The sequence below is a fragment of the Sphaerotilus uruguayifluvii genome (assembly GCF_013294065.1).
GTDB lineage: Bacteria > Pseudomonadota > Gammaproteobacteria > Burkholderiales > Burkholderiaceae_C > Sphaerotilus > Sphaerotilus uruguayifluvii.
In genome coordinates this window covers 223,665-307,954 of record NZ_JABSNM010000004.1, presented here as the reverse complement: position 1 = coordinate 307,954, position 84,290 = coordinate 223,665, and the positions used below count along the sequence as shown (strand labels likewise).

Below are 84,290 nucleotides of genomic sequence, written 5' to 3'. Positions count from 1 at the left end.
TCTCCGCAAACCGCTCTCGGCTGATGTCACTCGCGTAGGCTTTTCTCGTCGGCATCCCCGCATTTTCAGGGCAGTCGGGATCGTGAACACGCTCTGAGCCAGCGCTTCCACTCGTCGAGGGTGATGAGCCTGATCGACTGGCCGCTGCTGATCCTGTTCATGGGCCTGTTCGTCGTCAACCAAGCGCTGGAACAGACCGGGCTCACCCGTCAGGCGGTGGCCTGGCTGGGGACGCAGGGCGTGGATCTGGCCGAGCCGGCCACGCTCTTCGTCGCCATCCTGGGCCTGAGCAACCTGGTGTCGAACGTGCCGGCGGTGATGGTGCTGATGCCGCTCGCCCAAGGGGAGCACGTCGGCGTGACGCTGGCGCTGGTCAGCACGATGGCGGGCAATCTGCTGATCGTCGGCTCGATCGCCAACCTCATCGTGGTGGACGCCGCCGCGCGCTGCGGCATCACGATCGACTGGCGCCGCCACGCGCGCACCGGCGTGCCGGTGACGCTCGTGACGCTGGCGGTGGTGGCGGGCTGGCTGGCGCTGCGGTGGCACGCAGGGATCTGACCGTGTGATGATGTGGTTTCAGATGCCCTGATCTTTTGGCATCCTGCACGCATGCTGACACCCCAGGAACTCGAATCCCTGCTGACTGACCTCGAATCCGACCGGATCGAGCGGACCACGTCCATCAGCAACACCGACAAGTTCGCCGAAGCCATCTGCGCCTTCGCCAACGACTACCCGAACCACCGCACGCCCGGCTACCTGCTGATCGGCGTGCGCGACGATGGGGCGCTCGACGGCTTGCAGGTGACGGATCTGCTGCTGCGCAACCTGGCCGGCATCCGGGCGGATGGCAACGTGCTGCCGCCGCCTGCCATGAGCGTCGCCAAGTTCAGCCTGCCCGGCGGTGATGTGGCGGTGGTCGAGGTGCAGCCGTCCAGCGTGCCACCGGTGCGCTACAAGGGCAAGGTCCACATTCGCGTCGGTCCGCGCAAGGCGGTCGCCAACGAGCAGGAGGAGCGTGTCCTGTCGGAGCGGCGCTCCGCGCTGGTGACCACCTTCGACATCCATCCGGTGCGCGAGGCGGTCCTGGGCGATCTCAGCCACCGGCTGTTCGAGGACTACCGCGCGCTGACCGTCAATCCGGATGTCATTGCTGCCAACCACCGCAGCACCGAAGAAAAGTATGCCTCGCTGCGCTGCTTCGACCTGATCGCGCACTGCCCGACCGTGGCCGGCATCCTGCTGTTCGGCAAGAACCCGCGCTATTTCCTGCCCGGGGCGTATGTCCAGTTCGTGCGCTTTCCCGGTACGACGATGACCGAGCTGCCTATCGATCAGAAGGAGATCGATGGCGACCTGCGTACGGTCATTGAGGCGCTGCGGGCGCGCATCGACGCACATAACGCCGTCGCACTCGGGGCCGGACGGGGTTTTCAAGACCGACCAGAGTCTGCCTATCCGCAATGGGCGCTGCGTGAGCTGCTGCTCAACGCCGTGATGCACCGGGACTACGCATCAACCAGCCCGATTCGGTTCTACTGGTTCAGTGATCGCATCGAGATACAGAACCCGGGCGGGCTCTACGGCACCGTCACGCGCGACACGCTGACGCGACGCAACGCCTACCGCAACCCCGTGCTTGCCGAGGCGCTCAAGGCGATGGACTACGTCAACAAGTTCGGCTACGGCATCCAGCGTGCCGAGCAGCTGCTCCGGGACGCCGGCCACCCACCGCCGGACTTCGAGATCGACGACCGCGTGTTCGGAGTCACGATCCGCGGCCGCACGCCTGACAGGGGCACCTCGTGAAGTCGATTGCCTTCTTCAACAACAAGGGCGGCGTCGGCAAGACCTCGCTGGTCTATCACCTGGCGTGGATGTACGCCGAGCACGGCGTGCGGGTGCTGGTGGCCGACCTGGATCCGCAAGCCAACCTCACGGCCATGTTCCTCGACGAGGACCGGCTGGTCTCGCTGTGGAGCGATGACGGCGAGCCGCGCACGATCCATGACTGTCTGCGTCCGCTGATGGCCCGCACGGGTGACATCCTTGCGCCTGTGGTCGAGCGGCTGAAACCTGAACTTGGGCTGATTCCCGGGCATCTGGCCTTGTCCCGTTTCGAGGATCTGCTGTCGGAGAACTGGCCGAAATGCCTGGATGGGCAGGAGGCCGCGTTCCGTGTGCTCACGGCCTTCCATCGCATCATCTTGGCGGGTGCGCGCGAGATGTCGGCCGATCTGGTGCTGATCGATGTGGGACCGAATCTGGGTGCGATCAACCGCTCGGCGCTGATCGCCGCCGAGCAGGTGGTGCTGCCGCTGGCGCCTGACCTGTTCTCGCTACAGGGCCTGCGCAACTTGGGTCCGACGCTGCGAGAGTGGCGCAAAGGCTGGAAGAAGCGTGTCGAGGAGGTTCCCGCCGGGACCTCGATCGAGCTGCCTTCTGGGGAGATGCAGCCTGTCGGCTATGTCGTGATGCAGCACAGCGTGCGAGAAAGCCGACCCGTGAAGGCATACCAAGCCTGGGTTGACCGGGTGCCTGGGGTTTATCGGGAAGTGGTCCTGGGCGAGACGGTCTGCCGCATCAAGGGTGAACCTGAGAGGGACGGCGTCGGTCAGCTGATTCCGTCACCCGGTGACGATCCGTACATGCTGGCGCTGCTCAGGCACTACCGCAGCCTGATGCCGCTGGCAATGGACGCCCACAAGCCGATGTTCCTCCTGCGGGCGGCCGACGGTGCCATCGGTTCTCACATCGATGCGGTGCGGGCGTGCTACCAGGATTTCAAGGCGTTGGCCACACGGATCGCGGCCCATGCCGACGTGACTTTTCCTTGCCGGTGATCCGGTTGATCAGTCGCCCAGCACCACGCCTTCGCGCCGCGGATCGGCGCCGCCCCGCCAGACCGTCCGCCCGTCCTGCGTGCCGCGCGCGATCGCCTGCAGGCCGCTGGTCATGTCCTGCTCGCGCACCTCGTGGCCGCGGGCCTTCAGCGCCTCGATGACCGGGGCGGGGAAGCGGCCCTTCTCGAGCACCACCGGCCCGCCGGTGGTGCCGAAGTTGGGCAGGTCGATGGCGGCCTGCGGGTCGAGCCGCCACTGCAGCAGGCCGTGCAGCGTGCGGGCGGTGTAGTGGATGATCAGCGCGCCGCCGGGGCTGCCGGCGGTGGCCACCGGGCGGTCCTGGTCGTCGAAGACCAGCGTCGGCGCCATCGACGAGCGCGGGCGCTTGCCCGGCTCGACCCGGTTGGCCACCGGCCGGCCGGCGGCGTCGGCCGGCGCGAAGCTGAAGTCGCTCAGCTCGTTGTTCAGCAGGAAGCCGCGCACCATCTGGCGCGCGCCGAAGGCGTCCTCGATCGTCGTCGTCATCGACACCACCCGGCCCGCGGCATCGACGATGCTGATGTGGCTGGTGCCGTGTTCGATCTGCTCGGGCATCGGCGCCAGGCCGGTGCGCACGCCGCCGGGCGTGCCGGCCGGCGCCGAGGGCGCGCGCTGCGGGCCCAGGCGCGCGGCGCGCTCGTCGAGGTAGGCCGGCTCGAGCAGGCTGTACCAGTCGCCGCCGGGTGCCGGCACGAAGTCCGGATCGCCCAGGTACTGCGCCCGGTCGGCGAAGGCCAGCCGCGAGGCCTCCATGTAGGTGTGCAGCCAGCCGGCCGAGGGCAGGCCGGTGTCGGCCGCCAGCGGCTCGCGCGCGGCCGGGCTGCGCGCCATCAGGCCGAGGATCTGGCCGACCGTGATCGCGCCGGAGCTCGGCGGCGGAAAGCCGCAGATCCGCCAGCTGTGCCCGCCGGCGAGATGGGCGTGGCAGATCGCCTCGCGCGCCTTCGCCCGGTAGCCGGCCAGGTCGGCCAGCGTCATCCGGCCCGGATTGCCCGGGTGGCCCTGCACCTTGGCGACGATGGCCTGCGCGATCTCGCCCTCGTGCAGCGCCCGCGAGCCGTCGCGCGCCAGGTGGCGCAGCACCTCGGCCAGCTCGGGGTTCTTCAGCCGGTGGCCGACCGGCCAGGGCGTGCCGTCGGGCTGGTAGAAGAAGGCGGCGGCCGCGGGGTCGTTCTTGAGGTGCGTCTCGGCCTGCAGCATCGCGTGCAGCCGGGGGCTGACCGGGAAGCCCGTCTCGGCCAGGCGGATCGCCGGCTCGAACAGCTCGGCCCAGCGCAGCCGGCCGTGCTGCGCGTGCGCCATCTCCAGCATGCGCACCGTGCCGGGCACGCCGACCGAGCGCCCGCCGACCACCGCGTCCATGAAGGCCATCGGCTTGCCCTCCGGCGTCAGGAACAGGCGCTCGTCGGCGGCGGCCGGCGCGGTCTCGCGGCCGTCGAAGGCCTGCACGCGCTGGCCGTCCCAGTGCAGCAGGAAGGCGCCGCCGCCGATGCCGCTGGACTGCGGCTCCACCAGCGTCAGCACCATCTGCACCGCGATCGCCGCGTCCAGCGCCGAGCCGCCCCGCGCGAGCATCTGCCGGCCGGCCTCGGTGGCCAGCGGATTGGCCGCGGCCACCGCGAACCGTGCATGCCGGCTGGCGGGTCGGGCAGCCTGCTGGCCGGTGGCGATCTCGGGCTGGCGCGGCAGGCCGGCGTCGGGGGGCGGGGCCGGCGGCGTGGCGCAGGCCGCCAGCAGCGTGGCGGTGGCGAGCAGGGTCGGGGCAGGGCGGCGAAGGATCATGCGTTCTCCCTGGAGCTGCGGGGGCAGTCGTGATGCAGGTCACGATGGTGGCATGAAGTCGCCGCCGCCGGGCGGCGCGGTGCCGCCGATCGGTCAGCGCGGCGCGAGGCGGATCGCGCCGTCCAGGCGGATCACCTCGCCGTTGAGCATGTCGTTGGTGACGATCTGCTGCACCAGCTTGGCGTAGTCCTCGGGCTTGCCCAGGCGGCTCGGGAAGGGCACGCCGGCGGCCAGCGCATCCTGCACCTCCTGCGGCATGCCGAACAGCATCGGCGTGCCGAAGATGCCCGGCGCGATCGTCATGCAGCGGATGCCGTTCTTCGACAGGTCGCGCGCGATCGGCAGTGTCATGCCGACCACGCCACCCTTGCTGGCCGCGTAGGCCGCCTGGCCGATCTGGCCGTCGAAGGCGGCGATGCTGGCGGTGTTGATCAGCACGCCGCGCTCGCCGGTGGGCTCGGGCGCGTTCTTCGCCATCGCCTCGGCGGCCAGACGGATCATGTTGAAGCTGCCGATCAGGTTGATCTGGATGACCTTGGCGAACAGGCCCAGCGCATGCGCGCCGTCCTTGCCGACGGTGCGCGCTGCCGGCGCGATGCCGGCGCAGTTGACCAGGCCGAAGAGCGCGCCCATCGACAGCGCCTGCGCCACCACGGCGCGGCCGTCGTCCTCGCTGGAGACATCGCAGCGCACGAAGGCGCCGCCGATCTCGTCGGCGACCGCCTGGCCGCGCTCGGCCTGCAGATCGGCGATGACGACCTTCGCGCCCTCGCGCGCCAGCATGCGCGCCGCGCCTTCGCCCAGGCCCGAGGCCGCGCCGGTGACGATGAAAACCTTGCCTGCGATGTCCATGGAATGTGTTCCTGCGTTGTGCGTTGCGGAGTTGTGGGAGAGGTCCGGTGGGGCGTGATGCTGGTTGACGTTGACGTAAACGTCAACTGGGGGAAACGAAAAAGGCCGCGCAGGGCGGCCTTGTCGGGAGGCGGGCAGCGCGGCGGGCGCGCTGCCGGCGATCAGCTCAGCGCGGCCAGCGCGCGGGCGGTGATCTCGTCGACGCTGCCCACGCCGGCGATGGCGCGGTACTTCGGGGCGTTGTCGTCGCCGGTGGCAGCCCAGCTCGAGTAGTAGTCGACCAGCGGGCGGGTCTGGCTCTGGTAGACGTCCAGACGCTTGCGCACCGTCTCTTCCTTGTCGTCATCGCGCTGGATCAGGTCCTCGCCGGTGACATCGTCCTTGCCTTCGACCTTCGGGGGATTGAAGACGACATGGTAGGTGCGGCCCGAGGCCACATGCACGCGCCGACCGCTCATGCGGCCGATGATGTCCGCGTCCGGCACGTCGATCTCGAGCACATAGTCCAGCTTGACGCCCGCGGCCTTCATCGCGTCGGCCTGCGGGATGGTGCGGGGAAAGCCGTCGAACAGGAAGCCGCCGGCGCAGTCGGGCTGCGCGATGCGTTCCTTGACCAGGCCGATGATGATCTCGTCGCCGACGAGGCCGCCGGCGTCCATCACCTTCTTGGCCTCGATGCCCAGCGGGGTGCCGGCCTTGACGGCGGCGCGCAGCATGTCGCCGGTCGAGATCTGCGGAATGCCGAACTGCTTGCAGATGAAAGCAGCCTGCGTGCCCTTGCCGGCGCCGGGTGCGCCCAACAGAATCAGTCTCATGAATCTCCTCGGTCTCTGAAAAACGGTGCCGGACGATCGGCCCGGCATGACTGTGCTTTGCGTGTGATTGAGCGCTGTTGCCGACGCGGGCGTGTGCATTGTCAGAATCGCTTCCAGAATAGCACGGGCCCCCTGTGATGAAACTGACACTTCGTGTCAGGGTCTGCCCAGGGTTTGCGTCGGGCGCGGAATGGTCTAGCGGGTGTCCGCGGACGAGCGCTGTTCGAAGATGCGACGCACCCGCGCCAGGTCTTCGGGCGTGTCGACGCCGGGGCCGGGGCGCTGCGGACTGAGGTGCACGACGATGCGTTCGCCGTGCCACAGCACCCGCAGCTGCTCGAGCGACTCGATCTGCTCGAGCGGCGCCGGCGGCAGCGCGGGAAAGCGGCGCAGGAAGCCGGCGGTGTAGCCGTAGATGCCGATGTGGCGCAGCGGCGCCGGATCGGGCAGCGCCGTCACGCCCTGCGCGTGGCCGTCGCGCCACCACGGCATCGGCGCGCGCGAGAAGTACAGCGCCCGCCCGGCCGCGTCGGTGACCACCTTGACGACGTTCGGGTTGAGGTATTCCTCGACGCTGTCGATCGTGTGCGCGGCGGTGCTCATCACGCATTCCGGATGCGCCTGCAGCCGCTCGGCACAGGCGGCGACCAGCGCCGGATCGATCAGCGGCTCGTCGCCCTGCACGTTGACGACGATGTCGCGGCCGTCCAGGCCCAGCAGCGTGCAGGCCTCGGCGAGGCGATCGCTGCCGGTGGGGTGGTCGGCGCGGGTCAGCACCGCGTCGACGCCGTGCGCCTGGCAGGCCTCGAGAATGCGCGGCGAGTCGGCGGCCACGACGACCGCGCGCGCGCCGGCCTCGCGGCAGCGCTGCGCCACGCGCACCACCATCGGCACGCCGGCCAGATCGGCCAGCGGCTTGTCGGGCAGCCGGGTCGAGGCCAGCCGGGCCGGGATCAGGACGGTGCAGTCGAGCATCGTCACGGCGCGGCGGGTGGCATGGCGAGGGCGGGCGGCGGCGGTGCGATCGTGTCGGGATCGACGCTGCGCGCCTCGTTCTCGAGCATGACCGCGATGCCGTCGCGCACGGGGAAGGCCAGCCGGTCGGCCGGGCAGAGCAGTTCGTGGGTGTCGTGCAGGTGCGTCAGCGGACCCTTGCAGATCGGGCAGACGAGCAGTTGCATCAGTCGGGTGTCCATGGGCGTGGATGCTACCTTGCCGGCAGGGCCTGGAGAACGGCCGCGATCAATGCGGCGGGAAGCTGGAGCTCGAGCGGCACCACCTGGACCTGCAGTCCGGGCCGTTCGGCGGCCAGCCGGGCCGGATCGAGCTTGACGGCGTCCTTCTCGGTGACCAGCACCTCGGTGGCCGAGGCGGGCCAGGGCAGCGTCATGTGGTCGTGGTGATCGTCGAGCGCGAGCGTGTCGATCTCGAGGCCGTGCGCGCGCAGCGCGTCGAAGAAGCGCGCGGGCTGGCCGGTGCCGGCGCTGGCCAGCAGGCGACGCCCGCGCAGCGCAGCCCAGGCGGCCTCGTCCGTCAGGGCGGTGTCGCTCGGCGTGCCGCGCCACCAGTCGGCCAGCGGCACCGGGCGGCCGAGCTGGCGCCGGCTGCGCTCGCCGGGCGGCGCGCCGGGTGGCGGCTCGGTGCGGTCGGTGTTGAGCACGACGAGCTGGACGCGGCCGGCCGGCGGCGCATCCACCGGCTCGCGCAAGGGGCCGGCCGGCAGCAGCCAGCCGTTGCCGGCGCCGCGCTCGTCGAAGACGACGATCTCGATGTCGCGCGCCAGGCGCAGGTGCTGCAGCCCGTCGTCGCAGACGATGACGTCGGTGTCGGGATGGCGGGCGAGCAGCTCGCGGGCGGCGGCGGCGCGGTCGCGCCCGACCACCACCGGCGCGCCGGTGCGCCGGCGCATCAGCAGCGGCTCGTCGCCGCTGTCGGCGGCCGTGTCGGCGGGCTGCACCTCGCGGATCGTCCCGGTGTGGCTGCGGCCGTGGCCGCGCGAGACGATGCCGGGCCGGCGGCCGGCCTGGCGCAGCGCCTGCACCAGCGCGATCGTGACCGGCGTCTTGCCGGCGCCGCCGGCGACGCGGTTGCCGACGACGATGACCGGCACCGGCAGGCGCTCGCGGCGCCGCAGGCCGGCTCGGTAGAGCGCGCGGCGCAGGCCGACCAGCGCGGCGTGCAGCAGCGCCAGCGGCCGCAGCAGCCACTGCGCCGGGCCGCCGTCGCGCCAGATCGCCTCGAGACGGGCGGCCGCGCCGCGGGCGTCGTCAGCGGCCGCTGCCGCCACGGCTGGAGGACTGGGTCGCGAAGGTCAGCTGCACCAGCCCGACGCGGCGCGCGGCGTCCATCACGTTGATCACGCTCTGGTGCGCGGCCATCGCGTCGGCCGAGATGATGACCGGGCGGTCGCGCTCGCCCTGGGCGGCGGCGGCCAGGGCCGCGGCCAGCGCGTCGACGCCGCTGCCGTCGACCGGCTGGCCGTTCAGGCTGTAGCGTCCCTCGGACGACACGCCGACGATCAGCTCGCGCGGGCGGCTGTCGAGCCGGTTCGACTCGGCCACTGGCAGCGTCACCTTCAGCTGCGTGTACTTGGCGTAGGTGGTGGTGAGCATCAGGAAGATCAGCACCACCAGCAGCACGTCGATGAAGGGGATCAGGTTGATCTCCGGCTCCTCGGCGCGGCGCGGACGGAAGTTCATCGCCATCGTGCGGCTCCTCGTGCGGGCGGCTTCAGCGGCGCACGCGCAGCAGCTGCGGCAGCAGCCGCTCGGCGGCCTGCTCCATCTGCAGCAGGTAGCCGTCGACCAGGCCGCGGAAATGGCGCCAGGTCACCAGCGCGGGGATCGCGATGATCAGGCCGAAGGCGGTGTTGTACAGCGCCACCGAGATGCCGTGCGCGAGCTGCTCGGGGTTGCTGCCGGAGCCGGGCGACTGCGAGCCGAAGATCTCGATCATGCCCACCACCGTGCCCAGCAGGCCCAGCAGCGGCGCGGCCGACGCGATCGTGCCCAGCAGGTTCAGGTAGCGCTCGAGGCGGTGCGCGGCGACGCGGCCGGCGCTCTCGAAGGCGTTGCGAAGCTGGGTCTCGTCGCCGCGGGCGTCGGTGGCGGCGGCGCGGATGCCCTCGGCCAGCACGGCGCCGAGCACCGAGCTGTCACGCAGCTTGTCGAGCACGTCGGGCGCGGGCAGGCCGCTGCGGGTCAGCGTGATCACCTCGTCGAGCAGCGTCGGCGGAACGATGCGGGCTGCGCGCAGGCTCATGAAGCGTTCGATGATGATCGCCAGCGCGGCGATGGAGCACAGGATCAGCGGCCAGATCGGCCAGCCAGCGGCTTGTATGATCGAAAACAAAGGTCTTTCCCCAGGGCGTCGCAAGGACCGCTGTGCCGGGATGGCGCAGCGGCGCTGATTATGGCCTCAAGCCGGAGCCTCCCCGCCGCTCCGGACCGGTGCCGGCAGGCCGCGGCCGGCGACAGGATTGTCCACGGAGCCTGTGGACAAGTCTTTGGAAAACCTGGGTGGCAAGCTTGCAAGTGGCTGTCGGGCAACGCAATTTCCTGGGTTGCCTCATTTTTCATCAATGTGACCGCAACATGAAGATTTCTCGGCCGGAGCACGATCGTGTCCGAAGGTGACGGCATCTGGGAGGTCGCGGCGCTGGTGCGCGCCGTCGGCGAGGCGCTGCAGGACGGCTTCGGCGCGGTGGCGGTGCGCGGCGAGCTGGCCGGCTTCACCCGCGCCGCCAGCGGCCACTGCTACTTCAACCTGCGCTCGCCCCAGGGCGAGGCCGGGCTGCGCTGCGCGATGTTCCGCCGCGCGGCGTCGCTGCTCGACTTCACGCCGCGCGACGGCCTGCAGGTCGAGCTGCGCGGCCGGCTGGCGATCTACGAGCCGCGCGGCGAGCTGCAGATGATCGTCGAGGCGATGCGCCCGGCCGGCGAGGGCCGGCTGATGGAGCAGTTCCTGCGCCTGAAGGCGAAGCTCCAGGCCGAGGGGCTGTTCGATCCGGCGCGCCGCCGCCCGGTGCCGGCCTTCGTGCGGCGCATCGCGGTGGTCACCTCGCCGGCGGCCGCGGCGCTGCGCGACGTGCTGAGCGCCCTGGCGCGGCGTGCGCCGCAGGTCGAGGTGATCCTGTGCCCGGCCGCGGTGCAGGGCGCGGAGGCGCCAGCGCAGCTGGTGCGCGCCATCGCGGCGGCCGGGCAGCTCGAGGGCGTCGAGCTGCTGATCGTCTGCCGCGGCGGCGGCTCGCTCGAGGACCTGTGGGCCTTCAACGACGAGCGCGTGGTGCGCGCGATCGCCGCCAGCGCGGTGCCGGTGATCTGCGGCGTCGGCCACGAGACCGACACGACGCTGGCCGACTTCGCCGCCGATCTGCGCGCGCCCACGCCCACCGCCGCGGCCGAGCTGGCCGCGCCGCCGCGCGAGGACTGCCTGCGCGCGCTGCGGCAGCTCGCGCGCCGGCTGCGGCAGCGGGTGGACTTCCGGCTCGACGGCGAGGCTCAGCGCCTGGACCGCGCGGCGCTGCGCCTGTCGCGCCCGGCCGACGCGCTGCACGCGCAGCACCGCCGGCTGGCGCTGCTGGCCCAGCGCCATGCCGGTCTGCCCGCCGCGCGGCTGGCGGCGGAGCAGGCGCGGCTCGAGCGCCTGGCGCAGCGCCTGACGGACGCGCGCCGCCAGCGCCAGGGCGAGACCGCGCGCCGTCTGGAGCTGCTGGGCGCCCGGCTGGCCGCGCTCGACCCGCAGCGGGTGCTGGCGCGCGGCTATGCGCTGCTCGAGGACGAGCAGGGCCGGCCGCTGGTCGGCGTCGGCGCGCTCCGCCCGGGCCGGCGCCTGCAGGCGCGGCTCGCCGACGGCCGCCTGGCGCTGGACGTCGCCGAGGTCTGGCCGGACGACGGCGCAGCGTGACGCTGCGGCGATCGGGCCCGGCCCTGCGAAAGAAGAGGCTTCTCCCTACAATGAGCCGCCGAGCCGCCGGCGAGCGCCGCTCCGGGTGGCGCGCCGGCCCTTGATCACCCTCTCGCACCCCAACCACGAAGGATTCACACATGGCTTTCGAACTGCCCGCCCTGCCGTATGCCAAGGACGCCCTGGCTCCGCACCTGTCGGCCGAGACCTTCGACTACCACTACAGCAAGCACCACCAGGCCTACGTCACCAACCTGAACAACCTGGTGCCCGGCACCGCGTTCGAAGGCAAGGGCCTGGAAGAGATCGTCAAGACCTCCAGCGGCGGCATCTACAACAACGCCGCCCAGGTGTGGAACCACACCTTCTTCTGGAACTGCATGACCCCGAACGGCGGCGGTGCCCCGACCGGCGCGCTGGCCGACGCGATCAACGCCAAGTGGGGCTCGTTCGACGAGTTCAAGAAGGCCTTCCAGACCTCGGCCGTGGGCAACTTCGGTTCGGGCTGGACCTGGCTGGTGAAGAAGGCCGACGGCTCGGTCGACATCGTCAACATGGGCGCCGCCGGCACCCCGCTGACGACCGGCGACACCGCGCTGCTGTGCGTCGACGTGTGGGAACACGCCTACTACATCGACTACCGCAACCTGCGCCCGAAGTTCGTCGAGACCTTCCTGAACAGCTTGGCGAACTGGAAGTTCGCCGAGGCCAACTTCGCCGCCTGATCGTCTCCGATCCTGCCGCCACGAAGGCCGGGGCTCCGCAAGGGGCCCCGGCCTTTGTCGTTCAGGGCGGCGACAGCGGCTCGCCGTCGGGCACCGGCTCGTCGCGGCCGGGCTCGAAGCGCAGCCGCCACAGCATCGAGGAGGCCTCGCGCCGGTTCGTGCCGAGCGTGAAGCGCGGCAGCGCGGTGGCGGTGGCGGCTTCCTCGGCCTCCTCGATCCGCTCCATGAAATGGGCGCGGCCGACCTCGCGGCCCATGCGGCGCAGCGCGCTGGCGGCCAGCTCGCAGGCCGAGTAGGCGTGGGCCTGGATCTGCAGCAGCGCCGGGTCGGCCGCCGGCGCGCGCTCGTGCGACAGCAGCCAGCGGCCGGCATTGAGCGCCAGCCGCGCGCGGGTGCGGCCCGGCCGGTCCCAGAGCCAGGTCAGCCGCACGTTCGCGCGCCAGGCCGGCGGCACCGCCTCGAAGCGGCCGGCCAGCCTCTCGCCGGACAGGACCACCCGCGCCTGCGGTGCGGGCGCGTCGAGCGCCGCCAGCCGCGCCAGCGCCGCGCCGTCCAGCCACAGCACCCAGGCCTCGTCGGGCGTGGCCGTGCGCAGCGCCGCCATCGCGGCGGCAGCGCCCAGGCCCGGGGTGTCGAGGTCGATCGGCGGCTCGACATGCACCGGCGCGCCCGCCGCCGCCAGCCGTTCGGCCAGCCGCGCCGCGCCGAGCCGGCTGGCCTCGTCGCGGCTCTGGACGATCTGGTGCAGCCGGCGCGGTGGCGCGCGGCCGTCCTCGTCGGGCTCGCCCAGCGCCTGGGCCAGCCCGGAGGCCTCGAGGCTGACGCCGCGGTTGAAGGCCAGCGTCCAGCGCAGCGGCTGGCGGTCGTCGATCGACGGCCCCTGCGGCAGCAGGCAGGGCAGGCCCTCGTGCTCGCAGTGCTGCTGCACCGGCTGCCAGGCGCCGCGGCCGTCCGGGCCGGTCAGGCCGGAGATCAGCGCGAGGACCGGCTGCGCCTGCTGCAGCGCCTGCAGCTCGGCGGACCAGCGCGCCGGATCGGCGCCGAGCGTCCAGCGGTGCAGCACCCAGGGCGGCGCGCCGGTGCCCGCCTCGGCCTCGGCCCCGGCACGCGGCGAGCGTTCGGCCAGGCAGGCGGCGAGCACGCCGGCGCCGGCCTCCTGCACCTCGGGCGCGGTGTCGGCGCCGACGATCGTCGCCAGGTGCAGCACGCGGCCGTCGAAGCCGGGCGCGGCGCCGACCGTGAGCGTGTGCAGGTAGGCGTCGAGCGCGGCGACCTCGGCCGCATCGAGCCGGTAGCGCGGCATCAGCGCGTCCATCGCGCGCCCGCCGGCGTCGATGCCGGCGGTCAGCGCGCGCGCCAGATGCTCGCGGTCGTAGGCGGGACGCTGCTCGCCGCCCGGTGGCTGGCGCTGCAGGCCCGGCGCGACGCGCGCCCGCGTGCCCGGGCCCGCCTGGCCCGGCGCGTCGAGCCGGGCGCCGACGATCGGTGGCACCCGGCTGCTGCCCTCGGCGCCGCCCATGCCGCTGGCGCGGTGGCACTGGATGCAGGCGGCGTCCCGGCCCGACACCGTCAGCCCGTGCTCGCGCAGCGCCTGCAGCGGCGCGCCGTCGGCGCGCCGGCCCTCGCGGTAGAGCTGCTCGCCGAGCGCGGCGGCCTCGGGAGCCGGCGCGGCCAGCGCGGGCATCGCCAGCAGGGCAAGCAGGGCCGGCAGGACCGGCAGGACCCGCCGCCTCACGGCGTGCCGCCGGCCAGGGCCTCGCGCACCAGCTGCTCCGGCGACGCGAAGCCGTCGAGCCGCACCCACTGCCGGCTGCCGCGCGCACGCACGAAGGTCACCGGCGTGTGGCCCATCTTGTCCGGGCGGTGCACGTTGAAGGCGCGCTGCACCGCGTCGATCGCGTCGGCGCTGCCGGTGTGGAACAGCCACTGCGGGCCGGCGTCGAAGCGTGCGGCGTACTCGCGCAGCCGCGCCGGCGTGTCCTGCCCCGGATCGATCGAGATCGAGATCATGCGCACCTGCGCGCGCCGCTCGCCCAGCCGCTCCTGCGCGGCCGCGAAGATCTGCGTCATCGGCGGGCAGATCGTCGTGCAGCTGGTGAAGACGAAGTTCAGCAGCACCGGGCGGTCCTCGCCGATCGAGTCCGCCAGCGCGACCGGCGCGCCGCCGGCCTGGGTGCGCAGGCGCACCGCCGGCAGCGTCACGCTCTGCAGGCTGCGCACCGGCGCCTGGGACGCCGGGGCGGGGGGCACCGACGCCGCCGAGGCCGCCGGCGTCGTGCCGTGGCAGAGCTCGTCCTGCGGGGCCGGGCGGGCGCCGGGCGCGGCCAGCGCCGCCCCGGCCAGCAGCAGCGCGGGCAGCGCCGCCGCGCTCCGGATCTTCATCGCGCTTCCCCTCACGCGACGACGAAGCGGCGCATCATCTCGTGGTCCTCGTGCGAGAGGATGTGGCAGTGCCAGACATACTCGCCCGCGCGCGGGAACTTCACCAGGATGCGGGTGACCTCGCCGGGATAGGCGACGACGGTGTCCTTGCGGCCGGCCTCGTGCGCGCCGGCCGGGCGGGCCGCGCCGGTCAGCGAGACCTGCGTCAGCCAGCCGCCGGTGATCGCGCCGCCGGCGCCCATCGGCTTGGGCACGACGGTGCCGGAGAAGGGCTGGCGCTCGAGCACGCGGAAGTCGACCAGGTGCAGGTGGATCGGGTGCGCGTCGACCGTGGTGTTGTGAATCTCCCAGACCTCGGTGCTGCCCAGTGCGACGGTCTCGGTGACCGGGTCCGAGTACAGGAAGGTGCCGTGCGCCGGGCTGACCGGGTTGCCGGCGGCCGGGTTGACCGTGCCCAGCATCGTCTGCAGGCGGCCGTAGGGATCGGTGCCCTCGAGCAGCAGCAGCTTGCGCACCTTCGCGCCGACGGTCGAGGGCGCCGGCAGCGCCCCGTGCACCGGCCGCAGGAAGGTCGGCAGCGTCGTGTCGGGGCGGGCGGTGTTCATGGCGAGCACCGTCTGGAACAGCATGATCTGGCCGGCGGTGGCGGCATCGACCGCCGCGCCGCCGGGGAAGGGCGTCGGCGCGCTGTTGAGCAGGCGCACGCCCTGGCCGGCCAGGCCGCGGAAGCTCACCACCACGTCGGCGCGCTCGCCCGGCGCCAGCAGCAGCTTCGTCATCGGCACCGGCGCGTCCATCAGGCCCAGCTCGGTGCCGACCTGGTGGAAGGTCAGCGCGCTGCCGTCCGGCCGCACGAAGCTCAGGTCGAGGAAGCGCGAGTCGCAGCCGTTGAGCAGGCGCAGCCGGTAGGCGCGCGGCTCGACCTGGTGCACCGGCCAGGGCACGCCGTTGACGATGATGAAGTCGCCGAAGAACTCCGGCAGGTGCGTCGGCTTCGGCGCGGCCGGGTTGGCCGGATCGGTCGCGGGATAGAACAGCCGGCCGGTGCTGTCGTACATGCGGTCCTGGATCGCCAGCGGGATCTCGTAGGGCGCGAAGGGCAGCTGGTTGCGCGAGAACAGCTGGTCCTCGTTGGCGTCGCGGATCAGGTAGTGGCCGGCCAGGCCCATGTGCACGTTCAGCCGCGTCACGCCCAGCGCATGGTCGTGGTACCAGAGGTGGCCCGCCTCCTGGCGGTTATCGAAGGTGTAGGGCTGGCTCCAGAGCCGGCCGCGCAGGTCGGGCACGCCATTGAAGTTGGCGTCCGGCGTCGACCAGCCGTCGGGCAGGCCGTCGCTGGTCGTGCCCTGGGCGCCGCCGTGGCGGTGCGCCACCAGCGGCACCGGCGCCAGGCCGCCGAGGTTGCCGGGGTTGGCCCACATCAGCGTGGTGTCGACCGGCAGCCGGTGCGCGATCGGCTGGAAATTGCGCATCAGCTCGTTGACGTAGGTGACCTGGATGCTGCTGCCCGAGCGCACCGAGAAGGTCCGTCCCGGCGAGGTCGGCGCCTGCAGCGCCGTGCCGTAGCCCCACAGCACCGTGGTGAGCTTCTGGCCGGCGGGATTGACCAGACCGATCTGCGTGCTGAACTCGCGCAGGCGCAGCACATAGGCGTTGCCGAGCAGGTTCGAGGGCTGGAAGCAGTTCAGCGGCCGGTTCGGGTCGGGCAGCGCGTTGACGAACTTCGGATGGACGCGGCCGTCGAGGCGGGTGGTGGTCCCGGTGCCGGTCGACGGCGTGCTGCCGTTGTCGGCCGGCAGCGAGTAGACGATCTGCTGCAGCGCGCCGAAGGTGAGCTGCAGCAGGTTGCTCAGCAGCGAACCGGCCCGGGCGGCGCCGGGAACCAGCGTGCTCAGGCCGGCCAGGGTGCCTCCGGCAAGGAGGTGGCGGCGGGTGATCATGGGGAACTCTCTTTCCGTTGGCGTCTGCTACGGGAAGAAGTGTTTCCAATGTAAATATTTGTGTCAACGTGAAAAGGTTCACGTCTCCCGCGATCCGGGCGGGCGGTTGCGCAGTTTCAGCAAGCCTTCATCGGGCAAGGGCGCTGCGCACCGCCCCTTCGAGCGTGGCCGGATACGGCCCCTCGATCCAGTCGGCGGCCGCGCGCAGCCCCGGCGCGATCTGCGCCGGCGGGCGGACCAGCCCCGGCACGCAGCGGAAGGTGGCGCGCTTCTCGGCCACCAGCCGCTCCAGCCGCACCGCAGGCTCGCCCTCGCCGAGGTCGCGCAGCACGGCGCGGGCCTGCGCCAGCAGCGCCTGGCCGGTGGCCTCCAGGCCGCGCTCGACCCAGGGCGCCGCGCCGCTGACCACGAAGGCGAAGCGCCCGGCCCGCAGCCCCAGCGCGCCGTGGTCGAAGGCGAACTGCGCCGGCGCCTGCGGCCCCTCGGCCAGCGCGACCATCGGCGCGGCCAGCCGCGCGCCCGGCGCCTGCACATAGCCGGTGATGATCGGCTCGAAGCCGAAGGCCTCGGCCTGCGCCGCCCAGCCTGGAGCCACCGCGCGCGTCAGCCGCGCCGCCTCGGCCGGCGGGCAGGCCAGCACCACCTGATCGAAGACCTCGCCGTCGACCCGCCAGCCGCCGCCCGGCGCGGGTTCGGGCTCCAGCGTGCGCACGCGTCGGCCGGTGTGCAGCGTCGCGCCGTGCTGCTGCAGCCAGCGCCAGGCCGGCTCGGGCAGCAGCTCGGCCAGCGGCCGGCGCGGAATCAGCAGGTCGCTGGCGCCAGGGCCGGAGAACAGCGCGTCATGCAGCACCCGCAGGAAGACCGGCGCGCTGGCCTCCGGCGCCGGCGTGTTCAGCGCCGCCACGCACAGCGGGTCGAGGATCTCGGCGCGCACCCGCGCCGGCAGTCCGGCGGTGAGCTGGGCGACCGTCCAACCCGCGTCGCAGCGAAAGCCCCGCAGCAGCCAGCCCAGCGCGGCCGAGCTCAGCGCCAGCCGCTCCGACAGCCGCCAGTGCCGCATCGCCCAGACCGCACGACCGAATTCGAGCAGCGGCGAGCCCGCGCGCAGCCGCAGCCCCACGCCGTCCTGGTCGAGCAGCGCCAGCGGCTGGCGCCGCAGCACCGCGTCGGGATCGACGCCGACGCGGCGCATCAGCCCGAGCGTGGCGGTGTAGGCGCCGATCAGGATGTGCTGGCCATTGTCGAGCCGGTCGGCCGGATCGCCGCCGGCCGCGCCCTCGGCGGCCAGGCTGCGCGCGCGCCCGCCGGGCTGCGGCGCCATCTCGAGGACGGTCACCGCGTGGCCGGCCTCGACCGCGGCGACCGCTGCCGCCAGCCCGGCCCAGCCCGCGCCGACGATGGCGACGCGGCTCACCGGCCGCGCCAGTTGGTCTTCATCGCGATCCAGAGCTTCCTGACCGGCGTCAGCGAGATGCGCTGGTGCAGCACCTGGAACTCGGCCGCCTCGATCTCGCGCAGCAGCGTGCGGTAGATGTTGGCCATCATCAGGCCGGGCTTCTGCGCGCGCGCGTCGGCCGCGGGCAGCAGCGCCAGCGCCTGGTCGTAGGCCTGGTGGGCGCGCTCGGCCTGGAACTTCATCAGCGCGGTGAAGCGCTCGCTGTAGCCGCGGTTGAGGATCTCGTGCGCCTTGACGTCGAACTGCTTGAGCTCGTCGATCGGCAGGTAGATGCGGCCGCGCCGCGCATCGTCGCCGACGTCGCGGATGATGTTGGTGAGCTGGAAGGCCAGGCCCATCTGGTGCGCGTAGGCGGTGGTGGCGGCCTCGGTCTGGCCGAAGATGCGCGCGGCGACCTCGCCGACGATGCCCGCCACCAGATGGCAGTAGCGCTTCAGGCCGGGATAGTCGAGGTAGCGGCTCTGCTGCAGGTCCATCTCGCAGCCCTCGATGACGGCCAGCAGGTGCGCCGGCGTGATCTGGTAGAGCGTGACGTGCGGCATCAGCGCCTTCATGACCGGATGCGTCGGCTCGCCCGAGAAGGCGCGCTGCACCTCGGTGCGCCACCACGCCAGCTTGGTGGCGGCCACGCCCGCGTCGCTGGTCTCGTCGACCACGTCGTCGACCTCGCGGCAGAAGGCGTAGAACGCGGTGATCGCCGCGCGGCGCTCCGGCGGCAGGAAGAGGAAGGCGTAGTAGAAGCTCGAGCCGCTGCCGGCCGCCTTCTCTTGGACGTAGTGCTCGGGGGAGGTGGTCATGGGGGGCGATTGTCTCAGAGCGTGTTCACGATCCCGACTGCCCTGAAAATGCGGGGATGCCGAAGAGAAAAGTCTACGCGAGTGACATCAGCCGAGAGCGGTTTGCGGAGATCGAGCCGCTGCTGAGGGGAGTGCGCCGGCGCACCAAGCCGACGACGGTGGACCTGTACGAGGTGTTCTGCGCCGTGCTGTACCTGCTGCGCACGGGCTGCCAGTGGCGCTTCCTGCCGGCGGATTTTCCGAAGTGGAGCACGGTCTACGCGTGGTGGCGCAAGTGGAGCGAGCCCGATGCGGAGGGTGTGAGCACGCTGGAGCGGGCTTTAAAAAAATCAGGTTGGCGCGGCCCGCGTGAGACAGGGGCGCAGCGCCACGCCGACGCTGTTGATCGTGGACGCGCAGAGCGTGAAGAACGCGGACACGGCCGGGTTCAAGGGCTATGACGCGGGCAAGAAGGTCTCGGGGATCAAGCGCCACATCGTGGTCGACACGCAGGGCTGGCCGCATGCGGTGGCGGTGACCACGGCCGAGGTCACCGATCGCAAGGGAGCGCTGCAGGCGCTCGAGCACGGCAAGGCGGCCCTGGCGGGGGTGCGCCGGGTGCTCTTCGATGGCGGCTATGTGGGTCGACCGTTCGAGCACGGCGTGCGCGAGATCCTGGGCGAGCGGGTGACGGTGGAGGTGGCCCGGCGCAGCGAACTGCACACCTTTGCGGTCATGCCCCAGCGCTGGATCGTCGAGCGCAGCTTCGCCTGGCTGGAGAAGAACCGACGCCTGTGGAAGAACTGCGAGCGCTGGCTCAACACCAGCCTGCAGTTCGTCCATCTCGCCTTTCTGGCCTTGCTCCTCAGGAGATCGTGAACACGCTCTCAGCGAATCGGCTCCAGTCACTGACCCGGTTGCGCGCATCAGATTTCACGGGGCCAGGGTCTTTGTTCTTGTTCCATCCGTTCTTCGAGGTTTCTGAATGAACGATATGCGCCTGTTTTGATAGTCTTTTCGTATCAACAGGGAGAAATCATGGGATGGGGCAGCTACAACGAGGACAACGAGAGTCGGCATCACAACGCCACCATCGTTCGGAGAAAAGAGCATGACGCCCTGATGCCGGCCTCTGCGCATCCGGCCAAGGCCACACCGGCGGTGACCAAGCTGAAATCGTTTGCCGCACCACAACCCAGGCCGCTGCCTGTCATCGTCCTGGCCGATGTCAGCGGCAGCATGGTCGAGGGCAACAAGATCGAGTTGCTGAACGTGGCTCTGCGGGACATGGTCAGCAGCTTCGCGAAGGAGTCGCGTCTGAGAGCGGAGATTCAGGTCGGACTGATCACGTTTGGCGGCAGGGCGGCGGAGGAGCATCTGCCGCTCGTCGCGGCCCATGAGGTCACGGCCATGAAACCGCTGGCGGCCAGTGGTCCGACCCCGATGGGCAAGGCGTTCGATCTGGCTCGCCGCTTGCTCGAAGACAAGGAGCGCATCCCGTCGCGCGCTTACCGACCCGTGCTGGTGCTCGTGTCCGACGGGGCACCGACGGATGACTGGGAGCAGCCGCTACAGGCCTTGTGCAGCAGCGAGCGCGGCAGCAAGGCGTCCCGCTTCGCGATGGCGATCGGCGCCGATGCCGATCGCGAGATGCTGAAGCAGTTTCCCAATGGCCCTGAGGCGACGCTGTTCGATGCACATGATGCTCGCGACATCGTGCGTTTCTTCCGTGCGGTGACGATGAGCGTGGCGTCCAGGTCGGCAAGCGCAACACCCGATCAGTCGGTCGGACTTGATCTGGGCATGGTGCCGCCGGACGACGATCTGGACCTGGACGCGCTGTAAATGCTGCGTGCGGCAGGCGCCTGCGTGACGGGGCCGGCCCATCTGCAGACGTTCCAGCCAGGTCAGGATGCGTTGGCCTTGCGGGGATGGCGCGGGGGCTGGATTGTTGCGGTGGCGGATGGACTGGGTTCCCGCGCACGCAGTGCAACAGGTTCCCGGCTGGCGGTGCGGGCCGCGCAGCAGATCGCTCGCCAGTGGTCGCCTGCATCCTGGCAGGAACTGCCTGCTCGCCAGTGCGCCACCGATCTGTATCGGCGGTGGCTGGCGCTGGTGCCATGGCAGGACAAGTCCTGTGCCGCGACCACGCTGCTGTGGCTGGTGTGCGATGCCGAGGGACGTGCCCGGGTGTGGCAGCTCGGTGACGGAATGGTGCTGTGCCGGCTCGGAGGGCGGGTGCAGGTGATCACGCCGGACCGTCCCGGCTTCGGCAACCAGACCCGCGCCTTGGGCACGCACCGGGCATGGTCTGACTGGCACACGGCGAGTTTCACGCTGCGCGAGCCGGGGGATCTGGTGCTGCTGATGACCGATGGCGTGTCGGACGATCTGGCTGCAGCGTCGCTGGACGGTTTCACGCAGGTCGTCCACCGGCAGATCCAGCAGCGCAGCCGCCGGCAGGCGCGACGCTGGTTGACGCATGAATTGACCCATTGGGCCACGCCACTGCACTCGGACGACAAGACCGTGGCGATGGTGTTCAGGGAGTGATGAGATGAAACCGACAGCGCATGCCCGGCCGGAGAAGGTGCCGGGCGAGGGTCAGCGTGTCCAGGATGACCGAGGCCACGTTCATGAACTGGGCAAGAAGTTGGCCGAGGGTGGGCAAGGGATTGTCGTCACGACGAAAGCTGATGCCCGCTTGTTGGTCAAGGTCAGCAGATGGCCCGGCACGGATCCCAGGTCTATCGACTGGAAGCGCCAGATCGAGCAGGTGCATCGCCTGCCCATCACCGAGAACGACCTGCCGATCGCGATGCCCAAGGCCTTGATCGTCAAGCCTCGGGCGGGCTACGTGATGGAGCTGATGGATGGTCTGGTGCCGTTGGAGCAACTGCTCACGCAGGCCCAGCAGGCGTTTCTGGACGGGGAGGGGCTGAGCGGCTATCTGGCGTCAGGCGGCCTGCGCCGTCGTCTGCGCCTGTTGGCTCGGTTGGCGCGGGTCATGGCCAGGCTGCACGGACTGGGCATTGCGCATGGCGATCTCTCGCCCAAGAACGTGTTCGTCTCCGAGTCGCACGAGCACGCAGAAGTCTGGCTGATCGACTGCGACAACCTGACCTACGCCGTCCGGGACAGCAGCTTGCAGCTCTACACCCCGGATTACGGCGCGCCTGAGCTGTTGTGCGGCGAGCGCGGCATCAGCACGTACACCGACATCTGGAGCTTTGCCGTCATGGCCTTCCAGTTGCTTACGGTGCTGCATCCCTTCAAGAGTGGCGATCTGGTGGATCAGGACAGCGAGCGTGAAGAGCCCGCACTGCGCGGTGAACTGCCGTGGGTCGACCATCCCGAGGACGAGTCGAATCGGGCCAGCCTCGGGATACCGAGAGAGCTGGTCTGCACACCCGTCCTGCGTGATCTGTTTGACCGATGTTTCCGGCTCGGTGTTCTCGCTGCGGGTGAGCGGCCATTGATGGCGGAGTGGGCCGAGGCGTTCGAGGCAGCGGTTGCGATGCAGGTGCTGTGCGACACCGAGCACGATGGCTGTGGCAGCACGTTCCTGTGGAACCGGGACCTGTGCTGTCCTTTCTGCGACACGGCCCAGCCGGCAGGGAGCGTGCTGCGTTTGGTTCATTCGGTCTTTGCCGCTCCGGCGGAATTGGGGGAACTGGCCGACCCGAAAAACTGCTGGATCATGACAGGGCATGTTCAGACCGTGGCCAGTGAGCCGGTCGCGTTGCGTGCAGCGCCTCCAGGCACGGCTTGTCACGCTGAAAGCGACTCCGTGATGTCCCTGTGGGTCGCAGGGGACGATCTGGCGATCCAAGTCGAACACGGGCATCAGGTCTCTCTGCAGACATCGGGGAGTACCCGGTTGCTGCCACTGCGAGGGCGTGTGCAGTTGCCCAGGCGCGGTGTGGCCCATGTCCTCCATCTGGGCACTGGCGATCGAACCCACGACGTGTGGCGTTTCAAGTGGTGAGGCAGGGAGATCGACATGCAGCTCCATGAATCGCCCCTGTTGTCCCGAGGCATCCACGGCGCCCACGTCATCGGTCGTGATTTCGATGCGAAGACATGGCAGACCTCGAGCGAAGTTGTGGTGCGTTCCGCCGAGGGTGGCGGCAGGCTATTGCTGCGGCAGGATGACCGGATCGCCGAAATCGAACCAGCGCCTGATGCCGGATCGCTGCTGCTGCATGCCCAGAACCTTGACGTGCTGTGGGTGCTGGCCCAGGCCAGAGGCCAGGGTGCCAAGTCGGCGAGGGTCGGTTTGCACTGCCTGGTGCCGATGCAGGCCGTCTCGTCTGAATCGGCATTCGAGATTGGTGTCGATCAGCGGGTGGCGGACAGCCTGCACCAGCAGATGCGCATCGACCAGCCGGTCGTCGCCTCGGCGGTGGAGTGGCTGACCGATGAGTTTGTCTGCCCGGTGGCGGGCGATGAGGCACTGGGCCGCGTGTTCGTGTGTCCTCGGGAGCGGGGTGACGTCCGGGCGATGCAACTGATCGGACGGCGCTTTCGACTCGACCTGAAGCGCGATGACCAGCAGGTGTTCTGGGTCGAGCGCACGGCGAAGCGCCCGGCGAGCGAGGACGATGCCTGCATCGTCATGACGGGTGCGGTTCGGTTCGTCGACGCCAGCGCCGGGGTTCAGCCGCAGGAGCCATCCCAGCGACTCCTGCTGGACACGGCGGTCACGTCGTTTGGTACCTATCTGGAACTGTGGAGCCTCTACGGCCAGAAGGAGTGGGTGCGCGAAGTCACGCGGGCCGCCGAGTTACAGTCGTTGTCCTACACCGCGTGCGTGCCCGCCAGCGATGAAGGTGGGGGATGGCGCCTGACGGTTCAGACGGATGCGTTGAATACGTTTCGTGATCGTTGGAAGAAATTGGCGTCTGACGATGATCAAGTCGAGCTGGATGACGAGGCGCCGGACTGGAACAGCGATTACTACACCGACCTGGAGCACCGCGATCGGCGTCGGATCTTTCGAGGCGAGCCGCAGTGGTTGCGTGACGGCCTTGTCGTGAAAGGAGAGTCGAGGAAGCCGCCGCCCCCGAGTGGTCACATGTATCTGTCGTTGGCAGGCCATCGGACCCAGCATGAGCGGCGTCTGAGTGCGCGGCGGGCCATCGATTCGGGTGCAGGCGTGAAGACGCTGCGGGCGTTGCTTCAGGATGTGCCGACGCCGACCCAGCGGCCCTCGACACTGACCGCCCTGACGCCGTATGCACGCCAGAGCTTCCGCAGTGGCAGACCGACCACAAGGCAGGAAGAGGCGGTTCGAGTGGCCCTGAACACCCCGGACATTGCGCTGATCATCGGCCCGCCCGGGACAGGCAAGACCCAGGTGATCGCCGCGCTGGAACGGCGCCTGTCCGAACTCAACGAGGGGCAGCTCATCGCGCACGATGTGCTGGTGTCGAGTTTCCAGCACGACGCGGTGGAAAACGCGCTGGAGCGTACCGAGGTCTATGGCCTGCCTGCGGTCAAGGTGGGCGGGTCGGCTCGCCGTCGTGACGAGTTCGATCCGGTGAGTGCATGGCGTGAGCGCAAGGAACAGGCGATGTCCGCCCGAGTGCAGCAGATGGAGCAATCCGACCCTTCGGCACCCCTGCTGGTGGAGCTGGATCGGCAGGTGCACCGATTGCTTCTGCTGGGCGTGGAGCCTGGGGAGCGTCAACGGGCACTGGATGACCTGGATGACTGCCTCAGAGCACTCGGCCGTCTGCGCATACGGCCCGGCGCCGCGTGGCAGTCCGACTGGGGCAACTATCGGGAGCAGCCGCCGGCGCCGGCGCAGGTGGCGCAGTCGCTGTCGCCTGCACGCCGCAGGATGCTGCTGAGGCGGGTGAGGGCGCTGCGCTGTCAGGCCGTGGCCTTTGAAGATGACGGTCCGGCCCAGGCACACAAGGTGCGCGGTCTGCTGCGCCACGAGGCCGGACTGATGACCGCGGCGGATGAGGCGCTGCTGCTCCAGGCGAGCGATGCGGACAGATTGCCTGATGCCGCACTGCTGGAAGCCTTGTCCAGCCTGCGCGATGCGCTGATCGACCGCTTGCGGCCCGACTGGTGCCCCGTCGTGCAGCGCCATCGGCTGGATGATCAGGCGCGTGGCCTGTTGCAGCGACTGCAGACCGAACTGGCGGACAAGGTGCGCGAATCGCGCCATGGGGTCCACGGCGTGTTGATCCGTTATCGGGATGCACTGGGTGCCTACCCAGATCAGGTGCATCGGGCCGTGAAGGCCTACAGCAGCATCGTCGGCGCGACCTGCCAGCAGGCGGCCAGCCGTCACATGAGTCTGCTCAAGACCGACAAGCCGGACGCTCCATCCATGAGGAGCCTGCAGTTCGGCAGCGTGATCATCGACGAGGCCGCTCGGGCCAATCCGCTGGACCTGCTCGTGCCGATGGCGCTCGCGTCGCGGCGCATCGTCCTGGTCGGCGACCACCGGCAATTGCCCCACTTGCTCGACAGCGAGATCGAGGACGAGATTCGTGCCGAGCGTGGCGACCAGGCCAGCAGCAAGGTCTACCGGGACAGCCTGTTCGAGCGGCTGTGGCGACAGCTTCAACAGCGGGCGGCGGCGGATGGCTTCTCGCGGGTCGTGATGCTCGACACCCAGTTCCGCATGCACCCCCGGCTGGGTGATTTCGTGAGCCGGCAGTTCTATGAACGAGCAGGGCTCGGTCAGGTTCATTCAGGCCGGCCGGCGAGCGATTTTGAATGGCTGGTGCCTGGTCATGGCTCATCGGTGTGTGCCTGGATCGATGTCCCGCAGGTCAAGGGGCTGGAGGACCGGTCCGGCGCCAGCCGTCGGCGTCAGGTCGAAGCCTGGCGGGTGGCGCACGAGGTGTCTCGTCTGCTCAAGGAGCTGCCCGAGGACAAGAGCATCGGGGTCATCACCTTCTACGCCGCCCAGCGTGACGAGATTCTGGCTGCGCTGGGTGGCTCGCTCCCGAAGCGCCTGCATGTCGGCACGGTCGATGCCTTCCAGGGCAAGGAGTTCGATGTGGTGGTGCTGTCTGTCGTCCGATGCAACACGCTGCCGTTGTCCGCCTCCAGCCTGTCTGAAGGCTGCACGCCTGACGAGACTGAACAGCGGCGCAGCGCCCAGGAGCGAGTCTGGAGCCGCAAGTACGGCCACTTGCGCACGGCCAACCGGCTCAACGTGGCGATGAGCCGCCAACGCCGGTTGCTGATCGCGGTTGGCGATCGGGCGATGTTCGAGGGTGAGGCATCCCGCGAGGCCGTGCCGGAGATGTGCGCCTTCCTGGATTTCTGCGATGCCGAGGCGCGGCTGCACGCCAGGGAGACGCCATGAAATCGCCTGACCTTTTCCTGCGCTGGCCGACGTCACGCCCGTCGAAGCGGCCGCATGTCGCGGTGTTGTGGCCTGTGCATGTGTGGCCGGTCGTCGCGCCGGATCAGGTGCCTGCGCTTAACCTGTTCCAGTCGGCCATCCTCGGCTTGCTGCGAGCTGGAAAGAGCGATCTCGCCGAGGTGGCGACGCTGCTGGAACTCGATCGGGATCTGGTCCGCTTCATCGTGACCAAGGAACTCCAGCCCTCGGGATGGCTGGATCAGCGACTGCGACTGACCCCGGAGGGGGCCAGGATGCTCGACGGTGATGACCACCGGACGCCGCGCCTGAGCCAGCAGCATGTGTTTCAGGATGCCGTGTTCGGACACTGGTGGCCGCGTCTGAGTGCGGACCTGCCGGAAATCGAACCCAAGGGCGTGAACGAGAAAGGCCAGTTCGAATTTCTCCTGGAGCGAGGAAGCGGTCGAATCGAGCGGCCCGTCGTGTTGCCGGTGAAAGCACCAGCGCGTGCCGATCTGGCAGAGGTTCTGAAGGCGTGGCAGCAGCACCGCCGTGACCACGCCGCTGCGCAAGCCGGGGGCCGGGTCGAAACGCTGTCGGACGATGTGGAGTTCGTCAGCGATGAAATCGAGTTCTGCGGCGATCTCCAGCGAACGCAGTTGGCGCATGTCTGGTGCGAGGTCTACGTCAATCCCGATGATCCGCAGCCGTGGCTGGTCAGCGATCCGTGGCGATTCGTGCCAGCGGTGAAATGGCTGCGTGAGCCGCTGCAGCAAAGCCTGGGCCAGTTCCCGGAGCTGGCTGGGCGGATGCGCAAAAAGCTGATGCCCAACGAGGACACGGGTTCCCTGAGTGCAGCCGATTGGCTTGCGCAGTTGGAACTCCGCACCGAGCTGGATCTGTCGTCGATGCCGCACCTGAACCGGCCGGAGCACACCAAGCTGCGTGAGCACATGGGTCGTGTTCTCCGTCAGCGGGACCGTTTGCTGCACCAGGAGCGCGTCCAGAACGAAGAGCTGAACAGCCTGCTGACCGAATGCAGCGCCCTGATGGAAGCCACGGTGCAGTGGATGCTGGAGTGGTGGCCGATCGAAACGCGGGATTGGCCGCGAACCGAATGGACGCGGCGGGTGCTTGGCGACTTGCTGCGGGAGCTGCCTTTGCAAGCGCCGCTGGATGACGAAGTGCTGGCGGTGTTGTCCGGCCAGAAGCTCAAGGACACCCGGCTGGCCATCGAGCGGCGTGACCGGCCCTTCAAGGCACTCTGGGTCGGTGCATTGCTGTGTACGCGGGAGCACGATACACACCCGCTGCGGCAACTGCCGGCGCGCGCCCTGCAATGGGTGCGGATGCTGGAGCTGACCGACCTGCGCAACAAGGGCAGCCACGCCAGCGGGCAGCGACTTGACCGCCAGCACAGCCTCGACATGGCGGACTTCGCCGTCGAGTGGCATGAGCAGTTCATTCCGTATTTCTGAATCCTGGATCTGAAAGCACAAAGACCATGGGGAAGCACAAGAAAGCCGCGCCGCCTGTCCGACCGACCGGCAGCACGGCGGCGAGTCCTGCATCAGCAACGCGCCCCAGTGGCTTGCTGAACAAGCTGTTTGCGACGCGGGAGCAGACCGCGCCGTTGTTGCCGGAGGCACCGCCTGACACGGCATGGGACGAGACGCAGATCCGCACCTGGGCGGCGTCCTTGTCGATGCCGGAGCATGAGCAATTCGCTGCCTGGGTCGAGCAGTTCGCTTCCTGGGGAACTCGTCTCAAGGATGCACACGACCGCAGCGTCAGCGCGGGGCGTGCGCTGGAGGCCGAGCGGGAGACGCTGCAAGGTCGCCTGTCCGAGGAGTCGGCCCGTCTGGCTGCTGATCGGGCGGCATTCGACATCGAGCAAGCGCAACAGCGACAGGATCGGGCGGAGCTTGAAACGGCTCGCCTTGCGCTGGCTGGCGAGCGCGAGACCCTGGACGAGCAGCGGCTGGCGGTGGTGCGGCAGCAGGAGGCGCTGACACGTCAGGCGGCCGAGCTGCGCGGGCAGATCGTGCTGGAGCGGGAGGCGTCGTTGCAGACGCTGCGCCAGCAGGTCGAGGAACTGGAGCAGCGCCGCGACCGCCTGCCTGCCGAGATCGTCCAGCACCGCGCCGTCTTGCTGGACCGTGCGCGTGAAGATGTCGAGGCGCTCAAGGCGGGTGTGCAGGCGCAGGAGGCGGTGCTGCACGAGCGTGAGCTGCAGATCAACGCGCATGAGCTGGCGCTGGAGACCCGTGACCGGAAACTGGCGATGAACGAGGAACTGCTGCGTGTCCGGCGCGGCTCGCTCACCGAAGAGATCCGAGAGGAATGCCAGCGCGAGCTTGATGAGGCGCTGCGACAGTCGCAGCGGCTTCAATCCCGGCTCGACAAGGCTCATGAGCATGCGGATCGGCTGCAGCAGGAACTTGATGAGTTCGGCGAACTGCGTGATCGGATCGGCGACGATCCGCAGCGCCTTTTCGACGAGCTCGACGCGCTGCGCCAGCGCAACCGTGACCTGGACCGGCAGGTGCAGGAACTGCTGGCTGGAGGCGCCGAGGAGGACGCCAGCCAGTTGCGTCTGCAGCGAGATGACCTGCAGCAGAGGCTGACACAGGCCGAGCAGGAACTGTTCGACTTGCGCCGTCGCCAGTCCGAGTGGCAGCGCAGCGTCACCGAGCGCGAGGACTGGCAGAAGACCCGCAAGGTGCTGGAAACGAACCGTGCCTTGCTGCAAGGGGCCGTCAGCCAGTTGCAGCAGGATGTCGATGACCTCCTCAACCGCCAGCAGCAGAAGACGGTCTTCCCCGAGCTGACGCGCATGGACGCCGAGCTGACCGTGCGGGTCCATACCGATCCGGTGCCGGACAAGCTGAGCCAGCTGGTCGATGAACTGCAATGCCGCATCGCCCACGCCGAGAAGGGCAAGCAGCTCTACTTCCGCAAGGAGGAACTGCAGCTCTTCCTTGGCGGCTTGGCGATGAGCCAGCTGCATGTCTTCCAGGGCATCAGCGGCACCGGCAAGACCAGTCTGGCCACCGCCTTTGCCAAGGCGGTCGGTGGCGTCTGCACGACAGTGCCGGTCCAGGCCGGCTGGCGTGACCGCGCCGACCTGATCGGGCACTACAACGCCTTCGAGAAGCGTTACTACGAGCGCAACACGCTGCAGGCGCTGTACCGGGCACAGACCGAAGCCGACAGCGATCGACTGCACATCGTGCTGCTCGATGAAATGAACCTGTCGCGCCCCGAGCAGTATTTCGCCGAGTTCCTGTCGGCGATGGAAATGGGTGAATCGGATCGCTGGATCAACCTGATGGAGTCTGGACCGGCTCAGGGCGGACCGAAGCACTTGCGCGATGGTCGCGACATCAAGCTGACGCCCAACGTGTGGTTCATCGGCACCGCCAATCACGACGAGACGACGAACGCCTTTGCGGACAAGACGCATGACCGGGCGTTCGTGCTGGAGCTGCCGCGACAAGAGAGGCCGGAGTCTGGCCTGCGTCGGCTGAAGCCCGTGACCTGGAGCCATCAGAGTCTGGTGGATCGGTTTGACGTGGTTTGCAGGGAATTGACGCCTCAGATCGTGGACTTGATGGCATTCATCAACGACAGCGAACTCACCCGACTCCTGGCTGGCACGTTCGGCCTTGGCTGGGGCAACCGGCTGGAGCGCCAGATGATGCGGTTCGTGCCCGTCGTGATCGATGCAGGGGGGAGCGAGGCCTTGGCCGTTGACCACCTCCTGTCGAGTCGGATGTTCCGCGATGGCAAGGTGATTGGACGGCACGACGTCGGGACGGATGACCTGCGGCAGGTCGAAGAGGCTTTGCTGAAGATGTGGGAAGACTGCGAGCTTGACGGTGAGCCGATCCGCTGTCTGACACCGTTGCGCCGGGATATTCAGCGTCTGGAGCGTGGCGGATGAGGGTGTTCGATCGCTTCACGGGCGCTGAAACCGATTTGCCCTCGCAGGTCGAGCCCGGTCGATACCGGTTGCTGGTGGCCGCCCGCCTGAATCGGTCGATCGACCTCCAAGCCGGTGAGGTGCTGTGGAGCGATGGAAGCGCCCGGTGCCTGTTGTCTTCCGGTGCGACAGAGGAGGAGTCTCTCCACGATTTCTTGCAGTCTCCGCCTGAGTCCGATGGTCAGGTACCGGACTCACTGATCGACGAGGCGATCAAGGCGGTGGCGAAGCAGTGGCGCGAGTGGCAGGCGGGTGCTGCCGACCAGCCCTTGCTCTCTCCCGTGATGCCCGCGCAGCTCGGGCATCTGGCCGAGATGAATCGGCTCGAAATTCAGTTGGAGAAAACGCTCATCGCCGGACATCTGCAGACCATCGCCCAGCGCCCCCGCATGGACATGCGCTACGACACCGAGCTCGTGCCGGTGTCCCGGGCGCGGAGGGTGGCCTTGGGTGCCCAGGTGCGGCTCGCGGCGCATTCCGAAGACTGGGCGCGACGCGAGATCACGGGCGTGGTGCCGTCACGGCTGCTGGCCGAGGTCAGCGATGATGAACTGGCGATCTACGAGAACCGGGTGTTCGCCCACCTGCTCGATCGACTCGCGCAGTTGCTGCGGCACCGCATTCGTGAACTCTCGGCACTGTTGGCCAAGCGCGAGGAAGCCGCGAGCCTGAGCAATGCTGAGCGCCTCGACTACCGGCTGCGCGAAGCCTTGTGCCGCCTCTGGGGGCAGGCGTTCGATGCCGATGAAACCCAGTCTGCGCAGCAGGTGCTGCAGACACTCCAGCGCCAGCTTGGCAAGGTCCTGCAGATGCAGCGCAGTCCTGTGGCGCAGGTGGCATCGCTGGGATTCACGGGGCTGACGCTGCGCAGCACCAACATCCTGCGGCACGATCCGCACTACCGGCATCTGCGCCCGCTGTGGCAACTGGCCCATGCCGATCTCGATCAGGTGGCCCGCACGCCTGCCGAGCGTTTCGAGCAGTCACGCAAGGCGGGTGAAGAGCACAGCGAGCAGGTGGGCTTGCTGATCCGGCATGCGCTGGACGCGATCCGCCGACACCATCCCAGACCGTTGACCCTGAACCGAGACGGGCTGGATTGGCTGGTCGAGGCGAGCCTTCCAGGGGTGTCCATGCCGCGTCTGCGGTTCGTGCCGGCTCGGCGAGGAAAACAGCCATGGTGCCTTGCGCCAGGGAGCATCGCAGGCGAGGAGCGGCACGTCGTGTTCAGCCATGCCGATGAGGGCAAGGCGGAGCAACCGGGCGCCGATGCCGTGCTCAACCCGCTGCAGTTCTACGGAGTCGAGCGGGTGCAGCAGGTCATCGAGCACTGGCTGATGCGGCATCTGCTGGCGGGCTATCCGTTCGTGGTCCGCAATGTCCCCAAAGCCTTGCGGTCAAGCGGCAATGACCGGGTGATGGATCGCCCCTTGGTGGCTGGAGCCGAGCGGGATGAGGTCTTGCAGGCGATCAATGCAGGCTCATGCAATGAGCAGACCCGGCATGCGCTGCAGCAGGCGATCGAGCGTCTGGCACTGCTGGACCGCTGCCGTGTCTGTGGAGCGGAATCGACCGCCTGGGAGGTGTCGCACATGGCGTTCAAGGCAACGTGCCATGGCTGCAAGAACGAGGTGACTTGGCAGAAGCGGAACGGCTCTGCGGCGTATCGCTCTGGGGAAACAGGTCGTCCGTTCGAGGATGTCGGGCACCTCGCTATGTGTTGGTGAGAGGTCGTCTCACCGGGCGCTGTGCTTGGCTCAGGTCACCCGCATCCGCGCCGCCCGCCACAGCAGCCGCGGCGCATCCCACGCCCCGATCCGCGGCCGCGCCGCCAGCGTGCCGCAGCGCATCGCCTCGATCTTGTCGAGGATGCGCAGGCCGCCCTGCACGACCAGCCGCAGCTCCCAGCCGGTGCGTCCGGGCAGCCGCGTGGCCAGCGGCGCGCCGTCGAGCATCAGCCGGCGCGCCCAGGCCACCTCGTCGGCGACGAGGGCGCGGGTGGCCTCGGTGTCGCGCTGCGCCATCAGCGCCTCGACCGTGACGTGGTAGCGCGCGCAGTCGGCCAGCGGGACGTAGAGGCGGTCGCGCGGCAGGTCGCGGCTGAGGTCCTGCCAGAAGTTGATGAGCTGCAGCGCCGTGCAGATCGCGTCCGACTGGGTGAGCGAGGCGTCGTCGCGCACGCCGTACAGGTGCAGCAGCAGCCGCCCGACCGGGTTGGCCGAGCGCTCGCAGTAGCGCAGCAGCTCGCCGCGGTCGGCATAGCGGCTCTGGTGCAGGTCCTGCTCGAAGGCGTCGAGCAGCGCTTCGAGCAGCGGCAGCGGCAGATGGTGGCGCCGGAAGACCGGCATCAGCGGCCGGAAGACCGCGCCCCAGCGCGGCGAGGGATCCTGGCCGTGCGCGACGCGGCGCAGGTCCTCGCGGTAGGCGGCCAGATCGGTGGCGCGCTGCTCGGGCGTGGCGTCGCCCTCGTCGGCGAGGTCGTCGGCGGTGCGCGCGAAGCCGTAGATCGCGATGACCGCCGGGCGCAGCGCCGGCGGGCACAGCACCGAGGCGACGGGAAAGTTCTCGTAGTGGTCGACGGACATGCCTGAGGGGGCGCAAGGGCGTGGAGGCCCGATTATCTCCGCGGGCCTGCGCGCGGTTTGACACCGCTCGGCGTGCTCTCCTACATTACTGACCAGTCAGTCAGTTCAGAATCCCCCGCTTCCATCCGCCTTCCCCGGAGCCTGCGCATGTCCTCTCGCCCCTTCGTCCTTCCCGGTGGCCGGCCGGCCGTCCTGTCGAGTCTCGTGCTGGGTCTGGCGCTGGGTCTGTCCGGCTGCGCGAAGAAGGAAAGCGCGCCCGAGCCGGTCAAGGCGGTGCGCACGCTGAAGGTCGAGAGCGGCAGCGTCGCGGCGGTGCAGGAGTTCTCCGGCGAGGTGAAGGCGCGCACCGAGACGCGGCTGTCCTTCCGCGTCGGCGGCAAGCTGGTGCGCCGCGAGGTCGACCTGGGCGACACGGTCCGGCCGGGCCAGCTGATCGCGCAGCTCGATCCGGCGGACCTGAAGCTGGGGCAGGAGGCGGCGGCCGCCGCGCTGCGCGCCGCGCAGGTGCAGGCCGAGCAGACCGGCGCGGACCTGAAGCGCTATCGCGAGCTGCATGCGCAGGGTTTCATCGGCGATGCCGAGCTGGAGCGGCGCGAGACCGCGCTGAAGGCCGCGCAGGCCACGCTCGACCAGGCGCGCGCGCAGGCCGGCGTGCAGGGCAACCAGGCGCAGTACACCCGGCTGGTGGCGGAAGGCGCGGGCGTGGTCACCGCGGTCGAGGCCGAGCCGGGCGCGGTGGTGGCCGCGGGCACGCCGATCGTGCGTGTCGCGCTGGACGGGCCGCGTGACGTGGTCTTCAGCGTGCCGGAGGACCGGGTCGCCGAGCTGCGCGCGCTGATGGACCGCGCCGGCGCGCTGCAGGTGAGGCTGTGGGGCGGCGACGGCGAGACGCTGCCGGCGACGCTGCGCGAGCTGGCCGCCGCGGCCGACGCGAGCACGCGCACCTTCGTGGCCAAGGCCGACGTCGGCACCGCCGCGCTGCGCCTGGGCCGCACCGCGACGGTCGCGATGGAGCGGCCGCGCCGCGACGGCCAGATCCGCCTGCCGCTGGCGGCGGTGGCCGAGCAGGGCGGTCGCAGCGTCGTCTGGGTGCTCGATGCGCAGGCGATGACGGTGCGGCCGCAGCCGGTGCGCGTCAGCGGCGCCGACGGCAACCAGGTGCTGGTGGCAGAGGGCCTGCAGCCCGGGCAGGAGGTGGTGGGCGCGGGCGTGCATGTGCTGACGCCGGGCCAGAAGGTGCGCCGCTATGTCGAGCCGGCGCGGGCCGCCTCGCGCTGACCGCCGACTGATCGCCGACGCCGCAGCGAAAGGCCCCCCATGAAGGTCCACACCCACGACATCGTCCGCCATTCCGGCTTCAACATCTCGCGCTGGGCGCTCGAGCATCCGGCGCTGACGCGCTACCTGATGATCGTGCTGATGGCGCTCGGCGTGGCCGCGTACTTCCAGCTCGGCCAGGACGAGGATCCGCCGTTCACCTTCCGCGCCATGGTCGTGCAGGCCTACTGGCCGGGCGCCACCGCGCAGCAGATGGCCGACCAGGTGACGGACAAGATCGAGAAGACGCTGCAGGAGGTGCCGCACGCCGACATCATCCGCTCGTACACCAAGCCGGGCGAGTCGGTGACCATCTTCCAGATCAAGGACGACTCGCCGCCGAAGGAGGTCCAGCAGACCTGGTACCAGACGCGCAAGAAGATCGGCGACATGCGCGCGACGCTGCCCGCCGGCGTGCTGGGGCCCTTCTTCAACGACGAGTTCGGCGATGTCTACGGCTCGATCTTCGCGCTGTCGGCCGACGGCTTCAGCCGCGAGGAGCTGCGCGAGTTCGCCGACCGCACCCGCTCGGAGCTGCTGCAGGTCAAGGACGTCGCCAAGGTGGAGGTCTTCGGCGCGCAGGCCGAGAAGGTGTTCATCGAGCTCTCCGGCCAGCGTCTGGCCCAGCTCGGCCTGGACCTGAACGCGGTGATCGCGCAGATCGGCGCGCAGAACGCGGTCGAGAACGCCGGCGTGCTCGACGCGGGCAGCCAGAACCTGCAGGTGCGCGTGGGCGGCCAGTTCGGATCGATCGAGGCGCTGCGCCAGCTGCCGCTGCGCGTGGTCAACCCGGCCACCGGCGTGGCCAGCATGACCCGGCTGGGCGAGGTCGCCACCATCCGGCGCGACTACATCGATCCGCCGGCGGTCAAGGTGCGCCACCAGGGCCGCGAGGTGATCGCGCTGGGCGTGTCGATGGCCAAGGGCGGCGACATCATCGCGCTGGGCCAGGCGCTGCAGGAGCGCGTCGGGCGCATCCGCCAGGACCTGCCCGCCGGCATCGAGCTGGCGCAGGTGCAGGACCAGCCGGTGGCCGTCGAGCGCTCGGTGGGCGAGTTCGTGCATGTGCTGGTCGAGGCCATCGTCGTGGTGCTGGCGGTGAGCTTCATCAGCCTGGGCCTGCACACGCGGCCGCTGCGCATCGACATCTGGCCCGGCCTGGTGGTGGCCATCACCATCCCGCTGGTGCTGTCGATCACCTTCGTGACGATGTACTACTGGGGCGTCGGGCTGCACAAGATCTCGCTGGGCTCGCTGATCATCGCGCTGGGCCTGCTGGTCGACGACGCGATCATCGCCGTCGAGATGATGGTCAGAAAGCTCGAGGAGGGCCACGACCGCCTCTACGCCGCGACCTACGCCTACGACGCCACCTCGATGCCGATGCTCACCGGCACGCTGATCACCGCGGTGGGCTTCCTGCCGATCGGCCTGGCGCAGTCGACGGTGGGCGAGTACACCTTCGCGATCTTCGCCGTCACCTCGGCGGCGCTGCTGATCTCGTGGGTGGTGTCGGTGTATTTCGTGCCCTATCTGGGCGCGCGGCTGCTGAAGGTGCGCCCGCATGCCGAGGGCCAGGCGCACGAGCTGTTCGACACGCCGTTCTACGCGCGCTTTCGCCGGCTGGTGGGCTGGTGCGTGGACCACCGCTGGATCACGATCGGGCTGACCGTCGGCGTGTTCGTGCTCGGCCTGGCCGGCATGGGCCGGGTGCAGCAGCAGTTCTTCCCGGACTCGAGCCGGCCGGAGATCCTGGTCGACCTCTGGCTGCCCGAGGGCTCGACGATCCGCGAGAGCGACCGGCTGGTCGAGCGGCTGCAGGCGCGCCTGAAGGGCGAGGCCGGCGTCGAGAGCGTGACCAGCTGGGTCGGCTCGGGCGTGCCGCGCTTCTACCTGCCGCTGGACCAGATCTTCCCGCAGACCAACGTCAGCCAGACCATCGTGCTGCCGAAGGACCTGGCCTCGCGCGAGGCGCTGCGCCGGCGCCTGCCCGAGATCCTGGCGGCCGAGTTCCCGGAGGCACGCGGCCGCGTCAAGCTGCTGCCCAACGGGCCGCCGGTGCCCTATCCGGTGCAGTTCCGCGTCGTCGGCGACGATCCGCAGATCGTGCGCGAATGGGGCGACAAGGCGCGCGCGGTGCTGCAGGCGAGCCCGCACCTCATCGGGGTCAACGACAACTGGAACGAGAAGGTCAAGGTGCTGCGCCTGGAGATCGACCAGGACAAGGCGCGGGCGCTGGGCGTCTCGAGCCAGTCGATCGCGCAGGCCACGCGCATGCTGCTCAGCGGCACGCCGGTGGGCCAGTACCGCGAGGGCGACAAGCTGATCGACATCGTCATGCGCCAGCCGCTGTCCGAGCGCGACGCGATCACCGACCTGGGCAACGCCTATGTGCCGACCACCTCGGGCCGTCCGGTGCCGCTGGTGCAGATCGCGCGCATCGGCCATGTCTGGGAGCCGGGCGTGATGTGGCGCGAGGGCCGCAAGTACGCGGTGACCGTGCAGGGCGACGTGCCCGACGGCATGCAGGGCGCCACCGTGACGGCCGAGATCTGGCCGGCGCTGGACAAGCTGCGCGCCGACCTGCCGCCGGGCTACGACATCCAAGTCGCCGGCGCGGTGGCCGAGAGCAGCAAGGGCCAGGGCTCGATCGCCAAGGGCGTGCCGGTCATGCTCTTCCTGACCTTCACGCTGCTGATGCTGCAGCTGCAGAGCTTCAAGCGCGCGATGCTGGTCTTCCTGACCGGCCCGATGGGCATCGCCGGCGTGGCCGGCGCGCTGCTGCTGCTCGACCGGCCCTTCGGCTTCGTCGCGCTGCTGGGCGTGATCGCGCTGATGGGCATGATCCAGCGCAACTCGGTGATCCTGATCGACCAGATCGAGCAGGACCGCGAGGCCGGCGCGAACGACCGCGACGCGGTGATCGAGTCGGCGGTGCGGCGCTTCCGCCCGATCGTGCTGACCGCCGCCGCCGCGGTGCTGGCGATGATCCCGCTGTCGCGCAGCGTCTTCTGGGGCCCGATGGCGGTGGCGATCATGGGCGGCCTGGTCGTGGCGACGGCGCTGACGCTGCTGGCGCTGCCGGCGATGTATGCCGCCTGGTTCCGCGTCGGACGGGGCGACGCGCGACTCGGCTAGAATGTCGCGCTTTCCGGGAAATCCGGTGCAGGCCGCGCGGGTGGCGAAATTGGTAGACGCACCAGGTTTAGGTCCTGACGCCTTCACGGGCGTGCCGGTTCGAGTCCGGCCCCGCGCACCACATGCAGACGTCTTCCGGTTTCCTGCGCCGGACGTCCCTCCTGAATTCAAGCAACTGTAGAGCTTCAGAACATGGCTGTTACCGTGGAGACCCTCGACAAGCTCGAGCGCCGCATCACCCTGACCCTGTCGGCAGAGGAGATCAGGAACGAGGTCGAGACCCGCCTGAAGAAACTGGCCCGCACGGTCAAGGCCGACGGCTTCCGCCCGGGCAAGGTGCCGATGAACGTCGTGGCGCAGCGCTACGGCTACTCGGTCCAGTACGAGGTGATGAACGACAAGGTCGGCGCCGCCTTCGCGCAGGCCGCCGGCGAGGCCCAGGTCCGCGTGGCCGGCGCGCCGCGCATCTCCGAGAAGGAAGGCACGACCGACGGCCAGGTCCAGTTCGACGCGGTCTTCGAGGTCTATCCGGACGTCGTCGTCGGCGATCTGGCCGAAGTCGAGATCGAGCGCGCCAGCGCCGAGGTCGATGACGCCGCGATCGACCGCACGCTCGAGATCCTGCGCAAGCAGCGCCGCACCTTCACCGAGCGCGCCGCCGGCGAGGAAGCCACCGACGGCGACCGCGTCACCATCGACTTCGACGGCTCGATCGACGGCGAGCGCTTCGAGGGCGGCAAGGCCGAGGACTTCCAGTTCCTGCTCGGCGAAGGCCGCATGCTGGAAGCCTTCGAGAAGGCCGTGCGCGGCATGAAGGCGGGCGAGTCCAAGACCTTCCCGCTGAAGTTCCCCGACGACTACCACGGCTCGGACGTGGCGGGCAAGGAAGCCGACTTCCTGGTCACGCTGAAGAAGATCGAGCAGCAGAACCTGCCGGTCGTCGATGACGCGTTCGCCGAGTCGCTGGGCATCTCCGAAGGCGGCGTCGAGGGCCTGCGCGCCGACATCCGCAAGAACCTCGAGCGCGAGGTCAAGTTCCGCATCGCCGCCCGCAACAAGCAGGCCGTCATGGACGCCATCGAGAAGGCCGTCTCCTTCGACCTGCCCAAGGCACTGGTCGATGCGGAAGTCGAGCGCCTGGTGGCCAATGCCCGCGCCGACCTGAAGCAGCGCGGCATCAAGGACGCCGACAAGGCCCCGATCCCGGCCGAGATGTTCACCGCGCAGGCCGAGCGCCGCGTGCGCCTGGGCCTGTCGCTGGCCGAGCTGGTGCGCGCGAACTCGCTGTCGGCCACGCCGGAGCAGCTGCGCGCCCACATCGAGGAGATGGCGCAGAGCTACGAGCGTCCGCAGGACGTCATCGCCTGGTACATGGGCGACCAGCAGCGCATGGCCGAGGTCGAGGCGGTGGTCATCGAGGCCAACGTCACCGACTTCGTGCTGGGCAAGGCCAAGGTCACCGACAAGGCCCTGGCCTTCGACGAGCTGATGGGCGCCTGAGACGCGCCTGAAGCCGACGTTTTTCGTCGGTGAAACGATCACAAGGGGCGCCTAAGGCGCCCCTTGTCACATGATCGGCACACCCGTTCCGGGTGTTGAATAACGCAAACCCCCATAATCGGGTTCGTCGCGATCGTCGCGGCCCCTCCCGGCTGGCGATGCATCGTGCGAGACAAGGTGAATTCATCAAGGGTCCGCAATGAGCGCAATCGACACGCAGAATCTGGGCATGGTGCCCATCGTCATCGAACAGTCCGGACGCGGCGAGCGCTCCTATGACATCTACTCGCGCCTGCTGCGCGAGCGGGTGATCTTCCTGGTCGGCCCGGTCAACGACCAGACCGCCAACCTCGTCGTCGCCCAGCTGCTGTTCCTCGAGAGCGAGAACCCCGACAAGGACATCTCGCTCTACATCAACTCGCCCGGCGGCAGCGTCTCGGCCGGCATGTCGATCTTCGACACGATGCAGTTCATCAAGCCGCAGGTCTCGACGCTGTGCATGGGCATGGCCGCCAGCATGGGCGCCTTCCTGCTGTCGGCGGGCGCGCCGGGCAAGCGCTTCGCGCTGCCGAACTCGAAGATCATGATCCACCAGCCGCTCGGCGGCGCGCAGGGTCAGGCCACCGACATCGAGATCCATGCCCGCGAGATCCTGAAGACGCGCGAGCAGCTCAACCGCATCCTCGCCGAGCGCACCGGCCAGCCGCTCGAGAAGATCCAGAACGACACCGAGCGCGACTACTACATGTCCGCCGCCGAGGCGCAGACCTACGGCCTGATCGACCAGGTCATCAGCAAGCGCGCCTGATACCTTCGCGGCAGGCATTTCCTTTTCTTCGACTCGAGGCCGCATCCCATGCCCGACAAAAAAGGCTCCCCCGGCGAAAAGACGCTGTACTGCTCGTTCTGCGGCAAGAGCCAGCACGAGGTCAAGAAGCTGATCGCCGGTCCGTCGGTGTTCATCTGCGACGAGTGCATCGAACTGTGCAACGACATCATCCGCGACGAGGCCCCGGGAGCCGACGCGCCGGCCGGCACCAAGGCCGGTCGTGACGACCTGCCGGTGCCCGCCGAGATCAAGTCGATCCTCGACCAGTACGTGATCGGCCAGGATCAGGCCAAGCGCACGCTGTCGGTGGCGGTCTACAACCACTACAAGCGCCTGAAGCACATGGGCGGCAAGACGAAGTCCGACGACGTCGAGCTGACCAAGAGCAACATCCTGCTGATCGGCCCGACCGGCTCGGGCAAGACGCTGCTGGCGCAGACGCTGGCGCGCCTGCTCAACGTGCCCTTCGTGATCGCCGATGCCACGACGCTCACCGAGGCCGGCTACGTCGGCGAGGACGTCGAGAACATCATCCAGAAGCTGCTGCAGAACTGCAACTACGAGGTCGAGCGGGCGCAGCGCGGCATCGTCTACATCGACGAGATCGACAAGATCAGCCGCAAGGCCGACAACCCGTCGATCACGCGCGACGTCTCCGGCGAGGGCGTGCAGCAGGCGCTGCTCAAGCTCGTCGAGGGCACGATGGCGTCGGTGCCGCCGCAGGGCGGACGCAAGCACCCGAACCAGGACTTCCTGCAGATCGACACGACCAACATCCTGTTCATCTGCGGCGGCGCGTTCGACGGCCTCGAGAAGGTCATCGCCAACCGCTCCGAGAAGTCGGGCATCGGCTTCGGCGCCTCGGTCAAGAGCAAGCAGGAGCGCAGCATCACCGACGTCTTCCGCCAGATCGAGCCCGAGGACCTGGTCAAGTTCGGCCTGATTCCCGAGCTGGTCGGCCGCCTGCCGGTGATCGCCACGCTGGGCGAGCTGACCGAGGACGCGCTGGTGCAGATCCTGACCGAGCCGAAGAACGCGCTGGTCAAGCAGTACCAGAAGCTGTTCGGCATGGACGGCGTCGAGCTGGAAGTGCGCTCGTCGGCGCTGTCGGCGATCTCGCGCAAGGCCCTCAAGCGCAAGACCGGCGCGCGCGGCCTGCGCTCGATCATGGAGCAGGCGCTGATGGACACGATGTTCGATCTGCCGACCTTCGACGGCGTCGCCAAGGTCGTCGTCGACGAGCACACCATCGAGGACGGCACCAAGCCGCTGCTCGTCTATCGCGAGCAGGCCAAGGCCAGCGCCTGAGTGGTCCCCCCGCCGGTGCGCAGGCGGCCTGAACGCCCTTGCAAACCGGCGCCGCGGTCCCAGATGGGACTGCAGAAAGAGAGGTTCTGATGTCAGGCCATCCCATCCTTCCCTCCGACCCCATCACGCTGCCGCTGCTGCCGCTGCGCGATGTCGTGGTCTTTCCGCACATGGTCATCCCGCTGTTCGTGGGGCGGCCGAAGTCGATCAAGGCGCTCGAGGCGGCGATGGAAGCCGGCCGCCAGATCATGCTGGTGGCCCAGAAGGCTGCCGGCAAGGACGAGCCCAAGCCCGACGACATGTTCGAGACCGGCTGCGTCTCCAGCATCCTGCAGATGCTGAAGCTGCCCGACGGCACCGTGAAGGTGCTGGTCGAGGGCCTGCAGCGCGCCACCACCGTCTCGATCGACGACGGCGGCGAGCACTTCACCGCGGTGGTGACGCCGGTGCCGGTGCCCGATGTCGGCACGCCCGAGATCGAGGCGCTGCGCCGCGCGGTCACCCAGCAGTTCGACCAGTACGTCAAGCTCAACAAGAAGATCCCGCCGGAGATCCTGACCTCGATCGCCGGCATCGACGACGCAGGCCGGCTGGCCGACACCATCGCCGCGCACCTGCCGCTCAAGCTCGAGAACAAGCAGCTCGTGCTCGACATGGTGCCGGTCGACAAGCGCCTCGAGAAGCTGCTCGAGCTGCTTGAGCACGAGGTCGACATCCTCCAGGTCGAGAAGCGCATCCGCGGCCGCGTCAAGCGCCAGATGGAGAAGAGCCAGCGCGAGTACTACCTCAACGAGCAGGTCAAGGCCATCCAGAAGGAGCTCGGCGAGGGCGAGGAGGGCGCCGATCTCGAGGAGCTCGAGAAGAAGATCGCCGCCGCGCGCATGTCGAAGGAGGCGCGCAAGAAGGCCGAGAGCGAGCTCAAGAAGCTCAAGCTGATGTCGCCGATGTCGGCCGAGGCCACCGTCGTGCGCAACTTCATCGACACGCTGGTCAACCTGCCGTGGGCGAAGAAGAGCAAGGTCAAGCACGACCTGCCGCTGGCCGAGGAGGTGCTCGACGAGGACCACTTCGGTCTCGACAAGGTCAAGGAACGCATCCTCGAGTACCTCGCGGTGCAGCAGCGCGTCGACAAGGTCAAGGCGCCGATCCTGTGCCTGGTCGGCCCCCCGGGCGTGGGCAAGACCTCGCTGGGGCAGTCGGTGGCGCGTGCCACCGGCCGCAAGTTCGTCCGCATGGCGCTGGGCGGCGTGCGCGACGAGGCCGAGATCCGCGGCCACCGCCGCACCTACATCGGCTCGATGCCGGGCAAGGTGCTGCAGTCGCTGACCAAGGTCGGCGTGCGCAATCCGCTGTTCCTGCTCGACGAGATCGACAAGCTGGGCATGGACTTCCGCGGCGACCCGTCGTCGGCGCTGCTCGAGGTGCTGGATCCGGAGCAGAACCACACCTTCTCCGACCACTACGTCGAGGTCGACTTCGACCTGTCGGACGTGATGTTCATCGCGACCTCGAACTCGATGAACATTCCGCCGGCCCTGCTCGACCGCATGGAGGTGATCCGCCTGTCGGGCTACACCGAGGACGAGAAGGTCTCGATCGCCCAGCGCTACCTGCTGCCCAAGCAGCGCGAGAACAACGGCGTCAAGGACAGCGAGATGGAGGTCACCGAGGACGCCATCCGCGCGGTGATCCGCTACTACACCCGCGAAGCCGGCGTGCGTTCGCTCGAGCGCGAGGTCTCCAAGATCTGCCGCAAGGTGGTCAAGGGCCTGTCGCTGAAGAAGTACGAGGGTCAGGTCGTCGTGACGGCCGAGAACCTCAACGACTTCCTGGGCGTGCGCAAGTACAGCTACGGCGAGGCCGAGAAGGAGAACCAGGTCGGCCAGGTCAACGGACTGGCCTGGACCGAGGTGGGTGGCGACCTGCTGACCATCGAGGCCGCGGTGATGAACGGCAAGGGCGGCATCCTGCGCACCGGCTCGCTCGGTGACGTGATGAAGGAGTCGGTCGAGGCCGCGCGCACCGTGGTGCGCAGCCGTGCCGCTCGCCTGGGCATCAAGGACGAGCTGTTCGAGAAGCGCGACATCCACATCCACGTGCCCGACGGCGCCACGCCCAAGGACGGCCCGAGCGCGGGCGCGGCGATGGCCACCGTCTTCGTGTCGGCGCTCACCGGCATTCCGGTGCGGGCCGATGTGGCGATGACCGGCGAGATCACGCTGCGCGGCGAAGTCACCGAGATCGGCGGCCTGAAGGAGAAGCTGCTCGCGGCCCACCGCGGCGGCATCAAGACGGTGCTGATTCCCGAGGACAACGCCAAGGACCTCCAGGACATCCCGGAAAACGTCAAGAGCCAGCTCGAGATCATTCCGGTGAAGTGGTTCGACCGTGTTCTCGAGGTCGCGCTCGAGCGCCTGCCCGAGCCGCTGCCCGAGGAAGAGGTCAAGGCCGAAGCTCCGAAGGCCGAGCCGACCGTGGCGCCCGTCATCGAGGGTGCGACGAAGCACTGAAAAAAAACGGCCAAAACGCTTGCGCGTCGAGAAAATAGTGTTCTATACTTACGTTCTCGACGCAGCGCAGACAACCAAATCAGCGCAGCAAGTGTCGGAAGCAAAGCGGGAATAGCTCAGTTGGTAGAGCGCAACCTTGCCAAGGTTGAGGTCGCGAGTTCGAGCCTCGTTTCCCGCTCCAGATCCTGATGTCGGTGGCGCGGTAGCAAAGCGGTTATGCAGCGGATTGCAAATCCGTCCAGGGCGGTTCGACTCCGCCCCGCGCCTCCAGAGTCGATGCGGGAATAGCTCAGTTGGTAGAGCGCAACCTTGCCAAGGTTGAGGTCGCGAGTTCGAGCCTCGTTTCCCGCTCCAGAATTTCGTCTGGTGTCAGAAGATGAAGAATCAAGGTTCTCGCTTCGGGCCCGGGTGGTGAAATTGGTAGACACTGCGGACTTAAAATCCGCCGCCTCGAAAGGGGCGTACGGGTTCGATTCCCGTCCCGGGCACCAGTTTCGACAAGTCATTGCCAGTTACGCGGGAATAGCTCAGTTGGTAGAGCGCAACCTTGCCAAGGTTGAGGTCGCGAGTTCGAGCCTCGTTTCCCGCTCCAACAAGAAAAGAGTCGTCCACCGGACGACTCTTTTTTTTCGTCCTGACATTCCCTGAGGCCCGAGCTGCCGCCTGCTTGTGCCAGGGCCGGGCGGTGCTGCCTATCATTGCGCCATGTCTTCCCAGTTCCCCGGATATTCCCCGGCCGCCGGTCCCCGCGGTGGCGATGACGAGATCGCGCGCCTGCGCGTGCCGCCGCACTCGATCGAGGCCGAGCAGAGCGTGCTCGGCGGGCTGCTGCTCGACAACAGCGCGTCCGACCGTGCCGGCGACGTGCTGACCGAGGCGGACTTCTATCGCTACGAGCACCGGCTGATCTACACCGCGATCATGACGCTGATCAGCGCGAGCCGGCCGGCCGACGTGATCACCGTCTTCGAGCAGCTGCAGAGCCTGGGCAAGGCCGACGAGGTCGGCGGGCTGGCCTACCTGAACGCGCTGGCCAACAGCGTGCCGGGCGCCTCCAATCTGCGTCGCTATGCCGAGATCGTGCGCGAGCGCGCCATCCTGCGCCGCCTGGTCGAGACCAGCGACGAGATCGCCACGCGCGCGCTCAATCCGCAGGGTGCGGCCGTCTCGGCCATTCTCGACGAGGCCGAGGCCAAGATCTTCAAGATCGGCGAGGAGGGCTCGCGCAACAAGCAGGGCTTCCAGTCGCTCGACAACCTGGTCGTGCAGCTGATCGACCGGGTGCAGGAGCTGGCCGACAGCGGCGCCGGCGACGTGACCGGCGTGGCCAGCGGCTTCATCGATCTCGACCGGATGACGGCCGGCCTGCAGGGCGGCGACCTGATCATCCTGGCGGCGCGGCCGTCGATGGGCAAGACCGCCTTTGCGCTCAACATCGCCGAACACGTGGCGGTGAAGGAGCGCAAGCCGGTCGTCGTGTTCTCGATGGAAATGGGCGCGTCGCAGCTGGCGCTGCGGATGGTGGGCTCGCTCGGGCGCATCGACCAGCAGCATCTGCGCACCGGCGCGCTGACCGACGACGAGTGGGGGCGGCTGTCGGAGGTGCTCGACCTGCTGCACGGCGTGAGCCTGTTCATCGATGAGACGCCGGCGCTCACGCCGGGCGAGGTGCGCGCGCGCGCGCGGCGCCAGGCTCGTCAGTTCGGGCAGCTCGGACTGATCGTCATCGACTATCTGCAGCTGATGAGCGGCTCGGCCTCGAGCAGCGGCGAGAACCGTGCGACCGAGATCTCCGAGATCTCGCGCGGTCTGAAGGCGCTGGCCAAGGAGCTGCACTGCCCGGTGATCGCGCTGTCGCAGCTCAACCGTTCGGTCGAGACCCGCACCGACAAGCGGCCGATGATGTCCGACCTGCGCGAGTCGGGCGCCATCGAGCAGGATGCCGACGTCATCATGTTCATCTACCGCGACGAGTACTACAACAAGGAGTCGAAGGAGCCGGGCGTGGCCGAGATCATCATCGGCAAGCAGCGCAACGGCCCGGTCGGCACGGTCAAGCTGGCGTTCATGAAGCCGCTGACCAAGTTCGAGAACCTGGCGCCGGGCAGCTACGGCGACGAGTACTGAACTGATCCAGTCCGGGACAGTCCCGGCAGGGTGCTCGCCGTCGCGTGCGTCTTCTGGTTTCCGAGCAGTGCGGGGGCTGGCCGGGTAAACCCCGACCCGGCTATAATCCTCAGGTTTGTCCGCCAACAACGCAGCCCAGCGCCATCGCGGCGTCAACCCCCCGGATCCGGCATGTGCCGGTCTCGTGGACGATCTGGTTGACCGCCGAGCTCCGATGCCGCGCTGGGCTTGCCCACATCGGAGTTCCCGTGCTGCCCGTCCTGCCTCCCGCCATTCTCGCCCTCGCAGACGGCACGGTCTTTCATGGCACCTCGATCGGCGCTGCCGGTCACACGGTCGGTGAAGTGGTGTTCAACACCTCGATCACCGGCTATCAGGAAATCCTCACTGACCCCAGCTACTGCCGGCAGATCGTGACCCTCACGTATCCGCACATCGGCAACTATGGTGTCAACGAGCAGGATGTCGAGGCCTCGAAAGTCCATGCCGCCGGTCTGATCATCAAGGATCTGCCTGTCCGCGCTTCCAATTTCCGCCAGACCCTGACGCTGACCGAGTACCTGGTCCGCGAGGGCACGGTGGCCATCGCCGACATCGACACCCGTCGCCTGACGCGCGTGCTGCGCACGAAGGGCGCGCAGAACGGCTGCATCATGTCGTTCACGGCTGACACCGTCGTGACGCAGGCCATGATCGACGAGGCGGTCGCGCTGGCGCGCTCGGCGCCGAGCATGGCGGGCCAGGATCTGGCCCAGGTCGTGACCCGCGCCGCCACCGAGGTGTGGACCGAGACCGAGTGGCGCCTGAGCACCGAGGCCGGCGGCCCCGGCTTCGGCGCGCAGACCGAGCCGCGCTTCCATGTCGTGGCCTACGACTTCGGCGTCAAGCGCAACATCCTGCGCATGCTGGCCGAGCGGGGCTGCAAGGTCACCGTCGTGCCGGCCAAGACCCCGGCGGCCGAGGCGCTGGCCCTGAACCCGGACGGCATCTTCCTGTCGAACGGCCCCGGCGACCCGGAGCCCTGCGACTACGCGATCACGGCCGCCAAGGAGCTGATCGAGACCGGCATTCCGACCTTCGGCATCTGCCTGGGTCACCAGATCATGGCGCTGGCCTCGGGGGCGAAGACCTTCAAGATGAAGTTCGGCCACCACGGCGGCAACCATCCGGTCAAGGACCTGGACAACGGCCGCGTGTCGATCACCAGCCAGAACCACGGCTTCGCGGTCGATGCCGAGACGCTGCCGGCCAACCTGCGCCCGACGCATGTGAGCCTGTTCGACGGCACGCTGCAGGGCCTGGCCCGCACCGACCGGCCGGCCTTCTGCTTCCAGGGCCATCCGGAAGCCTCGCCCGGCCCGCACGACATCGCCTACCTGTTCGACCGCTTCACTGCGCTGATGAACGACAAGCAAGCGGAGAAGAAGAATGCCTAAGCGCAGCGACCTGAAATCCATTCTCATCATCGGCGCCGGCCCGATCATCATCGGCCAGGCTTGCGAGTTCGACTATTCCGGCGCCCAGGCCTGCAAGGCCCTGCGCGAGGAAGGCTACAAGGTCATCCTGGTCAACTCGAACCCCGCGACGATCATGACCGACCCGGCCACGGCCGACGTCACCTACATCGAGCCCATCACCTGGCAGGTGGTCGAGAAGATCATCGCCAAGGAGCGCCCGGATGCGGTGCTGCCGACCATGGGCGGCCAGACCGCGCTGAACTGCGCGCTCGACCTGCACAAGCACGGCGTGTTGGCGAAGTACGGCGTCGAGATGATCGGCGCCAACGAGCACGCCATCGAGAAGGCCGAGGACCGCCTGAAGTTCAAGGACGCGATGACCAAGATCGGTCTGGGCTCGGCGAAGTCGGGCATCGCGCACTCGATGGAAGAAGCCTGGGCGGTGCAGAAGGCCATCCAGGCCGAGATCGGCGGCAGCGGCTTCCCGATGGTGATCCGCCCCAGCTTCACGCTCGGCGGCACGGGCGGTGGCATCGCCTACAACCCGGAAGAGTTCGAGGAGATCTGCAAGCGCGGCATCGACCTCTCCCCGACCAACGAGCTGCTCATCGAAGAGTCGCTGATCGGTTGGAAGGAGTACGAGATGGAGGTGGTCCGCGACCGCGCGGACAACTGCATCATCGTCTGCTCGATCGAGAACCTGGACCCGATGGGCATCCACACCGGTGACTCGATCACCGTGGCCCCGGCCCAGACCCTGACCGACCGCGAGTACCAACTGCTGCGCAACGCCTCGATCGCGATCCTGCGCGAGATCGGCGTGGACACCGGCGGCTCGAACGTGCAGTTCTCGATCAACCCGCGCGACGGGCGCATGGTGGTCATCGAGATGAACCCGCGCGTGTCGCGCTCCTCCGCGCTGGCCTCCAAGGCCACGGGCTTCCCGATCGCCAAGATCGCCGCGAAGCTGGCGGTGGGCTACACGCTCGACGAGCTGAAGAACGACATCACCGGTGGCGCGACCCCGGCGTCCTTCGAGCCGTCGATCGACTACGTCGTCACCAAGATCCCGCGCTTCGCCTTCGAGAAGTTCCCGGCGGCCGATGCGCACCTGACGACGCAGATGAAGTCGGTGGGCGAGGTGATGGCCATGGGCCGCACCTTCCAGGAGTCGTTCCAGAAGGCGCTGCGCGGTCTGGAGACCGGCATCGACGGCCTGACCGAGCGCTCCACCGACCGCGACGAGATCATCGAGGAGATCGGCGAGCCCGGCCCCGAGCGCATCCTGTTCGTCGGCGACGCCTTCCGTCTGGGCATGACGCTCGACGAGATCTTCGAGGAAACCGCGATCGACCCGTGGTTCCTGGCGCAGATCGAGCAGATCATCCAGACCGAGACCCAGCTGAAGGGCCGCACCCTCGAGAGCCTGTCGGCCGCCGAGCTGCGCTTCCTGAAGAAGAAGGGCTTCTCGGACAAGCGTCTGGGCAAGCTGCTGGGCTCGAACCAGCATGACGTGCGCCGCGCGCGCCAGGCCCTGGGCGTGCGCCCGGTCTACAAGCGCGTCGACACCTGCGCGGCCGAGTTCGCCACGCAGACCGCCTACCTGTACTCCTGCTACGAGGGTCTGGACGGCGAGTGCGAGGCCGAGCCGACCGACAAGAAGAAGATCATGGTGCTGGGCGGTGGTCCGAACCGCATCGGCCAGGGCATCGAGTTCGACTACTGCTGCGTCCACGCCGCTCTCGCCATGCGCGAGGACGGCTACGAGACCATCATGGTCAACTGCAATCCCGAGACGGTCTCGACCGACTACGACACCTCCGACCGCCTGTACTTCGAGCCGGTGACGCTGGAAGACGTGCTGGAGATCGTCGACAAGGAGCGTCCCGTCGGCGTGATCGTGCAGTACGGCGGCCAGACCCCGCTGAAGCTGGCGCTCGACCTCGAGGCCAACGGCGTGCCCATCATCGGCACGACGCCCGACTCGATCGACATCGCCGAGGACCGCGAGCGCTTCCAGAAGCTGCTCAACGAGCTCGGCCTGAAGCAGCCGCCCAACCGCACCGCCCGCGCCGAGAGCGAGGCGATCGCGCTGGCCAACGAGATCGGCTACCCGCTGGTCGTGCGCCCGAGCTATGTGCTGGGCGGCCGCGCGATGGAGATCGTGCACGGCGACAAGGACCTGGAGCGCTACATGCGCGAAGCGGTGCGTGTCTCCGACAAGTCGCCGGTGCTGCTCGACCGCTTCCTCGATGACGCGGTCGAGGTCGACGTCGACTGCATCGCCGACGCCGGCGGCGACGTGATGATCGGCGGCATCATGGAGCACATCGAGCAGGCCGGCGTGCACTCCGGCGACTCGGCGTGCTCGCTCCCGCCCTACACGCTCAGCGCCGTGCTGCAGGACGAGCTGCGTCGCCAGACCGCCCTGATGGCCAAGGCCCTGAAGGTGATCGGCCTGATGAACGTGCAGTTCGCGATCCAGGGCGACGTGACCGGCGGGCTCGATGCCTGCACCGTCTACGTGCTGGAAGTGAACCCGCGTGCCTCGCGCACCGTGCCCTACGTCTCGAAGGCCACCGGCCAGTCGCTGGCGAAGATCGCCGCGCGCTGCATGGCCGGCCAGAAGCTGGCCGACCAGAAGGGCCTGAACGGCGAGGCGCCGCGCGAGATCGTGCCGCCGTACTTCAGCGTCAAGGAAGCGGTCTTCCCGTTCAACAAGTTCCCTGGCGTCGACCCGATCCTGAGCCCCGAGATGCGCTCGACCGGCGAAGTCATGGGCACCGGCAAGACCTTCGCCGAGGCGATGCTCAAGAGCCAGCTCGGCGCGGGCTCGCGCCTGCCGCGCAGCGGCAACGTGGTGATCTCGGTCAAGGCCAGCGATCACGCCCGCGCCGTCGGCGTGGCGCGCGACCTGCACCAGCTCGGCTTCGGCATCGTCGCGACCAAGGGCACCGCTGCGGCCATCGCCGCCGGCGGCGTCCCGGTCAAGGTGGTCAACAAGCTGAAGGACGGTCGTCCGCACATCGTCGACATGATCAAGGGCGGCGAGATCCAGCTGGTCTTCACCACCGTCGACGAGACCCGCACCGCCATCGCCGACTCGCGCCACATCCGCACCGCGGCCCTGGCCAACCGGGTGACCTACTACACCACGATGGCCGGCTGCGAGGCCGCCACCGAGGCGCTGAAGCACCAGGACGGCCTGAGCGTCGTGTCGCTGCAGGAACTGCACGCCGAGCTCGGCTGAAACTGAACTAAACTGCGCGGGCTGCCGCCCGTGCAGCCCCGTGCCGCCGCCGCGCCTTCCGCGAGGAAGCAGGCGGCGGTTCGCTTTTGTTGATACCCGACCGATCGAAGAACACCCATGGCCACGATTCCGCTGACCAAGCGCGGCGCCGAGCTGCTGAAGGAAGAGCTGCACCGCCTCAAGACCGTCGAACGTCCGGCGGTCATCCAGGCGATCGCCGAGGCCCGCGCCCAGGGCGACCTGTCCGAGAACGCCGAGTACGACGCCGCCAAGGACAAGCAGGGCTTCATCGAGGGTCGCATCCTCGAGGTCGAGGCCAAGCTTTCGGTGGGCCAGGTCATCGATCCGGCGGCGCTCAACGCCGGCGGCAAGGTGGTCTTCGGTGCCACCGTCGACCTCGAGGAAGAGGAGACCGGCGAGGCGGTGACCTACCAGATCGTCGGCGAGGACGAGGCCGACATCAAGTTCGGCCGCATCTCGGTGGGCTCGCCGATCGCGCGTGCGCTGATCGGCAAGGAAGCCGGCGACGTCGCCACCGTCAACGCGCCCGGCGGCCTGAAGAACTACGAGATCATCGAAGTCCGCTACTGCTGAGCGGCAGGGCCGGGCAAGGAGAGCCGATGTTGCTGTATCGCATCCGTACGCTGCTGGCCGCGCTGTGGCTCGGCCTGGTCGCCACGCTCGGCGCGGCGGTCGCGCCGACGCTGTTCGCTCTGCTCGAGCGCACCGAGGCGGGCCGCATCGCCGGTCAGCTCTTCCGCATCGAGGCCCATGCGGGCCTGGGGCTGGCGGTGGCGCTGTTCCTGGTCGAGCGCCGCCTGGCCTCGCTGCGCATGGCCGCGGGCCGAGGCTCGGTGATGTCGATGAACCTGCTGCTGGTGCTGGGCGCGCTGTTCTGCACCGTGCTGGGCTTCTTCGCACTGCAGCCGATGATGGAGGCCGCGCGGCTCGGCCAGGGCAGCTTCAGCTTCGGCGCGCTGCATGGCGCCTCGAGCACGCTGTTCATGGTCAAGGGCGTGCTGCTGCTGGTGCTGGTCTGGCGGGCCGGCGGCGAGACGCAGGCCTGATCCGGCCCGCGGTAGAAAAGAGACGGGCCGCCCCGGCCGGATGCCGGGACGGCCCGCGATCGCGTGCCGGCAGGTCAGTCCTGCTGGCGCTTCTTGGTGCTGATCGGGCGCTTCTTGGCGCGCTTGACCAGGCCGCCGGTCGTCAGGCGCTGGTTGCCCAGGACCGTCACCTTCTTGACCTGGGCACGGTGCGAGCCGCTCTTCGAGAAGGTCAGCAGCTTGACGACGCGCGGGGCGGCCGCACGTCGTTCCTCGCCGGTGCCGCGGTCGGCCGCGCGCTCCTTCTCGGGCAGCGGGCGCCACAGCACCAGCAGCTTGCCGATGTGCTGGATCGGCGCGGCGTCGAGCTGGTCGGCCAGCTGCACCAGCAGGGCCTCCCGGGTGGCACGTTCGTCGCTGAAGACACGCACCTTGATCAGTCCGTGCGCCTTCAGCGCGGCATCGGTCTCCTTGAGGACGGCAGGGGTCAGGCCCTCGGATCCGATCATGACGACGGGATCGAGGTGATGGGCCGCAGCGCGATGTTCCTTGCGCTGGGCCGGGGTCAGTTGGATGGCAGCCATCCCGCTATTATCGTTCCTAGCATGAAGATCGACAGCAAGAGCAAGAAGATCAACAAGGCGTGGCTGAACGCGCACGTCAACGACCCCTATGTGCGTCAGGCGCAGAAGGAGGGCTACCGCTCCCGTGCGGCCTACAAGCTCAAGGAGATCGACGAGACCTTCCACCTGATCCGTCCGGGCCAGGTCGTCGTCGACCTGGGCGCCGCGCCCGGGGCCTGGAGCCAGTATCTGCGCCGGCGCTTCGCGCCGAAGGAGGCAGGGGTGGGCGGTGCGGCCGTCGGTGCGCTCGACGGCACCATCATCGCGCTGGACCTGCTCGACTTCGAGCCGATCGAGGGCGTGCACTTCATCCAGGGCGACTTCCGCGAGGACGCGGTGCTGCAGCAGCTGGTGGACGTGCTGGCGGGCCGGCCCGTCGACGTGGTCGTCTCCGACATGGCGCCGAACCTCTCGGGGGTCGGGGTCACCGACTCGGCGCGGGTCGAGCTCCTGATCGAGCTGGCGATCGACTTCGCGCAGTCGCACCTCAAGCCCGAGGGCGCGCTGGTGTGCAAGGTCTTCCACGGCAGCGGCTACAGCCAGCTGGTCGACCTGTTCCGCGAACATTTCCGCGTCGTCAAGCCCTGCAAGCCCAAGGCCTCGCGCGACAAGTCGGCCGAGACCTTCCTGGTCGGCATCGGTCTGAAGCGCCGCGCGGCGTGAATTCGCACCCCGGCGTCATCGCCGCGTCATCACGTGTCGATCTCGTCCATGACTTTTACCCCGGGGCACAAGGTCTTCGGGTCAATTCGTCAGGGTGGGGGGGATTGACTGGACTAGAATCGTCCATATCTACCGCGTTGGTGCGCTCGTCCGGCTGTCCTGGACGGATGCAAGGCCCGCGAAACGGGCAGGAGATTGGATCAATGAAGGAGCCGCGGTGAACAATCAATGGTTCTCCAAAGTCGCTGTGTGGCTGGTGATCGCCCTCGTGCTGTTCACTGTCTTCAAGCAATTCGACCGCACGGCCACCGCCGGCAATCAGATCGGTTACTCGGAGTTTCTCGAGGAGGTCCGCGCGAAACGCATCCGCGAGGTGGTCCTGCAGGAAAACCCGGGGGGCGCGGAAATCGAGGCGCTGACGACCGACGACAAGCGCATCCGCACCACCGCGACCTATCTGGACCGCGGCCTGGTCGGCGACCTGATCAACAACGGCATCAAGTTCCGCGTCAAGCCGCGTGACGAGCCCTCGCTGCTGACCAGCCTGCTGATCTCCTGGGGACCGATGCTGCTGCTGATCGGCGTGTGGGTCTACTTCATGCGCCAGATGCAGGGCGGCGGCAAGGGCGGGGCGTTCAGCTTCGGAAAGAGCCGTGCGCGCATGCTCGACGACACCAACAACTCGGTCACCTTCGCCGATGTCGCCGGCTGCGACGAGGCCAAGGAAGAGGTCAAGGAGCTGGTGGACTTCCTCAAGGATCCGCAGAAGTTCCAGAAGCTCGGCGGCCGCATCCCGCGCGGCGTGCTGATGGTCGGCCCTCCGGGCACCGGCAAGACGCTGCTGGCCAAGTCGATCGCCGGCGAAGCCAAGGTGCCGTTCTTCTCGATCTCGGGCTCCGACTTCGTCGAGATGTTCGTCGGCGTCGGCGCGGCCCGCGTGCGCGACATGTTCGAGCAGGCCAAGAAGAACTCGCCGTGCATCATCTTCATCGATGAAATCGATGCGGTGGGCCGCCATCGTGGCGCCGGCCTGGGCGGCGGCAACGACGAGCGCGAGCAGACGCTGAACCAGATGCTGGTCGAGATGGACGGCTTCGAGACCAATCTCGGCGTCATCGTGATCGCGGCGACCAACCGTCCGGACATCCTGGATCCGGCACTGCTGCGCCCGGGCCGTTTCGACCGTCAGGTCTACGTGACGCTGCCCGACGTGCGCGGCCGCGAGCAGATCCTGAACGTGCACATGCGCAAGATCCCGATCGGCCAGGACATCCGCGCCGACATCCTGGCGCGTGGCACGCCGGGCTTCTCGGGCGCCGATCTGGCCAACCTGGTCAACGAGGCCGCGCTCTTCGCCGCCCGCCGCAATGCGCGCGTCGTCGAGATGGTCGACTTCGAGAAGGCCAAGGACAAGATCATGATGGGCCCCGAGCGCAAGTCCATGGTCATGCCCGAGGAAGAGCGCAAGAACACCGCCTACCACGAGGCCGGCCATGCGCTGGTGGCGCGTCTGCTGCCCAAGACCGATCCGGTGCACAAGGTGACGATCATCCCGCGCGGCCGTGCGCTGGGCGTGACGATGCAGCTGCCCGAAGGCGACCGCTACAGCATGGACAAGGGCCGCATGCTCTCGACCATCTCGGTGCTCTTCGGTGGCCGCATCGCCGAAGAGGTCTTCATGGACCAGATGACCACCGGCGCCAGCAACGACTTCGAGCGCGCGACCCAGATCGCCCGCGACATGGTGACCCGCTACGGCATGACCGACGCGCTGGGTCCGATGGTCTACGCCGACAACGAGGGCGAGGTCTTCCTCGGCCGCTCGGTCACGAAGACCACCAACATGTCCGAGCAGACGATGCAGAAGGTCGACAGCGAGATCCGCCGCATCATCGACGATCAGTACGCGCTGGCGCGTCGTCTGATCGAAGAGCATCAGGACAAGATGCACATGATGGCCAAGGCGCTGCTCGACTGGGAGACCATCGACTCCGACCAGATCGACGACATCATGAACGGCCGTCCGCCGCGTCCGCCCAAGGACTGGACGCCGAGCGTGAATCGTCCGGGCGGCCCGTCGAGCCCGTCGGTGAGTTCCGGCAACGCCGCAGCCACCGCCTGATCAGGTTCAGGCGCGATCTTCAACGGGGCCGTCAGGCCCCGTTGCCTTTTTCGGGCGTTCCCGGAGCGTTCCTCGGGGGCTTTCCTTCAGGCCGGGATCGATGCGGCCTCGGCCTGCCAGGCGAAGTCCAGCCAGCGCCCGGCAAAGCTCTCGAGCCGGGCCTGTTCGCCGGTGGTCCACAGCCGGGCGACACCGGGGGGGGCGGCCACCGGCGGTGCGGCCCGGGCCGGCAGCGACTCGCACAGGTGGCGGGTGCGCCGCGCGACCGCGTCCGACGTGTCGATCAGCCGGGTGTCCGCGCCGAGTTCGGCCTGGATGTGGTGCATCACGAAGGGATAGTGCGTGCATCCGAGCACCACGGTGTCGACCTGCTGCTCGCGCAGCGGCGCGCAGTGTTCGGCGACGCGCTCGCGCACCTCGGGCGAATCCACCTCGCCGCTCTCGATCGCCGCCGCCAGGCCGGGGCAGGGCTGCAGCCGCAGGTCGACATGGGCCGCATGGGCCTGGGCCAGCAGCCGGAAGCGTTCGCTGCGCAGCGTGCCGGTGGTGGCCATCACGCCGATGCGGCCGTTGCGCGTCAGTCCGGCGGCCGGCTTGATGCCCGGCTCGACACCGACGATCGGCCAGACCGGATGGTCCTGGCGCAGTGCGGAGACGGCCGCTGCGGTCGCGGTGTTGCAGGCGATGACCAGCAGATCGGCGCCGCGCTCGCGCAGGAAGGCGGCAATGGCCCGCGACCGGGCGATGACATGCGCGTCGCCGCGTTCGCCGTAGGGTGCATGACCGGAGTCGGCCACGTACATCAGTTCGGCCGCCGGCAGCAGCGAGCGGATCGCGCGCAGCACCGACAGTCCGCCCAGTCCGGAATCGAACACGCCGATGCGTGCGGTGGCCGCGGAGGGAGGGCAGGCAGTCGACGTGATCACGGCAGCAGGACAGGCGGGCAAGGTCGGCCGGCCAGTCTAGCAGCCGCCTTCTCAGGGAGATCCCGAAGTGCGCGACCCGGAAACGTCGCCGTTTTCATTCTAGAATCGAACGATCGTGCTTTTTTGAGGCGATGGTGCCACAATCCGTCGCAATTCCACCCGAGCCGGACCCTAAAATCCGGCTCCCCATCTACAGCATGCAGACTTTGGAGAACCTCGCATGAAGGCACTCGTACCCGTCAAGCGGGTGGTCGACTACAACGTGAAGGTGCGCGTGAAGAGCGACGGCACCGGCGTGGACATCGCCAACGTGAAGATGAGCATGAACCCCTTCGACGAGATTGCCGTCGAGGAAGCGGTGCGACTGAAGGAGAAGGGCATCGTCACGGAGATCGTGGCGGTGTCGTGCGGCGTGAGCCAGTGCCAGGAGACGCTGCGCACGGCGATGGCCATCGGTGCCGACCGCGGCATCCTGGTCGAGACCGATGCCGAACTGCAGCCGCTGGCGGTGGCGAAGATCCTGAAGGCGCTGGTCGACAAGGAACAGCCCGGCCTGGTGATCCTGGGCAAGCAGGCGATCGACGACGACTGCAACCAGACCGGCCAGATGCTGGCGGCGCTGGCGGACCTGCCGCAGGCGACCTTCGCGTCGAAGGTCGAGGTGGCGGACGGCCGTGCGGTGGTGACGCGCGAGGTCGACGGCGGCCTGGAGACGGTGTCGGTGGCGCTGCCGGCGGTGCTGACGACGGACCTGCGCCTGAACGAGCCGCGGTATGTCACGCTGCCGAACATCATGAAGGCGAAGAAGAAGCCGCTGGAGACGGTCAAGCCGGACGCGCTGGGCGTGGACGTGGCGCCGCGCATCAAGACGCTGCAGGTGGCCGAGCCGGCCAAGCGCAGCGCCGGCATCAAGGTGGCGGACGTGGCGACGCTGGTCGCGAAGCTGAAGAACGAAGCGAAGGTGATCTGAGATGGCTGCACTCGTCATTGCTGAACACGACAATGCGTCCATCAAGGGCGCGACGCTGAACACCGTGACCGCTGCAGCGCAGCTCGGTGAAGTGCATGTGCTGGTCGCGGGCGCGAACGCCGCGGCGGCCGCGGCGGCCGCGGCGCAGATCGCCGGCGTCACCAAGGTGCTGCATGCGGACGGTGGCAGCCTGGCCGACGGCCTGGCCGAGAACCTCGCGGCGCAGGTGCTGGCGGTGGCCGGCGGCTACAGCCATCTGCTGTTCCCGGCGACGGCCAGCGGCAAGAACGTCGCGCCGCGCGTGGCGGCCAAGCTGGACGTGGCCCAGGTCAGCGACATCACCCGGGTCGTCAGCGCCGACACCTTCGAGCGCCCGATCTACGCCGGCAACGCGGTCGCCACCGTGCAGAGCCTGGACGCCGTCAAGGTCATCACCGTGCGCTCGACCGGCTTCGACGCCGCGGCCGCCACCGGTGGCAGCGCCGCGGTGGAGAGCGTCGCTGCAGCCGCCGACTCCGGCAAGAGCACCTTCGTCGGCCGCGAGGTCACGAAGAGCGACCGTCCGGAGCTGACCGCCGCGAAGATCATCGTCTCGGGCGGCCGCGCGCTGGGCTCGAGCGAGAAGTTCGACGAAGTGCTGACGCCGCTGGCCGACAAGCTCGGCGCCGCGCTGGGCGCCAGCCGCGCCGCGGTCGATGCCGGCTACGCGCCGAACGACTGGCAGGTCGGCCAGACCGGCAAGATCGTCGCGCCGCAGCTGTATGTGGCCTGCGGCATCTCGGGCGCGATCCAGCACCTGGCCGGCATGAAGGATTCGAAGGTGATCGTCGCGATCAACAAGGATCCCGAGGCCCCGATCTTCCAGGTGGCCGACTACGGCCTGGAAGCCGACCTGTTCGCGGCCGTGCCTGAGCTGGTCAAGACCCTCTGATCCCTGCGATCGTCCGGCAGACGACATGCCGACCTCCCCGAAAAGGGCGCCCCACTGGCTGAGGCGCCTTTTTTTCGGCCCGACGCCCGATTTTTGCCCCTGAAACCACCCCAAAGGACCCCGAAATGACCTACCGAGCCCCCCTCAAGGATTTCCTGTTCGGCCTGAAGGAACTGGCCGGTCTGGACCAGCTCACGCAGATCGACGCCTTCGCCGAGGCCGGTCTGGACACCGCGCAGGCGGTGCTGGAGGAGTGCGCGAAGTTCAACGAAGGCGTTGTCGCGCCGCTGAACTGGGAGGGTGACAAGAACCCCTCGAGCTGGAAGGACGGCATCGTCACCACCACGCCGGGCTTCAAGGACGCCTTCAGGCAGTACGGCGAAGGCGGCTGGCAGGGCCTGCAGCACCCGGTCGAGTTCGGCGGCCAGGGGCTGCCCAAGGCGATCGGCGCGGCCTGCGGCGAGATCCTCAACAGCGCCAACCTGAGCTTCGCGCTGTGCCCGCTGCTGACCGACGGCGCGATCGAGGCGCTGCTGACCGCCGGCTCCGAGGAGCAGAAGGCGCTGTACCTGCCGCCGATGAACGAAGGCCGCTGGACCGGCACGATGAACCTGACCGAACCGCAGGCCGGCTCCGACCTGGCCGCGGTGCGCACCAAGGCCGAGCCGCAGCCCGACGGCTCCTACAAGATCTTCGGCACGAAGATCTTCATCACCTACGGCGAGCACGACATGGCCGAGAACATCGTCCACCTGGTGCTGGCGCGCGTCGCCGGCGCGCCGGAGGGCGTCAAGGGCATCAGCCTGTTCATCGTGCCGAAGTTCATGGTCGGTGCCGACGGCTCGCTGGGCGAGCGCAACGACGTGCACTGCGTCTCGATCGAGCACAAGATGGGCATCAAGGCCAGCCCGACCGCGGTGCTGCAGTTCGGTGACCACGGCGGTGCGATCGGCTACCTGGTCGGCCAGGAGAACCGCGGCCTCGAGTACATGTTCATCATGATGAACTCGGCGCGCTTCGCGGTCGGCGTGCAGGGCATCGCGGTGGCCGAGCGGGCCTACCAGAAGGCGGTGCAGTATGCACGCGACCGCGTGCAGTCGCGCCCGGTCGACGGCTCGGTGTCGGGTGCGGCCAGCATCATCCACCACCCGGACGTGCGCCGCATGCTGATGACGATGCGTGCCTACACCGAAGGCTGCCGCGCTCTGGCGCTGGTCTCCGGTGCCGCCTATGACGCCGCGCACCACCATCCGGATCCGGAAACCCGCAAGGCCAGCCAGACCTTCTACGAGTTCATGGTGCCGCTGATCAAGGGCTACTCGACCGAGATGAGCCTGGAGGTCACCAGCCTGGGCGTGCAGGTCCACGGCGGCATGGGCTTCATCGAGGAGACCGGTGCGGCGCAGTACTACCGCGACGCCAAGATCCTGACGATCTACGAAGGCACGACCGCGATCCAGTCGAACGACCTCGTCGGCCGCAAGACCGCCCGCGACGGCGGCCAGACCGCCCGGGCGCTGGCCGGCCAGATCGCGCAGACCGAGGAGCTGCTGGCCGCGCGCGACGATGCCGCCGCGCAGTCGTTCGCGAAGAACCTGAAGGCGGCCCGCCTGGCCTTCCTGGACGCGGTCGACTTCATCGCCGGCAGCGCCAAGGCCAGCCCGAACGCGGCCTACGCCGGCTCGGTGCCCTACCTGATGTTGGCCGGCAACCTGATGGCCGGCTGGCAGATGGGCCGCGCGCTGCTGGCGGCGCAGGACAGCCTGAACGAGGGCGAGGACGTCGACTTCATGAAGTCCAAGATCGTCACCGCGCGCTTCTACGCCGAGCACATCCTGGTCAAGGTGCCGGGCCTGCGCGACGCGATCGTCGGCGGCGCGGACTCGGTGTGCGACATGGCGCTGGACGCGTTCTGATCCGGTGACGGGCTTTCCGGTCCCGACTCCGGTCATCCCGCACAGGGCGAAGCGGCGAGACTGAACGGCCGATGGTCCCCTGGTGGTTCAGGGGGGTCGAAGCCGGATGCCTCGCCATGCCCCGTGTTGACGTTCATCGTGTCCGCGAGCTCGCCTCGCTCCTGGTCGTGGCCGTTCTGGCTTGCTGAGCCGGAGACTCGCGATGCCTGGAAGCGAGACGGGATTGCTGTCGGCGCTGGCTCGGCAGGCGGCTCTCGGATGCCGCGTACCGATGGCCTGGCTCACGGTGCAGCAGCGTGATGCCGAGCCTCTGTGCTTCTGGCATGGACTGCCGGACGGTGCTGACGGCGGGCCACTGACCTGGTTGCCCGGGCCGGCGATGCCCCGGCTGCATCTGGCCGATGCTCGCGAATCGGCTGGACTGGCTGATGATTCACGGGTGCGCGGCGTGACGGCGCTGCGCTGTGTGGCTGCAGTGCCGTTGTGTCTTCCCGGCGGAGAGCGTGTCGGCGTCGTGGGCGTGGCCGATTCGCAGGTGCGGCACCTTTCGATCGAAGATCTGGCTGCGCTCGAGGCGCTGGCCGATCTGGCCGGGCGAACGCTGATGTTGATGCGTGAGGCCGGTCGCCGTCCCGATCGGGCACCGGCGATTGAGCCTGATCCGGCTCGACTGCCGACCTTGCCGCCAGGGGAGACCTTCCTGCGCTGCACCGAGTGCCTGCGCGAAGCCCATCCTGATGGTGACCTGCCCATCGATCGGCAGGACCGCGACGAGGCCCGTGCCAGCCTGCGTCGCCAGACCGACATCCTGCGGCTGGTGACCGAGGCCATCCCGGCCACCGTGGTCGTGGTGGGAAGCGACAACTGCTATCACTTCGTCAACAGCGCCTTCGAGCACTACGCCGGGTTGCCGCGCGAGCAGATCATCGGGCGTACCGCGATGGAGGTGCTGGGCGAACTGGAGGTGGCGCGGCGCCGGCCGTGGATGCGCCGTGCGATCGCCGGCGAGACGGTGTCCTTCGTGCTGGACTATCCTGGGCCGGAAGGTCTGCAGTACTTGCAGATGACCTGCATCCCGCTCAAGCTCGATGGCGGGCAGGTCGACGGCTTCGTTGGCATCAGCCAGGACGTGACCGCGCAGCGCCGCGAGCAGGAGCGGCTGGCCGATCAGGCCCGGCATGATCCGCTGACCGGCCTGCTGAACCGGCTCGGCTTCGAGCAGCAGATCGAGCACCAGGTCGCGCAGGGTCTCGGTGCGCAGATCGGTGTGCTCTACATCGACCTGGATTTCTTCAAGCCGGTCAACGATACCCATGGCCATGCGGTCGGCGACCAGGTGCTGACCGGCTTCGGCCAGCGTCTGCGCGAGACTGTCCGCTCCAGTGATGCTGTGGCCCGGCTCGGTGGCGACGAGTTCGCGGTGCTGCTGCTCGGATTGAAGTCTGCGGAGAATGCGGAGCAGGTGGCGGCGAAGGTCGTCGCGCAGGCAGCTTTGCCATTTGTCACCGATGTGGGGGCGGTCCGCATCGGTGCCAGTGTGGGTTCGGCCTTTGGCGTGCATGCGGAGCTGGGCTGGCGGGAACTGGTCGGCCGGGCGGACGCGCAGCTCTATCTGGCCAAGGCGAGCGGACGAGGCACGGCGCGCTGACCGGAGTTCCGCGCGGCTGCCACCCGGGTGACAGGACAGCCGGGCAGGACGCAGGCACACTGCGACGACAGGCCGGCCGCGCTGGCCGAACGATCCTGCAGGAGACATCATTCCCATGCCGCTGCCCCCCGTCCTTGCCCGGCTGCCGCTGCCCATCATCGGCTCGCCGCTGTTCATCATCAGCAATCCGAAGCTGGTCATCGCCCAGTGCCAGGCCGGCGTCGTCGGATCGATGCCGGCACTCAACGCCCGCCCGGCCTCGCAGCTCGACGAGTGGCTGGCCGAGATCACCGAGACGCTGGCCGCCTACGACGCCGCGCACCCGGATGCACCGTCCGCGCCGTTCGCGATCAACCAGATCGTGCACAGGAGCAACGACCGGCTCGAGCAGGACATGGCGCTGTGCGCCAAGTACAAGGTGCCGATCATCATCACCAGCCTGGGCGCGCGCACCGACGTGAACGACGCGGTGCACGGCTGGGGCGGCGTGGTGATGCACGACATCATCAACAATGCCTTCGCCCGCAAGGCGATCGAGAAGGGCGCCGACGGCCTGATCGCGGTCGCCGCTGGCGCGGGCGGACACGCCGGCACCAAGAGCCCGTTCGCGCTGATCCAGGAGATCCGCCAGTGGTTCGACGGTCCGCTGGCGCTGTCGGGCTCGATCGCCTCGGGCGGCGCGGTGCTGGCGGCGCAGGCCATGGGCGCCGACTTCGCCTACATCGGCTCGGCCTTCATCGCCACCGACGAGGCGCGGGCCAGCGAGGCCTACAAGCAGTGCGTCGTCGACTCGAACAGCGACGACATCGTCTACTCGAGCCTGTTCACCGGCGTGCACGGCAACTACCTGAAGCCGTCGATCCGCGCCGCCGGGCTCGATCCGGACCAGCTGCCCGAGAGCGATCCGTCGGCGATGAACTTCGGTGGCGACGCGAAGAAGGCGTGGAAGGACATCTGGGGCTGCGGCCAGGGCATCGGCGCGATCGACGCGGTGGTGCCGGCGGCCGAGCGCGTTGCCCGGCTGCGCCGCGAGTACGAGGCCGCGCGGGCGCGGCTGTGCGGCCTGGGCCGCTGAGAGGCCGCGCCGGTCGCGCAGCGAGGATCAGCCGGGCGTGGCGCCCGGCGTGCGCAGCGGCCGGTGGCTGGCGCTGTGGATCCACTCGGCGACCCGGCCCAGCGGCAGCACGTCGTCGACGCCGCCGAGCTTGAGCGCCTCGGCCGGCATGCCGTAGACGATGCTGGTGGCCTCGTCTTGGGCGGCGGTCCAGGCGCCGGCGCGGTGCATTTCCAGCAGGCCGCGTGCGCCGTCGTTGCCCATGCCGGTCAGGATGATGCCCAGCGCGTTGCGCCCGGCGTTCTGCGCCACCGACTTGAACAGCACGTCCACCGAGGGCCGGTGATGGTTGATCAGCGGCCCGTCCTTGACCTCGACCACATACTGCGCGCCGCTGCGCATCAGCCGCATGTGGCGCCCGCCCGGCGCGATCAGCAGCCGGCCGTTGATGACGCGGTCGCCGTCCTTGGCCTCCATCACCTCCAGGTCGTACTGGCTGTCGAGCCGCGCCGCCAGCGAGGCGGTGAACTTCTCGGGCATGTGCTGGACCATGACGATGCCGGGTGTGGTGGTGCGGCCCAGGCCGCGCAGCACCACCTCGATCGACTGCACGCCGCCGGTGGACAGGCCGATCGCCACCACCCGGTCGGTGGTGCGGCTCATCGCCTGCTGAGTCGTTGGCGGGCGGATCACCGGCGCGCTGCCGGCGGCCGGACGCTGGCTGCGCAGGCTGGCCGCGGCGGCGACATTGGCGCGCGCGGCCGCCTTGACCGCCGCGACCAGGCCGTTGCCGTCGTCGGTCAGGAACTCGCGCAGGCCCTCCTTGGGCTTGGTGACGAAGCCGACCGCGCCGGCGTCGAGTGCGGCCATCGTCGTCTCGCAGCCCTTCTCGGTCAGCGTCGAGCACATCACCACCGGGGTGGGGCGCTCGGTCATCAGCTGGCGCAGGAAGGTGATGCCGTCCATGCGCGGCATCTCGACGTCGAGCACGATGACGTCCGGCCAGTCGGCCGTCATCTTCGGCATCGCGAACAGCGGGTCGCCGGCGGTGCCGATGACCTCGATGCCGCCGGCGGCCAGCTTCTCGGCCATGAAGCGGCGCACCACCGCCGAATCGTCGATCAGGAAGGCCCGGACCGGCCGGGCACCCATAGGGGGAACGGGGCGGCGCGGCAGTTCAGGCATGGGTGTAGACCGCCGGGGCCAGGCTGGTGACGGGCAGGCCGAGGTTGGCGATCGACTCCGCATGGCCGGTGAACAGCAGGCCGCCCGGCTTGAGCTTGGGCAGCACCCGGCGCACGATCTCGGCCTTGGCCGGCGGCTCGAAGTAGATCAGCACGTTGCGCAGGAAGATGATGTCGAACATGCCGATCTCCGGCAGCTGGCGCATCAGGTTGGCGTTCTCGAAGGTGACGTTCTGGCGCAGCTCCGGCGAGATCATCAGCTTGCCGGCGTTGTCGCCCTGGCCCTTCAGGCACCAGCGCTTCAGGTCGGCCTGCGCGGTCTGGCGGGCGCGCTCCATCGGGTAGACCGCGCGCCGTGCGGTGTCGACCATCGCGGTCGACAGGTCGGTGCCGACGATCTTCCAGCCGCGGGTGCCGTAGTGGTTGCCCAGCACCATCGCGATGCTGTAGGCCTCCTCGCCGGAGGAGCTCGCCGCGCTCCAGACGCGGAACTCGCCGGCCGAGGCCGAGCGCTTCTCGATGACGCTCTTCATGCGCTCGAAATGCTGCGGCTCGCGGAAGAAGTAGGTCTCGTTGGTGGTCAGCTTGTCGACCAGGCGGACCATTTCCTCGGTGTCGTTGTCGCGCATGAGCTGCTCGACGTACTGGTCGACCGAGCTCAGGCCGCGGGCCTGCGCGAGCTTCTGCAGCCGGCCGGCCACCAGCGCGCGCTTGGCATCGGTCAGCTGGATGCCCGAGACCTTGTGGAACATCGAGGTGACGGCTTCGAAGGATTTCTGGGACAGCATGGCGGCTTCCGGCGGGACGATGAGTTGAGGGAGACTGAGGGAGGAGCAGCGATGACCGGCGGGCGGCTCAGGTCGCCACCGTGCTGCGGGCCAGGCGCTGCGGCGCCGACTGGCGGATCTGGTAACGTTCCAGCGAGGCCACATCCAGGATCAGCGCGACCTCGCCGCTGCCCAGGATGGTCGAGCCGGCGATGCCCTCCAGATGCTGGAAGATGCTGCCCAGCGGCTTGATGACGGTCTGGTACTCGCCCAGCAGCCGGTCGACCAGCAGGCCGATGCGGCTGTCGGTGCTGTGCACCACGATCAGGCTCTGGCGTGTCGGGCGCGCGCCGTCATGGCCGAAGCAGCGCCGCAGGTCGATGTAGGGCACCACCTCGCCGCGCAGGTCGAAGCAGCCACAGGCGCCGTGCTCGCCCAGCGCGAAGCCCGGCGGCGTCTCGATGCATTCGGCGACGATCTCCAGCGGCAGCACATAGCTCACGCCCGCGACCTGGGTCAGGAAGCCGTCGATGATGGCCAGCGTCAGCGGCAGGCGGATCTGCATCGTCGCGCCGCGACCGGGCGTGCTGGCGACCTTGATCTGGCCGCGCAGCGACTCGACGTTGCGCTTGACCACGTCCATGCCGACGCCCCGTCCCGACAGGTTGGTCACCTGCGCGGCGGTCGAGAAGCCGGGCTCGAAGATCAGCCGGTAGACCTGCTCGTCGTCGAGCACGCTGTCGGGCGAGACCAGCTCGCGCTCGACCGCCTTGGCCAGGATGCGGTCGCGGTTCAGGCCGCGGCCGTCGTCGCTGACCTCGATGATCACGTTGCCGGACTCGTGATAGGCATGCAGCGCCAGCGTGCCCTGGCCGGGCTTGCCGGCGGCCTCGCGGTCCTCGGCGGTCTCCAGGCCGTGGTCGAGGCTGTTGCGCACCAGGTGCATCAGCGGGTCGGCGATGGTCTCGACCATCGACTTGTCCAGCTCGGTGTCGCCGCCGGTGATCTGCAGCGCCACGTCCTTGCCGAGTTCCTTGCTGACGTCGCGCACCACGCGCTGGAAGCGGCTGAAGGTCTCGCCGATCGGCACCATGCGCAGGCCCAGGGCGCCGTCGCGCGCCTCCTGCACCAGGTCATGGATGCGCTGCGCTGCCTCGCCGAAGCGGGTCGAGCGTTCCTGCTGCGCCGCGACCTGCGCGCCGGAGCTGGCGATGACCAGCTCGCCGATCAGGTCGATCAGGTGGTCGAGCTTGTCGGCACGAACGCGGATGAAGCGGCTTTCCTCGCCGCCGGCGCGCCGGTCGCGCGGGCCGCCGCGGCGCTCCTCGGTCCGCGCTGCGGTCGCCGGCGGGCGGGGCGCCACGCTGGCGGCGGTCGGAGCGGGGCTGTCGGCGATGACGGGCTGGTCGCTGCCAGCGGGCTCAGAGGTCTCGAGCTGCCGGGCCAGGCCCAGCGCCTGCCAGTGCGCCAGCAGCGCCTCGCGTGCCGGCTCGTCGGCGGCGCGCTGCGCCAGCAGCCGCCGGTAGTCCGCCGCGCCGGCGTCCGGCGCCAGCACCTCCAGCTCGCAGTCGTCCTGCAGGAACTCGAACACGTCGACGATGGTCTGCTGGTCGGCCGGGCTGCGCAGGCGGATCTCGAAGCCCAGGCAGCAGCCCTCCGGATCGAGCAGCAGCAGTTCCGGCACCGCCTCGATCAGCGTGCGGATGCCCTCGACCTCGCCCAGCGTGTCGAGGTAGCGGATGAAGGACATCGGGTCGAGGCCGTTGCGCAGCGCGTCCACGCCCAGGCGCAGCGACAGGTGCCAGACGCCCGATCCCTCGTCGTCGCGGGCCGGCGCCTCTCCGGGCGTGGCCGTCGCGGCCGTGGGTGCGGCCGCGCCCGCGGACTCGCCGCGCAGCTGGCGCAGCTGCTCGCCCAGGCGCTGGCTGATCGCCTCCAGCTCGGCGCTGCCGTCGGTGCCGTCGCGCACCGCGTGCACCAGCCGCTCCATCTGGTCGCGCCCCTGCAGCAGCAGCGCCATGCCGGGCTCGGTCACCGCCAGCAGGCCGTCGCGCATGCGGTCGAGCACGCTCTCGACCTCGTGGGTGAAGCCGACCACCGCCTGGAAGCCGAACAGCCCGGCGCCGCCCTTGATGGTGTGCGCGGCGCGAAAGGCGCTGTTGACCGCCTCGGCGTCGCCCGGGTCCTGCTCCATCGCCAGCAGGCCCTGCTCGAACTGGCGCAGATTGTCCTGGGCCTCCTCGAGAAAGCCCTCGCGGGCGGCCGCGATGATGTCGTCGTCGTCTCCGGGGGAATGCTTGCTCATCGCGGCGTCCGTCTGGATGGTCGTGGGGTGAAATGGGGCGGTGCGGCTGGCGGGGCAGGAGGGGGCGACCTCGGGTTCAGAAGAACTCGACGCCGGCCTGGCGGTCGACCGAGGTCACGCCGTGATGCGCCGAGCGCATCTCCTCCATCGTGTAGCTCTGCTCGAGGCGCTCGAGCCAGCGCGCCGGGTTGTCGGCCTCCGGGTCGCTCTCGCCGCCGATCCAGCGTGTCAGCCGCTCGATGTCCTCGGTGATCGAGCCCAGCATCTGGGTGAAGCGGTCGTGCGACTGCAGGCTCATCAGGATCTGGTCGATGTCGCCCTGGACCTGGCGGCCGGTGTCGTGCAGCTCGCGCGAGGCGCGGCCGACCTCGCCCAGGCTGCCCAGCAGCCCGCGCACGATCTGGCGTGCGCGCTCCTCGGCCTGCAGCGCGAGCTCCTCGTCGTCCACCGCCTCGGCGCGGGCCCGCGAGCGCAGGTCGGCGAGCGTGGACTGCAGCCGACCGACATGGCTCGCGATGTCCGCGCCCACCTGGCGCGACTGGCCTGCGAGCTGGCGCACCTCGTGCGCCACGACGGCGAAGCCGGCACCGCGCTCGCCGGCACGGGTGGCCTCGACCGAGGCATTGAGCGCGAGCATCTGCGTGGACCGTGCGATCGACTGCACCTCGCGCGCCAGCCGGCCGAGATCGCCGACCGGACCGGCCAGCGCCTCCAGCGCGGCCACGGTGTCGTCGCGCAGCCGCATCGCGGCACGGCTGCTGTGCAGCAGCGCATCGACCTCGGGCTGGTGCTGCTCGAGCAGGCGATCGCAGGTGCCGGGATCGAGCCGGGTCACGCTGGCGCTGGCGCCCAGCGTGGTGTCGAGCTGCTGGCTGATGCTGGCGAAGCGCTCGACCAGATCGTTGCTGCTCTGCTCGGACTGCTGGCGCGCCGCCTCGATGCTGCGCTTCCACACCGGCAGCACCTGGCGCGGCAGCAGCACCGGGACCGCGCGCGGGCCGGCCTCGATCGACATCGATCCCGGGGGCGACGTGCTGCCGCCGCGTGCGGCCAGCAGTGCCGCGGCCACCGCCAGCACGGCGCAGGCCGGCCAGGGGGCGAAGACCGTGCAGGTGCCGCCGGCGGCGACCAGCAGCGCCGCGCCCAGGGCGCGGCGCAGGGCGGGGCGTGCGGCCGACAAGGCCGGCGCAGGCGAGCCTGGGGCGGGACTGGCGCTGATCGTCGAGGTCTCGGACATCCCTGTTCCGTGGAAGTGTTCGGGGCCGCGGGCCGAGGGCGCAGCACGGCTTGTCGCAGCGCAGTGTCCGGCTTCCCCGCCGCGACGACGGCCCGATAAGCCCCGCGGCCCGGGTGCTGTTCCTCCCGTACGGGGCTCGGGCGGCGGGCACAGTGCCTGTCGACGGGTTCGGGCCGGGGCCGGCTTCGGCTTCAGCCCTGCGCTGCCCGGGCCGATAGCGCGGCAGCCCGTGCCCGACGAGGAATGACATGACCGCCGAAGACCCTTCCGCCCGTGCCGCGACGCCGTCCACCGCTCCTCGCGCGGGCGGCCCCGCCGCGCTGATCGCGCGTGCCCGGCGCTGGCTGTCCGAGCAGCCCTCCGGCCTCTACGGACCGGGCATCCGGCTGCTGCGCAACCTGAGCCTGGCGCGCAAGACCGCGCTGGTCGGGCTGATGCTGCTGCTGCCCGGGGGCATGCTGATGCAGGACGCGATCCAGCTCTGGCGGGACCATCTGGTGCAGGTGCGCCTGGCGGTCGATGGCCAGGACCGCTACCGCACCGTGATCGACCTGAACCTGATGATCGGCCGGCTGGCGCGCGAGGTCTTCTTCCGCGAGCAGGCCATGCCGCATGGCGACGTGGCAGCGCTGCGTCGCCAGGAGGCCGAGACCTTCGCGCGGCTGCAGCAGCAGCTCGATGCGCTGCCCGAGGCTGCGGTCGACCAGGTCAGCGCGCTGTCGGCGGTGCGCAAGCGGCTCCAGGCGCGCCACGAGCTGATGCTCGCCCGGCTGGATTCCAGCGATGCGGCGCTGCGCTGGCAGGCGCTGTTCGACTGCGTGGCCGAACTCGATGCGCTGCGCGGCGTGCTGGTGACCGACTGGTCGCTGGCCGTCGACCTCGATCCGGGCAGCAAGATGCTGCGCACCGGGCTGGTCGATCCGCAGTTCCAGATGCTGATGCAGATGCAGCGCCTGGCCGGCAAGGGCTTCCTGCGCTTGCGGGGCGACACTGCCGACGAGCGGCTGCACGAGATGCTGCTGCTGCAGGGGCGCGTCGAGATGCTGTCCGACCAGGCCCGGCCGATGGTGGCGCAGACCCTGCTGATGCAGCTGCTCGACGTCGACGGCGTGCAGCGCGATCTCGGCGCGATCCGCGTCTTCCTGTCGACCAGCGCCCGGCTGACCGGCGCGGCGCCGGCCGGCATCGACCCGCAGGCCTACTCGCGCCAGGCGCTGGCCGCGATCGAGGCCAGCGCCCGGCTGCAGCATCTGGCGCTCGAGCAGATCGGCCGGCGCATGCAGCAGCGCGAGGCGACGCTGGTCGACCGCCTCGGCCTGCGGCTGGGCGTGCTGGGCGTGCTGGCGCTGATCGGCCTGTACCTGCTGGTGTGCCTGTACCGGGTGATGTCGGGCGGACTGGGCACGCTGTGCCGCCACCTCGACCGGCTCGGCCAGGGCGACCTGAGCGCGCGTCCGCGCGGCTGGGGCCGCGACGAGATCGGCCACGCGCTGAACACGCTCGGCCGGGCGACGGCGAACATCTCGGCGCTGTTCGAGGCGGTGCAGCAGGGCGTGGCCGCGGTGACGCACGCCTCGCGCGAGGTCGCGGTCGGCAACTCCGGCCTGTCCGGCCGCACCGGCGAGGTCCGCGACGCGCTCGGCCGGGTGATCGAGAGCGCGCAGCACTTCTCGACCGCGATGGACGCCTGCGCGCACGAGGTCGACGACGCGGCCGAGCATGTGCGCGCGATGCGCGTCGAGGCGCAGCGCAGCCGCAAGGCGATGGACGACCTGCGCGAGCGCATGCATGCGCTGCAGGTCAAGAGCCGCGAGATCGTGCACATCGTCGGGCTGGTCGAGGCGGTCGCCTTCCAGACCAAGCTGCTGTCGCTCAATGCCTCGGTCGAGGCCGCGCGCGCCGGCAGTGCCAGCCGCGGCTTCTCGGTGGTGGCGCAGGAGGTGCGCGCGCTGGCCCAGCGCAGCGAGGATGCGGCGGCGAAGATCCGCGCCATCGTCGAGGTCTCGGCGGCCGAGATCGAGCAGGGCAGCGTGATGGCCGAGCGTGCCGGCCGTGCGGTCGGTCGCACCGACGAGGAGATCCACGCGGTCGACCGGATCATGGCCAGCCTGGTGCACGTCACGCTCGACAGCCGCGAGCAGTCTCAGCAGGTGCTCGACATCGTGCGCGAGGTCGACGGCTCGGTGCAGGCCAATGTCGCGCTGGTCGGGCAGCTGTCCGAGGCCTCGGGCGGGCTGCGCCATCAGGGCGACGCGCTCAAGCGCTCGGTCAGTCATTTCGTGGTGCGCTGAGCGCGGGGAGGCAGCCGGCATGGATCGGGCAGGAACGACGGGAACGGGCGGCATGAAACGGGACGAACGGCTGCGGCGCTGGCGACTTCGCGTGACCGGGCCGGGCATGCGGCTGATGCGGGCGCTGTCGCTGCCGCGCAAGATGCTGCTGATGGCGCTGCTGCTGCTGCCGGCGATGCTGCTGATGCTGGGGCTGTCGCTGCGCGACGGGATCGCGACGCTGGACGCGATCGGGCGCGCCCGTGCTGGCACCGGCCTGGCGCGCCAGCTCGGAGAGATGGGGCTGCTGGTGCAGATGCACCGGGCCTTGAGCGTGCAGGTGTCCGGCAGCGCGCCGGCCGGTCTGATCGGTCAGCGCGAGAGCGTGCGCGCGCAGCTGCGCCAGGTGCTCGAGCGCACCGAGGCGCTGCGTGCCGCGGCGCCGGCGGCGCTGCGGCTCGACGATGCCTGGCCGGCCGAGCGGCAGAAGCTGGTGGCGCTGGCCGCCGGCCAGCTGCCGTCCCGGCGCGAGGAGATGCTGGCCGAGCATGCGGCGCGGGCAGCGCGGCTGAACCAGCTGGCCTGGCTGACCGGCGAGCGCGCGAGCCTGCTCTTCGATGCCGATGCGGCCGCGACGCTGCTGGCCGACCTGTCGGTCGAGCGGCTGCCACCGTGGATCGAGACCACGGCGGCGGCCGGGTCGCGGGGCGTCGAGCTGCTGCAGCGCGATGTCATGCCGCGCGAGGCGGCGATGATGCTGGCGCTGGCCGACGACCTGGACCAGGCGGCCGCGACCATGGTGCCGCGCCTGCAGGCGCTCGAGCGGGCCGGCGCCGGCATGCTGCCCGGGGCGCCGGCCGCGCGCGAGCGCCTGGCGCATCTGGCCGGGCTGATCCGCGAGACCTTCGATCGCGAGGCCGTCGAGGGCGATGTCATGGCCTACCAGCGCGAGGCCTCGGAGGCGCTGCAGGCGCTCGGCCAGCTCGAGCAGGAAGGCTGGGGGCGGCTCGATGCCCGGCTGGCGCAGCGGGCTGCCGAGCGGCGCGTGCATCTGGCCGGGCTGCTGGCGCTGAACCTGGCCGGCATCGCGCTGACCGCCTACCTGGCGCTGTGCTTCTACCAGGGCTTCCGCGAGGCGCTCGACGAGGTCACGGCCGCGGTCGGCGCGGTGGCGCGTGGCGACCTGACCCGCGCGGTGCAGGTGCAGGGCCGCGACGAGATGGCGGTCGTCGGCCGGGCGCTCGAGTCGATGAGCGCGCGCCTGTCGGCGCTGGTCGGCGAGATCCGCAGCAGCGCGGTGCGCATCGACCAGGCCGGCGGCCAGGTCTCCGGCGGCGGCGACGCACTGCGCCAGCGCACCGAGGAGCAGGCGGCACAGCTGCACCAGACGGTCGGCAGCGTGCAGCAGCTCGACAGCATCGTCGGCGCCAGCCGCCGCGCGGCCGAGACGCTGCAGCAGCTCGCCGGCGGTCTGCACGGCGACGCGGCCACCGGCAGCCAGGCGATGCAGGCGGCCGTCGGCGCGATGGTGGCGCTGCAGGACAGCGTGCGCCGCGTCGCCGAGATCAACGCGGTCATCGACGACATCGCCTTCCAGACCAACATGCTCGCGCTCAATGCCTCGATCGAGGCCTCGCGGGCCGGCGAGGCCGGCCGGGGCTTCTCGGTCGTCGCCAGCGAGATCCGCCAGCTCGCCGGGCGCTGCAGCCAGGCCGCGGCCGAGGTCCATGCGCTGATCGAGGCCACCGCGCTGCAGGCCGGCCAGTCGCGCGGCGCGATCGACGAGGCCGGCGAGCGGCTCGGCGCGCTGGTGGCCGGCATCGACCAGATCTCGGCGCGGCTGTCGACGATCGCCGAGGGCAGCGCGAGCCAGCGCGAGTCGCTTGCCGGCGTGACCGCGACGATCGAGAGCCTGGACGTGCTGACGCGCCACAACGCCGAGATCGCGGTGCAGTCGAGCCGCTCGGCCGGCGTGCTGTCGAGCCAGGCCAGTGCGCTGCGCCGCTCGGTCGCGTCGATCCGGCTGCGCGCGGCCACCGTCGAGGAGGCGCGCGAGCTGGCCGAGCAGGCGGTCGCGCGCATCGACGAGCTCGGCATGGAGGCGGCGCTGGCCGAGTTCAACACGCCGGACGGCCCGTGGTCGCAGCGCGGCATGTTCGTCTTCGTCATCGACGGCGAGGACCGCTTCGCCGCCCATGCGGCCCGGCCCGAGCTGGCCGGCCTGCGCGTCGACGAGACGCCGGTGATGAGCGCCGATGCGGCCGACGTGCTGGTGCGCAACGGCCGCGAGGCGGCGCGCCAGGGCCGCGGCTGGATCGACTATGTCGGGCTCGATCCGGAGCACGGCGGCGCGATCCGCAAGAGTGCCTACGTGATCTCCCTGCACGACGAGGAGCTCTTCCTGGGCTGCGGCGTCGGCCGCGAGGGGGGCGAGGCCTTCGCCGCGGCGGCTGCGACGCCGGGCGTGCAGGCGCTCAAGGACGCGGCCGAGGCCCAGCCGGCCTGAGCGCGCCGGCGCGGTCCTGCGGACCCGGGGCTGCGACAGGCTCGCCTGCCGGGGCCGGCGGTGTGAGAATCGGGGTCGACGCCGCTCGCCCCGACCATGAACACCATCGTCATCAGCTATCGCCGACAGGACAGCCGCGATCCGGCCCGGATGCTGCTGGAGCGGCTGCTGCACTACTTTCCCGGCCGGGTCGTGCTCGGCCTCGAGGGGCTGCTGCCCGGCGAGAATGTCCGGCTGAAGGCCGAGCAGCAGATGCAGGAATGTCGGCTGCTGCTGGTGCTGATCGGGCCGGACTGGCCGCATCTGGCCGACGACCGCGGCCGGCCGCGCCTGCAGGACCGGCGCGACTGGGTGCGGCTGGAGATCGCCGCGGCGCTGCAGCGCCGCGTGCCGGTGGTTCCGGTTCTGCTGGGGTCCACGCCGATGCCGCACGAGGACGAGCTGCCGGCCGAGCTGCACGGCCTGCTCGACGTGCAGCCGCAGCGCCTGGCCGACGGCGCCGGCCGTGCCGCGGCGCTGGCTGCCCTGGTGGCGACGATCCGCCAGCAGCTCGGCGAGGGCGACGAGCTGCTGGCGCTGGCCGGCGCGGCGTCGTCCGCCGCCGCCCTTGCCGCCACGGTCACGCCTGTCGCGGCTCCCGCGGCGGTGGCAGCGAATGCAGGACTCGCCGCGGGCGCGCTGGCCTCCGCACCTGCCGCGCCGACGGCGGCAGCCGGGGCCGCGGTGCTGCCGCTGCGTCGCGGCGATGGCCGCCGGGTCGCGCCGGAGCCGGCGTCGGTCTCGTCATGGCCCGGGCTGACCGCGGCGGACGAGCGCCCGGCCTGGGCCGCGGCCTGGGGCGAGGACGGATTCGGGCGCTGGGCCGACATCGAGGTCGCCGGCGTGCGCCAGCGCCTGCGCCGCATCGAGCCGGGCATGTTCCTGATGGGCACCGAGCCGGCCGCGGGCGATCGCTTCGACGACGAGCTGCCGCGCCACCCGGTCACGCTGACGCACGGGTTCTGGCTGGCCGACACCGTCTGCAGCCGCGCGCTGTGGGCGGCGCTGCTGGGCGACGATCCGGGGCGCTGGCGTGCACGGCCGGACCTGCCGGTCGACTCGGTGAGCTGGAACGACATCCAGGCGCTGTTCCTGCCGTCGCTGGCGCACGAGCTCGGCGCGGGCACGCGGGCCCGGCTGCCGACCGAGGCCGAGTGGGAATACGCCTGCCGTGCCGGCTCGCGGGCCACCTTCCATTTCGGCGACAGCGCCTCGCCGCGCTGGATGCGCTTCGGAGGCGACACCGAGGGGCCGGTGCCGGTGCAGGCGCTGCCGCCCAATGCCTGGGGGCTGCACCAGATGCACGGCAACGTCTGGGAGTGGTGCCAGGACGCCAAGCGCCGCTACCTGGCCGAGCCGGCGCTCGATCCGCGCGGCGGCTCGGCCGACGTGAACCGGGTGCTGCGTGGCGGCTCCTGGGCCGGACCGGCGCGCTGGGCCCGCTCGTCATGCCGCTTCGAGGCGCCGCGCAGCCAGCGCCTGGACGACGCGGGCTTCCGCTTCGTTCTCGAGGACTGATCAGAGCGGCTCGGCCGCCTCGACCATCATCTGCACCCGCGACTGGCCCTGCCAGGTGTCGAGCGCGAGCCGGTAGGCCAGTCGCACCCGCTCGGGCACCGGCTCGGCGTGGTGGAACCAGACCGCGTCGCGCAGCTGGCCGGCATGGCGCACCGACAGCTTCAGGTGCTTGTCGCCGCCGATCAGGCGCTGCTTGACGACCTCGACCTCGTCGACGAAGACCGGCGCGTCGAAGGCCTGACCCCAGACCTGCGCCTCCAGCAGCGACACGGTGGCGGCGTCGAACCAGCGCAGCTCCAGCGGTCCGTCGGTGGCCAGGCGCCGCTGCAGCGTGGCCTCGTCCAGCTCCTGGCGGGCGATGTCCTGCAGCGCCTGCGCGAAGGCGTCGAAGTCTTCCGGCGCGATGGTGCAGCCCGCGGCCATCGCGTGGCCGCCGAAGCGGCGCAGCAGCGTCGGGTGGCGCTTGCTGACCCGGTCGAGCGCGTCACGCAGGTGGAAGCCCGGGATCGAGCGGCCCGAGCCCTTCAGCAGCCCGTCGCCGCCGAGCGCGAACACGAAGGTCGGCCGGTGCAGCCGCTCCTTCAGCCGCCCGGCGACGATGCCCACCACGCCCTCGTGGAAGGCCTCGTCGTGCAGCACGATCGCCGGCGGCGGCGTGCCCGCGGGCATCAGCGACTCCAGCAGCAGCGCGGCCTGCTCGCGCATGCCGGCCTCGACGTCGCGGCGCTCGCGGTTGATCGCGTCGAGCGTGCGTGCCAGCTCCGCCGCCTGCGCCGGGTCGTCGCACAGCAGGCAGGCGATGCCGATCGACATGTCGGCCAGCCGTCCGGCCGCGTTCAGGCGCGGGCCCAGCGCGAAGCCGAAGTCGGTCGAGCCGGCGCGCTGCGGATCGCGCCCGGCCGCGGCGAAGAGCGCCGCCACCCCGGGCTGCATGCGCCCGGCGCGGATGCGCCGGAGCCCCTGCGAGACCAGCCGGCGGTTGTTGGCGTCGAGCTTGACCACGTCGGCGACCGTGCCCAGCGCGACCAGGTCGAGCAGCGCGTCCAGCCGCGGCTGGCTGGCCGCGTCGAAGCGGCCGCGCCGGCGCAGCTCGGCGCGCAGCGCCAGCAGCACGTAGAACATCACGCCGACACCGGCGATGGCCTTGCTCCCGAAGGCGCAGCCCGGCTGGCTCGGGTCGACGATGACGTCGGCGGCGGGCAGGTCGAGGCGGCCCTCGGCGTCGACCGCCGGCAGGTGGTGGTCGGTCACCAGCACCTGGATGCCGAGCGCGTGCGCGTGGTCGATGCCGGCATGGCCGGCGATGCCGTTGTCGACGGTGACCAGCAGCGCCGGGTCGAAGACGCGCGCCAGATCGACGATCGGCGGGGTCAGGCCGTAGCCGTGCACCGCGCGATCGGGCACGACATGGTGCAGCGTGCCGGGGCGCGCGCCCAGCATCGCCAGCCCGCGCAGCGCCACCGCGCAGGCGGTCGCGCCGTCGCAGTCGTAGTCGGCGACGACGACGATGTTCCGGCCCGCCTCGATCGTGTCGGCCAGCAGCCGTGCGGCCTCCGGCGTGCCCTTCATCGTGTCGGGCGGCAGCAGTCGGGCCAGGCCGTCGTCGAGCTCGTCGGCCTGGCTCACGCCCCGGGCGGCGAAGAGCCTCGCCAGCAGCGGATGCACGCCGGCCTGCTCGAGCGCCCAGGCGGCGCGGGGCGGAACATCGCGGAGTTCGAGTTGCGGGGTCATGGTCGGATTCAGAGCGTGGCGAGCAGGGCGGTGGCGTCGGCCGGGCGCGGCGCGCCCATCAGTCGGGAGAGCCAGCCGCGCGGCTTCAGGCCGAAGCGGCGCGCGTGGCGCTCGCCGCAGAGGGTGAGCGTGACCGGCTCGCCGGCCTCGGCGCGGGCGCGCAGCGCCGCCACCGCACCGGCGTCGAGCGCCTGCCAGGCGGCGACCCAGGCGGCCCAGTCGCCGGCCAGCAGCGGCGCGCGCAGCCGATCGTCGACCTGCACGCCCGCCTCGGCCAGCGGCCGGCGCGGCTGCGCGGCGCCGCAGCCGTCGAGCCAGAAGGAGTTGACCGTCAGCGCACGGGCCTCCTCGCGCGCGGCGTTGACCGGGTGCTCGTGCCAGATCATCTGCGCCTCGACCTGCAGCCGGCGCAGCCGGCGGGCCTCGGGCGCGTCGCTCATCCACAGGTCGAGGTTGCGGCCGACCGCGCGGTCCAGCGAGGCGCAGGCCAGCCCGCCCAGCGCCTCGTGGCGCACATGCCAGCGCAGCGGCGCGCCCCACAGCAGCGTCCAGCCCTCGGCGTCGAAGGAGGGCTTGACCGCCTCGAACAGCGCACGCGATTCGACTTCCTCCAGCGCGAGGGCGGCCGGATCGACCAGCGTGACCGAATCGCTGCCGACATGCCAGTGCACCGGCGTCAGCCGGCCCCAGGGCGCGCCCGAGGTGTCGGCCTCGGCGCGCAGGCCGTCGTCGGCCGCAGCGGCCGCGGCCCAGGGCAGGCGGCCGTCCTCGCCCGACCAGCCGTGCAGCGCGGCCAGCGCGCGCTCGTGCGGGGCGCTCAGGCTGTATTCGTCGGCGTCCGCCTCGGGGGCGGCGTCTGCCAGTGGCTGCAGCCGCGCCAGCAGCGCCGCCAGGTTCGGCAGCTTCACCACCTTCAGCGCGGCGGCGCCGGCCTCGGAGGCGGCGCTGGCGTGGGGGATCAGCAGGTGAGGGGCGGAGGGGGCGGTCATCGGGGCGGGCATGGCGGCGCGGATTATCCGCCGTCGCCGGCCCGCGCCCCGGGAAAGGGCGATCCGGCGGCATCGGGTAGCATCGCCTCCCCATGAACTGGCCCTACGAAATCCGCATCGGCTGGCGCTACACGCGCGCCGGTCGCGCCGGTCGCCGCAACGGCTTCATCTCCTTCATCTCGGGCGTGTCGATGCTGGGCATCTCGCTCGGCGTGGCGGCGCTGATCATCGTGCTGAGCGTGATGAACGGCTTCCAGAAGGAGGTGCGCGACCGCATGCTCAGCGTGATCGCGCATGTCGAGGTCTTCGCGGCCGACGGCCAGCCCATCGATGACTGGCAGGCGCTGGCGAAGCGGGTCGCGCAGGATCCGCAGGTGAAGGCGGCAGCCCCCTTCGTCGCGGCGCAGGCGCTGGTGGCGCGCGGCGAGGACATGCGCGGCGCGATGATCCGCGGCATCTCGCCCGCCGACGAGCCCGGCGTCACGCCGCTGGCCGCGCAGCTGCAGGGCGGCCCGCTGCGCCGGCTCGAGGCCGGCAGCTGGAACGTGCTGATCGGCGTGCAGATGGCGCGCGCGATGGGCGTGCGCGAGGGCGACCCGATCACGCTGGTCACGCCCGGCGGCCAGACCACGCCCGCGGGCGTCGTGCCGCGGCTCAAGCAGGTGACGGTGGCGGGCATCTTCGACGCCGGCCACTACGAGTACGACAGCACCATGGTGCTGATGAACATCGACGACGCGGCGCGGCTGTTCCGCACCGGCGGCCCGCAGGGCATCCAGCTGCGCCTGGCCGACCAGCAGGCCGCGCGCGAGGTCTCGGCGCGGCTGGGCGCCCGGCTGGGCGCGTCCTTCCTGGTGCGCGACTGGACCCGCACCAACGCCGCCTGGTACGACGCGGTGCAGATCGAGAAGCGCATGATGTTCATCATCCTGACGCTGATCGTGGCGGTGGCGGCCTTCAACCTGGTCTCGACCCTGGTGATGACGGTGACCGACAAGCAGGCCGACATCGCCATCCTGCGCACGCTGGGCGCCAGCCCCCGCTCGATCATGGCGATCTTCATGGTGCAGGGCGCGACCTCGGGCGTGATCGGCACGCTGGCCGGCCTGGCGCTGGGGCTGGCGGTGGCCTTCAACGTCGACGTGATCGTGCCGGCGCTGGAGCGGCTGTTCCAGGCCTCCTTCCTGCCCAGCAGCGTCTACCTGATCTCGCGCATGCCCAGCGACCCGCAGGCGGCCGACATCGTGCCGATCGGGCTGATCTCGCTGGTGCTGGCCTTCGTGGCCACGCTGTATCCGAGCTGGCGCGCCAGCCGCGTCAACCCCGCCGAGGCGCTGCGCTATGAATGAGCCCTTCCGATCCGATCCTTCCTCCGATCGCGTCGACCCCGTGCTGCAGGCCACCGGCCTGGTGCGGCGCTTCCGCGAAGGCGGCGCCGGCGGCCCCGACGTCACCGTGCTGCACGGCGTCGACCTGACGATCCGCCGCGGCGAGACGGTGGCGATCATCGGCTCGTCGGGCTCGGGCAAGAGTACCCTGCTGCACCTGCTGGGCGGGCTGGATGCGCCCAGCAGCGGCCGGGTGATGCTGGCCGGGCGCGATCTGTCGACGATGGACGCGGCCGAGCAGGGCCGCTGGCGCAACCGCCACCTCGGCTTCGTCTACCAGTTCCACCACCTGCTGCCGGAGTTCAGCGCGCTCGACAACGTGGCGATGCCGCTGCTGATGCGCCGCGAGCCGCTGGCCGCGGCGCGCCGGGTCGCCGCGCAGGCGCTCGAGCGCATGGGGCTGGCCGCGCGCGTCGAGCACCGGCCGGGCGAGCTTTCGGGCGGCGAGCGCCAGCGCGTGGCCATCGCGCGCGCGCTGGTGACCGATCCCTCGTGCGTGCTGGCCGACGAGCCCACCGGCAACCTCGACCGCGACACCGCCACCGCGGTGTTCGCGCAGATGCTGCGGCTCGCGCGCGAGCGCGGCACGTCCTTCGTGCTGGTCACGCACGATCCGGAGCTGGCCGCGCGCTGCGACCGCACGCTGCGCATCGACAAGGGGCGCATCGTCGAGCGCGCCCCGGCCGTTCAGTAGTTCTGCATCGTCAGCGTCGCGCCGGTCGTCAGGCCGACGGTGGCGCGCGCGCGTGCGCCGATCGTGCCGTCGGAGGCGATCTCGTGGCAGTGCTCGGTGACGATGCCGATCAGGCTGCTGGCCGAGGTGATGCGCACCGACTGCACGCACAGCATCGTCCAGCGGTCGTTGTCCTCGCCGACCAGGCGCCAGCTCGAGGCCGCCTGGCCGAGCCGGGTCGAGCCGGGGCTGCAGCCGTCGTATTCCTCGTGGACCGCCAGCGGGCCGCTCTGGGTGCGCAGCGCCGCGCCGGGCAGCGCCACCGACGGCGTCGAGCTGATGTCGGTGCAGCGGCCGCTGCCGTCGGTCGAGCCGAAGGCCAGGCCGTTGCCGTCGAGATAGCGCACCGTGTCGACCGTGTCGATCGAGGTGGTGCTGATCCAGAGCTTGCTGACCAGCTCGCTGCGCGCGCCGCTGGTGCCGGTGCGGGGATAGGCCGCGGCGGCCAGCGGCGTGTTCGTCAGCGTCAGCGTGTAGCCGACCGAGCCGCTGGTGCCGGTCAGCGTCAGCGCGCGCGGCTGGGTCATCAGGTTCTTCAGGCCGGTCCGCACGTCGAAGCGGTCGTCGTCGTGGCCGCCGCCGCAGCCGGCCAGCAGCGCGGAGCACAGGAGCGCAAGAGAGGGCAGGAGAGCGCGGGTCATCGGTCCGTCCGGAGTTGAACGGAAGATTCTCGAGCTTGCCGGCGGTCTGCCGCAGGCCCAAAGGGCGAAAAATCGGTAATGCTGCGTGTTCTGCCCGGAGCGCCCGGCCGGGTTGATGTCCGGAAACGACAAGGCCCCGCGTGGGGCGGGGCCTCGAGGTCCGGGATCGGGCACGGGCTCAGGGGACGAGCCACCGGGCCGCGCCCGACGGGATCCTGCAGGAGCACTGCAGGATCCGCATCCGGATCACGCCGGGATCACGCCGTGATCACTTGGCGAGCTTGAAGACCCACATCGAGCCGCCCTGCTCGAGGTAGTTGACCTTCTTGGCCACGTCGCCGCCCCACAGCGGGACCGCGCCGCCCCAGCCGGACGCCACGCCGATGTACTGCTCGCCGCCGTCTTCCCAGGTGATCGGGGGCGCCACGACGCCGGAGCCGGTCTGGAACTTCCAGACGATCTTGCCGGTCTTGGCGTCTGCCGCCTGCAGGTAGCCTTCCGGGGTGCCCCAGAAGACCAGGTTGCCGGCGGTGGTCAGCACGCCGCCCCACAGCGGAGCGTTGTTCGGCGCGTCCCAGACGACCTTGCCGGTCTTCGGGTCGACCGCGCGCAGGTGGCCGATCGGGCCGTCATCCAGCGTCTTGATCGTGAAGCCGGCGCCCAGGTAGGCGGCACCCTTCTTGTAGGTGATCGGCTCGTTCCAGATCTCCATGCCCCACTCGTTCGCCGGAACGTAGAAGAGCTTGGTTTCCGGGCTGTACGCCATCGGCATCTGGTTCTTGCCACCCAGGAAGGACGGGGCGGTGAAGACCGACTTGCCCTTCTTGCCATCGGCGCCTTCGGTCGGATCGCCCGGGCGGCCGTCCGGCGTGAAGTTCGGGCGGCCCGTCTTCAGGTCGATGCCGGTGGCCCAGGTGATCTTGTTGACGAAGGGGAAGGCGTTCTCGAGCTTGCCGTTCTTCGCGTCGATGACGTAGAAGAAGCCGTTGCGGTCGGCCTTGCCGCCGAGGATCTTGCCGCCGCCGGCGTCATAGGTCACGAACTCGTTGACACCGTCGAAGTCCCAGCCGTCGTTCGGCGTGGACTGGTAGTGCCAGACGATCTTGCCGGTCTTCACGTCGATGGCGACGGTCGAGCACGAGAAGAGGTTGTCGCCCTTGCGCAGGTGGCTGTTCCACGGGGCCGGGTTGCCGGTGCCGAAGTAGGCCAGACCGGTCTTCGGATCGAAGGTGCCGCCCAGCCAGGTGGAGGCGCCGCCGGTCTTCCACAGGTCGCCCGGCCAGGTCTTGCCCTGCTCGCCGGAGACGCCGTTCTCGGTCTTGTTGCCGTCCTTGTCGTAGGTGTAGCCCATGTGGCCTTCGACGGTCGGGCGGACCCAGACCAGCGCGCCGGTCTTCGGGTTGCGCGCCTCGACGCGGCCGACGATGCCGAACTCGCCGCCCGACACGCCGGTCAGCAGCAGGCCGCCCGCGATCAGCGGAGCCGCCGAGGCGGAGTAGCCGGCGTGGTAGTCGTCGATCTTTTCCTTCCAGACCACCTCGCCGGTGTCCTGGTTCAGCGCGACGATCTGGGCGTCGAGCGTCATGAAGATGACCAGGTTGTCATACAGCGCGGCGCCGCGGTTGATCACGTCGCAGCACGGCATGATGCCGTCGGGCAGACGGTGCTCGTACTTCCACAGCTTCTTGCCGGTCTTGGCGTCGAGCGCGAACAGGCGCGAGTACGAGCCGGTCACGAACATCTTGCCGTTGTAGACGACCGGCTGCGATTCCTGGCCGCGCTGCTTCTCGCCACCGAACGAGAACGACCACACCGGGACGAGCTTCGAGACGTTGGCGGTGGTGATCTTCTTCAGCGGCGAGTAGCGCTGGCCTTGCGGGCCCATGCCCCAGGACAGGACGTCGCCCGTCGAGGCGGCGTCGTTGTCGATCATCTTGTCGGTCACCCCGGCGTGGGCCATGGACGCGAGTCCGGCACACACCAGCAGGCTCAAGAGTTTCTTCTGCATGGTTGGTCTCCTCAGTGAGGTGGCAGTGGTCACAACGGCTGGAAAGTGCCGTTCAGGGTTGCTTCCCGGGCAACAAATGTGCCACCGGCCGCCGTCGAGGAAACCTTGGGGAACGTACTAGCTCAAGCCCCGATCGGGCCGTCTTTGTGACAGGCTGCCGGGCGGCGATACAGGGTAATTGCGAATATCGTGCTCCAGCCTCGCACAGCGCTGTCTCGGTACGCCGCGGACTCAGACCAGACCGTCGAACAGCCAGACCTCGACCTCGTCGCCGGCGGCCACCGAGCCCTGCGCGTGGCCGAGCACCACCAGCGCGTTGGCCTCGCTCATGCTGCGCAGCACGCCGGCGCCCTGGGTGCCGGTCAGGCGCACCTCCCAGCGGCCGTCCGCGCCGGGCGAGACGATGCCGCGCTGGAACTCGGTGCGGCCCGGGCGCTTGCGCACGGGCGTCGTGCAGCGCGCGCGCAGCACCGGCAGCGGCTGCGGCGTGGCGCCGCCCAGCGTCAGCAGCGCGTCGCGCACGAAGGCGTAGAAGGTCACCAGCGCGGCCACCGGATTGCCCGGCAGCGCGAACAGCCAGGCCGCGTCGGCCTGCTCGGCGCGGCGCAGCGGCCCGAACGCGAAGGGCCGCCCGGGCCGCATCGCGACCTTCCAGAAGGCGATCTCGCCGCGGCGGGCCAGCAGGTCCTTGGTGAAGTCGGCGTCGCCGACGCTCACGCCGCCGCTGGTGAGCACCACGTCGGCACGCGCGATGGCCTCGTCCAGCGTGGCCGCCAGGGCCTCGGGGTCGTCGCGCACCAGGCCGAGGTCGATCACCTCGACGTCCAGGCGCTCGAGCGCGCCCATCAGGCTGAAGCGGTTGCTGTCGTAGATGCAGCCGGCGTCCAGCGGCTGGCCGAGCGTGCGCAGCTCGTTGCCGGTGGAGAACAGCGCCACCCGCAGCCGGCGCACCACCGCGACCTCGGCGATGCCCAGCGAGGCGATCAGGCCCAGGTCGGCCGGCCGCAGGCGTCGGCCGGCGGCCACCGCCGGGCGGCCGCGGCTCAGGTCCTCGCCGCGCAGGCGGCGGTTGTCGCCGGCGCGCAGCGTGCCGGGCGCGATGCGGATGCGGCCGTCCTCGAGCCGGCACAGCTCCTGCGGCACCACGGTGTCCAGGCCCGGCGGCATCACCGCGCCGGTCATGATGCGCACGCAGTCGCCGGGCGCGGTCGTCATCGTCGGCACGTCGCCGGCGTGCACGGTGGCGGCCACCCGCAGCACCGTCTCGGCGCCGTCGACCAGCGCGCTGCCGGCGAAGGCGTAGCCGTCCATCGCCGAGTTGTCATGGGCCGGCACGTCGATCGGCGAGATCACGTCCTCGGCCAGCACGCGGCCGAGCGCCTGGCGCAGCGGCAGCGTCTCGCGGCCGTCGATCGGACGGATCGCCGCGGCGATGGCGGCACGGGCGGCGGCGACGTCGAGCGAGTCGCCGCCGGTCATCAGGGGGGAGGGACCGAGTTCGGGCATGGTGAGGCGGCCGCGTCCGGGCGCGGCAGGACAGGAATGCGATCGACCGATGATAGGCGGGTGGCGCGCGATCACGACCTATGCAGTGAGCGACATATGGTCAGCGACGATTGTCGCGGGCAAGAATCGCGTCCGTTTGCAGCGAGCCCCGTGCTCACCCCATGAACACCTTTGCCGACAGCCTGGGCCTGGCCTGGCACCTGATCTCCTCGCTCGACCCGATGCTGCTCGACATCGTCGCGCTGTCGCTGCGCGTGAGCGCGACCGCCAGCGCGCTGGGCATCCTGATCGGCGGGCTGCTCGGCGCCTGGCTGGCCGTCGCCGCCTTTCCCGGGCGTGGCGCGGTGCTGGGCGTGCTCAACACCCTGCTGGCGCTGCCCTCGGTGGTGGTGGGCCTGACGGTCTATCTGCTGCTGTCGCGCTCCGGGCCGCTGGGCGCCTTCGGCCTGCTGTTCACGCCGGCCGCGATGGTGATCGCGCAGGGCATCCTGGTGGTGCCGCTGATCGCCGCGCTGACGCACCGCCTGGTCAGCGACGGCCTGAGGGAGGGCGGCGACCAGCTCGCCTCGCTCGGGGCCGGGCCGATGACATCGGCCGTGCTGCTGCTGCTGCACCAGCGGGTGGCGGCGCTGACCATCGTGCTGACCGCCTTCGGCCGGGCGGTCGCCGAGGTTGGCGCGGTGATGATCGTCGGCGGCAACATCGCCGGCTCGACCCGGGTGATGACCACCGCCATCGCGCTGGAGACCAGCAAGGGCGACCTGCCGCTGGCGCTGGCCCTGGGGCTGGTGCTGCTGGGCGTGGTCGGCAGCCTGCATCTGCTGATCGCGCTGGTGCGCTGGCGCAGCAGCGTCGAGCCCGCCGGCGCGGCCCAGGAGGCCTGGGCATGACGACCTTGCCCCCGACGCCACTGCTGCTGTCGCTCGAGCAAGCGCAGGTGCGTTTCGGCGCGCAGCAGGCGCTGCAGCCGCTCGACCTGCAGATCCGCCGCGGCGAGCGCATCGCGCTGGTCGGCGCCAACGGCTCGGGCAAGACGACGCTGCTGCGGCTGCTGCACGGGCTGATCGTGCCGGCGTGCGGCCGCCGCGAGCTGCACCGGCTGCCCGCCGACGACCGGCTGCCGCGCGCGGCGATGCTGTTCCAGCGGCCCTTTCTGCTGCACCTGTCGGTCTGGCGCAACCTGATGCTGGCGCTGTGGCTCGGGCGGGTGCCGCGCGACGAGCGGCGCGCCCGCGCGCTCGACGCGCTGGCGCGGGTGGGCCTGCAGTCCTGCGCCGACCGGCCGGCGCGTGCGCTCTCGGGCGGCCAGCAGCAGCGGCTGGCGCTGGCGCGGGCCTGGGCGCTGCAGCCCGACATCCTGTTTCTCGACGAACCCACCGCCAGCCTCGACCCCAGCGCCCGGCGCGAGGTCGAGGCGCTGATCGCCGAGTTCGCCCAGGCCGGCCTGACGCTGGTGATGAGCACGCACAACCTCGGCCAGGTCAAGCGCCTGGCCACCCGGGTGCTCTACCTCGAAGGCGGCCGCCTGGTCGCCGACCGGCCGACCGCCCGCTTCTTCGAGGCGCCGGCCGACGATCCGCTGCCGCCCGAAGCCGTCCAGTTCCTCAAAGGAGAGTTGCCATGGACCACCTGAATTCCAGCCCGAGCCCGGGCATGAAGCCGCTGCGCCGCCGCCTGGTGGCGGCCGCGGTGCTGTGCGTGGCCGCGGT

65 protein-coding genes and 6 tRNA genes (1 of these 71 only partly in view) are annotated in these 84,290 nt (G+C 69.9%); 46 read left to right on the top strand and 25 right to left on the bottom strand.

The window, feature by feature from the left end; all coding sequences use genetic code 11:
* The first annotated feature begins 123 nt into the window (after positions 1 to 123).
* The 3 genes from HNQ01_RS06920 to HNQ01_RS06910 are packed head-to-tail and all read left to right on the top strand — an operon-like array spanning position 124 to position 2,846.
* Complete coding sequence (locus HNQ01_RS06920) at positions 124 to 561, top strand: SLC13 family permease (protein WP_286180543.1); 438 nt, start codon at positions 124 to 126, stop codon at positions 559 to 561.
* Between the two features lie 51 nt (positions 562 to 612).
* Positions 613 to 1,812 (top strand): ATP-binding protein, encoded by a 1,200-nt coding sequence (locus tag HNQ01_RS06915; protein WP_173804609.1) that lies wholly within the window; start codon positions 613 to 615, stop codon positions 1,810 to 1,812.
* Positions 1,809 to 2,846, top strand: coding sequence for a ParA family protein (locus tag HNQ01_RS06910; RefSeq protein ID WP_173804608.1), 1,038 nt, complete (start codon positions 1,809 to 1,811; stop codon positions 2,844 to 2,846). Before HNQ01_RS06915 ends, HNQ01_RS06910 begins: the two co-directional genes overlap by 4 nt.
* A 9-nt stretch (positions 2,847 to 2,855) precedes the next feature.
* On the opposite strand, the gene HNQ01_RS06905 is transcribed toward HNQ01_RS06910, so the two are convergent.
* The 8 genes from HNQ01_RS06905 to HNQ01_RS06870 all read right to left on the bottom strand — a co-directional run bounded on the left by HNQ01_RS06905 (position 2,856) and on the right by HNQ01_RS06870 (position 9,595).
* Entirely contained in the window at positions 2,856 to 4,667 is a 1,812-nt protein-coding gene (locus tag HNQ01_RS06905) for a gamma-glutamyltransferase family protein (protein ID WP_173804607.1), read from the bottom strand.
* Between the two features lie 93 nt (positions 4,668 to 4,760).
* Positions 4,761 to 5,519 carry a 3-hydroxyacyl-CoA dehydrogenase gene (locus HNQ01_RS06900; protein ID WP_173804606.1) on the bottom strand — a complete coding sequence of 253 codons (759 nt, stop codon included), beginning with the start codon at positions 5,517 to 5,519 and terminating at the stop codon, positions 4,761 to 4,763.
* Positions 5,520 to 5,680: 161 nt separating this feature from the next.
* On the bottom strand, positions 5,681 to 6,334 hold the full coding sequence (gene adk / locus HNQ01_RS06895) for an adenylate kinase (protein WP_149502995.1): 654 nt from the start codon (positions 6,332 to 6,334) through the stop codon (positions 5,681 to 5,683).
* A gap of 195 nt (positions 6,335 to 6,529) precedes the next feature.
* Positions 6,530 to 7,309, bottom strand: coding sequence for a 3-deoxy-manno-octulosonate cytidylyltransferase (kdsB, locus tag HNQ01_RS06890; RefSeq protein WP_173804633.1), 780 nt, complete (start codon positions 7,307 to 7,309; stop codon positions 6,530 to 6,532).
* Between the two features lie 2 nt (positions 7,310 to 7,311).
* Entirely contained in the window at positions 7,312 to 7,530 is a 219-nt protein-coding gene (locus tag HNQ01_RS06885; RefSeq protein ID WP_173804605.1) for a Trm112 family protein, read from the bottom strand.
* Between the two features lie 11 nt (positions 7,531 to 7,541).
* The gene (gene lpxK, locus HNQ01_RS06880) at positions 7,542 to 8,621 is read right to left on the bottom strand and encodes a tetraacyldisaccharide 4'-kinase (protein WP_173804604.1); all 1,080 of its coding nucleotides are present in this window, start codon (positions 8,619 to 8,621) and stop codon (positions 7,542 to 7,544) included.
* Positions 8,602 to 9,033, bottom strand: a complete 432-nt coding sequence (locus HNQ01_RS06875) for an ExbD/TolR family protein (RefSeq protein WP_173804632.1) — start codon at positions 9,031 to 9,033, stop codon at positions 8,602 to 8,604. The genes lpxK and HNQ01_RS06875 overlap by 20 nt, the downstream gene beginning before the upstream one ends.
* Before the next feature lie 31 nt (positions 9,034 to 9,064).
* Positions 9,065 to 9,595, bottom strand: a complete 531-nt coding sequence (locus tag HNQ01_RS06870) for a MotA/TolQ/ExbB proton channel family protein (RefSeq protein ID WP_286180541.1) — start codon at positions 9,593 to 9,595, stop codon at positions 9,065 to 9,067.
* Here HNQ01_RS06870 and HNQ01_RS22360 point away from each other — a divergent pair.
* The 3 genes from HNQ01_RS22360 to HNQ01_RS06860 all read left to right on the top strand — a co-directional run bounded on the left by HNQ01_RS22360 (position 9,594) and on the right by HNQ01_RS06860 (position 11,964).
* Entirely contained in the window at positions 9,594 to 9,743 is a 150-nt protein-coding gene (locus tag HNQ01_RS22360; protein WP_286180540.1) for a hypothetical protein, read from the top strand. The two genes, HNQ01_RS06870 and HNQ01_RS22360, sit on opposite strands and share 2 nt — an antisense overlap.
* Positions 9,744 to 9,955: 212 nt before the next feature.
* The gene (xseA, locus tag HNQ01_RS06865) at positions 9,956 to 11,239 is read left to right on the top strand and encodes an exodeoxyribonuclease VII large subunit (protein ID WP_353621647.1); all 1,284 of its coding nucleotides are present in this window, start codon (positions 9,956 to 9,958) and stop codon (positions 11,237 to 11,239) included.
* Positions 11,240 to 11,379: 140 nt separating this feature from the next.
* Positions 11,380 to 11,964, top strand: a complete 585-nt coding sequence (locus HNQ01_RS06860) for a Fe-Mn family superoxide dismutase (protein ID WP_149503001.1) — start codon at positions 11,380 to 11,382, stop codon at positions 11,962 to 11,964.
* A 61-nt stretch (positions 11,965 to 12,025) separates the two neighbouring features.
* Here the strand turns inward: HNQ01_RS06860 and HNQ01_RS06855 are convergent, their stop codons facing one another.
* The 5 genes from HNQ01_RS06855 to hpnD all read right to left on the bottom strand — a co-directional run bounded on the left by HNQ01_RS06855 (position 12,026) and on the right by hpnD (position 18,539).
* Positions 12,026 to 13,699, bottom strand: a complete 1,674-nt coding sequence (locus HNQ01_RS06855; RefSeq protein ID WP_173804602.1) for a c-type cytochrome — start codon at positions 13,697 to 13,699, stop codon at positions 12,026 to 12,028.
* A complete protein-coding gene (locus HNQ01_RS06850; protein ID WP_173804601.1) occupies positions 13,696 to 14,346 on the bottom strand; it encodes an SCO family protein in 651 nt (216 codons plus the stop codon). Before HNQ01_RS06850 ends, HNQ01_RS06855 begins: the two co-directional genes overlap by 4 nt.
* Positions 14,347 to 14,357: 11 nt before the next feature.
* Positions 14,358 to 16,286 carry a multicopper oxidase family protein gene (locus HNQ01_RS06845; protein WP_173804600.1) on the bottom strand — a complete coding sequence of 643 codons (1,929 nt, stop codon included), beginning with the start codon at positions 16,284 to 16,286 and terminating at the stop codon, positions 14,358 to 14,360.
* A gap of 127 nt (positions 16,287 to 16,413) precedes the next feature.
* The gene (gene hpnE, locus HNQ01_RS06840) at positions 16,414 to 17,700 is read right to left on the bottom strand and encodes a hydroxysqualene dehydroxylase HpnE (protein WP_173804599.1); all 1,287 of its coding nucleotides are present in this window, start codon (positions 17,698 to 17,700) and stop codon (positions 16,414 to 16,416) included.
* Complete coding sequence (hpnD, locus tag HNQ01_RS06835; RefSeq protein WP_173804598.1) at positions 17,697 to 18,539, bottom strand: presqualene diphosphate synthase HpnD; 843 nt, start codon at positions 18,537 to 18,539, stop codon at positions 17,697 to 17,699. Before hpnD ends, hpnE begins: the two co-directional genes overlap by 4 nt.
* Positions 18,540 to 18,595: 56 nt before the next feature.
* Between hpnD and HNQ01_RS06830 the strand changes: the two genes are divergently transcribed.
* The 8 genes from HNQ01_RS06830 (at position 18,596) to HNQ01_RS06795 (ending at position 31,566) form a co-directional block, all read left to right on the top strand.
* A protein-coding gene (locus tag HNQ01_RS06830; protein ID WP_173804597.1) for an IS5 family transposase occupies positions 18,596 to 19,397 on the top strand; the annotation gives its coding sequence in 2 pieces (ribosomal slippage) (positions 18,596 to 18,871 and positions 18,873 to 19,397; 801 coding nt in all).
* A 159-nt stretch (positions 19,398 to 19,556) separates the two neighbouring features.
* The gene (locus HNQ01_RS06825) at positions 19,557 to 20,363 is read left to right on the top strand and encodes a vWA domain-containing protein (RefSeq protein ID WP_286180538.1); all 807 of its coding nucleotides are present in this window, start codon (positions 19,557 to 19,559) and stop codon (positions 20,361 to 20,363) included.
* Positions 20,364 to 21,071: a PP2C family serine/threonine-protein phosphatase gene (locus HNQ01_RS06820; RefSeq protein ID WP_173804596.1), complete on the top strand. Its 708-nt coding sequence runs from the start codon at positions 20,364 to 20,366 to the stop codon at positions 21,069 to 21,071.
* Between the two features lie 4 nt (positions 21,072 to 21,075).
* Entirely contained in the window at positions 21,076 to 22,506 is a 1,431-nt protein-coding gene (locus tag HNQ01_RS06815) for a serine/threonine-protein kinase (protein ID WP_173804595.1), read from the top strand.
* Between the two features lie 15 nt (positions 22,507 to 22,521).
* Positions 22,522 to 25,854 carry a DEAD/DEAH box helicase gene (locus HNQ01_RS06810; protein ID WP_173804594.1) on the top strand — a complete coding sequence of 1,111 codons (3,333 nt, stop codon included), beginning with the start codon at positions 22,522 to 22,524 and terminating at the stop codon, positions 25,852 to 25,854.
* Complete coding sequence (locus HNQ01_RS06805; RefSeq protein ID WP_173804593.1) at positions 25,851 to 27,332, top strand: hypothetical protein; 1,482 nt, start codon at positions 25,851 to 25,853, stop codon at positions 27,330 to 27,332. The genes HNQ01_RS06810 and HNQ01_RS06805 overlap by 4 nt, the downstream gene beginning before the upstream one ends.
* A gap of 26 nt (positions 27,333 to 27,358) precedes the next feature.
* The gene (locus tag HNQ01_RS06800) at positions 27,359 to 29,800 is read left to right on the top strand and encodes an AAA family ATPase (protein ID WP_286180535.1); all 2,442 of its coding nucleotides are present in this window, start codon (positions 27,359 to 27,361) and stop codon (positions 29,798 to 29,800) included.
* Positions 29,797 to 31,566, top strand: a complete 1,770-nt coding sequence (locus tag HNQ01_RS06795; protein ID WP_173804592.1) for a hypothetical protein — start codon at positions 29,797 to 29,799, stop codon at positions 31,564 to 31,566. Before HNQ01_RS06800 ends, HNQ01_RS06795 begins: the two co-directional genes overlap by 4 nt.
* Before the next feature lie 30 nt (positions 31,567 to 31,596).
* Here HNQ01_RS06795 and hpnC read toward each other — a convergent pair whose 3' ends face one another.
* Positions 31,597 to 32,424, bottom strand: a complete 828-nt coding sequence (hpnC, locus tag HNQ01_RS06790) for a squalene synthase HpnC (protein ID WP_173804591.1) — start codon at positions 32,422 to 32,424, stop codon at positions 31,597 to 31,599.
* A 147-nt stretch (positions 32,425 to 32,571) separates the two neighbouring features.
* On the opposite strand from hpnC, the gene HNQ01_RS06785 reads away from it, so the two are divergent.
* From HNQ01_RS06785 to HNQ01_RS06705, 17 genes are all read left to right on the top strand, one after another.
* Entirely contained in the window at positions 32,572 to 33,702 is a 1,131-nt protein-coding gene (locus tag HNQ01_RS06785) for an efflux RND transporter periplasmic adaptor subunit (protein WP_173804590.1), read from the top strand.
* Positions 33,703 to 33,741: 39 nt separating this feature from the next.
* The gene (locus HNQ01_RS06780) at positions 33,742 to 36,879 is read left to right on the top strand and encodes an efflux RND transporter permease subunit (protein WP_173804589.1); all 3,138 of its coding nucleotides are present in this window, start codon (positions 33,742 to 33,744) and stop codon (positions 36,877 to 36,879) included.
* Between the two features lie 34 nt (positions 36,880 to 36,913).
* Positions 36,914 to 37,000: transfer RNA gene (locus tag HNQ01_RS06775), tRNA-Leu, on the top strand.
* 71 nt (positions 37,001 to 37,071) lie between these two features.
* The gene (gene tig, locus HNQ01_RS06770; protein WP_173804588.1) at positions 37,072 to 38,379 is read left to right on the top strand and encodes a trigger factor; all 1,308 of its coding nucleotides are present in this window, start codon (positions 37,072 to 37,074) and stop codon (positions 38,377 to 38,379) included.
* Between the two features lie 199 nt (positions 38,380 to 38,578).
* Entirely contained in the window at positions 38,579 to 39,187 is a 609-nt protein-coding gene (gene clpP / locus HNQ01_RS06765) for an ATP-dependent Clp endopeptidase proteolytic subunit ClpP (RefSeq protein ID WP_286180534.1), read from the top strand.
* A 48-nt stretch (positions 39,188 to 39,235) separates the two neighbouring features.
* Complete coding sequence (gene clpX / locus HNQ01_RS06760) at positions 39,236 to 40,516, top strand: ATP-dependent Clp protease ATP-binding subunit ClpX (RefSeq protein ID WP_173804587.1); 1,281 nt, start codon at positions 39,236 to 39,238, stop codon at positions 40,514 to 40,516.
* An 89-nt stretch (positions 40,517 to 40,605) separates the two neighbouring features.
* Entirely contained in the window at positions 40,606 to 43,026 is a 2,421-nt protein-coding gene (gene lon / locus HNQ01_RS06755) for an endopeptidase La (RefSeq protein WP_173804586.1), read from the top strand.
* 105 nt (positions 43,027 to 43,131) lie between these two features.
* Positions 43,132 to 43,207 (top strand) — tRNA-Gly (locus tag HNQ01_RS06750).
* A gap of 15 nt (positions 43,208 to 43,222) precedes the next feature.
* Positions 43,223 to 43,296, top strand: a tRNA-Cys gene (locus tag HNQ01_RS06745).
* 8 nt (positions 43,297 to 43,304) lie between these two features.
* Positions 43,305 to 43,380, top strand: a tRNA-Gly gene (locus tag HNQ01_RS06740).
* 48 nt (positions 43,381 to 43,428) lie between these two features.
* Positions 43,429 to 43,517 (top strand) — tRNA-Leu (locus HNQ01_RS06735).
* Positions 43,518 to 43,542: 25 nt separating this feature from the next.
* Positions 43,543 to 43,618 (top strand) — tRNA-Gly (locus HNQ01_RS06730).
* Between the two features lie 113 nt (positions 43,619 to 43,731).
* Positions 43,732 to 45,153: a replicative DNA helicase gene (gene dnaB, locus HNQ01_RS06725; protein ID WP_173804585.1), complete on the top strand. Its 1,422-nt coding sequence runs from the start codon at positions 43,732 to 43,734 to the stop codon at positions 45,151 to 45,153.
* A gap of 248 nt (positions 45,154 to 45,401) precedes the next feature.
* Positions 45,402 to 46,589, top strand: coding sequence for a glutamine-hydrolyzing carbamoyl-phosphate synthase small subunit (gene carA / locus HNQ01_RS06720; RefSeq protein ID WP_173804584.1), 1,188 nt, complete (start codon positions 45,402 to 45,404; stop codon positions 46,587 to 46,589).
* Positions 46,582 to 49,860 (top strand): carbamoyl-phosphate synthase large subunit, encoded by a 3,279-nt coding sequence (gene carB, locus HNQ01_RS06715; RefSeq protein WP_173804583.1) that lies wholly within the window; start codon positions 46,582 to 46,584, stop codon positions 49,858 to 49,860. Before carA ends, carB begins: the two co-directional genes overlap by 8 nt.
* 117 nt (positions 49,861 to 49,977) lie before the next feature.
* The gene (greA, locus tag HNQ01_RS06710; protein ID WP_173804582.1) at positions 49,978 to 50,454 is read left to right on the top strand and encodes a transcription elongation factor GreA; all 477 of its coding nucleotides are present in this window, start codon (positions 49,978 to 49,980) and stop codon (positions 50,452 to 50,454) included.
* Between the two features lie 26 nt (positions 50,455 to 50,480).
* Positions 50,481 to 50,927, top strand: coding sequence for a DUF4149 domain-containing protein (locus tag HNQ01_RS06705; protein ID WP_173804581.1), 447 nt, complete (start codon positions 50,481 to 50,483; stop codon positions 50,925 to 50,927).
* Positions 50,928 to 51,001: 74 nt separating this feature from the next.
* Here HNQ01_RS06705 and HNQ01_RS06700 read toward each other — a convergent pair whose 3' ends face one another.
* A complete protein-coding gene (locus HNQ01_RS06700) occupies positions 51,002 to 51,490 on the bottom strand; it encodes a YhbY family RNA-binding protein (RefSeq protein WP_173804580.1) in 489 nt (162 codons plus the stop codon).
* Between the two features lie 21 nt (positions 51,491 to 51,511).
* Between HNQ01_RS06700 and HNQ01_RS06695 the strand changes: the two genes are divergently transcribed.
* Together HNQ01_RS06695 and ftsH are read left to right on the top strand one after the other, a co-directional pair.
* A complete protein-coding gene (locus HNQ01_RS06695; protein ID WP_173804579.1) occupies positions 51,512 to 52,192 on the top strand; it encodes an RlmE family RNA methyltransferase in 681 nt (226 codons plus the stop codon).
* Between the two features lie 217 nt (positions 52,193 to 52,409).
* Positions 52,410 to 54,314, top strand: a complete 1,905-nt coding sequence (gene ftsH, locus HNQ01_RS06690) for an ATP-dependent zinc metalloprotease FtsH (protein ID WP_173804578.1) — start codon at positions 52,410 to 52,412, stop codon at positions 54,312 to 54,314.
* A gap of 86 nt (positions 54,315 to 54,400) precedes the next feature.
* On the opposite strand, the gene murI is transcribed toward ftsH, so the two are convergent.
* Entirely contained in the window at positions 54,401 to 55,240 is an 840-nt protein-coding gene (gene murI / locus HNQ01_RS06685) for a glutamate racemase (RefSeq protein WP_353621646.1), read from the bottom strand.
* A gap of 220 nt (positions 55,241 to 55,460) precedes the next feature.
* Here murI and HNQ01_RS06680 point away from each other — a divergent pair, with 220 nt between their 5' ends.
* From HNQ01_RS06680 to HNQ01_RS06660, 5 genes are all read left to right on the top strand, one after another.
* Complete coding sequence (locus HNQ01_RS06680) at positions 55,461 to 56,210, top strand: electron transfer flavoprotein subunit beta/FixA family protein (RefSeq protein WP_173804577.1); 750 nt, start codon at positions 55,461 to 55,463, stop codon at positions 56,208 to 56,210.
* Between the two features lies 1 nt (position 56,211).
* Entirely contained in the window at positions 56,212 to 57,141 is a 930-nt protein-coding gene (locus HNQ01_RS06675) for an electron transfer flavoprotein subunit alpha/FixB family protein (protein ID WP_173804576.1), read from the top strand.
* A 125-nt stretch (positions 57,142 to 57,266) separates the two neighbouring features.
* Entirely contained in the window at positions 57,267 to 59,057 is a 1,791-nt protein-coding gene (locus HNQ01_RS06670; protein WP_173804575.1) for an acyl-CoA dehydrogenase, read from the top strand.
* Between the two features lie 202 nt (positions 59,058 to 59,259).
* Positions 59,260 to 60,705 carry a GGDEF domain-containing protein gene (locus tag HNQ01_RS06665; RefSeq protein WP_173804574.1) on the top strand — a complete coding sequence of 482 codons (1,446 nt, stop codon included), beginning with the start codon at positions 59,260 to 59,262 and terminating at the stop codon, positions 60,703 to 60,705.
* Between the two features lie 115 nt (positions 60,706 to 60,820).
* Positions 60,821 to 61,780: an NAD(P)H-dependent flavin oxidoreductase gene (locus HNQ01_RS06660; protein WP_173804573.1), complete on the top strand. Its 960-nt coding sequence runs from the start codon at positions 60,821 to 60,823 to the stop codon at positions 61,778 to 61,780.
* A gap of 27 nt (positions 61,781 to 61,807) precedes the next feature.
* Here the strand turns inward: HNQ01_RS06660 and HNQ01_RS06655 are convergent, their stop codons facing one another.
* The 4 genes from HNQ01_RS06655 to HNQ01_RS06640 all read right to left on the bottom strand — a co-directional run bounded on the left by HNQ01_RS06655 (position 61,808) and on the right by HNQ01_RS06640 (position 67,252).
* Positions 61,808 to 62,911 carry a protein-glutamate methylesterase/protein-glutamine glutaminase gene (locus HNQ01_RS06655; protein ID WP_173804572.1) on the bottom strand — a complete coding sequence of 368 codons (1,104 nt, stop codon included), beginning with the start codon at positions 62,909 to 62,911 and terminating at the stop codon, positions 61,808 to 61,810.
* 25 nt (positions 62,912 to 62,936) lie between these two features.
* A complete protein-coding gene (locus HNQ01_RS06650) occupies positions 62,937 to 63,731 on the bottom strand; it encodes a CheR family methyltransferase (protein ID WP_173804571.1) in 795 nt (264 codons plus the stop codon).
* Between the two features lie 67 nt (positions 63,732 to 63,798).
* A complete protein-coding gene (locus HNQ01_RS06645; RefSeq protein WP_173804570.1) occupies positions 63,799 to 66,015 on the bottom strand; it encodes a chemotaxis protein CheA in 2,217 nt (738 codons plus the stop codon).
* A gap of 76 nt (positions 66,016 to 66,091) precedes the next feature.
* Entirely contained in the window at positions 66,092 to 67,252 is a 1,161-nt protein-coding gene (locus tag HNQ01_RS06640; protein ID WP_173804569.1) for a methyl-accepting chemotaxis protein, read from the bottom strand.
* A gap of 248 nt (positions 67,253 to 67,500) precedes the next feature.
* On the opposite strand from HNQ01_RS06640, the gene HNQ01_RS06635 reads away from it, so the two are divergent.
* From HNQ01_RS06635 to HNQ01_RS06625, 3 genes are all read left to right on the top strand, one after another.
* Positions 67,501 to 69,543, top strand: a complete 2,043-nt coding sequence (locus HNQ01_RS06635) for a methyl-accepting chemotaxis protein (protein WP_173804568.1) — start codon at positions 67,501 to 67,503, stop codon at positions 69,541 to 69,543.
* A gap of 52 nt (positions 69,544 to 69,595) precedes the next feature.
* The gene (locus tag HNQ01_RS06630; protein ID WP_173804567.1) at positions 69,596 to 72,028 is read left to right on the top strand and encodes a methyl-accepting chemotaxis protein; all 2,433 of its coding nucleotides are present in this window, start codon (positions 69,596 to 69,598) and stop codon (positions 72,026 to 72,028) included.
* Between the two features lie 96 nt (positions 72,029 to 72,124).
* Positions 72,125 to 73,585: an SUMF1/EgtB/PvdO family nonheme iron enzyme gene (locus tag HNQ01_RS06625; RefSeq protein ID WP_173804566.1), complete on the top strand. Its 1,461-nt coding sequence runs from the start codon at positions 72,125 to 72,127 to the stop codon at positions 73,583 to 73,585.
* Here HNQ01_RS06625 and recJ read toward each other — a convergent pair whose 3' ends face one another.
* Both recJ and HNQ01_RS06615 read right to left on the bottom strand, forming a co-directional pair.
* Complete coding sequence (recJ, locus tag HNQ01_RS06620; RefSeq protein ID WP_173804565.1) at positions 73,586 to 75,316, bottom strand: single-stranded-DNA-specific exonuclease RecJ; 1,731 nt, start codon at positions 75,314 to 75,316, stop codon at positions 73,586 to 73,588.
* Positions 75,317 to 75,324: 8 nt separating this feature from the next.
* Positions 75,325 to 76,305, bottom strand: a complete 981-nt coding sequence (locus HNQ01_RS06615; RefSeq protein WP_173804564.1) for a hypothetical protein — start codon at positions 76,303 to 76,305, stop codon at positions 75,325 to 75,327.
* A 92-nt stretch (positions 76,306 to 76,397) separates the two neighbouring features.
* Here HNQ01_RS06615 and HNQ01_RS06610 point away from each other — a divergent pair, with 92 nt between their 5' ends.
* Both HNQ01_RS06610 and HNQ01_RS06605 read left to right on the top strand, forming a co-directional pair.
* Positions 76,398 to 77,654 (top strand): lipoprotein-releasing ABC transporter permease subunit, encoded by a 1,257-nt coding sequence (locus HNQ01_RS06610; RefSeq protein WP_173804563.1) that lies wholly within the window; start codon positions 76,398 to 76,400, stop codon positions 77,652 to 77,654.
* Positions 77,647 to 78,387, top strand: a complete 741-nt coding sequence (locus HNQ01_RS06605; protein ID WP_173804562.1) for an ABC transporter ATP-binding protein — start codon at positions 77,647 to 77,649, stop codon at positions 78,385 to 78,387. The genes HNQ01_RS06610 and HNQ01_RS06605 overlap by 8 nt, the downstream gene beginning before the upstream one ends.
* Here HNQ01_RS06605 and HNQ01_RS06600 read toward each other — a convergent pair.
* The 3 genes from HNQ01_RS06600 to moeA all read right to left on the bottom strand — a co-directional run bounded on the left by HNQ01_RS06600 (position 78,381) and on the right by moeA (position 82,581).
* Complete coding sequence (locus HNQ01_RS06600) at positions 78,381 to 79,067, bottom strand: hypothetical protein (protein ID WP_173804561.1); 687 nt, start codon at positions 79,065 to 79,067, stop codon at positions 78,381 to 78,383. The two genes, HNQ01_RS06605 and HNQ01_RS06600, sit on opposite strands and share 7 nt — an antisense overlap.
* A 268-nt stretch (positions 79,068 to 79,335) precedes the next feature.
* Complete coding sequence (locus HNQ01_RS06595; protein WP_173804560.1) at positions 79,336 to 81,075, bottom strand: PQQ-dependent methanol/ethanol family dehydrogenase; 1,740 nt, start codon at positions 81,073 to 81,075, stop codon at positions 79,336 to 79,338.
* Between the two features lie 231 nt (positions 81,076 to 81,306).
* The gene (gene moeA / locus HNQ01_RS06590; protein WP_173804559.1) at positions 81,307 to 82,581 is read right to left on the bottom strand and encodes a molybdopterin molybdotransferase MoeA; all 1,275 of its coding nucleotides are present in this window, start codon (positions 82,579 to 82,581) and stop codon (positions 81,307 to 81,309) included.
* A 161-nt stretch (positions 82,582 to 82,742) separates the two neighbouring features.
* Here moeA and HNQ01_RS06585 point away from each other — a divergent pair, with 161 nt between their 5' ends.
* The 3 genes in view from HNQ01_RS06585 to HNQ01_RS06575 are tightly spaced (each overlapping or abutting the next) and all read left to right on the top strand, a layout consistent with a single transcriptional unit that may run on beyond the window.
* Positions 82,743 to 83,471, top strand: coding sequence for an ABC transporter permease (locus tag HNQ01_RS06585; RefSeq protein WP_173804558.1), 729 nt, complete (start codon positions 82,743 to 82,745; stop codon positions 83,469 to 83,471).
* Entirely contained in the window at positions 83,468 to 84,214 is a 747-nt protein-coding gene (locus HNQ01_RS06580; protein ID WP_173804557.1) for an energy-coupling factor ABC transporter ATP-binding protein, read from the top strand. The genes HNQ01_RS06585 and HNQ01_RS06580 overlap by 4 nt, the downstream gene beginning before the upstream one ends.
* On the top strand, positions 84,202 to 84,290 hold the beginning of the coding sequence (locus HNQ01_RS06575) for an ABC transporter substrate-binding protein (protein ID WP_434801486.1). The gene runs 787 nt beyond the window's last position; 89 of the gene's 876 nt are visible here — the first part of the coding sequence; the start codon lies at positions 84,202 to 84,204; the stop codon falls past the right edge of the window. The genes HNQ01_RS06580 and HNQ01_RS06575 overlap by 13 nt, the downstream gene beginning before the upstream one ends.

What these genes read in the sequence shown, in the direction of transcription:
- HNQ01_RS06920 (WP_286180543.1), top strand. Translation starts at nt 124, where the DNA reads ATGAGCCTGATCGACTGGCCGCTGCTGATCCTGTTCATGGGCCTGTTC.
- HNQ01_RS06915 (WP_173804609.1), top strand. Translation starts at nt 613, where the DNA reads ATGCTGACACCCCAGGAACTCGAATCCCTGCTGACTGACCTCGAATCC.
- HNQ01_RS06905 (WP_173804607.1), bottom strand. Translation starts at nt 4,667, where the DNA reads ATGATCCTTCGCCGCCCTGCCCCGACCCTGCTCGCCACCGCCACGCTG.
- HNQ01_RS06900 (WP_173804606.1), bottom strand. Translation starts at nt 5,519, where the DNA reads ATGGACATCGCAGGCAAGGTTTTCATCGTCACCGGCGCGGCCTCGGGC.
- adk (WP_149502995.1), bottom strand. Translation starts at nt 6,334, where the DNA reads ATGAGACTGATTCTGTTGGGCGCACCCGGCGCCGGCAAGGGCACGCAG.
- kdsB (WP_173804633.1), bottom strand. Translation starts at nt 7,309, where the DNA reads ATGCTCGACTGCACCGTCCTGATCCCGGCCCGGCTGGCCTCGACCCGG.
- HNQ01_RS06885 (WP_173804605.1), bottom strand. Translation starts at nt 7,530, where the DNA reads ATGGACACCCGACTGATGCAACTGCTCGTCTGCCCGATCTGCAAGGGT.
- HNQ01_RS06875 (WP_173804632.1), bottom strand. Translation starts at nt 9,033, where the DNA reads ATGAACTTCCGTCCGCGCCGCGCCGAGGAGCCGGAGATCAACCTGATC.
- HNQ01_RS22360 (WP_286180540.1), top strand. Translation starts at nt 9,594, where the DNA reads ATGAAGCGTTCGATGATGATCGCCAGCGCGGCGATGGAGCACAGGATC.
- HNQ01_RS06870 (WP_286180541.1), bottom strand. Translation starts at nt 9,595, where the DNA reads ATGAGCCTGCGCGCAGCCCGCATCGTTCCGCCGACGCTGCTCGACGAG.
- HNQ01_RS06860 (WP_149503001.1), top strand. Translation starts at nt 11,380, where the DNA reads ATGGCTTTCGAACTGCCCGCCCTGCCGTATGCCAAGGACGCCCTGGCT.
- HNQ01_RS06850 (WP_173804601.1), bottom strand. Translation starts at nt 14,346, where the DNA reads ATGAAGATCCGGAGCGCGGCGGCGCTGCCCGCGCTGCTGCTGGCCGGG.
- HNQ01_RS06845 (WP_173804600.1), bottom strand. Translation starts at nt 16,286, where the DNA reads ATGATCACCCGCCGCCACCTCCTTGCCGGAGGCACCCTGGCCGGCCTG.
- hpnD (WP_173804598.1), bottom strand. Translation starts at nt 18,539, where the DNA reads ATGACCACCTCCCCCGAGCACTACGTCCAAGAGAAGGCGGCCGGCAGC.
- HNQ01_RS06825 (WP_286180538.1), top strand. Translation starts at nt 19,557, where the DNA reads ATGGGATGGGGCAGCTACAACGAGGACAACGAGAGTCGGCATCACAAC.
- HNQ01_RS06820 (WP_173804596.1), top strand. Translation starts at nt 20,364, where the DNA reads ATGCTGCGTGCGGCAGGCGCCTGCGTGACGGGGCCGGCCCATCTGCAG.
- HNQ01_RS06815 (WP_173804595.1), top strand. Translation starts at nt 21,076, where the DNA reads ATGAAACCGACAGCGCATGCCCGGCCGGAGAAGGTGCCGGGCGAGGGT.
- HNQ01_RS06810 (WP_173804594.1), top strand. Translation starts at nt 22,522, where the DNA reads ATGCAGCTCCATGAATCGCCCCTGTTGTCCCGAGGCATCCACGGCGCC.
- HNQ01_RS06805 (WP_173804593.1), top strand. Translation starts at nt 25,851, where the DNA reads ATGAAATCGCCTGACCTTTTCCTGCGCTGGCCGACGTCACGCCCGTCG.
- HNQ01_RS06800 (WP_286180535.1), top strand. Translation starts at nt 27,359, where the DNA reads ATGGGGAAGCACAAGAAAGCCGCGCCGCCTGTCCGACCGACCGGCAGC.
- HNQ01_RS06795 (WP_173804592.1), top strand. Translation starts at nt 29,797, where the DNA reads ATGAGGGTGTTCGATCGCTTCACGGGCGCTGAAACCGATTTGCCCTCG.
- hpnC (WP_173804591.1), bottom strand. Translation starts at nt 32,424, where the DNA reads ATGTCCGTCGACCACTACGAGAACTTTCCCGTCGCCTCGGTGCTGTGC.
- HNQ01_RS06785 (WP_173804590.1), top strand. Translation starts at nt 32,572, where the DNA reads ATGTCCTCTCGCCCCTTCGTCCTTCCCGGTGGCCGGCCGGCCGTCCTG.
- HNQ01_RS06780 (WP_173804589.1), top strand. Translation starts at nt 33,742, where the DNA reads ATGAAGGTCCACACCCACGACATCGTCCGCCATTCCGGCTTCAACATC.
- tig (WP_173804588.1), top strand. Translation starts at nt 37,072, where the DNA reads ATGGCTGTTACCGTGGAGACCCTCGACAAGCTCGAGCGCCGCATCACC.
- clpP (WP_286180534.1), top strand. Translation starts at nt 38,579, where the DNA reads ATGAGCGCAATCGACACGCAGAATCTGGGCATGGTGCCCATCGTCATC.
- clpX (WP_173804587.1), top strand. Translation starts at nt 39,236, where the DNA reads ATGCCCGACAAAAAAGGCTCCCCCGGCGAAAAGACGCTGTACTGCTCG.
- lon (WP_173804586.1), top strand. Translation starts at nt 40,606, where the DNA reads ATGTCAGGCCATCCCATCCTTCCCTCCGACCCCATCACGCTGCCGCTG.
- dnaB (WP_173804585.1), top strand. Translation starts at nt 43,732, where the DNA reads ATGTCTTCCCAGTTCCCCGGATATTCCCCGGCCGCCGGTCCCCGCGGT.
- carB (WP_173804583.1), top strand. Translation starts at nt 46,582, where the DNA reads ATGCCTAAGCGCAGCGACCTGAAATCCATTCTCATCATCGGCGCCGGC.
- greA (WP_173804582.1), top strand. Translation starts at nt 49,978, where the DNA reads ATGGCCACGATTCCGCTGACCAAGCGCGGCGCCGAGCTGCTGAAGGAA.
- HNQ01_RS06705 (WP_173804581.1), top strand. Translation starts at nt 50,481, where the DNA reads ATGTTGCTGTATCGCATCCGTACGCTGCTGGCCGCGCTGTGGCTCGGC.
- HNQ01_RS06700 (WP_173804580.1), bottom strand. Translation starts at nt 51,490, where the DNA reads ATGGCTGCCATCCAACTGACCCCGGCCCAGCGCAAGGAACATCGCGCT.
- HNQ01_RS06695 (WP_173804579.1), top strand. Translation starts at nt 51,512, where the DNA reads ATGAAGATCGACAGCAAGAGCAAGAAGATCAACAAGGCGTGGCTGAAC.
- HNQ01_RS06680 (WP_173804577.1), top strand. Translation starts at nt 55,461, where the DNA reads ATGAAGGCACTCGTACCCGTCAAGCGGGTGGTCGACTACAACGTGAAG.
- HNQ01_RS06675 (WP_173804576.1), top strand. Translation starts at nt 56,212, where the DNA reads ATGGCTGCACTCGTCATTGCTGAACACGACAATGCGTCCATCAAGGGC.
- HNQ01_RS06670 (WP_173804575.1), top strand. Translation starts at nt 57,267, where the DNA reads ATGACCTACCGAGCCCCCCTCAAGGATTTCCTGTTCGGCCTGAAGGAA.
- HNQ01_RS06665 (WP_173804574.1), top strand. Translation starts at nt 59,260, where the DNA reads ATGCCTGGAAGCGAGACGGGATTGCTGTCGGCGCTGGCTCGGCAGGCG.
- HNQ01_RS06660 (WP_173804573.1), top strand. Translation starts at nt 60,821, where the DNA reads ATGCCGCTGCCCCCCGTCCTTGCCCGGCTGCCGCTGCCCATCATCGGC.
- HNQ01_RS06655 (WP_173804572.1), bottom strand. Translation starts at nt 62,911, where the DNA reads ATGGGTGCCCGGCCGGTCCGGGCCTTCCTGATCGACGATTCGGCGGTG.
- HNQ01_RS06650 (WP_173804571.1), bottom strand. Translation starts at nt 63,731, where the DNA reads ATGCTGTCCCAGAAATCCTTCGAAGCCGTCACCTCGATGTTCCACAAG.
- HNQ01_RS06645 (WP_173804570.1), bottom strand. Translation starts at nt 66,015, where the DNA reads ATGAGCAAGCATTCCCCCGGAGACGACGACGACATCATCGCGGCCGCC.
- HNQ01_RS06640 (WP_173804569.1), bottom strand. Translation starts at nt 67,252, where the DNA reads ATGTCCGAGACCTCGACGATCAGCGCCAGTCCCGCCCCAGGCTCGCCT.
- HNQ01_RS06635 (WP_173804568.1), top strand. Translation starts at nt 67,501, where the DNA reads ATGACCGCCGAAGACCCTTCCGCCCGTGCCGCGACGCCGTCCACCGCT.
- HNQ01_RS06630 (WP_173804567.1), top strand. Translation starts at nt 69,596, where the DNA reads ATGAAACGGGACGAACGGCTGCGGCGCTGGCGACTTCGCGTGACCGGG.
- HNQ01_RS06625 (WP_173804566.1), top strand. Translation starts at nt 72,125, where the DNA reads ATGAACACCATCGTCATCAGCTATCGCCGACAGGACAGCCGCGATCCG.
- recJ (WP_173804565.1), bottom strand. Translation starts at nt 75,316, where the DNA reads ATGACCCCGCAACTCGAACTCCGCGATGTTCCGCCCCGCGCCGCCTGG.
- HNQ01_RS06615 (WP_173804564.1), bottom strand. Translation starts at nt 76,305, where the DNA reads ATGACCGCCCCCTCCGCCCCTCACCTGCTGATCCCCCACGCCAGCGCC.
- HNQ01_RS06610 (WP_173804563.1), top strand. Translation starts at nt 76,398, where the DNA reads ATGAACTGGCCCTACGAAATCCGCATCGGCTGGCGCTACACGCGCGCC.
- HNQ01_RS06605 (WP_173804562.1), top strand. Translation starts at nt 77,647, where the DNA reads ATGAATGAGCCCTTCCGATCCGATCCTTCCTCCGATCGCGTCGACCCC.
- HNQ01_RS06600 (WP_173804561.1), bottom strand. Translation starts at nt 79,067, where the DNA reads ATGACCCGCGCTCTCCTGCCCTCTCTTGCGCTCCTGTGCTCCGCGCTG.
- HNQ01_RS06595 (WP_173804560.1), bottom strand. Translation starts at nt 81,075, where the DNA reads ATGCAGAAGAAACTCTTGAGCCTGCTGGTGTGTGCCGGACTCGCGTCC.
- moeA (WP_173804559.1), bottom strand. Translation starts at nt 82,581, where the DNA reads ATGCCCGAACTCGGTCCCTCCCCCCTGATGACCGGCGGCGACTCGCTC.
- HNQ01_RS06585 (WP_173804558.1), top strand. Translation starts at nt 82,743, where the DNA reads ATGAACACCTTTGCCGACAGCCTGGGCCTGGCCTGGCACCTGATCTCC.
- HNQ01_RS06580 (WP_173804557.1), top strand. Translation starts at nt 83,468, where the DNA reads ATGACGACCTTGCCCCCGACGCCACTGCTGCTGTCGCTCGAGCAAGCG.